The sequence below is a fragment of the Pseudomonas sp. 910_23 genome (assembly GCF_052850795.1).
In genome coordinates this window covers 115,344-230,006 of record NZ_VXCZ01000001.1, presented here as the reverse complement: position 1 = coordinate 230,006, position 114,663 = coordinate 115,344, and the positions used below count along the sequence as shown (strand labels likewise).

109 protein-coding genes and 1 tRNA gene (2 of these 110 running past the window's edge) are annotated in these 114,663 nt (G+C 60.5%); 62 read left to right on the top strand and 48 right to left on the bottom strand.

Features of this window, described 5'->3' with window-relative positions; all coding sequences use genetic code 11:
• Window positions 1–684, top strand: the 3' portion of a protein-coding gene (locus FW800_RS01065; protein ID WP_005785967.1) for an alpha/beta fold hydrolase. Its footprint begins 201 nt before the window's first position; only the last 684 of its 885 coding nucleotides appear in the window; its start codon lies off the left edge, out of view; it ends in the stop codon at window positions 682–684.
• Window positions 685–795: 111 nt separating this feature from the next.
• A tRNA-Gly gene (locus FW800_RS01060) sits at window positions 796–869 on the top strand.
• Between the two features lie 94 nt (window positions 870–963).
• Here the strand turns inward: FW800_RS01060 and FW800_RS01055 are convergent.
• On the bottom strand, window positions 964–2,133 hold the full coding sequence (locus tag FW800_RS01055; RefSeq protein WP_446436788.1) for an MFS transporter: 1,170 nt from the start codon (window positions 2,131–2,133) through the stop codon (window positions 964–966).
• A gap of 95 nt (window positions 2,134–2,228) precedes the next feature.
• Here FW800_RS01055 and FW800_RS01050 point away from each other — a divergent pair, with 95 nt between their 5' ends.
• From FW800_RS01050 to FW800_RS01030, 5 genes are all read left to right on the top strand, one after another.
• Window positions 2,229–3,122 (top strand): LysR family transcriptional regulator, encoded by an 894-nt coding sequence (locus FW800_RS01050; RefSeq protein ID WP_446436787.1) that lies wholly within the window; start codon window positions 2,229–2,231, stop codon window positions 3,120–3,122.
• A 167-nt stretch (window positions 3,123–3,289) separates the two neighbouring features.
• Window positions 3,290–3,472, top strand: a complete 183-nt coding sequence (locus FW800_RS01045; RefSeq protein ID WP_446436786.1) for a type II toxin-antitoxin system HicA family toxin — start codon at window positions 3,290–3,292, stop codon at window positions 3,470–3,472.
• 22 nt (window positions 3,473–3,494) lie between these two features.
• Window positions 3,495–3,905, top strand: a complete 411-nt coding sequence (locus tag FW800_RS01040) for a type II toxin-antitoxin system HicB family antitoxin (RefSeq protein WP_032877288.1) — start codon at window positions 3,495–3,497, stop codon at window positions 3,903–3,905.
• Window positions 3,906–4,044: 139 nt separating this feature from the next.
• Window positions 4,045–4,545, top strand: a complete 501-nt coding sequence (locus tag FW800_RS01035) for a methylated-DNA--[protein]-cysteine S-methyltransferase (protein ID WP_032877289.1) — start codon at window positions 4,045–4,047, stop codon at window positions 4,543–4,545.
• 101 nt (window positions 4,546–4,646) lie between these two features.
• Complete coding sequence (locus FW800_RS01030; RefSeq protein ID WP_446436785.1) at window positions 4,647–5,063, top strand: low affinity iron permease family protein; 417 nt, start codon at window positions 4,647–4,649, stop codon at window positions 5,061–5,063.
• Window positions 5,064–5,116: 53 nt separating this feature from the next.
• On the opposite strand, the gene FW800_RS01025 is transcribed toward FW800_RS01030, so the two are convergent.
• From FW800_RS01025 to FW800_RS01010, 4 genes are all read right to left on the bottom strand, one after another.
• Window positions 5,117–5,644, bottom strand: coding sequence for a DUF4142 domain-containing protein (locus FW800_RS01025; RefSeq protein ID WP_005785958.1), 528 nt, complete (start codon window positions 5,642–5,644; stop codon window positions 5,117–5,119).
• A gap of 118 nt (window positions 5,645–5,762) precedes the next feature.
• Complete coding sequence (locus FW800_RS01020) at window positions 5,763–6,404, bottom strand: LysE family translocator (RefSeq protein WP_032877291.1); 642 nt, start codon at window positions 6,402–6,404, stop codon at window positions 5,763–5,765.
• 47 nt (window positions 6,405–6,451) lie between these two features.
• Window positions 6,452–6,868 carry a fosfomycin resistance glutathione transferase gene (fos, locus tag FW800_RS01015; protein WP_122735491.1) on the bottom strand — a complete coding sequence of 139 codons (417 nt, stop codon included), beginning with the start codon at window positions 6,866–6,868 and terminating at the stop codon, window positions 6,452–6,454.
• A 15-nt stretch (window positions 6,869–6,883) separates the two neighbouring features.
• Window positions 6,884–7,801, bottom strand: a complete 918-nt coding sequence (locus FW800_RS01010) for a LysR family transcriptional regulator (protein WP_179119798.1) — start codon at window positions 7,799–7,801, stop codon at window positions 6,884–6,886.
• 77 nt (window positions 7,802–7,878) lie between these two features.
• Here FW800_RS01010 and FW800_RS01005 point away from each other — a divergent pair, with 77 nt between their 5' ends.
• Entirely contained in the window at window positions 7,879–8,355 is a 477-nt protein-coding gene (locus FW800_RS01005; RefSeq protein ID WP_078820525.1) for a DMT family transporter, read from the top strand.
• Here FW800_RS01005 and FW800_RS01000 read toward each other — a convergent pair.
• Window positions 8,327–9,001, bottom strand: a complete 675-nt coding sequence (locus FW800_RS01000; protein WP_446436784.1) for an NAD(P)H-binding protein — start codon at window positions 8,999–9,001, stop codon at window positions 8,327–8,329. The genes FW800_RS01005 and FW800_RS01000 overlap by 29 nt on opposite strands.
• Window positions 9,002–9,088: 87 nt before the next feature.
• Window positions 9,089–10,237: an L-threonine dehydrogenase gene (yiaY, locus tag FW800_RS00995; protein ID WP_078820523.1), complete on the bottom strand. Its 1,149-nt coding sequence runs from the start codon at window positions 10,235–10,237 to the stop codon at window positions 9,089–9,091.
• 123 nt (window positions 10,238–10,360) lie between these two features.
• On the opposite strand from yiaY, the gene FW800_RS00990 reads away from it, so the two are divergent.
• The gene (locus FW800_RS00990; RefSeq protein WP_446436783.1) at window positions 10,361–11,377 is read left to right on the top strand and encodes a DUF4917 family protein; all 1,017 of its coding nucleotides are present in this window, start codon (window positions 10,361–10,363) and stop codon (window positions 11,375–11,377) included.
• 125 nt (window positions 11,378–11,502) lie between these two features.
• Here FW800_RS00990 and FW800_RS00985 read toward each other — a convergent pair whose 3' ends face one another.
• Entirely contained in the window at window positions 11,503–12,030 is a 528-nt protein-coding gene (locus tag FW800_RS00985) for a helix-turn-helix domain-containing protein (RefSeq protein ID WP_005785945.1), read from the bottom strand.
• A 160-nt stretch (window positions 12,031–12,190) separates the two neighbouring features.
• Between FW800_RS00985 and FW800_RS00980 the strand changes: the two genes are divergently transcribed.
• The 5 genes from FW800_RS00980 (at window position 12,191) to FW800_RS00960 (ending at window position 18,204) form a co-directional block, all read left to right on the top strand.
• Window positions 12,191–12,973, top strand: coding sequence for an aldolase (locus tag FW800_RS00980; RefSeq protein WP_005785944.1), 783 nt, complete (start codon window positions 12,191–12,193; stop codon window positions 12,971–12,973).
• Between the two features lie 30 nt (window positions 12,974–13,003).
• A complete protein-coding gene (locus FW800_RS00975) occupies window positions 13,004–13,876 on the top strand; it encodes a dihydrodipicolinate synthase family protein (RefSeq protein ID WP_005785942.1) in 873 nt (290 codons plus the stop codon).
• Window positions 13,877–14,013: 137 nt separating this feature from the next.
• Complete coding sequence (locus tag FW800_RS00970; protein WP_032877298.1) at window positions 14,014–14,553, top strand: RNA polymerase sigma factor; 540 nt, start codon at window positions 14,014–14,016, stop codon at window positions 14,551–14,553.
• A complete protein-coding gene (locus tag FW800_RS00965; protein ID WP_032877299.1) occupies window positions 14,550–15,518 on the top strand; it encodes a FecR family protein in 969 nt (322 codons plus the stop codon). The genes FW800_RS00970 and FW800_RS00965 overlap by 4 nt, the downstream gene beginning before the upstream one ends.
• 127 nt (window positions 15,519–15,645) lie before the next feature.
• Entirely contained in the window at window positions 15,646–18,204 is a 2,559-nt protein-coding gene (locus tag FW800_RS00960) for a TonB-dependent hemoglobin/transferrin/lactoferrin family receptor (protein WP_446436782.1), read from the top strand.
• Window positions 18,205–18,309: 105 nt separating this feature from the next.
• Here FW800_RS00960 and FW800_RS00955 read toward each other — a convergent pair whose 3' ends face one another.
• The 4 genes from FW800_RS00955 to FW800_RS00940 all read right to left on the bottom strand — a co-directional run bounded on the left by FW800_RS00955 (window position 18,310) and on the right by FW800_RS00940 (window position 21,756).
• Window positions 18,310–19,527: a class I SAM-dependent methyltransferase gene (locus FW800_RS00955; RefSeq protein WP_446436781.1), complete on the bottom strand. Its 1,218-nt coding sequence runs from the start codon at window positions 19,525–19,527 to the stop codon at window positions 18,310–18,312.
• A gap of 221 nt (window positions 19,528–19,748) precedes the next feature.
• A complete protein-coding gene (locus tag FW800_RS00950) occupies window positions 19,749–20,366 on the bottom strand; it encodes a TPM domain-containing protein (RefSeq protein WP_005785935.1) in 618 nt (205 codons plus the stop codon).
• 31 nt (window positions 20,367–20,397) lie between these two features.
• Window positions 20,398–21,126 carry a TPM domain-containing protein gene (locus tag FW800_RS00945; protein ID WP_032877302.1) on the bottom strand — a complete coding sequence of 243 codons (729 nt, stop codon included), beginning with the start codon at window positions 21,124–21,126 and terminating at the stop codon, window positions 20,398–20,400.
• Window positions 21,127–21,144: 18 nt separating this feature from the next.
• Window positions 21,145–21,756 (bottom strand): LemA family protein, encoded by a 612-nt coding sequence (locus FW800_RS00940; RefSeq protein WP_032877303.1) that lies wholly within the window; start codon window positions 21,754–21,756, stop codon window positions 21,145–21,147.
• Window positions 21,757–21,997: 241 nt separating this feature from the next.
• Between FW800_RS00940 and bglX the strand changes: the two genes are divergently transcribed.
• A complete protein-coding gene (gene bglX / locus FW800_RS00935) occupies window positions 21,998–24,289 on the top strand; it encodes a beta-glucosidase BglX (protein WP_446436780.1) in 2,292 nt (763 codons plus the stop codon).
• Between the two features lie 128 nt (window positions 24,290–24,417).
• On the opposite strand, the gene FW800_RS00930 is transcribed toward bglX, so the two are convergent.
• The 8 genes from FW800_RS00930 to FW800_RS00895 all read right to left on the bottom strand — a co-directional run bounded on the left by FW800_RS00930 (window position 24,418) and on the right by FW800_RS00895 (window position 32,782).
• Window positions 24,418–25,575, bottom strand: a complete 1,158-nt coding sequence (locus tag FW800_RS00930) for a phospholipase D-like domain-containing protein (RefSeq protein ID WP_005785930.1) — start codon at window positions 25,573–25,575, stop codon at window positions 24,418–24,420.
• A gap of 1 nt (window position 25,576) precedes the next feature.
• On the bottom strand, window positions 25,577–26,158 hold the full coding sequence (locus tag FW800_RS00925; protein ID WP_032877305.1) for a YceI family protein: 582 nt from the start codon (window positions 26,156–26,158) through the stop codon (window positions 25,577–25,579).
• Between the two features lie 171 nt (window positions 26,159–26,329).
• Window positions 26,330–27,088, bottom strand: a complete 759-nt coding sequence (locus tag FW800_RS00920) for a helix-turn-helix domain-containing protein (protein WP_446436779.1) — start codon at window positions 27,086–27,088, stop codon at window positions 26,330–26,332.
• Between the two features lie 65 nt (window positions 27,089–27,153).
• Window positions 27,154–28,596, bottom strand: a complete 1,443-nt coding sequence (locus FW800_RS00915; protein WP_032877306.1) for an amidase — start codon at window positions 28,594–28,596, stop codon at window positions 27,154–27,156.
• Window positions 28,593–29,903 (bottom strand): citrate-proton symporter, encoded by a 1,311-nt coding sequence (locus FW800_RS00910; RefSeq protein ID WP_032877307.1) that lies wholly within the window; start codon window positions 29,901–29,903, stop codon window positions 28,593–28,595. The genes FW800_RS00915 and FW800_RS00910 overlap by 4 nt, the downstream gene beginning before the upstream one ends.
• A gap of 60 nt (window positions 29,904–29,963) precedes the next feature.
• Window positions 29,964–31,139, bottom strand: a complete 1,176-nt coding sequence (locus tag FW800_RS00905) for a M20 aminoacylase family protein (protein WP_446436778.1) — start codon at window positions 31,137–31,139, stop codon at window positions 29,964–29,966.
• Window positions 31,140–31,397: 258 nt separating this feature from the next.
• Complete coding sequence (locus tag FW800_RS00900; protein WP_446436777.1) at window positions 31,398–31,712, bottom strand: amidase; 315 nt, start codon at window positions 31,710–31,712, stop codon at window positions 31,398–31,400.
• Entirely contained in the window at window positions 31,709–32,782 is a 1,074-nt protein-coding gene (locus FW800_RS00895; RefSeq protein WP_248090974.1) for a serine hydrolase domain-containing protein, read from the bottom strand. The genes FW800_RS00900 and FW800_RS00895 overlap by 4 nt, the downstream gene beginning before the upstream one ends.
• Window positions 32,783–32,966: 184 nt before the next feature.
• On the opposite strand from FW800_RS00895, the gene olsB reads away from it, so the two are divergent.
• Both olsB and FW800_RS00885 read left to right on the top strand, forming a co-directional pair.
• Window positions 32,967–33,722 (top strand): L-ornithine N(alpha)-acyltransferase, encoded by a 756-nt coding sequence (olsB, locus tag FW800_RS00890; protein ID WP_005785912.1) that lies wholly within the window; start codon window positions 32,967–32,969, stop codon window positions 33,720–33,722.
• On the top strand, window positions 33,722–34,513 hold the full coding sequence (locus tag FW800_RS00885; protein WP_032877310.1) for a lysophospholipid acyltransferase family protein: 792 nt from the start codon (window positions 33,722–33,724) through the stop codon (window positions 34,511–34,513). The genes olsB and FW800_RS00885 overlap by 1 nt, the downstream gene beginning before the upstream one ends.
• A gap of 107 nt (window positions 34,514–34,620) precedes the next feature.
• Here FW800_RS00885 and FW800_RS00880 read toward each other — a convergent pair whose 3' ends face one another.
• A complete protein-coding gene (locus FW800_RS00880) occupies window positions 34,621–35,205 on the bottom strand; it encodes an acyl carrier protein phosphodiesterase (RefSeq protein WP_032877311.1) in 585 nt (194 codons plus the stop codon).
• A gap of 155 nt (window positions 35,206–35,360) precedes the next feature.
• Here FW800_RS00880 and FW800_RS00875 point away from each other — a divergent pair, with 155 nt between their 5' ends.
• From FW800_RS00875 to FW800_RS00860, 4 genes are all read left to right on the top strand, one after another.
• Window positions 35,361–35,675 carry an ArsR/SmtB family transcription factor gene (locus tag FW800_RS00875; protein ID WP_032877312.1) on the top strand — a complete coding sequence of 105 codons (315 nt, stop codon included), beginning with the start codon at window positions 35,361–35,363 and terminating at the stop codon, window positions 35,673–35,675.
• A gap of 14 nt (window positions 35,676–35,689) precedes the next feature.
• The gene (locus tag FW800_RS00870) at window positions 35,690–36,856 is read left to right on the top strand and encodes an MFS transporter (protein ID WP_005785906.1); all 1,167 of its coding nucleotides are present in this window, start codon (window positions 35,690–35,692) and stop codon (window positions 36,854–36,856) included.
• A 27-nt stretch (window positions 36,857–36,883) separates the two neighbouring features.
• Window positions 36,884–37,939: an alkene reductase gene (locus tag FW800_RS00865; protein WP_446436776.1), complete on the top strand. Its 1,056-nt coding sequence runs from the start codon at window positions 36,884–36,886 to the stop codon at window positions 37,937–37,939.
• A gap of 286 nt (window positions 37,940–38,225) precedes the next feature.
• Complete coding sequence (locus FW800_RS00860; RefSeq protein ID WP_446436775.1) at window positions 38,226–39,263, top strand: hypothetical protein; 1,038 nt, start codon at window positions 38,226–38,228, stop codon at window positions 39,261–39,263.
• Between the two features lie 1,391 nt (window positions 39,264–40,654).
• On the opposite strand, the gene FW800_RS00855 is transcribed toward FW800_RS00860, so the two are convergent.
• The gene (locus FW800_RS00855; protein WP_005785903.1) at window positions 40,655–41,287 is read right to left on the bottom strand and encodes a TetR family transcriptional regulator; all 633 of its coding nucleotides are present in this window, start codon (window positions 41,285–41,287) and stop codon (window positions 40,655–40,657) included.
• Between the two features lie 265 nt (window positions 41,288–41,552).
• Between FW800_RS00855 and FW800_RS00850 the strand changes: the two genes are divergently transcribed.
• From FW800_RS00850 to FW800_RS00825, 6 genes are all read left to right on the top strand, one after another.
• Window positions 41,553–42,701 (top strand): efflux RND transporter periplasmic adaptor subunit, encoded by a 1,149-nt coding sequence (locus tag FW800_RS00850; RefSeq protein WP_446436774.1) that lies wholly within the window; start codon window positions 41,553–41,555, stop codon window positions 42,699–42,701.
• A gap of 3 nt (window positions 42,702–42,704) precedes the next feature.
• Window positions 42,705–45,866 carry an efflux RND transporter permease subunit gene (locus FW800_RS00845; RefSeq protein WP_446436773.1) on the top strand — a complete coding sequence of 1,054 codons (3,162 nt, stop codon included), beginning with the start codon at window positions 42,705–42,707 and terminating at the stop codon, window positions 45,864–45,866.
• On the top strand, window positions 45,863–47,320 hold the full coding sequence (adeC, locus tag FW800_RS00840; RefSeq protein WP_032877316.1) for an AdeC/AdeK/OprM family multidrug efflux complex outer membrane factor: 1,458 nt from the start codon (window positions 45,863–45,865) through the stop codon (window positions 47,318–47,320). Before FW800_RS00845 ends, adeC begins: the two co-directional genes overlap by 4 nt.
• 183 nt (window positions 47,321–47,503) lie before the next feature.
• Window positions 47,504–48,754, top strand: coding sequence for an OprD family porin (locus FW800_RS00835; protein ID WP_032877317.1), 1,251 nt, complete (start codon window positions 47,504–47,506; stop codon window positions 48,752–48,754).
• Between the two features lie 82 nt (window positions 48,755–48,836).
• Entirely contained in the window at window positions 48,837–49,736 is a 900-nt protein-coding gene (locus FW800_RS00830; RefSeq protein WP_032881064.1) for a polysaccharide deacetylase family protein, read from the top strand.
• 240 nt (window positions 49,737–49,976) lie between these two features.
• Entirely contained in the window at window positions 49,977–51,110 is a 1,134-nt protein-coding gene (locus tag FW800_RS00825) for a hypothetical protein (RefSeq protein WP_446436772.1), read from the top strand.
• A gap of 66 nt (window positions 51,111–51,176) precedes the next feature.
• On the opposite strand, the gene pcaC is transcribed toward FW800_RS00825, so the two are convergent.
• From pcaC to pcaR, 11 genes are all read right to left on the bottom strand, one after another.
• The gene (gene pcaC, locus FW800_RS00820) at window positions 51,177–51,569 is read right to left on the bottom strand and encodes a 4-carboxymuconolactone decarboxylase (RefSeq protein ID WP_005785883.1); all 393 of its coding nucleotides are present in this window, start codon (window positions 51,567–51,569) and stop codon (window positions 51,177–51,179) included.
• A gap of 10 nt (window positions 51,570–51,579) precedes the next feature.
• Window positions 51,580–52,371: a 3-oxoadipate enol-lactonase gene (pcaD, locus tag FW800_RS00815; RefSeq protein ID WP_446436771.1), complete on the bottom strand. Its 792-nt coding sequence runs from the start codon at window positions 52,369–52,371 to the stop codon at window positions 51,580–51,582.
• 10 nt (window positions 52,372–52,381) lie between these two features.
• Window positions 52,382–53,746: a 3-carboxy-cis,cis-muconate cycloisomerase gene (locus FW800_RS00810; RefSeq protein WP_446436770.1), complete on the bottom strand. Its 1,365-nt coding sequence runs from the start codon at window positions 53,744–53,746 to the stop codon at window positions 52,382–52,384.
• Between the two features lie 10 nt (window positions 53,747–53,756).
• Window positions 53,757–55,052 carry an MFS family transporter gene (locus tag FW800_RS00805; RefSeq protein ID WP_032877321.1) on the bottom strand — a complete coding sequence of 432 codons (1,296 nt, stop codon included), beginning with the start codon at window positions 55,050–55,052 and terminating at the stop codon, window positions 53,757–53,759.
• Window positions 55,053–55,264: 212 nt separating this feature from the next.
• On the bottom strand, window positions 55,265–55,831 hold the full coding sequence (gene pcaG, locus FW800_RS00800) for a protocatechuate 3,4-dioxygenase subunit alpha (RefSeq protein ID WP_005785876.1): 567 nt from the start codon (window positions 55,829–55,831) through the stop codon (window positions 55,265–55,267).
• 1 nt (window position 55,832) lies between these two features.
• Window positions 55,833–56,537 carry a protocatechuate 3,4-dioxygenase subunit beta gene (gene pcaH, locus FW800_RS00795; protein WP_005785874.1) on the bottom strand — a complete coding sequence of 235 codons (705 nt, stop codon included), beginning with the start codon at window positions 56,535–56,537 and terminating at the stop codon, window positions 55,833–55,835.
• 17 nt (window positions 56,538–56,554) lie between these two features.
• On the bottom strand, window positions 56,555–57,757 hold the full coding sequence (gene pcaF / locus FW800_RS00790; protein WP_446436877.1) for a 3-oxoadipyl-CoA thiolase: 1,203 nt from the start codon (window positions 57,755–57,757) through the stop codon (window positions 56,555–56,557).
• Window positions 57,754–58,533 (bottom strand): CoA-transferase subunit beta, encoded by a 780-nt coding sequence (locus FW800_RS00785; protein ID WP_103733477.1) that lies wholly within the window; start codon window positions 58,531–58,533, stop codon window positions 57,754–57,756. The genes pcaF and FW800_RS00785 overlap by 4 nt, the downstream gene beginning before the upstream one ends.
• On the bottom strand, window positions 58,533–59,390 hold the full coding sequence (locus FW800_RS00780) for a CoA transferase subunit A (RefSeq protein ID WP_005785868.1): 858 nt from the start codon (window positions 59,388–59,390) through the stop codon (window positions 58,533–58,535). Before FW800_RS00780 ends, FW800_RS00785 begins: the two co-directional genes overlap by 1 nt.
• A gap of 270 nt (window positions 59,391–59,660) precedes the next feature.
• A complete protein-coding gene (locus FW800_RS00775; RefSeq protein WP_005785866.1) occupies window positions 59,661–61,001 on the bottom strand; it encodes an MFS transporter in 1,341 nt (446 codons plus the stop codon).
• A 145-nt stretch (window positions 61,002–61,146) separates the two neighbouring features.
• Entirely contained in the window at window positions 61,147–61,989 is an 843-nt protein-coding gene (gene pcaR / locus FW800_RS00770) for a pca regulon transcriptional regulator PcaR (protein ID WP_005785864.1), read from the bottom strand.
• A 565-nt stretch (window positions 61,990–62,554) separates the two neighbouring features.
• On the opposite strand from pcaR, the gene FW800_RS00765 reads away from it, so the two are divergent.
• Together FW800_RS00765 and FW800_RS00760 are read left to right on the top strand one after the other, a co-directional pair.
• A complete protein-coding gene (locus tag FW800_RS00765; RefSeq protein WP_003189295.1) occupies window positions 62,555–62,755 on the top strand; it encodes a hypothetical protein in 201 nt (66 codons plus the stop codon).
• A 333-nt stretch (window positions 62,756–63,088) separates the two neighbouring features.
• Window positions 63,089–64,564 (top strand): inorganic phosphate transporter, encoded by a 1,476-nt coding sequence (locus tag FW800_RS00760; RefSeq protein WP_003189291.1) that lies wholly within the window; start codon window positions 63,089–63,091, stop codon window positions 64,562–64,564.
• A gap of 255 nt (window positions 64,565–64,819) precedes the next feature.
• Here the strand turns inward: FW800_RS00760 and ccoM are convergent, their stop codons facing one another.
• The gene (gene ccoM, locus FW800_RS00755) at window positions 64,820–64,936 is read right to left on the bottom strand and encodes a cytochrome c oxidase subunit CcoM (protein WP_019817835.1); all 117 of its coding nucleotides are present in this window, start codon (window positions 64,934–64,936) and stop codon (window positions 64,820–64,822) included.
• A 143-nt stretch (window positions 64,937–65,079) separates the two neighbouring features.
• Window positions 65,080–65,241: a hypothetical protein gene (locus tag FW800_RS00750; RefSeq protein ID WP_005785860.1), complete on the bottom strand. Its 162-nt coding sequence runs from the start codon at window positions 65,239–65,241 to the stop codon at window positions 65,080–65,082.
• 133 nt (window positions 65,242–65,374) lie between these two features.
• Between FW800_RS00750 and FW800_RS00745 the strand changes: the two genes are divergently transcribed.
• The 3 genes from FW800_RS00745 (at window position 65,375) to FW800_RS00735 (ending at window position 67,987) form a co-directional block, all read left to right on the top strand.
• Complete coding sequence (locus FW800_RS00745) at window positions 65,375–66,247, top strand: LysR substrate-binding domain-containing protein (protein WP_446436769.1); 873 nt, start codon at window positions 65,375–65,377, stop codon at window positions 66,245–66,247.
• Window positions 66,248–66,338: 91 nt separating this feature from the next.
• Entirely contained in the window at window positions 66,339–66,809 is a 471-nt protein-coding gene (locus FW800_RS00740; RefSeq protein WP_005785856.1) for a RidA family protein, read from the top strand.
• Window positions 66,806–67,987, top strand: a complete 1,182-nt coding sequence (locus FW800_RS00735; RefSeq protein ID WP_446436768.1) for an aminotransferase class V-fold PLP-dependent enzyme — start codon at window positions 66,806–66,808, stop codon at window positions 67,985–67,987. The genes FW800_RS00740 and FW800_RS00735 overlap by 4 nt, the downstream gene beginning before the upstream one ends.
• On the opposite strand, the gene FW800_RS00730 is transcribed toward FW800_RS00735, so the two are convergent.
• A complete protein-coding gene (locus tag FW800_RS00730; RefSeq protein WP_005785853.1) occupies window positions 67,984–68,325 on the bottom strand; it encodes a hypothetical protein in 342 nt (113 codons plus the stop codon). The genes FW800_RS00735 and FW800_RS00730 overlap by 4 nt on opposite strands.
• Window positions 68,326–68,544: 219 nt before the next feature.
• Here FW800_RS00730 and rapA point away from each other — a divergent pair, with 219 nt between their 5' ends.
• Window positions 68,545–71,391: an RNA polymerase-associated protein RapA gene (rapA, locus tag FW800_RS00725; RefSeq protein ID WP_032877330.1), complete on the top strand. Its 2,847-nt coding sequence runs from the start codon at window positions 68,545–68,547 to the stop codon at window positions 71,389–71,391.
• A gap of 433 nt (window positions 71,392–71,824) precedes the next feature.
• Here rapA and FW800_RS00720 read toward each other — a convergent pair whose 3' ends face one another.
• A complete protein-coding gene (locus tag FW800_RS00720; protein ID WP_446436767.1) occupies window positions 71,825–73,171 on the bottom strand; it encodes a spinster family MFS transporter in 1,347 nt (448 codons plus the stop codon).
• A gap of 252 nt (window positions 73,172–73,423) precedes the next feature.
• Between FW800_RS00720 and FW800_RS00715 the strand changes: the two genes are divergently transcribed.
• The gene (locus FW800_RS00715; protein WP_032803342.1) at window positions 73,424–73,792 is read left to right on the top strand and encodes a YkgJ family cysteine cluster protein; all 369 of its coding nucleotides are present in this window, start codon (window positions 73,424–73,426) and stop codon (window positions 73,790–73,792) included.
• Between the two features lie 138 nt (window positions 73,793–73,930).
• Window positions 73,931–76,195 (top strand): putative bifunctional diguanylate cyclase/phosphodiesterase, encoded by a 2,265-nt coding sequence (locus FW800_RS00710; protein ID WP_446436876.1) that lies wholly within the window; start codon window positions 73,931–73,933, stop codon window positions 76,193–76,195.
• A 228-nt stretch (window positions 76,196–76,423) separates the two neighbouring features.
• Here the strand turns inward: FW800_RS00710 and FW800_RS00705 are convergent, their stop codons facing one another.
• A complete protein-coding gene (locus FW800_RS00705) occupies window positions 76,424–76,726 on the bottom strand; it encodes a DUF2288 domain-containing protein (RefSeq protein ID WP_446436766.1) in 303 nt (100 codons plus the stop codon).
• A gap of 341 nt (window positions 76,727–77,067) precedes the next feature.
• On the opposite strand from FW800_RS00705, the gene FW800_RS00700 reads away from it, so the two are divergent.
• From FW800_RS00700 to FW800_RS00660, 9 genes are all read left to right on the top strand, one after another.
• Window positions 77,068–78,195 carry a branched-chain amino acid ABC transporter substrate-binding protein gene (locus tag FW800_RS00700; RefSeq protein ID WP_032877333.1) on the top strand — a complete coding sequence of 376 codons (1,128 nt, stop codon included), beginning with the start codon at window positions 77,068–77,070 and terminating at the stop codon, window positions 78,193–78,195.
• 227 nt (window positions 78,196–78,422) lie between these two features.
• Window positions 78,423–79,346, top strand: coding sequence for a high-affinity branched-chain amino acid ABC transporter permease LivH (gene livH, locus FW800_RS00695; RefSeq protein ID WP_003193535.1), 924 nt, complete (start codon window positions 78,423–78,425; stop codon window positions 79,344–79,346).
• Window positions 79,343–80,596: a high-affinity branched-chain amino acid ABC transporter permease LivM gene (locus FW800_RS00690; RefSeq protein WP_446436765.1), complete on the top strand. Its 1,254-nt coding sequence runs from the start codon at window positions 79,343–79,345 to the stop codon at window positions 80,594–80,596. Before livH ends, FW800_RS00690 begins: the two co-directional genes overlap by 4 nt.
• Entirely contained in the window at window positions 80,593–81,360 is a 768-nt protein-coding gene (gene livG / locus FW800_RS00685) for a high-affinity branched-chain amino acid ABC transporter ATP-binding protein LivG (protein ID WP_446436764.1), read from the top strand. The genes FW800_RS00690 and livG overlap by 4 nt, the downstream gene beginning before the upstream one ends.
• A gap of 1 nt (window position 81,361) precedes the next feature.
• Window positions 81,362–82,063: an ABC transporter ATP-binding protein gene (locus FW800_RS00680; protein ID WP_005785830.1), complete on the top strand. Its 702-nt coding sequence runs from the start codon at window positions 81,362–81,364 to the stop codon at window positions 82,061–82,063.
• A 239-nt stretch (window positions 82,064–82,302) separates the two neighbouring features.
• Entirely contained in the window at window positions 82,303–82,599 is a 297-nt protein-coding gene (locus tag FW800_RS00675; protein ID WP_032877335.1) for a BufA1 family periplasmic bufferin-type metallophore, read from the top strand.
• Window positions 82,600–82,622: 23 nt separating this feature from the next.
• A complete protein-coding gene (gene bufB, locus FW800_RS00670) occupies window positions 82,623–83,501 on the top strand; it encodes an MNIO family bufferin maturase (RefSeq protein ID WP_148852407.1) in 879 nt (292 codons plus the stop codon).
• Entirely contained in the window at window positions 83,498–84,274 is a 777-nt protein-coding gene (locus FW800_RS00665; protein WP_248128129.1) for an HvfC/BufC N-terminal domain-containing protein, read from the top strand. The genes bufB and FW800_RS00665 overlap by 4 nt, the downstream gene beginning before the upstream one ends.
• The gene (locus tag FW800_RS00660; RefSeq protein ID WP_032877338.1) at window positions 84,271–84,756 is read left to right on the top strand and encodes a DoxX family protein; all 486 of its coding nucleotides are present in this window, start codon (window positions 84,271–84,273) and stop codon (window positions 84,754–84,756) included. The genes FW800_RS00665 and FW800_RS00660 overlap by 4 nt, the downstream gene beginning before the upstream one ends.
• On the opposite strand, the gene FW800_RS00655 is transcribed toward FW800_RS00660, so the two are convergent.
• On the bottom strand, window positions 84,753–85,661 hold the full coding sequence (locus FW800_RS00655; RefSeq protein ID WP_005785822.1) for a LysR family transcriptional regulator: 909 nt from the start codon (window positions 85,659–85,661) through the stop codon (window positions 84,753–84,755). The two genes, FW800_RS00660 and FW800_RS00655, sit on opposite strands and share 4 nt — an antisense overlap.
• 105 nt (window positions 85,662–85,766) lie before the next feature.
• On the opposite strand from FW800_RS00655, the gene FW800_RS00650 reads away from it, so the two are divergent.
• Window positions 85,767–86,366: a short chain dehydrogenase gene (locus FW800_RS00650; RefSeq protein ID WP_446436763.1), complete on the top strand. Its 600-nt coding sequence runs from the start codon at window positions 85,767–85,769 to the stop codon at window positions 86,364–86,366.
• Between the two features lie 33 nt (window positions 86,367–86,399).
• Here the strand turns inward: FW800_RS00650 and FW800_RS00645 are convergent, their stop codons facing one another.
• A complete protein-coding gene (locus tag FW800_RS00645; protein ID WP_446436762.1) occupies window positions 86,400–86,789 on the bottom strand; it encodes a hypothetical protein in 390 nt (129 codons plus the stop codon).
• A gap of 136 nt (window positions 86,790–86,925) precedes the next feature.
• Here FW800_RS00645 and FW800_RS00640 point away from each other — a divergent pair, with 136 nt between their 5' ends.
• Both FW800_RS00640 and FW800_RS00635 read left to right on the top strand, forming a co-directional pair.
• Complete coding sequence (locus FW800_RS00640; RefSeq protein ID WP_032877341.1) at window positions 86,926–87,597, top strand: COG3650 family protein; 672 nt, start codon at window positions 86,926–86,928, stop codon at window positions 87,595–87,597.
• 106 nt (window positions 87,598–87,703) lie between these two features.
• Entirely contained in the window at window positions 87,704–89,317 is a 1,614-nt protein-coding gene (locus FW800_RS00635) for an NAD(P)/FAD-dependent oxidoreductase (protein ID WP_078820488.1), read from the top strand.
• Between the two features lie 122 nt (window positions 89,318–89,439).
• Here FW800_RS00635 and FW800_RS00630 read toward each other — a convergent pair whose 3' ends face one another.
• Window positions 89,440–90,534, bottom strand: coding sequence for a PLP-dependent cysteine synthase family protein (locus FW800_RS00630; protein WP_032877343.1), 1,095 nt, complete (start codon window positions 90,532–90,534; stop codon window positions 89,440–89,442).
• A gap of 215 nt (window positions 90,535–90,749) precedes the next feature.
• On the opposite strand from FW800_RS00630, the gene nhaA reads away from it, so the two are divergent.
• A complete protein-coding gene (nhaA, locus tag FW800_RS00625) occupies window positions 90,750–91,925 on the top strand; it encodes a Na+/H+ antiporter NhaA (RefSeq protein ID WP_005785813.1) in 1,176 nt (391 codons plus the stop codon).
• Window positions 91,926–92,000: 75 nt separating this feature from the next.
• Here nhaA and FW800_RS00620 read toward each other — a convergent pair whose 3' ends face one another.
• From FW800_RS00620 to dinG, 6 genes are all read right to left on the bottom strand, one after another.
• Complete coding sequence (locus tag FW800_RS00620) at window positions 92,001–92,465, bottom strand: glycine zipper 2TM domain-containing protein (protein WP_003189251.1); 465 nt, start codon at window positions 92,463–92,465, stop codon at window positions 92,001–92,003.
• Between the two features lie 264 nt (window positions 92,466–92,729).
• Window positions 92,730–93,377: a pyridoxamine 5'-phosphate oxidase gene (gene pdxH, locus FW800_RS00615; protein ID WP_032877344.1), complete on the bottom strand. Its 648-nt coding sequence runs from the start codon at window positions 93,375–93,377 to the stop codon at window positions 92,730–92,732.
• 27 nt (window positions 93,378–93,404) lie between these two features.
• The gene (locus FW800_RS00610; RefSeq protein WP_005785808.1) at window positions 93,405–94,550 is read right to left on the bottom strand and encodes an OmpA family protein; all 1,146 of its coding nucleotides are present in this window, start codon (window positions 94,548–94,550) and stop codon (window positions 93,405–93,407) included.
• A gap of 142 nt (window positions 94,551–94,692) precedes the next feature.
• Entirely contained in the window at window positions 94,693–95,838 is a 1,146-nt protein-coding gene (locus FW800_RS00605) for an EstA family serine hydrolase (protein WP_032881067.1), read from the bottom strand.
• Window positions 95,839–95,920: 82 nt separating this feature from the next.
• The gene (locus FW800_RS00600; protein ID WP_446436761.1) at window positions 95,921–98,218 is read right to left on the bottom strand and encodes a beta-galactosidase; all 2,298 of its coding nucleotides are present in this window, start codon (window positions 98,216–98,218) and stop codon (window positions 95,921–95,923) included.
• An 88-nt stretch (window positions 98,219–98,306) separates the two neighbouring features.
• The gene (gene dinG / locus FW800_RS00595) at window positions 98,307–100,451 is read right to left on the bottom strand and encodes an ATP-dependent DNA helicase DinG (protein WP_005785803.1); all 2,145 of its coding nucleotides are present in this window, start codon (window positions 100,449–100,451) and stop codon (window positions 98,307–98,309) included.
• 99 nt (window positions 100,452–100,550) lie between these two features.
• Here dinG and FW800_RS00590 point away from each other — a divergent pair, with 99 nt between their 5' ends.
• Window positions 100,551–101,015 carry a CopD family protein gene (locus FW800_RS00590; protein ID WP_122735370.1) on the top strand — a complete coding sequence of 155 codons (465 nt, stop codon included), beginning with the start codon at window positions 100,551–100,553 and terminating at the stop codon, window positions 101,013–101,015.
• A 444-nt stretch (window positions 101,016–101,459) separates the two neighbouring features.
• Here FW800_RS00590 and FW800_RS00585 read toward each other — a convergent pair whose 3' ends face one another.
• Window positions 101,460–102,218: a collagen-like triple helix repeat-containing protein gene (locus tag FW800_RS00585; protein ID WP_078820485.1), complete on the bottom strand. Its 759-nt coding sequence runs from the start codon at window positions 102,216–102,218 to the stop codon at window positions 101,460–101,462.
• 188 nt (window positions 102,219–102,406) lie between these two features.
• Here FW800_RS00585 and FW800_RS00580 point away from each other — a divergent pair, with 188 nt between their 5' ends.
• The 13 genes from FW800_RS00580 to FW800_RS00520 all read left to right on the top strand — a co-directional run.
• A complete protein-coding gene (locus FW800_RS00580; RefSeq protein WP_032877349.1) occupies window positions 102,407–102,904 on the top strand; it encodes a DUF6231 family protein in 498 nt (165 codons plus the stop codon).
• Window positions 102,905–102,908: 4 nt separating this feature from the next.
• Entirely contained in the window at window positions 102,909–103,379 is a 471-nt protein-coding gene (locus FW800_RS00575) for a YchJ family protein (protein ID WP_446436760.1), read from the top strand.
• A gap of 21 nt (window positions 103,380–103,400) precedes the next feature.
• Window positions 103,401–103,883, top strand: a complete 483-nt coding sequence (locus FW800_RS00570) for an LEA type 2 family protein (RefSeq protein WP_005785795.1) — start codon at window positions 103,401–103,403, stop codon at window positions 103,881–103,883.
• Window positions 103,880–104,080, top strand: coding sequence for an SEC-C metal-binding domain-containing protein (locus FW800_RS00565; RefSeq protein ID WP_003189235.1), 201 nt, complete (start codon window positions 103,880–103,882; stop codon window positions 104,078–104,080). The genes FW800_RS00570 and FW800_RS00565 overlap by 4 nt, the downstream gene beginning before the upstream one ends.
• 162 nt (window positions 104,081–104,242) lie before the next feature.
• Window positions 104,243–106,684 carry a penicillin acylase family protein gene (locus FW800_RS00560; RefSeq protein WP_446436759.1) on the top strand — a complete coding sequence of 814 codons (2,442 nt, stop codon included), beginning with the start codon at window positions 104,243–104,245 and terminating at the stop codon, window positions 106,682–106,684.
• Window positions 106,685–106,884: 200 nt separating this feature from the next.
• Window positions 106,885–107,889, top strand: coding sequence for a ligase-associated DNA damage response exonuclease (locus FW800_RS00555; protein ID WP_446436758.1), 1,005 nt, complete (start codon window positions 106,885–106,887; stop codon window positions 107,887–107,889).
• On the top strand, window positions 107,886–109,520 hold the full coding sequence (locus FW800_RS00550) for an ATP-dependent DNA ligase (RefSeq protein ID WP_446436757.1): 1,635 nt from the start codon (window positions 107,886–107,888) through the stop codon (window positions 109,518–109,520). Before FW800_RS00555 ends, FW800_RS00550 begins: the two co-directional genes overlap by 4 nt.
• 247 nt (window positions 109,521–109,767) lie before the next feature.
• Complete coding sequence (locus tag FW800_RS00545; protein ID WP_005785784.1) at window positions 109,768–110,547, top strand: transporter substrate-binding domain-containing protein; 780 nt, start codon at window positions 109,768–109,770, stop codon at window positions 110,545–110,547.
• A 56-nt stretch (window positions 110,548–110,603) separates the two neighbouring features.
• Window positions 110,604–111,332 carry an ABC transporter permease gene (locus tag FW800_RS00540; protein ID WP_005785781.1) on the top strand — a complete coding sequence of 243 codons (729 nt, stop codon included), beginning with the start codon at window positions 110,604–110,606 and terminating at the stop codon, window positions 111,330–111,332.
• Window positions 111,329–112,039 (top strand): ABC transporter permease, encoded by a 711-nt coding sequence (locus tag FW800_RS00535; RefSeq protein WP_032877354.1) that lies wholly within the window; start codon window positions 111,329–111,331, stop codon window positions 112,037–112,039. The genes FW800_RS00540 and FW800_RS00535 overlap by 4 nt, the downstream gene beginning before the upstream one ends.
• Window positions 112,040–112,048: 9 nt before the next feature.
• Window positions 112,049–113,167, top strand: coding sequence for a succinylglutamate desuccinylase/aspartoacylase family protein (locus FW800_RS00530; protein WP_446436756.1), 1,119 nt, complete (start codon window positions 112,049–112,051; stop codon window positions 113,165–113,167).
• Window positions 113,168–113,180: 13 nt separating this feature from the next.
• On the top strand, window positions 113,181–113,945 hold the full coding sequence (locus tag FW800_RS00525) for an ABC transporter ATP-binding protein (RefSeq protein WP_005785775.1): 765 nt from the start codon (window positions 113,181–113,183) through the stop codon (window positions 113,943–113,945).
• A 57-nt stretch (window positions 113,946–114,002) separates the two neighbouring features.
• Window positions 114,003–114,663, top strand: partial view of a ligase-associated DNA damage response DEXH box helicase gene (locus FW800_RS00520; RefSeq protein WP_103733458.1) — the 5' end (the start) only. The gene runs 1,820 nt beyond the window's last position; only the first 661 of its 2,481 coding nucleotides appear in the window; its start codon is at window positions 114,003–114,005; the stop codon falls past the right edge of the window.

Genomic DNA, 114,663 nt, shown 5'->3' with positions numbered 1-114,663 from the left:
AAAATCCATAACCGCCATGAGCAGATGCTGACAAAGGAAGTTGAGGGTCAGATTCTCCTGGAACTGCTCGATCACTTCGCCGCAGAGCATGTGCTGTCCTTTTCGTGGGGCGGTGCCGCCACGCTGGTCGCGCTTGCACACCGGCCTCGACGTGTGGAAAAAGCCGTGATCAGCTCATTCTCGCCAGTGATCAACGCACCAATGCGCGATTACCTTGAGCGCGGTGTCGACTACCTCGGCAACCTCGACCGCGACCGCGTCGGCCACCTGGTCAACAGCACCATCGGCAAGCATCTGCCGTCGCTGTTCAAGCGCTTCAACTACCGCCACGTCAGCAACCTGGCCGAGCACGAATATGGGCAGATGCACTTTCACATCAGCCACGTACTCAACAGCGATCGGCTGTGCTACCTCAGGGCGGCCAAACAGATCGACATTCCGGTGTTGTTCTTGAATGGCGAATGGGATGAATACACCAGCGCCGAGGATGCCCGGCTGTTTGGCCAGCATGTGGCCAAGAGCAGCTTCAGCACCATCCAGGCCACGGGGCACTTTCTGGATATGGAGCACAAAGCGGCGTGCCGGGATAGCCGTGAGGCAGTGGTGGGCTTCTTGAAACCAGAGCGACAGGTGAGCCGGCTGCGATATCACCAGGGGCAGACGCAGCATGCAGCTACCCTTTGAAATGGAGACTGGCGACGGCGAACAAGCGCCCTCGCCACACGCAACCCACACATTTTTCAAAGAAAAACTTCAAATTGCAGCGAACATCTGGTACAAAGTCAGCCGCTCTGAGCGGGTATAGTTTAGTGGCAAAACGAAAGCTTCCCAAGCTTTAGTTGAGGGTTCGATTCCCTCTACCCGCTCCACTTGAAAGTGGCACCTGCGTCAGGCTAAATCTGGCGAAGGATGCATAGAAACCGGTCCCTGGTGACCGGTTTTTTTATGCCTGGGATTTGAGATTCAAGAACGTTGTGCACTGACCCGTTTGGGTTTGACAGGCTTCCAGCCCACCAACGCGATCAACAGGCTCAGCAGTTGCAAACCGATGATCAGCCCCACACACCCGGCCCAGCCCCAGCGCTCCCAAATCAGCGCCGGCACGATAGCTCCGCAGCTACCGCCCAGGTAGTAACAGGTCAGGTAGACCCCCACTGCTCTTGCTTTGCTGTCGCCAGCGTTGGCGGTGATGAAGGCATTGGCAGCGGCTTGGGCGAGGAACACGCCGGTGGAGCTGAAGGCCAGGCCTACCACGATGCACCCCAGGGAAGGCACCAGGGTCAGGGCCGAACCACAAACGCCCAGCACCGCGGCGATGCTCAGCAGTTCTGCCTGTGGGCGGGCTTTGCTGAGGCGGCCGGCGATGGGTATCACGATCAGCGCCAACAGAAATACGGTGTACAGCGCTCCCAAGGCCGCAGGCCCGAGGTTGAAAGGCGGTAGGCCAAGGTACAAACCTGCGTAGGTGAAGGCGGCGACCTGTGAAAATAACACGCAAAAACCTACGGCATACGCAGCCATCAGCGGCGTGCGTAAAACACCTGACCAAGCCGCCTTGGCCAGCTTCGCCCGCGGGCGATTGGCGGGCAGCAGAAACTGGATAAAACCGCCGACCATCAAGCTCAACACGGCCAGCCACTCAAACGCTTCGCGCCAGCCCACGTACTCGGTCACCACCCCGGTGACGAACCGCCCGGCGAACCCACCCAGCACGGTACCCGCCACATACAGGCTGGTGACTTCAGTCACCGTGCCACCGCTCCAGCGATCGCCGATGTAAGCCACGCTCGTGGCAAACACTATGGGGATCAGCATGCCCTCGACAAAGCGCCAAACCAACACTTCGGCGAAGCTGTCAGCATAAGCCGTCATCAACGCCGGCCCCGCCAGCAACAGCGCCGCCAGGCTTATCACCGTGCGTTGCTCGAAGCGTCGGGTCAGGTGGCTGACAAATGGCGCAGTGATCGCCACCGCCAGCGTGGTCACGGTAATGCTCCAGCCAGCAGCCTTGGCGCTGATGTCGAACTGCGCCGCAAACACCTGCAGGATGCTCTGGGTGGCGTAGAGGTTGAGGAACGCCGCGCAGCCACACAGGAACAGGGCAAGGCGGGCACAATGCAGGCGCGGTTTCATGAAACCTCTCGTTTTATTTTGTGCGGCCTTTATAGAATGGCCGGCGTGCCTTTAACCAATACCGAATTCCGACCGATTGATACCCAAGGATCAGGATGCTCGACCTACGCAAGCTGCGTTACTTTCTGACGGTCGCTGAAGAACTGCACTTCGGCCGTGCGGCACTTCGCCTGCATCTGGCCCAACCGCCGCTGACTCGGCAGATTTCTGCGCTGGAGGCAGAGTTGGGGTTCAAGCTGTTTGACCGCACCAGCCGCACGGTCACCCTCACCGCTCAGGGGTGTTCGTTCCTGCCCTATGCCCGCGGTGTGTTGGAGCAAGTAGAACTGGCGCAAGTGATCGCGCGTAAATTGACCGCCGGCACTGCGGGCCAACTGGCACTGGGATATGCCAGTTCAATCGCGCTGTCGGACCTGTTCAGCCAGGCGATCCAGGCATTCGCCCAGCGCTTTCCCGATGTGCAGTTGACCCTGGTGGAATGCGCCTCCGGCAGCCTGGGCGCCCAGGTGGCGGACGGACGCCTGGATATCGGCTTGAGCCGACTGATGCCGCAAAGCGCCGATGTCCAGGCGTTATCGCTGGGTGAGGAGCGGTTGGTGGCCGCCGTCTCCAGCGACAGCCCATTGGCCCGCCAAACGATGCTCGGCGTGGCGCAACTCAGCACTTATCCGCTGATTCTGTTTCCGGCCGATTACGGGTCGGGCTTGAACCAGTCCATCGAGCAACTTTACCGACACCACGGCCAGCCCCTGCGCCCTGGGCCGACCGGGCGACAGATCACTTCGATCATTGCCTTGGTAGCGGCCGGGCAAGGCGTTGCGCTGGTCCCGGAATGTACCCAGAGCTTGATGAACAAAGGCGTGACGTATCGACCGCTGCAGGAAGTGGACGCATGTGCGCAGTTATTGGTACTTACCCCGACATCAGGAAGAGGCGTATTGGTGGACGCATTTATTGGTGTACTTGAACAAGCATTACACATCCCGTAATACGGCGAAAAATCCCGCAATACGTCTCGGCGGCGCCATTCCAGCGCCGCCATACACTTCCTTCAACCGCTACCGAAATACCGGACATCGACCATCGGTAGGTAGAGTGTTGATAATTTTTTTTCAGTAGTTATAGTCACCACCAACACACACCACAAGGAGGTGATGTGGATAGCCGCTATTTGATAGGTCACATCGTTGAAGACGGTTGGTATCTGGTGCGCATCAGGGGCAGTCATCATCACTTCAAGCACCCGACAAAGCCCGGTCTGGTCACGATTCCTCATCCAAAAAAGGACCTGCTGGATAAAACCGCCAAGAGCATTTTGAAACAGGCTCTGCTGAGTTAACCGTCCCTGGAGGGCAACACACATGCTTTATCCCATCGCAATTTCAACGGGCGACGAGGACCACGCCTGGGGCGTGGAAGTCCCGGATATTCCCGGGTGCTATTCCGCCGGCGATGACCTGGACGACGCCATGGCCATGGCCCGCGAAGCCATCGAGGGGCACTTCGAGATCCTTGCAGAAGATGGCGCGCCGATCCCCAGCGCGCAGAAAGTCACCTTGCACGCCGCCAACCCACAGTACGCAGGCTGCACCTGGGCGGTGGTAGACATCGACGTCACCAAGTACCTGGGCAAGGCGCAAAAACTCAACATCACCCTGCCGGGGTATCTGTTGAATCGCATCGATGACTACGTACTGAATCACCCGGAAGAAAAAAGCCGCTCGGGGTTTCTGGCGTCCGCGGCACTCAAGGTATTGCAACAGGATCGATAATCGCGGCGAAGCAACACCGAAGGGTTTACCGCAACGTTCAACTGACAAGAATTTGACCGCAAGAAACGCAGTTTCCAGGCCCGCTGGCGGAACTAGAGTAGCGTCATCCCCATTAAACGCCTGTTCGAGGAGCACGCTCATGACTTACCAATTCAAGCTCATGCCTTCCCCTGTCGGTGAACTGACCCTGGTGGCGCGCAACGGCAAACTGAGCGCCATTTTATGGGAAGTGGAACGCGCGAACCGTGTGCGCCTGGGTGAATTGGTCGAGGCCAATGACAGCCCGGTATTGCTGGAAACCCAACGCCAGTTAACGGAATACTTTGCCGGATCGCGCAATCGGTTTGAGCTGGAGCTGGATTTCGCCGGTACCGATTTTCAGAAACAGGTTTGGCGGGCTCTGCTGACAATTCCCTTCGGCGAAACGCGCAGCTACAGCCAGATTGCCCAACAGATCGGCAACCCCAAGGCTGTACGCGCAGTCGGTGCGGCGAATGGGCGTAATCCGATCTCGATTGTCGCCCCCTGCCACCGGGTGATTGGCGCATCAGGCGGGCTGACAGGATTTGCCGGGGGGTTGCAGGCCAAGCAGTATTTGCTGGCGCTGGAAGGCGCAGGTCAGGCAGAGCTGGCGCTCTGACTTTGGCGGCGACTGAACTGCTTGCCGAGATATTTGTTAAAAGAAATTTCAGAGAACTGCCGTGGTCAATTGTTCATCACCTCTTCACACAGGAAACGGTAATGAAATTCTCCACGGTCTCGCAAACCCTGTCCCGCTGGGCAGGCAGCCCCCGAACCTTCTACACAGCCGTCGCACTGATCCTGATATGGAGCCTGAGCGGACCCTATTTCCACTACAACGACACCTGGCAACTGATCATCAATACCTCGACGACCATTATCACGTTCCTGATGGTGTTCCTGATCCAGAACACGCAAAACCGCGACAACGATATCCTGCATATCAAGATTGATGAGCTGCTGCGCGTATCCAAGGATGCCCAGAATGCCGTGCTCAGCCTCGACGGCCTGGACCGCAAGGAACTGGAAAAGCTGCGCCAGGAATACCGCAACATTGGCAACACCAGCAGCCTGAGTTTGAACAACGGTTGCGCTGACAACGCTGCGCCGACCAAGACAGACCTGAACCAGGCATAAAAAAACGGCGGTTGGGTAGGCCCCAACCGCCGATTTCATTTCACGCTACGGTCTCAACCGTCGCCTTGATGACCCTTGCCATAGGTCGACGCCAGGGCACGGGCTTTTTGCAGACGCTCTTCGAGCTTGGGCAGCGTCTCATCCACCAGCGCTTTTATCTCCGGCACATCCGACGCGGCACCTTCTTTCTTGAACAGGGCGATGGCGTCTTCGTTTTCCTTGACCTGCTGTGCGGTATAGGCAGCGTCAAAGGAGTCGCCATCCTTGAGTTCAGGCATCAGGGTTTCGGCTTTATCGACGATCTTTTCCCGAGGCGCGACCGGCAAATCGAGCTTCTTGGCAATGGCTGCCAAGTGCTGGTTGGCCAGGGTGCGCTCGTTGATGACCTCAATGGTGTAGTCCTTGATCTCTTGGGACGAGGTCTTGGCGTGGGCCATGCGACTGGTTTCGATATCGGCCATACCTTTGGCCGAAGCCTGCTCGATAAATTCAGCAGGCGACTGGGCGAAAGCATTGCTGGCGCCGAGGCCCAGCAGCATCGCGAAACTGGCGGTGCGTAACCGGATAGCCATGCGGCTCATGATGGGTTCCTCCAGAGCAAAAATAGGTACGGGGATCTACACCCGCCCTGGATTCGAATTTTCAGAGCCGCAAAGGTTTAGAAAAAACTTGTCCGTGCGACGAACGGTTGTCGTCATTTCACGCCGGCTTGCTTGCGAACAAGCCCGGCAATGCATGCGCCAGGGCATTAATGGCAAAGCCGATGAACATCACGCCGCAGAGCTTGGTGATCAGGATTTCATGGCGTTGATACACCGTACGTACTCGTTGGGCGCCGACCACGCCGATCAAAATCCCATAGGCCAACAGGCCGCCCACAAAGCTCAGGAAGATCAGCGACGGCAGCATCGACCACGTCAACAACTCGGCACGGCTGGACAGCAACGCGGTGAAGGTCGCCACGGCAACCGGATAGGCTTTGGGGTTGGTCAAGCCGAACACAATGCCATGCCAGAACGGGTGCCGCGCGGCGCCCTGGGGGGCATCGCCGTTGCGGCGCTGGGTACGGATCGCCCGCCAGCCGAGCCAGAACAGATACACACCGCTGAGTACGCCCAATACATCAAACGCACTGCTGCCCACTTCTCGCGCACCGACGATGGCAATCAGCGCAGTACTGCACCACACCACATCGCCGAGCAAATGCCCGCACAAAAAACCCGCTCCGGCACGCCGGCCACGCGCAGCACCGATGCCGAACACGGCCAAAACACCTGGGCCTGGCGTAATACCGTAGATAAAACCCGAAGCAAGGACGGCGAGCAGCAAGGATGGGGTCATGAATAGACGCTCTGAGGGACTCTTAAAGGTGATTGATTCTGCATGTTTCACTGCGCTGGGTAAAACTTCATTCCTGCGTAAGGCTTGGCGCGACAAGCTTGCAGGCGCGAGGCCAGATCGCCGACATGAACCTCCAGCTTGTGGCCGTCGGGATCGAGGAAATAAAACGACGCGCCTTCGCTGCGGTTGTCACGCCACTCCTGCACGCCGGCGGCCCGCAGGCGTTCGACCAATGCGGTGAAATCAGCGGCATCGACGGTGAAGGCATAGTGGGTGTAATCCATTGCCGCAGTGGTCGAGCGCACCGGATCCAGCGACAGGCACAGCCAAAGCCCGGGCAAGGAAAGGTAAGCACCATTGTCCCAAGTGGCATCGAGTTGAACACGCAGCAGATCGTGATAAAAACTGACGCTGCGCGGCACGTCGGTGACGGCCAGGGTCAGGTGGTTGAAGCCGGTTAGCATTTAGGTTTTCTCTTATTATCGGTGACCATCGGACAATACACCGCACACCCGCCCAATCAACCACTGCAACCCAGAATCACCACCCCGCCGCACATGCCAGGCGAGCTCAAAAGCAAACGAGGGAATATGAAACGGCGGTGGCACGGTCAGCAAATGTTGATGGTCGATATTCAGTAAACCCCGGGACGACACCGTCAAAATCAGATCCGTGCCCTCGATCAACTGAGGCGCCACGCCCCAGTGTGGCAGGCTGATTGCCACATGCCGCCGTTCACGTATCGCAGCCAGTGCCCGTTCGATTTCCGGCGTACCGCTGCCGCGCATCTCCAACAGTACATGTGGGCGTGACAGGTAAGTCGGCAGGTCCAGCGCACCGCTGGGTGCAAGGCTGTGGCGGTCGACCAGGCAGGTGTAATGCTCTTCGAACAATGGCGTCGTACACAGTTCGGCGGGCATGTCGGGGAATACGCCCGCCGCCAGGTCGAGATCGCCATTGAGCACGCCGTCAACCATACCTTCGCGGCTGGCCTGGATGATCTGCAGGTCGATGCCCGGCGCTTCGCTGCGCAGGACGCGGACCAATCCAGGTAGGAGGATCGCTGCGCTGTAGTCTGACATCGCCACGCGAAAGCGGCGCTTGGCCGAGGTGGGGTCAAAACGATTCGGCGCCAATAATGCCTGCACTTGGCCCAGCGCTTCGGCCAATGGCGCTGCCAACTCCAGAGCCCGAGCCGTGGGCACCAGCGCGCCGCCCTGACGCACCAACAGCGGGTCGCCAAGCATATCGCGCAGCCGGGCCAACGCGTGGCTCACCGCCGGCTGGCTCAGGTGCAGACGCTCGGCGGCGCGGGTCACGTGTTGCTCGCAGAGCAAGGCGTCGAGGATCACCAGCAGGTTGAGGTCGATGCGGCGTAGATCATTCATCAGCTGCATGGTCTGTATAAGAACTTGGAATTTAAATCTGCGCGACGAATAGCCTAGAGTCCAGCGAAACTTCTGGGAGCATGGAGATGAGCGTGTTGCATTGGATGGGTTTGTTAGCGCTGGCGGTGATCGCCGGAGCCGTGGTGCCGTTTCAAAGTGCAATCAACGCTAATCTTGGGCGCGGCCTCGGCCATCCATTGTGGGCCACGTTGGCGTCGTTGCTGGTAAGTATCATCGTGCTGCTGCCAGTGATTATCGCTTTGCGTCTGCCCTTGCCGAGCCTGACGTTTATCACCAAGGCTCCGTTGTGGACGTGGGCCGGTGGCGCCTTCGGTGTCTGTTTTATTTCACTGGCGTTGATGCTGCTGCCCAAACTCGGTGCGTCAGGGTTTATTGCGTTGGCGATGGCCGGTCAGATTCTAGCGTCGTTGCTGCTCGACCATTTCGGCCTGTTCGGCCTGGTGCAACGCCAACTGACAACGCCGCGGGTGTTGGGCGCGTTGCTGCTGATCGGCGGCGTGGCATTGATCCAGTTCAGTGGCGCTCAGCCGCCAGGCGATTGATCTGGGCCTGCTCTACCACCGGCTGCGGCGCGCCCAGGCTCGCGGCCTGTAACATTGCCCGGCCGACAGTCTCGGTGCTCACCACCCAAGCCGGTTTTACCCGCCGCACAAACGAAAGCACCGGCCCCAGCACGCTATAAAAAGCTTGATACACGGGCGTCTTCGAGCGCACGCCGTGCAACGGCTGAATGATCCCCGGACGGAACAGGTACACCGCCTTGAACGGCAGGCGCAGCAAGGCGTTTTCCGTCTTGCCCTTGACCCGCGCCCACATCGATTGGCCCGTCTCGGAACTGTCCGTGCCGGCGCCGGACACGTAGATAAAGGTCATCTGCGGATTAAGCCGCGCCAGGGTACTGGCAGCTACCAGGGTGAGGTCATAGGTGAGGTGGGTATACCGGGCTTCGTTCATGCCCGCCGACGAGACACCGAGGCAGAAGAAACACGCATCAAACCCTTGCAGCAGGTTCTCCAGGGGCTGGAAGTCGAGCATGTCGCTGTGCAGCACCTGGTGCAGCTTGCTGTGTTGCTGGGTCAGGGGCGTACGGCCGACGGCGACCACTTCCTGCACATCCGCCGCCAGCAGGCACTCGCGCAGCACGCCCTGGCCGACCATGCCGGTGGCGCCGAATAACAGAACTCTCATTAGGGAACCTCAGCGGCACGCCGCAAGCTTGCTCAAGTAGAACGCGTTGAGCGTGTAGCTTAACGCCTGCCGCCTGAGGCTGCCCTATCAAAACGCGCTACGAAATATCTCCTCAATCTGACGCTGATCCGCCCGTCGTGGATTGGTCAGCCCGCACGCGTCCTTCAGCGCGTTGGCGGCCAGCACTGGGATGTCCTGCAACTTGGCACCCAGCTCACGCAGGCCGGTGGGGATTTCCACGTCCTGGGACAGCCGACGGATTGCCGCAATGGCGGCCTGGGCGCCCTCCTCCACGGTAATGCCCTTGATGTCCGCGCCGAGGGCGCGGGCCACGTCGCTCAAGCGCTTGGCACTGACGCTGGCATTGAAGCTTTGTACGTGGGGCAGGAGCACGGCGTTGCAGACGCCATGGGGCAAGTCGTACAGACCGCCCAGTTGGTGAGCCATGGCATGCACAAATCCCAGGGACGCGTTGTTGAATGCCATGCCGGCGAGGAACTGCGCGTAAGCCATGTTTTCCCGTGCGGCCATGTCGTTGCCGTCGCGCACCGCCAGGCGCAGGTTGGCACTGATCAGCTCGATGGCCTTGATCGCACAGGCGTCGGTGATCGGTGTGGCGGCGGTGGACACGTAGGCTTCGATGGCGTGGGTCAGCGCATCCATCCCCGTGGCGGCGGTGAGGCCCTTGGGCATACCGACCATCAGCGCCGGGTCGTTGACCGATAGCAGCGGCGTGACGTTGCGATCGACGATGGCCATTTTCACGTGACGGGTTTCGTCGGTGATGATGCAAAACCGCGTCATCTCGCTGGCAGTGCCGGCGGTGGTGTTGATGGCGACCAGTGGCAGTTGCGGCTTGCTCGACTGGTCAACGCCTTCATAGTCGCCGATGCGTCCACCGTTGGTGGCGCACAAGGCGATGCCCTTGGCGCAGTCATGGGGCGAGCCGCCGCCCAGGGACACCACGAAATCGCAGGCCGTCTGTTGCAACAGCGCCAGCCCCTTCTCGACGTTTTCCACCGTGGGGTTGGGCTTGGCGCCGTCGTAGATCACCGAGTCGATATCCTGCATCGCCAGCTTCTCGGCGATCATGCTGGCCACGCCAGCCTTGGCCAGGCCGGCGTCGGTAACGATCAAGGCTTTACGAAAGCCGTAGGCGCGAATGGCGGTCATGGCTTCGTCGAGGCAGTCGCTGCCCATGATGTTGACGGCGGGGATGAAGAATGTGCTGCTCATGGTCGATCCTCAGAGGCTTTATGCCGACAGAATCCACCGGTACCGCATGGCGCATCTTGATCAGGATCAACTTCAGCTCGTGATAAAGTCACCCTTCAGCCGATTTCGAGTAGACCCGCCGCAATGAAGGATTTCCAGGATATTGACGCCCACCTTGAAGACTGGAGCGCCCTGCGCGACGCCATCGACTTCAACGGGATTCTGATCGGCAACGGCGCCAGCCGCACGATCTGGGAAGACTTTGCCTACGACTCGCTGTTTGAAAACGCTCGCACCGTTGAAGAAAAACCCCTGAGCCAATCCGAACTCAGCGTGTTCGATGCCCTGCAAACCCGCAGTTTCGAGCAAGCCCTGGGCGCCTTGAAAACCACCAGCCGGGTCAACAAGGCCCTGGCGGTCAGTTCGGCGGCGCCGCGTAATCGCTATTACGCGATCAAGGAAGCGTTGATCAACACCATTCACACCGTACACATCCCCTGGCGCCTGGTGCAGCCATCGACCCTGGCAACGATCAACAATGAGTTGGCACGCTACGCCACCGTCTTCACCAGCAACTACGATTTGCTCAACTACTGGGCAATCCTGCACACGCCCGGGATCGACGACCTGTTCCGCAGCGCCGATTCAAGCTTCGACCTGCGCAATACCCACACCGACACCACGCGCATTCTCTACCTGCACGGCGGCCTGCATCTGGTGCGCAACCTTGACGGCACAGCGCGCAAACTGCCGTCCACCGACAGCACCTTGCTCAGCAGTTTCGCGATCAACAACACGATCAAGACGCTGGACGATGTGCCGCTGTTCGTCAGTGAAGGCAAGGTGGAAGAAAAGCTCAAGAGCATTCGCAGTTCGGATTATCTGTCGTTCTGTTATGAGCAGTTGCTGAGCCATGAAGGCGCGTTGTGCATTTTCGGCCATGACTTGGGGCCGCAGGATAAACACCTGGCGGATGCGATTCGCCAGGCCGGTATCACCACCCTGGCGATCTCGGTGTCGGGGCGCACTGATGGCTTTATTCGTCAGCAGAAACAGCGGTATTCAGAGTTGTTTGAGGGCAGTGGCGCAACGCTGAGATTCTTTGCAGCGCGCACGCATGCGTTGGGTAATCCAGTGCTGTCAGTACCGGTCGAACGCTGAGCAAAATGTGGGAGCGGGCTTGCTCGCGAATGCGGTGGGTCAGTCAACATTTTCAGTGACTGACACTGCGCTTTCGCGAGCAAGCCCGCTCCCACATTTGATTGCATTTCAAATCGGGATCAGCGTCATTCCTCAGCGCTGTGCACCACCACCAGCAACTGCGCCTGCACCTCTCCCACCGAGCGAATCCGGTGGGGTTTCTGCGCATTGAAATGCAGCGCATCGCCGCGCTCCAACAGCACCCGCTCGCTCATGAAATCCACTTCCACCTGGCCTTCATGCACGAACAGAAACTCTTCCCCCAAATGCTCCTTGAAGGTCTTGTCGGTAAACTCCGCCGGCGGGTAGATGATGAACGGCAACAGGCTGCGCTCGCTCACCTGATGGGCAAGTACCGCATAACCCGGTGACGTGTCGGGCCGTTCATGGCTGCGCACCAGGCTGTAGCTGTCGAGGCTGACGTTGCCTTCGCTGAACAGCTCTTCGACTTTCACGTTCAGCGCCTTGGCCAGTTTCAGCGCAGCAGCAATGGACGGTGTGTTGAGCCCACGCTCCACTTTCGACAGGTAACTCTTGGTCATCCCGGACTTTTCGGCCAGGGCCTCCAGGGTTACGCCAAGTTTCTTTCTCAGTAATTTCAAACGGATAGACATTTGCTGCGGTTAATCCATGCAGAAAGCGATGAGCCGTGCTTGCCAATGACACAAAGTGTCATATAGCATCTTTAGTGTCATTTGCAGTCACCCAACGACCTTGCGAGCAGCGGGCGAGCAGCAAATCCGACGTCCATTGAACTACCCAAAGGACACCGATATGGCCAAGACATTAGCACTCCCAAAAGACCAACTGGTCAAGCAAGCCCTGAGCCAGATGCAAAACAGCCTGGCAGATAATACGTGGACCGAGCGCCAAAAGCTGGCGCTGACTTGCCGAATTCTGTTCGAACACGGCCACGACTCCGGCCTGGCCGGGCAAATTACCGCACGCGGGCCTGCGCCTGGCACCTACTACACTCAGCAACTGGGCCTGGGTTTTGACGAAATCACCGCCAGCAACCTGCTGCTGGTCAACGAAGACCTGGAAGTGCTCGAAGGTCATGGCATCCCCAACCCGGCCAACCGCTTTCACACCTGGGTGTACCGCGGGCGCCCGGATGTAAACTGCATCATCCATACACACCCCACGCACATTGCCGCGCTGTCGATGCTGGAAGTGCCGTTGCAGGTGTCGCATATGGACCTCTGCCCGCTGTATGAAGATTGCGCGTTCCTGGAGGCCTGGCCCGGCGTGCCGGTGGGCAATGAAGAGGGGGAAATCATCACCACGGCGCTGGGCGACAAGCGCGCCATCCTGCTCTCGCACCACGGCCAGTTGTCCACCGGGGCCAGCATCGAAGAAGCCTGTGTCATCGCGCAGTTGATCGAGCGGGCGGCCAAGTTGCAGTTGCTGGCGATGTCCGCGGGCACCGTCAAGCCGATCCTGCCAGAGCTGGGGCGCGAGGCCCACGACTGGATTTCCAAGCCCAAGCGCCACGGCGCTGCGTTCAATTACTACGCGCGGCAGAATCTGCGTAAACATGCCGATTGCCTGAACTGATCGCCCCCTTTTTTCGACCGGAGTTTTCCCATGTCCAATCCAACTATTCACGGCATCATCGGCTACACCATCACCCCGTTCAGTGCTGATGGCCAGCGTGTTGACTTCGACGCACTCGGGCGTTCTATCGACCGCTTGATCGACAGCGGCATCCACGCCATCGCGCCGCTGGGCAGCACCGGCGAAGGCGCTTACCTGAGCGATGCCGAGTGGGACGAAGTCAGTGCCTACAGCATCGAGAAAGTCGCCAAACGCGTACCGACCATTGTCAGCGTGTCCGACCTGACCACCGCCAAGGCCGTTCGCCGTGCGCGCTATGCCGAGGCGCACGGTGCCGATGTGGTCATGGTGCTGCCCGCCTCATACTGGAAACTCAGCGAAGCGCAAATCCTCGCCCACTACGCCGCAATCGGCGACAGCATCGGCGTGCCGATCATGCTCTACAACAACCCGGCCACCAGCGGTACCGACATGTCGGTGGAGTTGATCCTGCGCATCCTCAAGCAGGTCGACAACGTGACCATGGTCAAGGAAAGCACGGGCGACATCCAGCGCATGCACCAGTTAAAACTGGAGAGTGACGTGCCGTTCTACAACGGCTGCAACCCGCTGGCCCTGGAAGCTTTCGCGGCCGGTGCCAAAGGCTGGTGCACCGCGGCGCCGAACTTAATCCCCCAACTCAATCTGGACCTGTATCAGGCAGTGCTGGCCAATGACTTGAATAAAGCGCGAGAGCTGTTCTACCGACAGTTGCCGTTGCTGCAATTCATCCTCAAGGGCGGGTTGCCGACGACGATCAAGGCCGGGTTACGCCTGACCGGGCTGGAGGTGGGGGATCCCAGGTTGCCGGTGTTCCCGTTGGGTGAGGCGGGGATCGAGCAACTCAAAACACTTCTGAAATAAACCCAGGGCCTGTGTGGGAGGGGGCTTGCTCCCTCCCACAGTTGAATTGAGTACAGCCTTTAAACAGAGACAAATAGCAATAATTCTCGATATCATTCACGACCTTTCCACTTCGTGCTTCGTCAAGAAGGATATCCATGTCTCGTCCCAAGCCCGACCCGTCGTCGGCCGATGCCTGTCGCGGGTTTTATGCAGATATTCTGTATTTCCTGCGTAAACGCACGGACAACGCCAGCGACGCGGCGGACATGACTCAGGATGTCTTTACCCAGTGGCTGGGCTACCGCGACCGAGCCAAGGTCGAGCAGCCCCGGGCGTTTCTGTTCCAGATGGCGCGCAATCTGTTGCGCGATCACTGGCGCAAACAGAAGGTACGGCACACCGCCCATCCCGATCACGCCGAAATGGATACCGAGCCGGTCACCGACGAACAGCACGACCCCATGGCCGCCGCCCTTCGCCTGCAACGCCTGGAACAGTTGAAAGAAGTCCTCGCCGAACTCTCGCCCCGCCGGCGAGAAGCCCTTATGCTGCACCGCTTCGAAGGCTTGAGCCAGGCACAGATCGCCGAACGCATGGGCATTTCGACCAGCATGGTAGAAAAGCACATTGCCTTGGCCCTGCTGCATTGCAAGCGACGCCTTCAATCCGACCCCGGCACGGAGCAGCCAGAATGAACCGCCTGAGCGACATCGACGCCCTGGACAGCCAAGCGAGCGACTCCATCGACGCCCAGGCCGCCAGTTGGTTTGCACGCAACCGCAACGCTGCCAGCCGTGCCGACCGCAAAGCCTTTGCCGCCTGGCAGGCGGTGCCAGCCCATGCGCGTGCCTATGCCGAATTCGAACAGCTGTGGGCCGACCTGGCCCAGTTGCAACAACTGAACAAACCGCTTCCGCTGGCCAAACGCAAACGCCCCCTCTGGCGCCCAGCCCTTGCGGTGGCCGCTGCCGTGCTGTGCGCCGTGTTGGCGACCCACATCGGCGCGCCCCGCGAGCTGTATCACACCCAGGTCGCCGCTCATGCCAAAGGTATGCGTACCTTGAACCTGCCCGATGGCAGCACCCTGTACGTGAATGCCAACACCCGCATCCGCGTGGACTTCAGCGCCCATCAACGTGTCCTGCATCTGGACAAAGGCCAGCTGTATATCGAAGTGGCGGCCGACAAGGAGCGGCCACTCTACGTGCAAGCCGGCGAGTCGATCATACGGGTGGTGGGCACTGGTTTTGACGTGCGCCGCGGCCAGCAGCAACTGGTGGTGAGCGTTGCCCATGGCCAGGTGGCGTTCGAGCCGGACAGCAAAAGCCCCACCACCCTGCTCGGCGCCCGGCAACGTGCCGCTTACAGCTACGCCAAAGGCACCCTGCAACAACAAACCCTCAGCGCTGAAGAAGTGGCCGATTGGCGCAGCGGGCATTTATCGTTTCGCAATCGCGAACTGGCCAGCCTGATCGACGAGCTGAGCCTGTACCGTCCCCAGGCGCCGTTGCAGGTCAGCAAGGCCGTGGCGCAACTCAAGGTGTCGGGCAACCTGGATGTGAATGACCCCGATGCCCTGCTCAACGCCTTGCCCGCCCTGTTGCCGGTAAAAACCGTGGTCTTGGCCGATGGCAGTGTGAAAATCGAGCCGAGCAAATAGCCTGCATACTGCCCACATGAGAATATTTTGCATTCGCATGTGTGGTTTTTTTGGTCTGCCCCGTCTTCCTCCTGTCCGTGTTTGATACGCACACCTTTTTGGCTATTTAGCCGCTCCGGGGGATTTCATGTTTCGCGCGCCTTGCCACGCTTCGCACCTGTTTCTTCGACCCACGCTCCTGGCCACGTGCCTGGCCTTCAGCCTCAACGCCCAGGCCGAGTCGTTCACCCTGCACCTGCCGGCCCAGTCACTGGCCACGTCCCTGAGCCAGGTGGCACAGCAGGCGAAAATCCAGCTGCTGTTCGATGAAAGCCTGCTCAAAAACCTGAAAGCGCCGGCGCTCGACGGTGACTACACCGCGGAAGTAGCGATTCGCTCCCTGCTGAAAAACGGCGAGTTCACCCTGATCAAGGTCGGCAGCACCTACGTAGTGCGCCCCGATGAGGGCAAGGCCACCAGCAGCGCCGCGATCCAGCTGGACACGCTGAGCGTGATCGGCACCGGCAACGAAGTGAACGCCAGCACCGTCAGCCGCTCCACCCTGACCCAGGCCGATATCGACCGCTACCAGTCCAATAACATTCCCAGCCTGTTGCAGACCCTGCCCGGCGTCAGCCAGGGCGGCTCGCTCAAACCTGGCGGGCAGACCATCAACATCCGTGGTTTCGGCGATGCCGAAGACGTGCCGTTGACCGTGGACGGCGCCACCAAGACCGGCTTTGAGCGCTACCAGCAAGGCACAGTGTTTATCGAGCCCGAGCTGATCAAGCGCATCGAAGTGGAAAAAGGCCCCAACTCGCCGTTCACCGGCAATGGCGGCTTCGGCGGCACCGTCAACATGATCACCAAGGACGCCCCGGACCTGCTCCAGGATGGTCGCAACAGCGGCGCGATGCTCAAATACGGCTACTCCAGCAATGATCATGAACAGGTCTACAGCGGTGCCGTGTATGGCCGCACCGACGATGGCCGTTTCGACGCCCTGGCCTACCTGACCCAACGCGACGGCGGCGATATGAAGGTGGCCGCCAAGTTGCCCAACGACAACAACGAGTACCCGATCAACCCCCAGCGCTTGCCCAACAGCGCGCAGGATGTGGACGGCAAGTTGTTCAAGGTCAACGCGTACTTCACCGATGAGCAGAGTGTCGGCCTGTCGTACTCGCGTTCTCACAGCAACCGCTGGACACCGTTTTCCGCCGCGAGCTACCCGACGCCGCCCACCCAGTTCAACATCGACCGCTACGGCTACGAAGGGGCGTTGAAGCGCTTCCTCGCGCACCGCGATACGGTCGATACCACGTGGTCGGGCAAGTATCACTACCAGCCGCTGGATAACCCGCTGGTGGACCTCACCGTCAAATATTCCCAGTCCAATACCGAACAGACCGACGAGCGTGACGCCACCGCGTTTTTCCAACTGGCTACCGGCGGGCGCAAGATGGACACCGCCTACACCGACAAAAACCTCGACATCCGCAACGTCAGCTTGTTCGACACCGGGCCCTTGCAGCACGCGGTGACCGTCGGCGGGCAGATCCGCAAGCACATCCGCGAAACCGAAATGTGGATGCCCGGCACCACCTACAACACGCCGCGCTACAACTATGGGCACTTCCAGCCGGGCTTCATGCCCCAAGGCAAGGTCGATACCAACAGCTTCTTTATCCAGGACGCGGTCACCCTGGGCGATGTGACGATCACGCCGTCGCTGCGCTATGACCACGTGCGCAATCGCGGCGAGGGCAACGATGCGCCCTACTACAACAACCCCGATCCCAAAGTTGGCCACGATTACAGCGACCGCACCTACACCGGCTGGTCGCCACGCCTGGCGCTGTTCTGGACCGTGACGCCGAATGTGGGGTTGTTCGCCAACTGGAGCCAGACCTGGCGCGCCCCGGTGATCGACGAACAATATGAAGTACAGGGCCTGGGCAGCCGCACCGCGACCAGCGTGGACCTGGACCCGGAGCGCATCACCTCGATCACCCTGGGCAACATCACCAACTTCGACAACCTGTTGGCCCAGGACGACAACCTGCAACTGCGCACTACCCTGTTCCACAACAAGGTCGAAGACGAAATCTTCAAGGCCACCGGCGTGGGCTGCCAGAACCAGGCCATCAACGGCGGCAGCATCTCCTCAGCGTGCCCACCGGGGCCGATGTCCAACTATCGCAATATCGGTGGCATGACCATCAAGGGTGTCGAACTCGAATCGATCTATAACTCCACCTACCTGTTTGGTTCGGTATCGTTTGCCTATGCCAAGGGCCAGCACCAGGGCGCCTACACCAACCCGTGGGGCCCGGATGTGGCGGCACGGGATATCCCACCGACCAAATGGGTGCTGGTACTGGGCACCAACATCCCGGCCTGGGATGCCCAGGTGGGCTGGATGGGTCAATTCATCGGCGCTACCGACCGCTTGCCCAGCGACAAATACTCCGGTGGCCCGGGCTCCGGCGTGGGTGATTTGTTCTTCGACCAGTACGGCAACAAGCGTTACAACACCCAGGGCCTGTTCGCCAAATGGAAACCGCAGCAGGCTTACCTCAAAGGCACCGAGGTGAACTTCACGGTGGACAACCTGTTCAACGAAAACTTCCGCCCGGCGTTGAGCGGCGACCGCGCCTATACCAAGGGGCGCGATGCGAAGATCAGCGTGACGCGATTCTTCTGACCACACACGCATTCCAAATGTGGGAGCTGGCTTGCCTGCGATAGCCGTGGTACAGCCACCATCATCATCGCAGGCAAGCCAGCGCCCACAGGGAACGCGCTCACTTCAGGCCAGGTAGCCATCCCCGCGCAGCAGGGTTTCCAGGCAGTGCTCAGTGATGTGGTAGAACGCCTTGAGCTCCTGGATTTTCACCAGCAACTGCGCGTTGTCCAAAGGCTGCGCACGCTTGACCGCAAGAATCATCTTGTTCTTGTTGGTGTGCTCCAGCGAGATGAACTCGAACACCTTGGTCTCGTAGCCACAGGCTTCCAGGAACAACGCACGCAAGCTGTCGGTGACCATTTCTGCCTGCTGGCCCAGGTGCAGGCCGTATTGCAGCATCGGCTTGAGCAGCACCGGGCTCTGGATCTGCAGGCGGATCTGCTTGTGGCAGCATGGCGAGCACATGATGATCGACGCGCCGGAGCGGATGCCGGTATGGATCGCGTAATCGGTGGCGATGTCGCAGGCATGCAGAGCGATCATCACGTCCAGCTCGCTCGGCGCCACACTGCGTACGTCCCCGCACTTGAACACCAGCCCCGGGTGCTCCAGGCGTGCGGCAGCACTGTTGCACAGGGTGACCATGTCTTGGCGCAATTCAACACCGGTAACCTCGCCCTCGGCCTTGAGGGTATTGCGCAGGTAATCATGGATGGCGAAGGTCAGGTAGCCCTTGCCCGAGCCAAAATCGGCAACGCGCACCGGTTGGTCGAGTTTCAACGGCGACGACGTCAGCGCATGGCTGAACACTTCGATGAACTTGTTGATCTGCTTCCACTTGCGCGACATCGATGGAATCAACGCCTGCCTGGCATCGGTCACCCCCAGATCGGCGAGAAACGGCCGGCTCAGGTCGAGGTAGCGGTTCTTCTCACGGTTATGCTCGGCCGACGGTGCTTCGCGCAGTTGTTGCGGTTTGCTTTTGAACAGCGAGCTTTTGTTCTTCTTGCTGTATTCCAGCTGGGCTTCGTCAGTCAGCGACAGCAAGTGCGCGTTCTTGAATGACGCAGGTAACAGCTCGGCAATCGCCGCCACGCCGTCGGCCGAGGGGAAATTCTTGGTGATGTCGCGGGTCTTGTAGCGGTACACGAAGGACAGGCACGGCTGGTCTTTGACGGTGACCGGCTTGATGATCAGCCGTTGCAGCTCGGCTTCCTCACCGACGTACTTGGCCAGCACCAGCTTGATAAAGGCGTTTTGCGCAAGGCTTGCGCTCAGCAATTGGATGAACTGGGCGTGATGATCCGGCGCAGGGTTGGCGGGTTGAGCGGTGACGGACATGAACAAAAACGCCTCGGGCAAAGAATGCCGGGCATTTTAGGGGGGATAGGGGTTCAGGGCACGGGGTTATTTGACCAATGGTCAGTTCCAGCAGCCACAGTAGATCCAAATGTGGGAGGGGGCTTGCCCCCGATTGCAGTGGGTCAGCCAACAGATTCATTGACTGGTGCACCGCCATCGGGAGCAAGCCTCCTCCCACATTTGGAACTGAGTTGGCCGGGTTATTCGAGTACCACCAGGCGATTGGGCAGCTCATTGCGCGTTTGCGTCACCGGCACATGCACCTTGAGCAACTCGCCGCACGCCTCGATGCACGCAATAAACCCGGCCAGCGTCTGCCCCTGTTTCACCTGCTGGGTGAACGTCTTGACGATGGCGTCCCAACTGCTGTCATCCAGGCGTTTGGAAATGCCGTCATCGACGAGGATCTCCACGTAGCGTTCCGCCTCGCTGACAAATATCAGCACACCAGTGCTGCCCAGCGTGTGGTGCAGGTTCTGCTCCAGAAACTGCCGACGCGCCAGGTTAGAGGCGCGCCAGTGGCGTACGGAGCGGGGAATCAGGCGGGTGGTGACCTTGGGCAAGCGAAACACCAGGCACAACACAATAAACGTCGCCCATTGCGCCAACAGCAAGGTGTACATGGTCAGGTAGCCCGACAAATAATGCACCACGCCCGGCACCACCAACGCGATCAGGCTGGCCCACAGCAACGGGATGTAGGCGTAGTCGTCGGCACGCGCCGCCAGCACGGTCACCAGCTCTGCGTCGGTGTTTTTTTCGACCCGGGCAATTGCTTCGGCGACTTGGCGCTGCTCATGTTCAGTCAGTAATGCCATGGTTGTAGATGCTCTTTTCTCGTTATTGTCATTACCAGCCGCCCGAAGCCCCGCCACCGCCGAAGCCACCACCGCCGCCACGGAAACCACCGCCACCGCCGCCCCCACCACCACCGCGGCCGCTGCTGCTAAGAATGGCCAGCAGGATAGCGCCTACCGGCAAGCCCATGCGATTGCACAGCCACAACACGCCGATCAGCAGGATAAACAGGCCGATGGAAAACCCGGGATTATCCTTGGCGAAATTCGCATCCGCCACATGGGCGGGCACCGCCAGGGGTTCACCGCCCACCACTTGGATCATCGCCGCCACGCCGTCGCTGATGCCCTGGCTGAAATTGCCGGTCTTGAACTTGGGCAGGATCACCTGGTTGATGATCACCCAGGACTGCGCATCCGTCAGCACGCCTTCCAGGCCGTAACCGACTTCGATGCGCAATTGGCGCTCATCACGGGCAACGATCAACAGCGCGCCGTTGTCCTTGCCCTTCTGGCCGATGCCCCATGCGCGCCCCAATTGATAACCGTAGTCTTCAATCGGAACGCCCTGCAGGTCGGGCACGGTGACCACCACAAGCTGGTCACCGGAGGTCTGCTCCAGCGCCTGCAGCTGTTGAGTGAGCTGCTGGCGCGTTGCCGGGTCGATCATCTGGGCGTTGTCCACCACCCGCCCGGTCAGTGCCGGGAAGGTCAGGGCCGCCTGGGCCATGCCCATGCAGGCCAGTAGCCAGAATGCCAGGCCTATCCGTAATAAACGCATCGACACCTCAAGGCAGCGTTATTTGAATTTCACCTGCGGCGCCTTGTCGGCATCGGCGCTGGTGGCTTCAAACGTGGCGCGGATCGGCAAGTCGCTGTACATCACGCTATGCCACAGACGGCCCGGGAAAGTACGGATTTCGGTGTTGTACGCCTGCACGGTCTGGATGAAATCACGACGGGCCACGGCGATACGGTTCTCGGTGCCTTCAAGCTGGGATTGCAAGGCCAGGAAGTTCTGGTTGGCCTTGAGGTCCGGGTAACGCTCGGACACCACCATCAAACGGCTGAGTGCGCCGCTCAAGCCATCCTGGGCTTGCTGGAACTGCTTGAGTTTTTCCGGGTTGTCGAGGGTGCTGGCGTCCACCTGGATCGAGGTGGCCTTGGCCCGCGCTTCGATCACGGCGGTGAGGGTCTCCTGTTCGTGGGCGGCATAGGCCTTCACCGTTTCCACCAGGTTGGGGATCAGGTCGGCGCGGCGTTGATACTGGTTCTGCACCTGGCCCCAGGCCGCCTTGGCCTGTTCGTCCAGGGTCGGGATGTTATTGATGCCGCAACCGCTCAGTACGGTGCTGATCAATAGCAAAGCCGCGGCCTTGAAGCCCCAACGGTAAGTCTGTGCTGCTTGCATGGTGTTTCTCCTGCCCAATCTTGATGGAATTTGACGACTAACCCTATAAACCACGCGCTTGGGGCATAATCCGCCACCACTGGAATGCATCGAGCCAATCAGCTACAAAGATGCCCAGCGCGAAAAAGAGTTCAGAGTGTGCTGCATTTATCTGAACAACACCCGAACAACAATAGACGTTCCCCACATTTTGGCCGACAGCATGCGTTTAATGCTGCGCAGTAGCCGAAAAAGGATATTCATGAAAAAGCTGTGTTTGCTCGGCCTTGTTGCCACGCTGGCCACCCACCCCGTCTGGGCAGAAACAAAGCCTGCTGCGCTTAAAGACAAGGACGCCTTCGTCAGCGACCTGCTCAAGCAAATGACCCTGGACGAAAAGATCGGCCAATTGCGCCTGATCAGCATCGGCCCGGAAATGCCCCGCGAGATGATCCGCAAGGAAATCGCCGCTGGCCGCATCGGTGGCACCTTCAACTCCATCACCCGCCCGGAAAACCGTCCGATGCAGGACGCGGCCATGCGCAGTCGCTTGAAGATCCCGATGTTCTTCGCCTATGACGTGATCCACGGCCACCGCACCATTTTCCCGATCAGCCTGGCCCTGGCCTCCAGCTGGGACATGGACGCCATCGGCCGCTCCGGGCGCATCGCCGCCCAGGAAGCCGCTGCCGACAGCCTCGACATCACGTTTGCGCCGATGGTCGATATCTCCCGCGACCCGCGCTGGGGCCGTACCTCCGAAGGTTTCGGCGAAGACACCTACCTGGTCTCGCGGATTGCCGAAGTCATGGTCAAGGCGTTCCAGGGCACCAGCCCGGCGAATGCCGACAGCCTGATGGCCAGCGTCAAGCACTTCGCCCTGTATGGCGCGGTGGAAGGCGGGCGCGACTACAACGTGGTCGACATGAGCCCGGTCAAGATGTACCAGGACTACCTGCCGCCCTACCACGCGGCGATCAAGGCCGGTTCCGGCGGCGTGATGGTCGCGTTGAACTCGATCAACGGCGTGCCCGCCACCGCCAACACCTGGCTGATGAACGACCTGCTGCGCAAGGACTGGGGCTTCAAGGGCCTGACCGTCAGCGACCACGGCGCGATCTTCGAGCTGATCAAGCACGGCGTGGCCAAGGACGGGCGCGAAGCCGCCAAGCTGGCGATCAAGGCCGGCATCGACATGAGCATGAACGACTCGCTGTACGGCAAGGAATTGCCCGGCCTGCTCAAGTCCGGCGAAATCGAACAGAGCGACATCGACAATGCCGTGCGCGAAGTGCTCGGCGCCAAGTACGACATGGGCCTGTTCAAGGACCCGTACCTGCGCATCGGCAAGGCCGAGGATGACCCGGTCGACACCTACGCCGACAGCCGCCTGCACCGCGCCGAGGCCCGCGACATTGCGCGCCGTAGCCTGGTGTTGCTGAAAAACCACAACGACACCCTGCCGCTGAAAAAATCCGCGACCATCGCCCTGGTCGGCCCGCTGGCCAAGGCGCCGATCGACATGATGGGCAGTTGGGCGGCTGCCGGCCGACCTGCGCAATCAGTGACCCTGCTCGACGGCATGAACGCCGTGATCGGCGAAAAGGGCAAAGTGATCTATGCCCGCGGTGCCAACATCACCGGCGACAAGGCGGTGCTCGACTACCTCAACTTCCTCAACTTCGATGCTCCGGAAGTGGTGGATGACCCACGCCCTGCCCAAGTATTGATCGACGAAGCGGTGAAAGCGGCGAAGAACGCCGACGTCATCGTCGCGGCCGTGGGCGAATCCCGTGGCATGTCCCACGAGTCGTCGAGCCGTACCGACCTGAACATCCCGCAAAGCCAGCGCGACCTGATCAAGGCCCTCAAGGCGACCGGCAAGCCGTTGGTGCTGGTGCTGATGAACGGCCGCCCGCTGTCGATTCTCGAAGAGAACCAACAGGCTGACGCGATCCTGGAAACCTGGTTCGCAGGTACCGAAGGCGGCAACGCCATCGCCGACGTGCTGTTCGGGGACTACAACCCGTCGGGCAAGCTGCCGATCACCTTCCCGCGTTCGGTAGGGCAGATTCCCACCTACTACAACCACCTGACCATTGGCCGGCCGTTCACCCCAGGCAAGCCTGGCAACTACACCTCGCAGTACTTCGATGACACCACAGGTCCCCTGTTTCCATTTGGCTATGGCCTGAGCTACACCACGTTCAGCCTGGCGGACATGGCGCTGTCGTCCACCACCCTGAACAAGACCGGCAAGCTCGACGCCAGCGTCACCGTGAAGAACACCGGCAAGGTCGATGGTGAAACCGTGGTGCAGTTGTATATCCAGGATGTGGCCGGCTCGATGATCCGCCCGATCAAGGAGCTGAAGAACTTCCAGAAGGTCATGCTCAAGGCCGGCGAAGCGCGCACGCTGCACTTCACCATCACCGAGGACGACTTGAAGTTCTACAACGCCCAACTCAAGTTCGCGGCGGAACCGGGTGAGTTCAATGTGCAGATCGGGCTGGATTCCCAGGATGTGCAGCAGCAGACCTTTGAACTGCTCTAACGCCTGACGCGGTCAAAAATGTGGGAGGGGGCTTGCTCCCGATAGCAGTGGGTCAGTCAATGAATCTGTTAACTGAAACACCGCCATCGGGAGCAAGCCCCCTCCCACATTTGACCTCATTGTTCTTGTTAGCCGCGCCGGTCGAGCAGATTGACAACCAACCGATCAATCCACCCCCACACCCGCTGCTTCACCCGCTTCCACAACGGCCGCGCCTTCCAGGCCTCCAGGCTCACCACCTGGCTTTGGGCAAAATCCGCTTCGAAACTGCCCACCACCGCCGCCGTCAATCCCGGGTCCAACGCTTCGAGGTTGGCTTCCAGGTTGAAGCGCAAATTCCAGTGGTCGAAATTGCACGAGCCAATGCTGACCCAATCGTCCACCAGCACCATCTTCAGGTGCAAAAAGCACGGCTGGTATTCAAAGATCTGCACGCCTGCACGCAGCAGACGCGGGTAATAACGATGGCCGGCGTAGCGTACTGACGGGTGATCGGTACGGGGCCCGGTGAGCAGCAAACGCACATCCACCCCGCGCCCTGCCGCCCGGCGCAAGGCACGACGCACGCTCCAGGTCGGCAGAAAATAGGGAGTCGCCAGCCAGATACGCCCTTTGCTGCTGTTCAAGGCGCGGATCAACGACTGCAGGATATCGCGGTGCTGACGAGCGTCGGCGTACGCCACGCGACCAAGCCCGGGGCCCGTCGCTGGCACTTTCGGCAAGCGCGGCAAACCGAAATGGGTCGCCGGTTTCCATTCACGGCGCGCGGCGTTAGCGTGCCATTGCCGGTCGAACAGGGCCTGCCAGTCCAGTACCAGCGGGCCGCTGATCTGCACCATCACTTCATGCCAATCGGCGCTGTCTTGCCCCGGCGTCCAGAACTCATCGGTGACGCCCGTACCACCGACCACGGCAACGCGCTGGTCGATCAGCAGCAGCTTGCGGTGGTCGCGATACAGGTTGCGCATCCAGCGCCGCCAATTCAGGCGGTTGTAAAAACGCAGCTCCACGCCGGCGTCGGTCAAGCGCTTGCGCAGCCCAAGGGTAAACGCCAGGCTGCCGTAGTCATCGAACAAGCAGCGCACCTGCACCCCACGTTCAGCGGCCAGCACCAGCGCCTGCACCATCGCGTCGGCACAGGCGCCGGCTTCGACCAGATACAGCTCAAGATCCACCTGCTGCTCGGCCCGGGCGATGCCCACCAGCATCTGCGGGAAGAAACTCGGCCCGTCGATCAGCAGTTCGAATTGATTGGCGCTGCGCCACGGGAACACTGCGCCACTCATGTCAGCGCGCCGTGAAGATCAGTACCGCACCCACCGGCACCGACAAACTGATCGACTTGAGCCCCGCCGCCTTGCGCAACGCCGCCACACCCGGCGCCAGATCGAAGTCCTCGGCGTGCAACACCACAGGCTCCAGGGTCACCACCTGGAAACGTCGCTCATCCAGGCGCGTGGCAAGCAATTCGGCGCTGTAGGTCTGGGTCTTGCCGTGCAGGGTGACGCTCAGCGGCAGGCGCAACTCCAGTTGCGCGCCGGATGCCAGGTCGTTGATCGGTTGCAGATTGATCTGTGCGCTGATCAATGCGTCGGGAAAGGCCTTGATCTGGAACAGCTCTTTGCGCATGCGCTCATCGCGCAGCGGGATGCCGCTGTTGATCGACTCCATCTCCACTTGCAACTGCGCCGCGCCTTTGGCATCGACTTTGCCGTGCAGCACCAGGAAGCGGTGGACTTCAGCAACCTCTGTGTTTTTGGTGGTGACGAAAGACAGGCGCGAGGATTCGTTATCCAGGTACCAATCGGCGTGGGCAGGCACGGTGGCGCAGGTCAGCAGGGCGAAGACCAGAGGTTTGACATTGAACATAAAGACTCATGGGGCAAAAAACCTGGGCGAACATTAAGCGCAATCTCACGAACGGCGCAAATCCATTGTGGGAGCTGGCTTGCCTGCGATGGCGGTGTGCCAGGCGAGAAATGGTTGACTGATACATCGCCATCGCAGGCAAGCCAGCTCCCACAGGGTTTTGCGGTGTTTTTAATCCAGCGTTCGCTGAACTTCGCACACCACCTGTTCAAGGCTGGCCATATGCAGGTTCAACACCCGATCCACCGGCGCCTGATGCATGGGCCAATGCAACGCCATGCTCCCCACCAACCGGCCATTGGCGTGCACCGGCAACGCCACCGCCCGAATCAGGAAGGGCAAACGCACCGGGTATTCCCAATAGCCCTCGGTACGCTGGCCGAACCCCTGGTGCTGGGTTTGCTCGCAAGCATGGCTTTGCTCATCGGCGTCCACACGATCGCGACACGCCAGCCGCTGCACTTCATCAAGGGGCAACTGCGTCAGGCATGCCTTGCCCATCGCCGAGTGAAACAGGCTGGCGTACTGACCGACGATCTGGCAGTTGTTCGGGTAGAGCTTGCGCAACACGCTGGGAATCGCGCTTTCCATGACTTCCAGGCGCTCGCCGTCGAAACACGACAAGTCCACCACCAACCCCGTGCGCTCGCTGAGCTCCAATAACCAGGGCGCCGCGCTTTCCACCACCTGGCGCTTGAAGCGTTGCTGGGTATCACCGAACAAACGCCGAGCGCGCAGGCGGTAACGCCGATCGCTCAGGCCGCGGTAGACCCAGCCCTGATCCTGCAAGGTCAGTAACATGCGCGACACCGTGGCCTTGGGCAGCCGCGTAAGGTAGTGCAGTTCTTCCAGCCCAAGGGCCTGGTGCTCGCCCAGCAACTCGACGATTGCCAGTGCGCGCTCAACCGAGCGTACCGTGCCTGTCTCCATGTTCGATCTCCCTGTTGCTGGTGGATGATCTGTTTTACACAGCAAGATACAGGCCCGGTCGCAGGTCAGGTGGTGGTGGCAATGCACGCCGGCGGCCGGCGTTGCACCCATTGAGTCAGCTGTTCATGGGCAAATGCCAGTTGCAACACGGCTCGGTCGGCCTGGGCCGGGCCGATGACTTGCAGGCCCATGGGCAGCCCTTGGGGGTTGAAGCCCACCGGGATGCTCATGCTCGGCAAACCGGCGAGTGTCGGGCCGATCACCACTTCCATCCAGCGGTGATAGGTGTCCATTTCGCGCCCGCCAACGAGGCGTGGCCAAGGCTGTTGTGCATCGAAAGGGAACACTTGGGCGGTGGGCAACAGCAGAAAATCGTAACGCTCAAACAACTTGGCCAGGGCCCGATACCACTCGCTGCGATCCACCGACGCCTGGTACACCTGCTGGGCACTCAGGCCCTGGCCGCCCTCCACTTCCCATTGCGCTTCGGGCTTGAGCAATGCGCGTTTTCGCGGGTTGGCGTAGGCCGCGCCGAGGTTGCCGTGCACCAGCCAATGGCGGTGTACCAGCCAGCAACGCCACAGGCGCGCCAGGGAAAAGTCCGGCTGGCAGCTTTGCACCTCGCAGCCCAGCGTGGCGAAATCATCGAGTGCCGCCTCGCACAGGCTCAGCACGCCGTCTTGCATCGGCAGATAACCGTTGTAGTCACCCAGCCAACCCAGGCGCGTGCCTTTGAAGTCGCGCTGTAACGACTGGCCCAGCATCGCGGGATCGTCCTGGGATGACAAGGGCACACGGGGGTCGTAACCGGCCTGGATGCTCAGCAGCCGCGCTACATCCGTGACACTGCGCCCCATCGGGCCTTCGGTGCCCAGTTGCTGCACAAACAGCTCCGGCATCGGCCCGTGGGGCACGCGGCCCTGGGACGGGCGCAAGCCGAACACGTTATTGAACGCCGCCGGGTTGCGCAGCGAGCCCATCATGTCGCTGCCATCGGCCACCGGCAACATCCGCAACGCGAGGGCCACCGCTGCCCCGCCGCTGCTGCCGCCGGCCGTCAGGCGTGGGTCATAGGCATTGCCGGTGGTGCCGAACAGCGTGTTGTAGGTGTGGGACCCCAGGCCAAACTCCGGCACGTTGGTCTTGCCGATGATGATCGCGCCACTGGCGCGCACCCGCGCCACGCTGATGGCGTCTTCGCTGGGCACGTGCTCGGCAAACAACGGTGAGCCCAAGGTGGTACGCAAACCTTGGGTCGCCGCCAGATCTTTGATGGCCTGGGGCATGCCATGCATCCAACCGCGGGATTGACCCTGGTACAGCTCACGGTCGCAGGCCCTAGCCTCGGCCAGCACAACCTCGCTGTCGCGCAACGACACCAGCGCATTCACACGGGGGTTGAAACGCTGGATCTGCGCCAGGTACGCCTGCATCACCTCTTCGCACGACACCTGCCGCCCATGGATCGCCTGCGACAGTTGCGTGGCATCCCAATCGACAATACTCAAGGCTTCACCTCTCTGGAAAACGGCAGCGGCTTGCTCGCCCGCGGAGCCTCGCGCATGCAATAAGTGCCGAGCAGCGTCAGCACGCACGCGAACAATACATAGAACGACGGCGCCACCGGCGTGCCCAGCACCTTGCTCAGCCAAGTGACGATCAACGGCGCAAAACCGCCGAACACCATCACCGCCACGTTATAGGCCACCGACACGCCGGTCGAGCGCACCTCGATGGGAAACTGTTCAGCCAACGCCGTCGGCGCCGGGCCGAAGAACCCGCCAATGGCCGTGCACAGCATTACCTGCATCACCAGCAAGCGCTCGATGGACGGCGCGGCAGCCACCCATACATACAACGGGTAGACCATCACGAAGAACGCCAGGGTGAAGGCCATCAACACCGGTCGCCGCCCCAAACGATCCGAGAGCAGGCCGGACAACGGAATCACCACGGTCATCAGCGCCACCGCAAACATCTGCACCATCAGCACCTGGTCCAACGGCAGGCCGAGATTCTTGTGGGCGAAGGTCGGCATGTTCACCAACACCACATAGAACGACACCGTCGCCCCGCACGCCAGGCCCATGGACACCAGGATGCTGCGCCGATGCTCACGCAGCACCTGCATCAGGCTCGGTGCCGGGCCGGTGGCGTTTTTACGCGCCTGGATAAACTCTTCCGGGTCCTCCATGTGCCGCCGGATCCACAACCCCACCGGGCCGATCAGCAAGCCCAGCACAAACGGCAGGCGCCAGCCCCACAGGTCGAGGGTTTCGGGGGAGAAGAAGTGCGTGACCAGCGCCACCATCGCCGCACCACCAAACACCGCCAGGCACTGCCCCACCAATTGCCAGGAACCATACAACCCCTTGCGATGGGCCGGTGCGCTCTCCACCAGAAACGCCGTGGCGCTGGCATATTCACCGCCCGTGGCAAACCCCTGAAGCATCCGCGCCACCACAATCAGCAACGGCGCGCCCATACCGATGGCGGCGTAGTTGGGGGCGAAGGCGATCAGCGCGATAGACACGGTCATCAGCCGAATAATCAATTGCATCGCGGCTTTGCGGCCTTTGCGGTCGGCGTAGATACCCAACAGGATCCCGCCCACCGGCCGCATGAAAAAGCCCACGCCAAAGGTGGCCAGGGCCATCAGCAGCGAAGCGTATTCATCCTCCGACGGGAAAAACTGCCGGGCGATAATGCTGGCCAGAAAGCCGTAGACGATAAAGTCATACCACTCCAGCGCGTTGCCGATCACGGCGGCCACCACTTGGCGGGTGCGCGAGACGCCTGGTTTTAAAGTCTGCATGAGGAGCACTCCATTCAACCGATAAGGGAAAGGGTCCAGCGGCAGAAAAAAGTGCAGTCGTCAGGCAGGCTTGAGCCAGCTCTCGGCCAACGCGCCCCAATAGGCGGCGCCGGTCAGCAGGATGTCGTCGTTGAAGTCATAGGCGGGGTTATGCACCATCGGCCGCGACACGCCGTTGCCGATAAACAGGTAACTGCCGGGGCAGCGTTGCAGCATCCAGGCGAAGTCTTCACTGCCCATCAGCGTGCGAGTGTTGCCGTCCACCGCATCGGCGCCGAGCAAGGCCACACCGACCTGGCGAGCGAATTCGGTTTCTTCGCCATGGTTGACCAGCACCGGGTAGGCCGGACGGTGCTCGATCTGCACGGTGCAGCCGAAGCTGGCGGCCTGGGTGTTGATGATCGCGTTGACCCGCTCCAGCATCTGTTCGCGCACCTTGGGGTTGAGTGCACGCAGGCTCAGGCGCAGCAAGGCTTGCTGGGGAATCACGTTGGCGGCCTGGCCGGCTTGCAGCGCACCGACCGTAACCACGGCGGCTTCCTGGGTATCGATATTGCGCGCTACTACCGTCTGCAAGGCCATGACCATACTCGCCGCCGCCACCAGCGGATCCACCGTCAGATGCGGCATGGAACCGTGGCCGCCGACACCTTCCAACGTCACCGTGAGCAAGTCTTGCGAGGCCATCATCGGCCCGACTCGCAAGCCCAGATGCCCAGCCGGCAAGCCCGGCATATTGTGCATGCCGAACAGGCCGTCACACGGGAAGCGCTCCAGCAAACCATCCGCCAACATCGCCTCGGCACCGCCCTGGCCTTCTTCGGCGGGTTGAAAAATCAGATTCAGGGTGCCGTCGAATTGCCGGGTCGCCGCCAGGTAGCGGGCAGCGCCGAGCAGCATGGTGGTGTGGCCGTCATGCCCGCAGGCGTGCATGCAACCGGCGTGCTGGCTGGTGTAGGCCGCACCGGTGTTTTCGATGATGGGCAAGGCGTCCATATCGGCACGAATACCCAGCGTGCGCGAACTGCTGCCATTGCGCAGCACCCCGACCACACCGGTCTTGCCGATGCCGGTATGCACCTCATACCCCCAATCCCGCAGGAACTGCGCGACCAGCGCTGAGGTGCGGTTCTCTTCAAAGCCGAGTTCGGGATGGGCGTGGATATCGTGGCGCACAGCGTGCAAGTCGCTGGCGACATCGCTGAGCCAATCCAGAATGTGCTGGTGTGGGCGCATGGTGATTCTCCTCACAGGCGGGTGGTCCCGTTCTTGTTGGCGACACATCGACAGCTAAGCGCGATGTGGGCGTGAGGACAATCAAAGGTGGTTCCACCCTGTGGAACCTCAGGGCCGGTTCTTTTTCCGAGAACCCACGCAGATAATCTAAATGTGGGAGCTGGCTTGCCTGCGATGACGGCGGCACAGGCACCAGTGATGTTGGCTGACCTGACGCTATCGCAGGCAAGCCAGCTCCCACAGGGGAATTTGGGTGTGTCAGGGGTTGAGGCGGCAGCCTTGACGGTCGCCCAACCACCGCGCCGTGTGCGTACGCCCTAAACCGCTTGTGGTGACTTCACTGCGCTCCGGCGTGTCGATCAACGCACTGGTCGGCACGTACTGCTTCACATACCCACGGCAATACTGCGCCGGGTTGTTCTCCACATACCGACACGAGCAATACTCCTTGACCGTGTACGCCGCGATGATGTCGGGGAAGGCTTGCAGGTTGACGCGCTCGTGCCATACCCAACCCAATAGGGCCAGCAACAGCAGTAGCAGCAGGCTGGTAAATGGCCGACGACGAATCATGACCGCACCGCCGCCAGCACGCGCTTGAGCAGTTCGTTGTGGCGGTAGCTGCCATCGCGGTCATCGCCGTAGCGCACGATCACCAAGTGCTCGTCGGGCAGTACAAACAGTGCCTGGCCCCAGTGCCCCAGCGCAGCAAAGGTGTCGGTCGGCGCGTCGGGCCAGGGTTGGGGCGTACCCTTGTTGAGCCACCAGTGGCCGCCCGGTACCGCTTCATCCTGGCCGGCTTTGTATTTGTCGAAAGGCCGCCGGTTGAAAGCCACCCACTCTTTGGGCAGCAACTGTTGCTCACCCCAGCGCCCATCCCGTGCCATCAGCAGCCCGACCCGCGCCAGATCGCGAGCAGTGAGGTAGGCGTAGGACGAGGCAACAAAGGTTTCGTCGGCATCGGTTTCCCACGTCGCGTTGCGAATGCCCAATGGCTTGAACAGCGCATCCCACGGATAGCTCATGTACGCCTGGTGGCCGAGCATCCCTTTAAGCGCAGCGGACAGAATATTGCTGTCGCCACTGGAATAACGGAACGCCTGGCCGGGCTCGGAGGCGGCTTCGGTATCGGCGGCAAATTGCGCCATATCGTCACGCCCACGGGTATAGAGCATCGCCACAACAGAAGACTTCAACGGGGCGTATTCATAGTCCTCCTGCCAATCCAGCCCCGAAGCCCAATGGAGCAAGTCGGCCATGCTCACCTTGGGGTGCTGCTTCATTGGCGGGTAAAAACGTGCGGCCGGGTCGGTGAGCTTGAAACGGTTTTCGCCGTAGGCCACGCCGAGCACAGTGGCCATCAGGCTTTTGCTCACCGACCAGGTCAGGTGCGGCGTGCTGGCGGTGGTTGGCGCGGCGTAGCGTTCGTAGATGATTTCGCCGTCACGAATGACCAGCAGCGCGTCGGTACGAATGCCTTTGCGGGTGGTGTCGTCACGGGTCGGGAAAGCGTAGGCGTTCAGGGCATCGACAGCGGGACCTTCAAGTGACGTGCCCGTGGCCCATTCTTTTTCGGGCCAGGTTTCAGCGCGGACGGTAGCGGTAACTAAAAGCACAACAACGCACAGCAGGCCTCGGACCATGGGCACGAACTCAAGGGGGCATTCAAGCCCGCGAGCCTAGCGCAGGCCAATGACAGATTTGCTACACGGGGGCTGTCACCCAACCGTCACCGTAAGTTCATGGAGATGACACCGAGGCTACATAGCCTGACTTTGGACAACAAAGTCGACTGGCCGCAACCTGGCCGGCACCCGGAGACTCGCTATGACTCAGATCGCCCGCATCAGCGACAAAGGCAATGAACGCCGTCTGCAAGCCGAACGCCTGGTGGGCGCCAAGGCCTTGCAGGAAGCCCAGGCCCTGCGGTTCAACGTGTTCAGCGGCGAGTTCAACGCCAAGCTGAAAGGCGCGGAACTGGGCCTGGACATGGATGACTATGATGTTCACTGCAGCCACATCGGCGTGCGGGACTTGAACAGCGGTCGACTCGTCGCCACCACCCGTCTACTCGACCACCAGGCCGCCAGCACTTTGGGCCGGTTCTACAGCGAAGAAGAATTCAGCCTGCATGGCTTGCTGCACTTGCAGGGCCCGATCCTGGAAATCGGTCGCACCTGCGTCGACCCGGCTTACCGCAACGGCGGCACCATCGCGGTGCTCTGGGGCGAACTGGCCGAAGTGCTCAACCAGGGCAGCTACAGCTACCTGATGGGCTGCGCGAGCATCCCGATGCACGATGGCGGCATTCAGGCCCACGCAATCATGCAGCGCTTGCGCGAGCGCTACCTGTGCAACGAACACCTGCGCGCCGAGCCGAAAAAGCCACTGCCGGCCCTGGACTTGCCGTCCAACGTCATCGCCGAAATGCCACCGCTGCTCAAAGCTTATATGCGCCTGGGCGCGAAGATCTGCGGCGAGCCGTGCTGGGATGAAGACTTCCAGGTGGCCGATGTGTTCATCCTGCTCAAGCGCGATGAGTTGTGCCCGCGCTACGCGCGCCACTTCAAGGCGGCGATGTGATGAACCGCCTGCGCATCTACGGGCGCATCGCCCGCGTGCTGTTGGTGGTGGCGCTGGGCTTGAGCATGGCCAGTGTGTTTGGCCTGTTCGAACGTCTGGGCGTGGCCAATTCGATGGTGCGGCGCCAGCGTTGGTCGCGGTTCTTTATGGCGCGATTGAGCAACGCCCTGCCCTTTCGCGTAACGGTGCACGGCGAGTTGCCGCAAGCGCCGATGCTGTGGGTGAGCAATCACGTGTCCTGGACCGACATTCCACTGCTGGGCATGGTCACGCCGCTGTCGTTTTTGTCCAAGGCCGAAGTCCGCACCTGGCCGGTAGCCGGCTGGCTGGCGGCCAAGGCCGGCAGTCTGTTCATTCGTCGTGGCGCGGGTGACAGCCAGTTGATCCGCAAACAGATGACCCGCCATCTGGAGCAACAGCACCCGCTGCTGATGTTCCCCGAGGGCACCACTACCGACGGGCGCAGCTTGCGTACTTTTCACGGGCGTTTGCTGGCCAGTGCAATCGATGCGGATGTGTCGCTGCAACCGGTGGCGATTCGTTATCTGCGTGACGGTGGGGTTGATCCGCTGGCGCCGTTCATTGGCGATGACGATTTGCTCTCGCACTTGATGCGCTTGTTTTCCAACGACCAGGGCGATGTGCAGATTCATCTGCTCAAGCCGATTGCCTGCGCCGGGCAGGAACGCGCGGCACTGGCGTATCAGGCGCAGCAGGCGGTGCAAAAGGCGTTGTTTGGCCCGGTGCCGGAAGCTGAGCAAGTGGCTGCTCGACCTGCGTTCGCGGCATAAAGCGGGCACAGTCATATGTGGGAGGGGGCTTGCTCCCGATAGCAGTTGTTCAGTCAACATAGACAGTGACTGACACACCGCAATCGGGAGCAAGCCCCCTCCCACATTTAGACATCGGTGGTCAGTTGGATCTGCGCAAATCTCTGCAATTGGGGATAGAACACCCGGAAATCTTCACTTAACGGCTTATAAAGCTCGCGCAACTCGTGCATCGCAAATCCGAGTGCCTGCGGGTCAGTCAGCCGCCGCGAAATTCCACGCAGCACCTGCTCCATCACCGCGAACTCGCGATACGAACCCAGCCAGTCATCCGCCGCCATATACGGCGCAATCTGCGCCAGCCGCCCCGGTAACTCAGGTTCTGCCGCCAGCACGCGATACACCTGCGAGGTAAAACGCTCCAGGGGCTGCTCGGCATACAACGCCCAATCCCGCGCCAGGCAATGGTCAAAAAACACATCGAGCACGATCCCGGCATAGCGCCTGCGGGTCAGGCTGAAGCGCGACAACGCCTCGCCCACCAACGGGTGGCTATCGGTAAACCGGTCAATCGAACGGTGCAACTGGATCGCTGCTTCGATTTGCGGGCTGAACTGGCCCTGCAGGCGGCCTTTGACGAAGTCGCCATACAGGCTGCCCAGCAGTTGCGCAGGAAGTTGGCCGCCCAGGTGCAGATGTGCGAGATAATTCATGGCGCGCAGTCTATCACTGCCGCACTCATATCGTTATAACCCGATATACCGATTCGCTTTGGCCTCAGATCAAAATCATATTGGAATATCGGGATACGACGATTTAAAGTTCGCCTCATCGCGATATAACGCTTTACGACACCGAGTACCCTGCCATGTCCATCGACCTCGACGAAATAATAAAAGCCCTGGCGCACCCAGTACGACGAGACATCCTCACCTGGCTCAAAGACCCGAAAGTGCAATTCCCCGAGCAACTGCACAACCACGAATACGGCATCTGCGCCGGGCAGATCGACCAGCGCTGCGGCCTGTCCCAGTCGACCGTGTCGGCGCACCTGGCAACCTTGCAACGGGCGGGATTGATCAGCAGCCAGAAGGCCGGGCAATGGCACTTTTTCAAACGCAATGAGGAGACGATCCAAGCCTTTCTCACGGCGCTCATAACCGAACTCAGCGCACCGCAATAACCAAGGAAACGCAAATGCCCCTCTCGCTCCTCATACTGGCCCTGAGCGCCTTCGCCATCGGCACCACCGAGTTCGTCATCATGGGGCTGCTGCCCGATGTCGCGGCGGACCTGGGTGTGTCGATTCCCGGCGCCGGCTGGCTGGTCACCGGCTACGCCCTGGGCGTGGCCATCGGCGCGCCCTTCATGGCACTGGCCACCGCCAGGCTGCCACGCAAGGCCGCTCTGGTAGCGTTGATGGGCATCTTTATTGTCGGCAACCTCCTCTGCGCCTTGGCCAGTGACTACAACGTGCTGATGTTTGCCCGCGTCGTCACGGCGCTGTGCCACGGTGCCTTCTTCGGGATCGGTTCCGTGGTGGCGGCCAACCTGGTGCCGGCCAATAAACGCGCTTCTGCGGTGGCCTTGATGTTCACCGGTTTGACCCTGGCCAACGTGCTCGGCGTGCCGTTGGGCACTGCACTGGGTCAGGAAGCTGGCTGGCGCTCGACCTTTTGGGCAGTGACCGTGATTGGCGTGATCGCCTTGATCGGCCTGATCCGCTTCCTGCCCGCCAAGCGTGACGAAGAAAAACTCGACATGCGCGCCGAACTCGCTGCCCTCAAAGGCGCGGGTATCTGGTTGTCGCTGAGCATGACGGCGCTGTTCGCCGCCTCCATGTTCACCCTCTTTACCTACGTAGCCCCGCTGCTGGGCGATGTGACCGGCGTGTCGCCCAAAGGCGTGACCTGGACCCTGCTGTTGATCGGCCTGGGCCTCACGGTGGGCAACATCATCGGCGGCAAGCTGGCCGACAAACGCCTGGCGGCCACCCTGATCGGCGTGTTCATCAGCATGGCGGTGGTTTCCACGGTATTGAGCTGGACCAGCGTTGCACTGATACCGACCGAAATCACCCTGTTCCTGTGGGCCACCGCCTCGTTTGCCGCCGTACCAGCGCTGCAGATCAACGTGGTGACCTTCGGCAAGGCCGCCCCCAACCTGGTGTCCACCCTGAACATCGGTGCCTTCAACATCGGTAACGCCCTCGGCGCCTGGGTCGGTGGCAGCGTGATTGCCCACGGCTTCGGCCTGACAAGCGTGCCCCTGGCCGCTGCAGCACTGGCGATTCTCGCGCTGCTGGTGACCCTGATTACCTTCCGCCAGAGCGGCGATGCCGACCTGGCCCCCGCGACCAACTGATCAACTTAAAGACAAAGGTGTTTTCCCATGACGACTATTTTCGATCCGATCACACTGGGCGACCTGGAACTGTCGAACCGCATCATCATGGCGCCACTGACCCGCTGCCGTGCCGATGCCGGCCGCGTGCCCAACGCGCTGATGGCCGAGTATTACGTGCAGCGCGCATCCGCCGGGCTGATCCTCAGCGAAGCCACCTCCGTGACGCCCATGGGCGTGGGCTACCCGGACACGCCGGGCATCTGGTCCAACGACCAGGTGCGCGGCTGGGCCAACATCACCAAGGCCGTGCATGGCGCGGGCGGCAAGATCTTCCTGCAACTGTGGCATGTGGGCCGCATTTCCCACGAGTCGTACCTGGACGGCGAAACCCCGGTGGCCCCCAGCGCGATCCAGGCCAAAGGCCACGTCAGCCTGGTGCGCCCACTGGCCGACTACCCTACCCCGCGCGCCCTGGAAACCGCTGAAATCGCCGACATCGTCGACGCTTACCGCGTGGGCGCCGAAAACGCCAAGGCCGCAGGCTTTGACGGCGTGGAAATCCACGGCGCCAACGGCTACCTGCTCGACCAGTTCCTGCAAAGCAGCACCAACCAGCGCACCGACCAATACGGCGGCTCCCTGGAAAACCGTGCGCGCCTGCTGCTGGAAGTCACCGACGCCGCCATCGAAGTGTGGGGCGCCGGCCGCGTGGGCGTGCACCTGGCACCGCGTGGCGATGCGCACGACATGGGCGACGCCAACCTGGCCGAAACCTTCACCTACGTCGCCAGCGAACTGGGCAAGCGTGGCATCGCCTTCATCTGCTCCCGTGAAAAAGAAGGCGCGGACAGCCTCGGCCCACAACTGAAAAAAGCCTTCGGCGGCGTCTACATCGCCAACGAACGTTTCACCAAAGACAGCGCCAACGCCTGGCTGGCGGCGGGCAAAGCGGATGCGGTGGCCTTCGGTATTCCTTTCATCGCCAACCCGGACCTGCCGGCGCGCTTGAAGGCTGATGCGCCGTTGAACGAACCGCACCCAGAAACCTTCTATGGCAAAGGCCCGGTGGGTTACATCGATTATCCGACGCTGCCGATCTAATCTGATCCGCAAAACCAGTGTGGGAGGTGGCTTGCCTTCAATAGCTCAAATAAATGGGCCTCTTGGAGAGGCCCTTTAAGCAGCACACTATGTCTGCAAAAGTGCCTAGCAAGCAGATCACCGAAAATCGTGATGGCCCAAGCTGGGGGGCATTCGGTGCTGGGGACTGCTGGCTAGATGTACCTTTTCAAGGGTTCCGTAGTAGCCACCATAGAGAAACCGCTAAAATTAGCTGTATACGCAAACAGCCTGGTTGCATATCCAGAACCAAGCGATTAGGATCCAAATGAGATCCAGTCCGGCACTCTGCCACTACGGGGTAACTGCGATGTTTTCAGCGGGTTCTACCATCAATGAAATAAAAACCCTTGAAGAAGTCAACCATCTGTTCAACATTGAGCAAGATTATGTGCTCACAAAGCAGTCATACCGCCGCCCACTGCGATCCTACGAACTGATTAGCGCTGACGCTAAATGCCAGTTTCTGAAGAAGAGCAAGAACTGTGGGCAGGCGCACCAACACGGCTTCGTAGTCGAGACATGCGATGACAAGCAAGTTCTTATTGGTCACTGCTGCGCTCTTAACCATCTCGGCTTAGACGATGAAAAGGTTAAAAATGATTTCAGACAGCTGTCGGCCAACGAGCGCGATGCTATGCGGCGCGCCAAAATTGAAAGTTTGCTAGCCACGAGGGATGAGTTAGCGAGCAACGTGAAACGCATACTGCGGGAAGTAAAGTTTTTACAAGCGGAGGCAGATCGGGTGCTCACGATACTGCCGCTGAAACTGGTTAGGGCTCTAATTGATCGCTGGAAGCGCAATACCCTGAAAGTGAACTGTGAATACTTGATTATTAAAAAGGGGAAGGATGACCGCGGTAAAACGGTGACTGAAAACTCTTGGTATCCCCATGACTGCGGAACCCTAAAGGGTCTTGGCCCATGGTTAGACTTAGAAAAACTGGCATACACCCAGCTGCTTTATACCTTCTTACACAAACTCCAGAGTATTCCAGACAAGAAGCGGTTGACCAACGATGATCTGGTGATAGCTGAATCAGTCATCAATGAACTTACAGGACTGAGCGTTTTGGAACGCGAAGTGAAAGTTCAGCACAGTTTGATTTCCGAGTTTTGTGCAATGTCCAATCTGCTTATAACGGTCCAACTGTTTGCAAGCAGAGATCTCAGGGCGGAGATCGTAGACGCGATCCATCAAGTCTCCGGTGAGTCGCTCCAGGTAGCGGCGAGTCTAGTCGTAAATGCAATCGATAAATCTATCCGGGAAAAATACAATGCCTCTGGCCTTCGTATGGCGCCATAAGCCAAAGCCGCATCTAAATCGGCACTAGCACCCCCTTGTTGATCCGTGCTTTGAATATATTGAAGCTGAAAGAGCTACCAGCAAACTACTTTTTAAAATCAAGAGACTCTGAAAGCACACAATCACGACCATGGATCTACGATACAACTGACTTAAGGAGAAGTACATTGGATATAGACTGGAAAGCTATTGCCGCAATATGGGGGGCTGGCCTGAGTTCATGGCTAGCCCTAAGAACCTGGTTATCAGTGCGTCCTTTGATGGTAGTAGAGCCCTCTGCGAGTTCAAGACAAAGTATTGAATGTCAGTTTTTTATGGTAAGACTGAAAAACACAACAACCAAGCCTGTGCTTGTTAGTTCCGTGATTAGGATTTCACCTCGAAAAACGAGTATTTGGCTTCAAGCAGGAGAAAGACGAATAGAACCACGGGTCGTAAATAAACCTCAAAATATTATCTTATACCCTGGCCAGCAAATCCTCGTGAAGATGGACCTATCCGGCTACGACCAGCAGCTATGCATGTTGATAAAGTGGAACTTCATGGATGTTAATCTAGGATTGCCTCGTCTCAGTTTGATTTGGCGCTCACGCCGCTGGCTTGCGCAAGCTAGAGACTTAGATTCAATTGAATGTTTGGACAATTGGTAATCCCCTGATTCAGCAGATGACATAAAGGTTTACCTTACTGAAGAGGGGGCTTGCCCTCGATGGCCATAGGTTTCTATACAACTCTGTAGCGATCGAGGGCACCACGATGCGAAGCGAGCCGCTCTTGCTCTTGATCTGCTTTTGATCTTGATCTTAGGCGCCCCATCAACCCACGCTGGCCGGAATTCGACAGGGATTTGGGGGGTAAACCGGCAGGGATGCCGGTTTAGCCGCCCCGCGCCATGGATGGCGCGTGGCGGCGGCCCCCCAAATCACTGGCGGATTACGGGCACACCGAGCCTAAGCGAGGTGCCGAGTGGTGGGGCAAGAGCCCTTTGGTTACTTTGGGGCTCTTTTCCAAAGTGACCCGCCGTCAGGGCGGCCCCCTAAGTGGCCGTTACCGCAGAAATGGATATGTACTCGGTATAACTGTGTCGCCTGTCAGGCCACCTTCGCGAGCAAGCCCGCTCCCACAGTTGAATCGCGGGGTGTCGGGTAGATAAGCGTCGGCTATCCGGTCGTCACGGGAGCGAGCCCCCTCCCATATTTTTTACCGCGCCTGGCGCCTTGGAAACATTGCTTCACAGAACGGCAACAATATCGCTACAAAATACTTAGCCGGCTACCTATCAACGGCCCGCCAGCCCGTATATAAAGTCATCCCACAAATCAGGCAGGAGGACGATTGACCGTCCTTAGGCTTTACTGTTGACACAACTGGTCGCAATTACGCATTTTGTCTCAATTGCGCAGGCTGGGGCTCAGGCGCAGCATGTCCAGCCCTATATCAGCCCAACGCTCGGCGTCCTGATGCAATTGAAAACTGTCAGGCACCAGCAGCCACTGGCCGATCAAGCCGTGGATAAAGGCATGAATACACACAGCGCCGCGGGTGGTATCCAGCGTGGCTGGAAGTTGCCCGCGATGGACCGCGTTACGCAACGTCAAGCCGATGCGCAGGTTGCACTCAAGGGTGTGGGTCTGGCGTTGGCGGCGCATGTCACACATTTCATCGGTGAACTCGCACTTATGAAACAGAATCTCGTTGATGCGCCGGGTTTTCGGGTCCAGGGCCACTTCATGGTAGAGATGAATCAGCAGCTTGCGCATACAGCCCAGCGGGTCGGCTTCGTCCTCGCTTTCACTGGCCCGCGCCAGTTCGTCCAGGGGCTCGTGCAACGTGTCGAGCAGTGCCTGAAGCAAGTCGGACTTGTTGCTGAAGTGCCAGTAGATAGCCCCGCGCGTCACCCCTGCCAGCGTGGCGATGTCCGCCAGGGTGGTCCGCGCGACGCCGCGCTCATAAAAGGCTTGCTCGGCGGCTTGGAGAATCTGGCTGCGCGTTTCCTGAGCTTCCTCTTTGGTGCGACGAACCATGGCAGTAAAACCTCAATCGGGACACTGTGGATGGTACTTGACCATCATCTGAATAATTATGGGACGACGCCGTCATGGGCACCGAACGTACTAGAATCGAGGCTTGCGGCAGTGCTTTGTCAACAATGCGCCAAGCCTGTCAAGAGTTTACAAACAACCATGAACGTAAGTATATTGCGTAGCAAGCTACTTATCCACTCACAGCTTGTTTTTTACCCTTCCACACTTCTTGTGCGCACTCTGCGCGCCTGACCCGAGGATCTTCATGCAACTTAAGCCAGCTGTTACCGCTCTGGTCACTGCCGTCGCCCTGGCATCGCTGCTCAGCGGATGTAAAAAGGAAGAAGCGGCACCGCCCGCTCAAACCCCTCAGGTCGGCGTGGTCACCATTCAACCGCAAGCCTATACCCTGACCACCGAGCTGCCAGGCCGCACCACGGCCTTTCGCATCGCGGAAGTCCGGCCTCAGGTCAACGGCATCATTCTCAAGCGCCTGTTCAAGGAAGGCGCCGACGTGAAGGAAGGGCAACAGCTCTACCAGATCGACCCGTCGGTGTATGACGCCACCCTGAAAAGCGCACAAGCCAGCCTGTCCCAGACCAAGTCCATCAGCGACCGCTACAAGCAGTTGGTCGATGAACAGGCCGTCAGCCGTCAGGAATACGACACCGCCGTCGCCAACCGCATGACCGCCGAAGCAAACGTTCAAACCGCCCAGATCAACGTGCGCTACACCAAAGTGTTTGCACCGATCTCCGGGCGTATTGGTCGTTCTTCGGTGACCGAAGGCGCACTGGTCAGCAATGGCCAGGCCGATGCCATGGCCGTGATTCAGCAACTGGACCCGATCTACGTCGACGTTACGCAGTCCTCGGCTGAAATGCTGAAACTGCGCCGCGACCTGGAAAGCGGCCAGCTGGAGAAGGCCGGCGAAAACGCAGCCAAGGTCAAGCTGACCCTGGAAGACGGCACGCCTTACGCCCAGGACGGCAAGCTGGAATTCTCCGAAGTGTCGGTCGACCAGACCACCGGTTCCGTGACCCTGCGTGCCGTGTTCCCCAACCCTGACCACGTACTGCTGCCGGGCATGTTCGTACACGCCCAGTTGCTGGCCGGTGTGAACAGCAAGGCCATCCTGGCTCCGCAACAAGGCGTGACCCGTGACCTGCGCGGCATTCCGACGGCGCTGATCGTGAACAAGGACAACAAGGTCGAGCAACGCGAACTGGTTGCCAACCGTACCGCGGGTGCCTACTGGCTGGTGGAAAAAGGCCTCAATGCCGGTGACCGCGTCATCACCGAAGGCTTGCAGTACGTCAAGCCGGGCGCCGAGGTGAAGGTCACGGAAGCCTCCAACGCTAAACCCGCCGGTACTGCTGCAGCGCCTGCTGCCGCTGCTGGTCAAGGGGAGTAATCCATGTCGAAATTTTTTATCGACCGTCCCATTTTCGCCTGGGTAATTGCCCTGGTGATCATGCTGGTCGGGGCACTCTCGATCCTGAAGTTGCCCATCAACCAATACCCGGCCATTGCGCCAACGGCCATTGATATCCAGGTGACCTACCCAGGCGCTTCCGCACAAACCGTGCAGGACACCGTGGTGCAGGTCATCGAGCAACAGCTCAACGGTATCGACAACCTGCGTTATGTCTCCTCGGACAGTAACTCCGACGGCAGCATGACCATCACCGTGACGTTCAACCAGGGCACCAACCCGGATATCGCCCAGGTTCAGGTACAGAACAAGCTGAACCTGGCCACCCCGCTGCTGCCGCAAGAAGTGCAGCAACAGGGTATCCGCGTGACCAAGTCGGTGAAGAACTTCCTGATGGTGATCGGTCTGGTGTCCGAAGACGGCAGCATGACCAAGGACGACCTCTCCAACTACATCGTGTCCAACATTCAGGACCCGATCTCCCGTACCGCGGGGGTGGGTGACTTCCAGGTGTTCGGTTCGCAGTACGCCATGCGTATCTGGCTCGACCCGGCCAAACTGAACAATTACCAGCTCACGCCAGTGGACGTCAGCAATGCCATCAAGGCCCAGAACGTGCAGGTGGCCACCGGCCAACTGGGCGGCCTGCCTGCCCTGCCCGGCACCCAACTGAACGCTACGATCATCGGCAAGACGCGCCTGCAAAGCACCGAGGAATTCGCCAAGATTCTGATGAAGGTGAACACCGACGGCTCGCAGGTTCGCCTGGGTGACGTCGCGCGTATCGAACTGGGCGGCCAGAACTACAGCATCAGTGCACAGTTCAACGGCAAGCCGGCTTCGGGTATGGCGATCAAGCTGGCGGCCGGTGCCAACGCACTGGACACCGGCAAGGCCATCCGCGAAACAGTGAAGTCTCTGGAACCGTTCTTCCCGCCTGGCATGAAGGCGGTAGTGCCGTATGACACCACCCCGGTAGTGACCGAGTCGATTTCCGGCGTGGTTCACACCCTGGTCGAAGCGATCGTGCTGGTGTTCCTGGTGATGTTCCTGTTCCTGCAGAACTTCCGCGCCACCATCATCACCACCATGACCGTACCGGTGGTATTGCTGGGTACCTTCGGGATCCTGGCGGCGTGCGGCTTCACCATCAATACCCTGACCATGTTCGGCATGATCCTGGCCATCGGCTTGCTGGTGGACGATGCCATCGTCGTGGTGGAAAACGTCGAACGGGTCATGGCCGAGGAGCACCTGTCGCCCAAGGAAGCGACGATCAAGTCCATGGGCCAGATCCAGGGCGCCCTGGTGGGTATTGCCCTGGTACTGTCGGCGGTATTGCTGCCGATGGCGTTCTTCGGTGGCTCCACCGGTGTGATCTACCGCCAGTTCTCCATCACCATTGTTTCGGCGATGGCGTTGTCGGTACTGGTTGCCCTGATCTTCACCCCGGCCTTGTGCGCCACCATGCTCAAGCCGATCGATCCGGAAAAGCACGGCCAGCCCAAGCGCGGCTTCTTTGGCTGGTTCAACCGCACCTTCGACAGCGGCGTACTCAAGTACGAGCGCGGCGTGGGCAACATGATCAAGCACAAGATCCCGGCGTTTCTGGTGTATGTGCTGATCCTGGCCGGCATGATCTGGATGTTCACCCGTATTCCAAGCGCGTTCCTGCCAGAGGAAGACCAGGGTGTGATCTTCGCCCAGGTGCAGACACCAGTCGGTGCTTCGGCTGAGCGTACGCAAAAAGTCGTCGACGATATGCGTGCCTTCCTGCTGAACGACAAGGAAGGCGAGCCAGGCGAAGGCAAGGCGGTGAAGTCGGTGTTTACCGTGAACGGCTTCAACTTCGCCGGTCGTGGCCAGAGCTCGGGCCTTGCGTTCGTGATGCTCAAGCCGTGGGATGAGCGTGATTCGACCCAATCGGTGTTCGAAGTGGCCAAGCGTGCCCAGGGTTACTTCTTCGGGGCCTTCAAGGACGCCATGGTTTTCGCCATCGTGCCGCCTTCAGTGCTGGAGCTGGGTAACGCCACCGGTTTCGACGTATTCCTGCAAGACCAGGGTGGCGTGGGCCACGACAAGCTGATGGCTGCACGTAACCAGTTCCTGGGCGCGGCGGCACAAAGCAAGGTGTTGGCGGGAGTACGCCCCAACGGCGTGAACGATGAGCCGCAGTACGAGCTGACCGTTGACGACGAGAAGGCCAGTGCCCAGGGCATCAGCCTTGCCGATATCCAGCAGACCCTGGCCATTGCCTTGGGTGGCAGCTACATCAACGACTTCATCGACCGTGGTCGTGTGAAGAAGGTGTATGTGCAAGGTGACGCCGCCAGCCGCATGTCGCCGGAAGACCTGGACAAATGGTACGTGCGCAGCGACTCCGGGAAGATGGTACCGCTGTCGGCCATCTCGTCGGGCCAGTGGATCTACGGTTCGCCCAAGCTTTCGCGATACAACGGTGTAGCGGCGATGGAAATCCTCGGTACCCCGGCACCAGGCTACAGTACCGGTGATGCGATGGCCGAAGTCGAACGCATTGCCAAAGAACTGCCGGCCGGTGTCGGCTATGCCTGGACAGGCCTGTCGTACGAAGAACGCCTGTCCGGCTCCCAGGCGCCTGCGCTGTACGCGCTGTCGCTGCTGGTAGTGTTCCTGTGCCTGGCGGCACTGTACGAAAGCTGGTCGATCCCGATCGCGGTGATTCTGGTTGTGCCACTGGGTGTGATCGGTGCACTGATCGCTACCAGTATGCGGGGCTTGTCCAACGACGTGTTCTTCCAGGTGGGCTTGCTGGTGACGGTGGGCCTGGCGGCGAAAAACGCCATCCTGATCGTGGAATTCGCCAAAGAGCTGCACGAGCAAGGCAAAGGCATCGTTGAGGCGGCTATCGAAGCGTCCCGTATGCGTCTGCGCCCGATCATCATGACGTCCATGGCGTTCGTGCTCGGCGTACTGCCGCTGGCGATTTCCAGCGGTGCCGGCTCAGGCAGCCAGCACGCGATCGGTACCGGCGTGATCGGCGGTATGATCACCGCCACTGTGCTTGCCATTTTCTGGGTGCCACTGTTCTACGCAACCGTGTCCTCGGCCGGCGAACGCAAAAAGAAAGACACTACTGAAACTCCTAAAGAGGCTGGCCAATGAGCAAGTCGCTACTTTCCCTAGCCGTCACGGCATTCGTGCTCAGTGGCTGCTCGCTGATACCTGACTATCAGCGCCCCGATGCGCCGGTGGCCGCACAGTTCCCGCAGGGGCCGGCGTATTCGTCGGCCCAGGCGCCGAACCAGGCCGCTGCCGAGCAGGGCTGGAAGCAGTTTTTCCATGACCCTGCCCTGCAACAGCTGATCCAGACCGCGTTGGTGAACAACCGTGACCTGCGTGTCGCGGCCCTGAACATCGACGCCTATGCAGCGCAGTACCAGATCCAGCGTGCCGACCTGTTCCCGGCGGTATCGGCCACCGGTAACGGCAGCCGTTCGCGCACCCCGGCCAAGCTGTCACAGACCGGCGAATCGTCTATCGCCAGCCAGTACTCGGCGGGCCTGGGGATCAGCTCTTATGAGCTGGACCTGTTCGGTCGCGTGCGCAGCCTGAGTGAAGAAGCGCTGCAGAAGTACTTCGCCACTGAAGAAGCGCGGCGCAGTACCCAGATCAGCCTGGTGGCCAGCGTGGCCAATGCCTACCTGACCTGGCAGGCCGACAAGGAACTGCTCAAGCTGACCCAGGACACCCTGGGTGCGTTCGAGCAGAGCTTCAAGCTCACCTCGCGCAGCAACGAAGTCGGCGTGGCGTCGGCGCTGGACCTCAGCCAGGCACGCACCTCGGTGGAAAACGCCCGGGTGCAACTGGCACGTTATACGCGCCAGGTGGCTCAGGACGAAAACAGCCTGACCCTGTTGCTGGGCACCGGCCTGCCGGCGAATATCGCCAGCAAGCCGCTGTCCGATGACCTGCTCAGCGAAGTGCCTGCCGGCTTGCCGTCAGACCTGCTGCAACGTCGTCCCGACATTGTGCAGGCCGAGTACAACCTCAAGGCTGCCAATGCCAATATCGGCGCGGCCCGTGCGGCGTTCTTCCCGAGCATCAGCCTGACGGCCAGTGCCGGTACCGCCAGCCCAACCCTGGGCGGCCTGTTCAAAGGCGGTTCGGGTACCTGGGCGTTTGCCCCGCAGATCAACATCCCGATCTTCAACGCCGGTAGCCTGCGCGCAAGCCTGGACTACTCGAAGATCCAGAAAGAGATCAACGTGGCCAACTACGAGAAAGCCATCCAGACCGGCTTCCAGGAAGTCTCCGACGGCCTCGCTGCGCGTCAGACCTACAAGCAGCAACTGGATGCCCAACGCGGCTTCGTCGAGGCTAACCAGGATTACTACCGCCTGGCCGAGCGTCGCTACCGCATTGGTGTCGACAGCAACCTGACTTTCCTCGACGCCCAGCGCCAACTGTTCAGTGCCCAGCAATCGCTGATCACCGACCGCCTGGCGCAGCTGACCAGCGAGGTCAACCTGTACAAGGCCCTCGGCGGTGGCTGGAATGAGCAGACCGCCAAGAACGAGCCGTTGAAAGAACAAGCACCGCCGTTGAAGTTGTTCTGATAGCGCGTGTGTAAGAAAACCGCTTCCCTTACCGGAAGCGGTTTTTTTATGCCTGGTTTTTTACCTCGCCAACTTGCGTTCGATCACCGCCCACAACCCGCCCTCCCCCACTTTCATCGCCCCCATACCGCCGCGCACCATGGCCGCCACCTGCATAAACCCAATAACAACAGGTCCAACACCATGAGCACTTTTCACCCGCGCCAGCTGTTGCTGGCTGCCGCTGTCGGCAGCCTTGCCGTTCCTGCAATCGCCGAAGAACACGGTTTTCTTGAAGATGCCAGCGCCAACCTCAACCTGCGTAACTTCTTCTTCAACCGCAATTACACCAACCCGACCAAGGCCCAGGGTGGCGCGCAGGAGTGGACGCAGAGTTTCATCCTCGACGCCAAGTCCGGCTTTACCCAAGGCACCGTGGGTTTTGGTGTGGATGTGCTGGGCCTGTACTCGCTCAAGCTTGATGGCGGGCGCGGCACGGGCGGCACCCAGTTGCTGCCGCTGGACCATGATGGCCGTCCGGCGGATGAGTTCGGGCGCCTGGGCGTGGCGTTCAAGGCGCGGTTTTCCAAGACAGAGCTGAAGGTAGGCGAATGGATGCCGGTGCTGCCGATCTTGCGTTCCGACGACGGCCGCTCCCTGCCGCAGACCCTGCGCGGCGGGCAGATCACCTCGAAGGAAATCGACGGCCTGACCCTGTATGGCGGCCAGTTCCGCGCCAACAGCCCGCGTGACGACGGCAGCATGAGCGACATGTCGATGTTCGGCAAAACCGCCTTCACTTCCGACCGTTTCAATTTCCAAGGTGCCGAGTACGCATTCAACGACAAGCGCACCCAGGTCGGCGTATGGAATGCCCAGCTCAAGGACATCTACAGCCAGCAGTATCTCAACCTGATCCACAGCCAACCTGTCGGCGCCTGGACCCTCGGCGCCAACCTCGGGTTCTTCTACGGCAAGGACGATGGCAGCGCCCGCGCAGGTAACCTGGACAACAAAACCTGGTCCGGCTTGCTTTCTGCCAGGTACGGCGGCAATACCTTCTACGTTGGCCTGCAAAAACTCACCGGCAACAGCGCCTGGATGCGCGTCAACGGCACCAGTGGCGGCACCCTGGCCAACGACAGCTATAACTCCAGCTACGACAACGCCGAGGAAAAATCCTGGCAAGTGCGCCACGACTACAACTTTGCCGCCCTGGGCATTCCTGGCCTGACCCTGATGAACCGCTATATCAGCGGCAGCAACGTGCACACCGGCACTATCACCGACGGCAAGGAGTGGGGCCGCGAAAGTGAAGTGGGCTACACCGTGCAGAGCGGCGGCCTGAAAAACCTCACGGTGCGCTGGCGTAATTCGAGCATGCGCCGCGACTACAGCAACAACGAATTCGACGAAAACCGGTTGATCGTCAGCTACCCCATCAGTCTGCTGTAAACCGGCGCCGGACTTGCTGTATGGTGCGCGCCTGCCGCTGCTGATCCCCCCAGCAGCGGCCTTTATCGAGCCTGCGTACCTGATGAAACCCTTTGCCGCAGCGAGCGTAGTGTTTGCCTTGGCCCTGAGCCTGAGTGGCTGCATCGGCGCGCCCATTGCCCTGACGCCGGCAACCCAGCAACGCTTGCAAGCCCAGGCGCCGATCCGCTTTCTGCTGACCTTCGATGACGGCCCCAGCGCCTCGGGCTACAACAACCCGAGCCGTTCGGTCGTGGCGGATCTGGCGAATAACCCGGTATTGCCGGGGATCAAGGCGGTGTTCTTCTTGCAGACCGAAGCGGCCCGCTCCGGCGGTAGCTCTCGAGGGCGCAAGACCATGGAACGTGAATTCGCCGCTGGCCATGTACTGGCCTTCCACACGGCGACGGCGTTTCATACCAATCACCGCTGGCTGAACGATGCAGAGCTGGAATACACCCTCACCGAAGGTGCGACAGACATTGCCGCCATCACCGGCACGCCGCCCGTGCTGGTACGCCCTCCGTTCTGGAACTACGACCGCCGTACCTTCGCCGCCTACCAGCGGCATGGCATGCACGTACTGCTGACGGACCTCAGTGCCAATGACGGCAAGATCTGGGGCTTCAACGCCAGCCCGCGCCGGCGGGCCAATTTGTATCGGCAGCTGTCGGTCGTGCGTGAGCGCATCGCGCTGGGTGAACTGCCGATGGTGGAAGGCGTGATACCGGTGGTAGTGACCTTCCATGACATCAACCGCTACACCGCCCGGCATATGCAGGAATACATGCAGATCCTGATGGACAGCGCGCGAATCAACGGAGTGAAGACTGCTTCCGAGCCGTTCTACACCGACACCGCCATGCTGGAACGCGCAGCACTGGCACGTACCGTGAAGGATGTGAATGAAGAGGTCCATTTGCCGGGTGTATGGAACTGGATATGGGATGCGGACTCACACTGAAAGCTACAAACAATTACAACAGTAAGATATTTAAGTCAGACAGGTAGTCCCATCCTGCCCCACCACGCCCACCTTATTAACCACCCACTGACCATAAGCCCTTTGAATACGTAGGAAAGTGAAACAAGTGGCGTTGGAACTCAGTACTCCTTCCCGCCCACTATCGGATCAGTAGTTCGCAAGACTTACCGCGCACTGCCCAACCTTCTCACACTTGCCAACCTTTAAAAGGACTTAGTCATGTTGACAACTCCCTTACAGAACAACTATTCGCACAGCCTTTACAACCCTAACGAAAAATCCATTCACCGCGATAAAAAACACTCAGACTCCCTCCACCCGCTGCACCGCAAAGAAAATAACTTTCTACCGGCGAACACCGCCAAACCTGCGCGCTTCGCGAAGGATCAGGTTGCTACCTCGCTGGCCGGCCAGCGTGTTAACTCCTCGATGGATAAACCCGTCAATTCCGCAGCTACGGCTCCAGCACAACAGCCCATCGAATCAAGCCCCATCACCGAAGTACCACGCGCCCTCACCAGTACCCCGACCACTCACACGTACGATAACGGCAACGTCAAGATCACCTCGGCAACGGCTCATGAAGGCAGTTTTCACGGCGTTCCCATGCTGCGCAACAAAGTCACCATCGAAACCGGTAATAGTGCAGACAACGTTCACCTCAAGAGTCTTCCGGACATTGGGGTCGTCGCAGAAATAAACGGCAGGCGATACCTGTTACCGGTTCAGAATGCTGGCGGCATGACCGAGACCGTGGAAATAAAAACCAGGGGTGGCGATGACCACGTCACGATTGCAGACGACATCTGGTTCCAAACCACTGTGAGTCTTAACGACAACCACACGGTTTCCGGGACCAATGGGTATACCTCCGCCCCCGAGTCAGCGGGCGTGAAAACATTCTCGCAACCCGGAATCATCGCCATTGCACCTCACCTGCAAAAAGGCGCCGAGTTCAAACATGACGAGACCACCTTCAAGTTCTCGCCAAACGCCAACCCAAGGCAGTTCGGCGACGGCGTCATGCAAATAACCGCAGGCAACGGCAATGACACTATTCGTATCAGCGCAGCAGAAGACAATTCATTGTTAGCTGAAGTGAATGGGCAACAATTCCTCCTGCCTATTAAAAACGATCCAGCAGGTGGTTCCAGGCTGTTCATTCAAGCCGGAGACGGAGACGATAAAGTCACCATCGACTCTAATGTAAAGAACTATGCCTTTATCAACATGGGCGAGGGTAAAGCAGGCACTTTATACAGTGGCGGCGGGTTCGTTTCGGGTGAAGAAGAGCCCAATTTGAGGCAGCGCTATACCACGCAAAACTACAAACCTGTCGGGACCAGTGCCTGAACCCCACGCTGGCGTAATCTCATGAATACTGCCCGCCCGATGATCACGGGCGGGTCTTCTCGCCAATTACGCGCGCGATTCAACCCCGAGCTCATCCCACACCGACTCGGCCAAGTGAAACGTCGCATTCGCCGCCGGTATTCCGCAATAGATCGCACTCTGCATCAGCACTTCCTTGATCTCGGCGCGGGTCACACCATTGCTGGCGGCCGCACGCAGGTGCAGCTTGAGCTCTTCACTGCGGTTCATGCCGATCAACATGGCGATGGTGATCAGGCTGCGGGTATGCCGAGGCAGCCCGGGGCGCGTCCAGATATCGCCCCAGGCATGGCGCGTGATCATTTCCTGGAACTCGCTGTTGAACTCGGTCAGCGCATTGAGGCTGCGGTCGACATGGGCATCGCCCAGCACTTCGCGGCGCACCTGCAGGCCATCGGCATAACGTTGTTTCTCGTCCACAAAACGCTCCTCAGCGAGCCAGCAGAAAGTTGATCACGCGGTCGCTGAAGGCAGCGCCGGCTTGCACGTTGGACAGGTGCGCCGCATAGAACTCGGCGTATTCGGCGCGCTGCACATGGTGCTGGATAAAGTGGCTGCCAGCCGGCGGTGTCACCGCATCTTCAGTGCCGGCAATCACCAGGGTCGGCACCTTGATCAACGACAGTTGCTCACGAAAATCCGCGTCGCGCACAGCGCCGCAATTGGCGGCGTAGCCCTCGGGCGATGTGGCCGCGAGCATGTCGGTGATCTGCTTGGCCTGGTGCGGGTTGGCCGCAGCGAAATCCGCGGTAAACCAGCGCGCAATCGAAGCATCGCGTAGCGCCACCATCGCAGCGGCGCCGTCACGCAGGACCATTTCGATGCGGGGGTTCCAGACCTCGGGCGTGCCGATCTTGGCGGCGGTATTGCACACCACCAGACGCCGCAAACGCTCGCCGGCGTGGATGCCCAGCCATTGGCCGATCAAGCCGCCCATGGACAGGCCGCAAAAATGCGCACGCTGGATATCCAGCGCATCCAGCAACGCAAGCACGTCTCGCCCCAGTTGTTCGATGCTGTACGGCCCCTGGGTGACCAGGGATTTGCCGTGACCACGGGTATCGAAACGCAACACGCGAAAATGCTCGGTGAACGTCGAAATCTGCACGTCCCACATATGCAGGTCGGTGCCCAGGGAGTTGGACAGTACCAGCACCGGTGCATCCACCGGCCCGTCCAATTGGTAATGCAATTCGCCCTCGGCGAGTTGTACAAAAGCCACAGCGGTCTCCTCAGGCAGTCAAAGCAAAGTGTTCAGTCACGGCACGCGTGACCCAGGTCTGGGCTTGGCCCAGGTAATGAGCCGGGTCGAGCAGGCGGTCCAGTTCAGCCGCTGACAACTCGGCAGTCACCTGGGACTCATCCGCCAGCACGGCGCGCAAGTGACGCCGCTCGGCCACGGCGCGTTTGCAGCATTGCTCCAGCAGGTGGTGTGCGGTATCGCGGCCCAGGCGTTGGGCAAGCACGATGCTGACTGCTTCAGCCAACACCAGGCCCTGGGTCAGGTCGAGATTCTGCGCCATGCGCGCGGTATCGACCTCCAGCCCTTCACTCACCAGCAGCGCCTGTTGCAAGGCGCCGGACACCAGGCGGCAAATCTCTGGCAAGGTTTCCCATTCGGCGTGCCACAGGCCCAGGCTGCGTTCGTGCTCCTGGGGCATGGCGCTGAACATGGTCGCCACCAGGCCCGGCACGCGGGTGGCAGCGCTGATCAATACGGCGGCGCCTACGGGGTTGCGTTTGTGCGGCATGGTCGATGAACCGCCCTTGCCCGGCGCGGCGGGCTCAAACACCTCTGCCGCCTCGGTTTGCATCAACAGGCTGATGTCGCGCCCCAGTTTGCCGAGGCTGCCGGCGATCAGACCGAGCACGCTGGCAAATTCCACCAGGCGATCGCGCTGGGTGTGCCAGGGCTGCTCCGGCAAGCCCAGTTGCAACTCGGCGGCCAAGGCTTCGGCAACAGGCATGGCGTGTTCGCCGAGCGCAGCCAAGGTGCCGGACGCACCGCCAAATTGCAGCACCAACAGGCGCGGTTTCAATTCGGCAAGGCGCTGACGACTGCGTGTCACGGCGCCCAGCCAACCGGCGATTTTCATGCCCAGGGTGACCGGTGTCGCGTGCTGCAGCCAGGTGCGGCCAGCCAACGGCACGGCGGCGTGGCGCTGCGCCTGGGCAGCCAGCACGTCCCCCAGGCGCGCCAAATCCGCCTCGATCAGCACCAGCGCCTGACGCACTTGCAGCACCAGGCCGGTGTCCATCACATCTTGACTGGTCGCGCCCAGGTGCACATAACGCTCGGCGTCGGCATCTTCGCTGGCGATCAACTTACCCAGCGCCTTCACCACTGGAATCGCGGAATTACCCGCCGTGGCAATGGCCGCGCCAAGCGCATCGACGTCATACAGCGAAGCCAGGCACGCCTGGGCAATCGGCGCGACGGCAGCCTGGGGAATCAACCCGACCCGAGCCTGGGCCCGGGCCAGCGCCGCCTCGAAATCCAGCATGCCCTGCAAGCGTCCCTGGTCACAGAACACTTCGGCCATGCTGGCGGCGGTGAAGTAAGCGTCGAACAGTTGATTGCTCGTGCGCAGCGTCATAACTCATCCCTTACAAATCGTGATGCAGGTACGCCGCCTGTTTAGGCAGGCGCAAGCTGAACAGGAAGGCCACCGCCATCATCGCAGTGACGTACCAATAGAAGGTGTTTTCCATGCCGATGGATTTCAGGCTCAGTGCGACCACTTCCGCCGAACCGCCAAACACCGCGTTAGCCACGGCATATGCCAGGCCCACACCCAAGGCACGCACCTGGGGCGGGAACATCTCGGCTTTGACCAGGCCGCTGATGGAGGTGTAGAAGCTGACAATCGCCAAGGCCAGAGTGATCAGTACAAACGCCAGGAACGGGCTGGTCACGGTTTTCAAGGTCAACAGGATCGGCACAGTGAACAAGGTGCCAAGGCCGGCGAACCAGAGCATGGAATTACGTCGCCCGATCTTGTCGGCCAACATGCCGAACAGCGGCTGCATGCACATGTACAGAAACAGCGCGCCGGTCATGATGTAGCTGGACGTCTTGGCGTGCATACCGACAGTGTTAACCAGGTACTTCTGCATGTAAGTGGTGAACGTGTAGAAAATCAGCGAGCCGCCGGCGGTGTAGCCCAGCACAGTGATGAAGGCTTTGCCGTGGTCACGGAACAGCGCGACGATGCTGCCGGCGTCCTTGTCCTGACGCATTTCCTTGCTGGTTGTTTCTTTCAGGGTGCGACGCAGCAGCAGGGAGATCACCGCGGCGATGGCGCCGATTACAAACGGAATGCGCCAGCCCCAGGCACGCAGTTCTTCTTCGGTGAGGATCTGTTGCAGGATCACCACCACCAGCACCGCCAGCAACTGGCCGCCGATCAGGGTCACGTACTGGAACGAAGCGAAGAAACCGCGCTGGCCCTTGAGCGCAACTTCACTCATGTAGGTCGCCGTGGTGCCGTATTCGCCACCCACCGACAAGCCCTGGAACAGCCGCGCCACCAGCAGCAGCGCCGGAGCCCAGGCACCGATGTCGTTGTAGGTGGGAAGGAAGGCGATGACCAGGGAACCGGCGCACATCATCAGCACCGAGATCATCATCGAGTTCTTGCGCCCGTGCTTGTCGGCCACCCGGCCAAACAGCCAGCCGCCGATCGGCCGCATCAGGAACCCGGCGGCGAATACACCGGCGGTGTTGAGCAGTTGCACCGTGGGGTCGTCCGAGGGGAAAAACGCCGGGGCAAAATAGATTGCGCAGAAGGCGTAGACGTAGAAGTCGAACCATTCGACCAAGTTGCCGGAGGAAGCCCCGACAATCGCAAAAATCCGTTTGCGGCGTTCTTCTCCGGTGTAGTGACTCGTTGTTGTTGTCATGGTTTTTTACTCAGTGGGAACGGTTATAGCCTAGACATACTTTGCAACAACCATGTTCCGCAAGCAGACTTTTGGGTATGTAGTGACTGGGAGGGCCTCATCGGGAGCAAGACCCCTCCCACATTTGACCGAGTTGTCTGAACTCTACTCGGTCAGTGTGGGAGGGGCGGTGCGACGATTCGACTTGCCCCCGATGAGGCCCTACAGCCAACTCAGTAATCGAAGAACACCGTTTCCTTGTCTGTCCCCTGCAAAATCACATTCCACTGATACACACCCTGCGCATCCGCCTTGGCAATCAAGGTGCTACGACGCTCAGCCGGTACACACGCCAACAGCGGGTCATCGCCGTTGAGTGCCTCACCGTCAAAATAAATCCGCGTGAGCAAGTGCTTTACCAACCCACGGGCAAACACCAGTACCACCAGATGCGGCGCCTGAGTCGTGCCTTTCAATCCCGGCACACTGCCTGGCTTGATGGTGGTAAAGCGGAAGCGCCCCTCGGCATCCACCGGCACCCGGCCAAAACCTTCAAAGTGCGGATCGACCGCCTTGTCTTGCTCGTCCTCAGGGTGGTCATATTTACCGGCAGCATTGGCCTGCCAGACTTCCAGCATGGCGTCGTTGACGACATCACCGTTGCCGTCCACTACCTGGCCGCTGATCGCCACGCGCTCGCCGAGTGTGGCGGCTACGGTCATGTCTTCACGGTTCAGCCAGGTCAGGCCGATGTGGTAATACGGCCCGACGGTGTGGGACGTGGTCGCGTTGAGTGTCATCTCATTTCTCCATCGGCGTGGCGTCGCGGCCGCGCAGGACGATGTCCCAGCGGTAACCGAGGGCGTAGGAAGGGACGGTTTTTTCCAGGTCGAAACGCGCGATCAGGCGTTCCTTGGCGCGGGTATCCGGCACGCAGTTGTAGATCGGGTCGTATTCGAGCAATGGGTCGCCAGGGAAATACATCTGCGTCACCAAGCGCGTCAGCACACTGGGGCCGAACAGCGAAAAGTGGATATGCGCCGGGCGCCATGCATTGTGATGGTTGCCCCACGGGTAGGCGCCGGGCTTGATGGTCTGGAACTGGTACCAGCCATCGGCGTCGGTAACGGTACGCCCGGTGCCGGTGAAGTTCGGGTCCAGCGGCGCGTCGTGCAGGTCACGCTTGTGGTTGTAGCGCCCGGCGGCGTTGGCCTGCCAGATCTCCACGAGAATGCCCGGCACCGGCAAGCCATTCTCGTCCAGCACACGGCCATGAATGATGATGCGCTCGCCTTGGGGCTCGCCTTCATGCTGGGCGGTCAGGTCGTTGTCCTTGTCATTGATGCGCTCGGCGCCGATCGTCGGGCCGGTGATTTCCGACAAGGAATGGGGCAGGAACACCAACGGCTGGGACGGCGAACGCAGGTTCGTCGACTGATACGCCGGGTGCAGGTAATCAGGTTGAGTGCCCGCTTGCGGGCGCCGGTAACCAGGCTTGTCACTCATGGAGCCATCCTCTTTTATTAGACGCGTTCAATCGCCAGGGCCAGGCCTTGGCCGACGCCCACGCACATGGTCGCCAGGCCTTTGCTGCCGCCGGTTTTTTCCAATTGGTGCAGGGCCGTCAACACCAGCCGTGCACCGCTCATGCCCAGGGGATGACCCAGCGCAATGGCACCGCCGTTCGGGTTGACCTGAGGTGCATCGTCGGCAATACCCAGCTCGCGCAGCACCGCCAGACCCTGGCTGGCGAAGGCTTCGTTAAGCTCGATCACGTCGAAGTCGGTGACCGCCAACCCCAGGCGTTCCACCAGCTTGCGCACCGCCGGCACCGGGCCGATGCCCATTACGCGCGGTGCGACACCGGCACTGGCCATGCCCAACACCCGGGCGCGGGCTGTGAGGCCGTGCTTCTTGACGGCATCGGCGGATGCCAGAATCAGCGCAGCAGCACCGTCATTGACCCCCGAAGCGTTGCCGGCGGTGACGGTCTTGTTCGGGCCGTTGACCGGCTTGAGTTTGGCCAGGGCTTGCAGGCTGGTGTCCCGCGGGTGCTCATCGTGTTCCACCAGGGTTTCGCCTTTTTTATGGGCGACCCGTACCGGCACGATTTCCTCGGCGAAGAAACCGGCGGCTTGCGCAGCGGCGGTCCGCTGCTGGCTGCGCAAGGCGAAAGCATCCTGGTCGGCGCGGGAAACCTGGTAGTCGTCGGCGACGTTATCGGCGGTCTGCGGCATGGCATCCACGCCGTACTGGGCCTTCATCAACGGATTGATGAAACGCCAGCCGATGGTGGTGTCTTCCAGCTTCATGCTGCGCGAAAACGCAGCATCGGCCTTGCCCATCACGAACGGAGCACGGGACATCGACTCGACACCGCCAGCAATCGCCAGCTCCATTTCGCCACTGGCAATAGCGCGAAAGGCCGTGCCGATGGCATCCATGCCCGAGGCGCACAGACGGTTGAGGGTCACGCCCGGAATGCTGTCCGGCAGTCCCGCCAGCAACAGTGCCATGCGCGCCACGTTACGGTTGTCTTCGCCGGCCTGGTTGGCACAGCCCAAAAAGACTTCGTCCACCGCATCCCAGTCCACCGACGGGTTGCGCTCGATCAGGGCCTTGATCGGCAGCGCCGCCAGGTCATCGGCACGCACCGTGGACAGCCCACCGCCGAAACGACCGATAGGTGTGCGAATGGCATCACAGATAAATACCTCGCGCATCAGGCTTCTCCCGGTGCTTGGCCATGGGCGGCGGCGGTGCGGGCTTCAAGCTCGCGCAGCGCGGTCAGTTCTGTCTCGGTCGGTTCTGCCGTGGTGCTGACCTGCTCGGCAAAGCGAATCGCCCAGCCGGTGGCAGCGACCACTTGCTCGCGGGTCACGCCGGGGTGTAGCGCGGTGACCACGAACTCATGGCTGCCCTCCTCCGGTTCCATGATGCACAGGTCGGTAATGATGCCGACGGGGCCGGCACCGGGCAGGCCAAGACGCTTGCGTGAGTCGCCACCTTCGCCGTGACCGACGGAGGTGATGAAGTCCAGTTTGTCGACAAACGAACGGGACGACTGTTTAAGGATGATCAGCACGCTCTTGGCGGAACCGGCAATCTCCGGCGCCCCACCGGCACCCGGCAAACGCACTTTGGGCTGGTGATAATCACCGACCACGGTGGTGTTGATATTGCCGAAACGGTCGACCTGAGCCGCACCGAGAAAGCCCACGTCAATGCGCCCGCCCTGCAGCCAATAGCGAAAGATCTCACCGGTGGGCACCACAGTGTCGGCGGTCTCGGCCAACTCGCCATCGCCGATTGACAGCGGCAACACGCTGGGCTTGGCGCCAATCGGGCCGGACTCGTAGATCAGCACTACATCGGGTGAGGACGTCAGCCGCGCCAGGTTGGCGGCCTTGGACGGCAGGCCGATACCGACGAAGCACACTGAACCGTTCTTCAAGCGGCGTGCAGCGGCGACGGTCATCATTTCATTGGTGGAGTAGGTCATTACTTGGCCTCCTGCGCGGTGGCCAGCTTGGCCTGGAACTCGCTGAAATCAGCAGTGCCGTGGATGAATTCATCAATCCAGGCGGTAAAGGTCCCACGGTCGCGAGCAATCGGGTCCCACGCCTGGTAGAAGCGGTTATCCCGCTCGTTGTAGCCGTGAGCGTAGGAGGGATGTGCACCACCCGGCACATGGCACACCGCGGTCAGTGCCCAGGTCGGCAACACGCAACTGTTCATCGGCGCATTGAGGTCATCGACGATTTCTTCCACGGTGACAATGCAACGCTGAGCCGCAAGGGCCGCTTCCTTCTGTACCCCGAGAATGCCCCAGAGCAACACGTTGCCCTTGCGATCGGCTTTCTGCGCGTGAATCACGGTGACATCCGGACGTACCGACGGCACCGCCGCCAGCACTTCGCCGGTGAATGGGCACGTGACGGTCTTGATCAGCGGGTTGACCTTGGGCAAGTCGGAACCAGCGTAGGCACGCAGCACCGCGAACGGCAGGCCCGAGGCACCGGCGACGTAGGCATTGGCCAGGTCGGCGTGGCTGTGTTCTTCGATCTCCAGCGGTTGCGGCCATTGCTTCTCCACCGCGTCGCGCAACCGATGCAGGGAGCCCACGCCCGGGTTGCCGCCCCAGGAAAAAATCAACTTGCGCGCGCAGCCGGCACCGATCAATTGGTCGTAGATCAGGTCGGGCGTCATACGCACCAGCGTCAGGTCTTTCTTACCCTGACGAATGATTTCATGACCTGCGGCCGTTGGGATCAGGTGGGTAAAACCTTCGAGAGCGACGGTATCGCCGTCGTTCACAAAGCGCTTGACCGCATCACGCAGGGTGAGGATTTCAGCCATGGGGTTGGGCTCCCGGTGTTGATCGAAAAAGGCGCTGAGGTGGCGCCGAAGTGCTTGAAGATTAAGCCGGGGAAATGGGCCGAACAATCCGATAATCGACTCAGCGTTCGATTATCGAACGGATTGTTGTCTAGCTAATCGTCTAAGCGAACGCAATTCAAATGTGGGAGGGGGCTTGCTCCCGATAGCGGTGGATCAGCCAACAAATTTTTTGACTGACACCCCGCAATCGGGAGCAAGCCCCCTCCCACATTTGAGTCCCATCAAGGCTTAAGTGGCGTCGGCATGGCTGACCATGCCCTTGATCAACACGGCTGCAGTGGCGAGTGCCGCCGGAATCACCAGTGCCGTGAGCACCTGCTCGAAATTCCAGCCCAGGCCCAGCAAGGTGGCCCCCATCCACGCACCCAGGATCGCGCCGAAGCGGCCAATGCCAAGCATCCACGACACACCGGTGGCACGCCCCTGGGTGGGGTAGAAACGTGCGGCCAGGGACGGCATCGCTGACTGCGCACCGTTGACGCACATCCCGGCGATCAGCACTAACGTTGCCAATAAAGTGATATTGCCAAGGCTTTGCCCTACCGCGTAGGCAAACACCCCGGCCAGCAGGTAGAAAGTCCCGATCACTTTGTGCGGGTTGAACCGATCCATTGCCCAGCCCACGCCCACTGCGCTCAACACCCCGCCAAACTGGAACAACGCGCCGATAAATGCCGCCTGCTCCATGCTGGCGCCACTGTCGCGCATCAAGGTGGGCAGCCAACTGGTCAGCAGGTAAACAATCACCAGGCCCATGAAGTAAGTGAGCCACAGCAGCAAGGTGCCGGTGCTGTAGGTGCCCGAGAAAATCACCGCGAACACGTTGCGAGCCTTGACGGTTGTTTGCTCCGGCACGCTGAAGCTGCCGGCCTGGGCCACGATATTGGGCTCAATGGGTGCCAGGGCCTTGCGTACCTTGTCGGTACCGCGATTACGCACTACCAGGTAACGCGCCGACTCCGGCAGCCACACCAACAGCACCCCCGCCAGGATCAATGGCAGGATGCCGCCGATCAGCAACAAGCTGTGCCAGCCAAACGCCGGGATCAACTTGGCCGAGATAAACCCACCACCGGCCATGCCCAGGTTGAAACCGCAGAACATGCTGGTGACCAACAACGACTTATGACGCTCGGGGGTGTATTCGGAGAGCAAGGTCGTGGCATTGGGCATACCCGCGCCCAGACCCAGCCCGGTCAGAAAGCGCAGCACCAGCAACTGGTCGACATTAGTGCTGTAGGCCGAGGCCAGGCTGAACGCGCCAAATACCAGTACCGCACCGACCAACACGACTTTGCGACCAAAGCGGTCGGCCAGCGGGCCGGACCCGAGTGCGCCGAACACCATGCCGATCAACGCGGCGCTCATCACCGGGCCAAGGCTGGCGCGGTCGATGCCCCAGTCCTGGGACAGGGCCGGCGCAATAAAACCCATCGCCGCCGTATCGAGGCCGTCAAGAAAGACAATCAGGAAACACAGGATCACCACGCGCCACTGGTAGCGTGACAATGGCTGGGTGTTGATGAAGGACTGCACGTCCAGGGTGGTACCGACAGAAGGCTGATTCATTATTTTTATTCCACACCGATGGCGGGCCGATGACCTCAGGTCATCATTATTGTTAGGCGGCGCTTTGAAGCGCTGCCGCACATTAATAAGCCAGGGGAAACACCGTCAATCGAGCCGACCGGGATCTGTGCGGTCACCGAACAGCTTAGGCAAACAGTTGCGCGCTCAACTCACGGCTGGCGGTGAGCATACTCGGCAGAAAACGCTGTTCCAGCTCGCTGCGGCTGACGCGCCCGGCATGGGTGCTGACGTTCAGTGCGGCCAACACCTGGCCGGATGCGTCATACACCGGCACCGCGATGGAACGCAGGCCCTGCTCCAATTCCTGATCGACGATGCACCAGCCTTGCTGACGTACCTGTTGCAAGCATTCGAACAAGGCTTCGGGAGTCGTGAGCGTGCGGCTGGTCTTGGTTTGCAGGTCTGCGTGGTCGAGGTAATCCTGCAGCGAGGCATCATCCAGGGCCGCCAGGAGGATGCGCCCCATGGACGTGCAATAGGCCGGCAGCCGACCGCCGACTGAAAGGTCCACGGAAATCAGACGCTGAGTCGTGGCCGAACGTGCGATGTAGAGAATATCGTCGCCTTCAAGGGTGGCCATGTTGCAGGCTTCATGGAGCTGCTCGCTCATGCGGTCCAGATAAGGCTGGGCCGAGACGGCCAACGGTGTGGACGACAAATAGGCATGACCGAGCGTCAGCACTTTAGGCAATAGCGAGTAGGTACGCCCATCCGTGGTGGCGTAGCCGAGTTTGATCAAGGTATGCAGGCAACGGCGCACAGCGGCGCGGGGGATTTCCGTGCGGTGGCTGATCTGGGCGATGGTCAGGTGACGCTTGCGCTCCTGGAACGCTTGCACCACGGCCAGGCCACGGGCCAGGGACGTCATGAAGTCCGGATCACCGGTGAACGCCTGGATGCGCTTGGCCGGTGAAGCCACGATCGGCGGCGCCACTGATGCGAAGGAGTTGCGCAATTGATCGTTCATTTCCAGGGTCCTGTCTCTTGTTCTTACCACGGGAGGGTTGGCCGCTATTACAAGCCGTGCCGATCGCGATGCACAAGCCAGCGCCAGCAACATTGGGCGATTATCGGACGATCATGCGATTATCGCAATTTGTCAGGCCAGGGCAGCCGCCGCCGCGGCCAAGTTTCAGATTTGCCTGATGACCTGGGAAGTGCGCAGATTTACGCTTTTATTTAGAACAGGTGGCGACAATATGATGACGCTGTTCACAAATAGTGATGCCCACCCATAACACCCTCCCCTGCACCGTTGACGCTTTTTAACTTTATGATGATAGTGTTATTCAAATGCGCCGCTATAATGCAACCTGTGCAGAGGTCGGCCCGGTATCACTATCGGGATGGGAGCTCGCCAGGCGCTGGAGGACGTAAGCCGCGCCGGCCACAAGTAACCGCTTCAAAGAACTGCCCTCAGGCCTGCTTTTCAACTTGAACGGTTTTCTACTGTTTTATTTGGAATCGCCCGAGGACGACTGTTGAAGCGCGACACTGCGCAATCAATAAACTTCACACAATTAGGTAATACTGTGACGAAAGATGAACTGCGCGCCGAACTTGAGCGCCAGGAGCAACGTTACAAGGACGTCTACGGCGGAGAAGTCACCACCTACGCCGCGCAACCTGAGCCGGAACGCAAGCCATGGCGCAAACGCGCCAGCCTGCTGGATCAGGCATTTGCCCAGGAAATCCAGAAGATCGAACAGGAACTCAAAACCGAAGAGCCATAAGCGCTTCGGTGCGAGTAGGCAGGGCCCTGCTGTCTCTGCCGGTCCACCACCGGCAGGGAGCCCCTTGCGTCAGCGCCCGTTGGTCAGTCGCTTACAGCCGCGCACGAAATTTCATACAAATGTTTCAGGCATGACGTTTTCATGACAAATGCCGGCCTTTTGCGGCCTGCACTTTATAAATCAAAGACTTGCCAAAGCCCCGAAAACCCTGGGATGCGTCCGTTTTGCCCGGGCTTGTGCGACGAAGATTGTTACCGATGAGCAGCTAATGCATCGATTACCGATGTTTTCTGGCATAATCGCGCCCCCTTACGACCGGGTCAGAAAACCTTCATGATCGATTTATTCAGCGGACTGGATGCTTGGGTTCTAGTGAGCCTGCTGCTCGCCCTGGCCTTTGTCCTCGCCTTCGAGTTCATCAATGGCTTTCATGACACCGCTAACGCGGTGGCCACAGTCATCTATACCAAAGCCATGCCGCCACACCTGGCCGTGTTCTTCTCCGGGGTCTTCAATTTCCTCGGCGTGTTGCTCGGTGGTGTCGGTGTCGCCTACGCCATCGTGCATTTGCTGCCGGTGGAGTTGCTGATCAATGTGAACACCGGCCATGGCCTGGCGATGGTCTTCTCGTTATTGGCGGCGGCGATCACCTGGAACCTGGGCACCTGGTACTTCGGTATTCCCGCCTCCAGCTCCCACACCCTGATCGGCTCGATCCTCGGTGTCGGCCTGGCCAACGCCCTGATCAACGACATCCCCCTGGCTGACGGTGTGAACTGGCAGAAGGCCGTGGATATCGGTGCGTCCCTGGTGTTCTCGCCGATGGCCGGCTTCCTGGTCGCAGCCCTGGTGCTGATCGGCCTGAAGTGGTGGCGCCCGCTGTCGAAGATGCACAAGACCCCGGACCAGCGCCGCAAGCTCGACGACAAGAAGCACCCGCCGTTCTGGAACCGCCTGGTTCTGGTGATCTCGGCCATGGCCGTGAGCTTCGTGCACGGCTCCAACGATGGTCAGAAAGGCATCGGCCTGATCATGCTGGTGCTGATCGGTATCGTGCCGGCGCAGTTCGTATTGGACTTGGGCAGCACCACCTACCAGATCGAGCGTACCCGTGACGCAACCCTGCACCTGAACCAGTTCTACCAGCGCAACCACGAGACCCTCGGCGAGTTCCTGGCCCTGGGCAAAAGCGTGAAGGATGATCTGCCGGGCAAATTCCGCTGCAACCCGCAGCAGACCGAGCCGACGATCAACGCGCTGCTGGGCACCCTCAAGGGCGTCTCGGACTACCACTCGCTGACCGCAGATCATCGCATCGAAGTGCGTCGCTACCTGCTCTGCCTGGACGACACCGCGAAGAAAGTCGGCAAACTGCCTGGGCTGGATTCCCGTGAGAAATCCGACCTCGACAAGCTGCGCAAAGACCTGACAGCCACCACCGAGTATGCCCCGTTCTGGGTGATCCTCGCGGTTGCACTGGCCCTGGGTCTGGGCACCATGGTGGGTTGGAAGCGCGTGGTACTGACCATTGGCGAGAAAATCGGCAAGCAGGGCATGACCTATGCCCAGGGCATGTCGGCGCAGATCACCACCGCGACCATGATCGGCTTCGCCAACATCTTCGCCCTGCCGGTGTCCACCACGCACGTGCTGTCTTCCGGTGTGGCAGGTACCATGGTTGCCAACAAGAGCGGCCTGCAAGGCGGCACCGTCAAGACCATCCTGATGGCCTGGGTATTGACCCTGCCAGCAACCGTCGGCCTGTCGGCCGGGTTGTTCTGGCTGGCGTCCAAGGCATTGGGCAACTGATAGCCGGCCGCCCATAAAAAAGGTGCGATCCGCGAGGGTCGCACCTTTTTTTATATCCAAGCGCACCGCCGTCCACCTGTGGGAGCTGGCTTGCCTGCGATTGCGCAGTAACAGTTGATGAATATATGAGCTGACCCACCGCGATCGCAGGCACGCCTCCCACATTTTTCACCTTCTGCCATCAATTGACAGTCAAAAAAAAGGGCGACCGAAGTCGCCCAAAATGCCTTGCGTGCCCATGTAACCCGGAAAGACTTAAGGTTTTTTACGCTTGTTCGCGTCTTTCCAGATAAAAAATCCAAACCCTACAAAAAACAGCACCATGAGGCTGACAGTCAGCACTCCGGCAAAAACCACATTATCGAAAAACATGACCGGCCTCCTGCACGTGCCCTGTTGCGATAGGGCTAAGTTAAGGGAGAAGGCGCAGTGGGAAATTGACCAGGATCAATGTCGCCCGCAACGGGGCGTAAAGAAGGGTAATAACTGACCTGCATCAACAGATGCAGGCGGTTTCAACGCTTTTTCGGTTTGTTCTTCGACTTCTTCTTGGGTTTGCCCAAGGGCATGGCTTGTTCAAAGGCTTGGCGCACTTCATTCAAGCGTTTGTCATTGAGGTCGTGCACGCGCTTGGCGCGTTCGGCATTCAGGTCGATCAGCTTGTCGTCATCACTCATGGCTTGGCTTACGTCGTGGCGGGAATGGCCCAATAATGCGGCCTGCCCCGCCCGACGGCAAATCAGCGGGCGACAAAATGCAGGTCATCGACCAAAATCGGCACTTTCCCTCTTACGCAGGAGGCGCCATCCGGTGGCCTTGCACAACGACCTTCCACCGCTGTTGGCCCTGCGCGCCTTCGAGGCCGTGGCGCGGCACTTGAGCTTTATCAAGGCAGCGGGCGAATTGTCGGTGACCCAAAGTGCGCTGAGCCACCAGGTGCATAAGCTTGAACAGCATTTGGGCAAGCCGCTGTTTATCCGGCGTACCCGTGCGATTGATCTGACCTTGGCCGGGCAACATTACTACGACCAAATCCGCCCAGCCCTGGACGCCATCGCTACTGCGACACGCAGCCAACGGGGTGTACCCAGCACCAGCCTGTTGCGCATCGGCGTACTGGCGTCTTTCGCCACGCTATGGCTGGCACCGCGTCTGGCCGAGTTTCTGCAGCGCTACCCGCATATCCAGGTGGAGTTGCTGCCCGCGATTCAACTGGCCAATGTCGCCACGGCCGAAGTTGACCTGGCCATCCGTTACGGCAAGGGCGATTGGCCCGACGTGCAGGCCACGCGCCTGATGGCCGAAACCTTGTCACCCGTGTGCAGCCCCGCGTTCAAGGCCAGCCAGGTAACCAAAGCCCCCCTACTGATGGCGACCTCGCACCGTCCTTTCGAGTGGACGGATTGGGCCGCCCATTACCAGGTCAACCTCGATCACCACCCCAGGGTGATGCTGCATGACTACAACATCGTGGTCGAGGCTACCGTGGCCGGCCAAGGTATCGCCATGGGCCGCCATCGCCTGATCGAACGCAGGCTCCTGGACGGCAGCCTGGTGGAGGCCTTTGACTGGCCGCCCTATCACAGCGAAATCGGCTATTGGCTGATCGCTCCCCAGGGCCCACTCGGCGAAGCAGCCGAATGCTTCAGCCAGTGGTTGAAGCACCTGTGTGCGGATGGGTGAGTTTTTTCGATACGTCGATTGAGATCTATCCGTTTGTCGTCCATCGCAACAGCCAACATGCTCAAACCTCCTGAACCCAGAGGTTTTCAGCATGACCGATTCCATTCGCCAACGCGTACACACACTCGGCCTGACACTGCCCACACCCAGTCAACCGGCTGCCAATTACATCAACCATGTCGTCAGCCAACACCAGCTGTTCATTTCCGGGCAAATTCCCATACTCGATGGCAAACCCGCCTACATAGGCCGGCTGGGCGATTCCCTCAGCGATGAAGAAGGCGCCCAGGCGGCGGAACTGGCGGCGCTGGGCCTGCTGGGGCAATTGAGCGACGCGCTGGGCGATGACCTGTCGCGCGTGGTGCGCATCCTGCGTCTGGGCGTCTTCATCGCCAGCAACGCTGATTTCCAACGCCAGAGCGTGGTCGCCAATGGCGCCTCGAACCTGCTGGTCAACGCCCTCGGCGACAAAGGCCGGCACGTACGCACCGCCGTAGGCGTCAGCAGCTTGCCGGCTGGCGTCGCCGTGGAGGTGGATGCCATTTTCGAGCTGCAGCCATGAGCCCGCTGGACGTCCAACAACTGCGGGAGGCCACGCCCGGTTGCCAGTCGGGCCTTGTGCACTTCAACCATGCCGGGGCGTCCTTGCCCAGCCAGGCGACGCTGGACGCCATCATCGAACAGTTGCAACACGAAGCCCGCAACGGCCCGATGGAAGCTGGCGAACAGGGCGCCGTGCTGGTGGAAAACGCCCGCCGCGCCGCCGGGCAACTGCTCAATGCACCGCCCTCCTCGATCGCCTTCGCCAGCAGTGGCTCAACGGCCTGGAGCATGGCGTTCCAGGCCCTGGGGCCTTGGCGGCCGGGCGACCGCATCCTGGTGGGGCGCCATGAATGGGGCGGCAACCTGGCGAGCATGGAGTTGGCCGTGCAAGCGGGCGCGCGCGTGGAAGTTATCCCCTGTGATGCCACCGGCGCGGTTTGCCCGGTAGCACTGGAAGCGATGCTCGACGCCCACGTGAAGCTGATCGACCTTGCCTGGCTGCCGGCCAACGGCGGCCTGATCAACCCGGCCCAGGCCATCGGCGAAGTGGCTCGTCGTCACGCCATCCCCTACTTTATCGACGCAGGCCAAGCCGTCGGCCAATTACCGGTGGATGTGCAAGCGTTGCAGTGTGACGTGCTCAAATCCGCCGGCCGCAAACACCTGCGCGGCCCGCGCGGTACTGCACTGCTGTATGTCAGGCCGGATTTTCTTGGGCAACTGAACCCGGCCCAACGCGACGTGTTTTCGGCGCCCTGGACCACCGACGGCTTCGACCTGCGCAACGACGCCCGGCGCTTCGAAACCAGCGAAGTGTCCGTCGCCCTGCTGGCGGGCTTGGGCAATGCATTGCAAGAGATCAATCGACTGGGGATCGAGCGGGTGTGGGAAAGGATCTCGCAGACCAGCGCCCGAATCCGCGAAGCGCTGCATCAGATACCTGGGATTAGCCTGCATGACCTGGGCAGTAAACATTCGGGCTTGATCGCTTTCAACCTGGCCGGCTGGGAGAGTTTTGAACTCAAGCGGCGCTTGGGGTTAAAGCGCATCAACATCGGTGCCAACGGCGTGGCCTATACGCCGCTGGATATGCAAGCACGTGGGTTGCGCAGCATTGCGCGCCTCTCCGTCAGCCCACTCAACACCGATGACGATATCGAACTGTTGATCAAGGCCCTGCATGAATTGAGCGCTTAAACCTCGATGTCCACCCACAAGCCCTGGCGCGGCGCGTCTTCGATCAGCGGCGCCACGGGCACCGTGTTGTCAGCATTGAGCAAGTCGCCGGGGATAGGCAAATGCTGCTCGACGTCATCGTCGGCTTCGCGCCGACGCTTGTGCTGCTCCTGCTGACGACGCTGCTCTTCGCGCAACAGAAAGGTCGATTGCTCGGCATCGCCTTTTTTCAGGTCGATCGTGCTCTCGCTGGAGCCCGGTTGAACGGGCACCACCGGCGGAATATCCGGCTTCTGGCGTGCCGGATCGAGTTGCGACGTGACCGGCACAACACTGACGGGCAGCATGGGTGGCAGCATGATAGTTATTCTCCTGATCAACAGGCTGTCGGCGGGTTGCAGGGCGACTTGAGCGCAGGCTCGCCAAGCTGTGACTCAGTCGACACTCGCAAGTGCCCGCCACCCGTCGATTCAGCACTCTGCCCGCCGGCCAAACGGAGTAGTTTTTGTCAGAGTCCTTGGGCGCAAGGGCTTGTTCCGTTAAGATAGTCGGCTTTTTCACGGCGGGAGTCAGGCAGCATGGCGCAGCAGTATCAACCGGGGCAACGCTGGATTAGTGACAGCGAAGCAGAGCTGGGGTTAGGCACCGTTCTGGCACAGGACGGGCGCTTGTTGACCGTGCTCTATCCGGCCACTGGCGACACCCGCCAGTATGCGCTACGGAATGCGCCCCTCACTCGCGTGAGGTTTTCGCCGGGTGACACCATCACCCATTTCGAAGGCTGGAAAATGACCGTACAGGAAGTCGACGACGTCGACGGCCTGCTGGTCTACCACGGCCTCAATGGGCAGAACGAGCAGGTCACCCTGCCGGAAACCCAACTGTCCAACTTCATCCAGTTCCGCCTGGCCAGCGACCGTCTGTTCGCCGGGCAGATCGACCCGCTGGCGTGGTTCTCGCTGCGCTACCACACGCTGGAACACACCAGCCGCCAGTTGCAGTCCTCGTTGTGGGGCCTGGGTGGCGTGCGTGCACAACCTATTGCGCACCAACTGCACATCGCCCGTGAAGTCGCTGACCGTATCGCGCCGCGGGTCTTGCTGGCTGATGAAGTGGGCCTGGGCAAGACCATCGAAGCGGGCCTTGTGATCCATCGCCAACTGCTCTCGGGCCGCGCCAGCCGCGTGCTGATCCTGGTCCCGGAAAACCTGCAGCACCAGTGGCTGGTGGAAATGCGCCGCCGTTTCAACCTGCAGGTCGCGCTGTTCGACGAAGAACGCTTTATCGAAAGCGATGCCACCAACCCGTTCGAAGACACCCAGCTTGCACTCGTTGCGCTGGAATGGCTGGTGGACGACGAGAAAGCCCAGGACGCGCTGTTCGCCGCTGGCTGGGATTTGCTGGTGGTCGACGAAGCGCACCACCTGGTGTGGCATGAAGACAAGGCCAGCGCCGAATACTCACTGGTCGAACAACTGGCTGAAGTGATCCCAGGCGTGCTGTTGCTCACCGCCACCCCGGAACAACTGGGCCAGGACAGCCACTTTGCGCGCCTGCGCCTGCTGGACCCGAACCGTTTCCACGACCTGCAAGCCTTCCGCGCCGAGAGCGAAAACTATCGCCCGGTGGCCGAAGCCGTGCAGGAGCTGCTCGACAAGGGCCGCCTGTCTCCGGCCGCGCACAAGACCATCCAGGGTTTCCTTGGTAACGAAGGCGAAGCCCTGCTCAGCGCCGTCAACGATGGCGACAGCGAAGCCAGTGCGCGCCTGGTGCGTGAACTGCTCGACCGCCACGGCACCGGTCGCGTGCTGTTCCGCAACACCCGCGCTGCCGTGCAAGGCTTCCCCGAGCGCAAGCTGCACGCCTACCCGCTGCCGAACCCGGATGAGTACCTCGAACTGCCGTTGGGCGAACACGCCGAGCTGTACCCGGAAGTCAGTTTCCAGGCGCAGCCGGATATCGAGGAAGAAAACCGCTGGTGGCGTTTCGACCCGCGTGTCGAGTGGCTGATCGATCAGCTGAAAATGCTCAAGCGCACCAAGGTCCTGGTGATCTGCGCCCACGCCGAAACCGCCATGGACCTGGAAGACGCCTTGCGCGTGCGCTCCGGCATCCCGGCCACGGTGTTCCACGAGGGCATGAACATCCTCGAGCGTGACCGCGCCGCCGCCTACTTTGCAGATGAAGAGTTCGGCGCCCAAGTGCTGATCTGTTCGGAAATCGGCAGTGAAGGCCGCAACTTCCAATTCTCCCACCACCTGGTGCTCTTCGACCTGCCGTCCCACCCCGACCTGCTGGAACAGCGCATCGGCCGTCTGGACCGGATCGGCCAGAAACACGTGATCGAACTGCACGTACCGTACCTGGAAACCAGCCCGCAACAGCGCCTGTTCCAGTGGTACCACGAAGCGCTCAACGCCTTCCTCAACACCTGCCCGACCGGCAACGCCTTGCAGCATCAGTTCGGCCCGCGCCTGCTGCCATTGCTCGAAGCCGCCGACGACGGCGAGTGGCAAGCCTTGATCGACGAAGCCCGTGCCGAGCGCGAGCGCCTGGAACAAGAGCTGCACACCGGTCGTGACCGCTTGCTGGAACTCAACTCCGGCGGCGCCGGTGAAGGCGATGCGCTGGTCGAGGACATCCTTGAGCAAGACGACCAGTTCGCCCTGCCGATCTATATGGAAACCCTGTTCGACGCCTTCGGTATCGACAGCGAAGACCATTCGGAAAACGCGCTGATCTTGAAACCCAGCGAAAAAATGCTCGACGCCAGCTTCCCCCTGGGCGACGACGAAGGTGTAACCATCACCTACGACCGTAACCAGGCGCTGTCGCGTGAAGACATGCAGTTCATCACCTGGGAACACCCGATGGTGCAAGGCGGCATGGACCTGGTGCTGTCCGGTTCCATGGGCAACACCGCCGTGGCGCTGATCAAGAACAAGGCGCTCAAGCCGGGCACTGTGCTGCTGGAACTGCTCTATGTCAGCGAAGTGGTTGCCCCGCGCTCGCTGCAACTGGGCCGTTACCTGCCACCGGCCGCCCTGCGCTGCCTGCTGGATGCCAATGGCAACGACCTGTCGGGCCGCGTGTCGTTCGTGACCTTGAATGACCAACTGGAAAGCGTACCGCGAGCCAGTGCCAACAAGTTCGTGCAGGCCCAGCGCGATCAGCTCACACCGCGCATCAACGCCGGTGAAGAGAAGATCGCCCCGCGTCACGCCGAGCGTGTGGCCGAAGCCAAGCGCCGCCTGGCCGCAGACACCGACGAAGAGCTGGCGCGCCTGACCGCGTTGCAAGCGGTCAACCCCACCGTGCGTGACAGCGAGCTGGTTGCCTTGCGCAATCAACGCGAGCAAGGCCTGGCCATGCTCGACAAGGCGGCGCTGCGACTGGAAGCGATTCGCGTGTTGGTGGCGGGCTGATCATTCGCTGTCAGTAGAAGGCCCGCGCAATGCGGGCCTTTTTTATTTGCCTTCAGGGCCTCATCGGGGCATGGGTATCTACACAACTTCAGTTCGCAGCCCCTACGGTAACCACGATGCAAAGCGAGCCGCTCTTGATCTGCATTTGATCTTGATCTTAGGCGCCCCGTTAAACCACGCTGGCCGGAATTCGACAGGGATTTGGGGGGTAAACCGGCAGGGATGCCGGTTTAGCCGCCCCGCGCCATGGATGGCGCGTGGCGGCGGCCCCCCAAATCCATGGCGGATTACGGGCACACCGAGCCCAGGCGAGGTGCCGAGTGGTGGGGCAAGAGCCTTTTTGGTTACTTTTGGGGCTCTTTTCCAAAAGTGACCCGCTGTAAAAGCGGAACCAATAGCAGCCGTTACCGCAGGAATGGATATGTACTCGGTCTCAAGCTGTAGCGGCAGCCGCCGGCACCTCAACCGCACTCAACCCATCCTTCATGCGCTTGGCATCACGCACAAAACTGCGCGAGGCCTGAAACAGAAACAGCATGGTCAAGAACAGCGCCACCGGAATCAGGTACATGGCGTCATGCAACCCCACGGCTTTATACGCCTCAGTCATTTGCTCTGCCCCGGCCGCATACATTGCCGAATGGGCAAAGTGATCGGACAGCGCCCCGACCACCACCGGCCCCATGCCACCGCCGAGCAAATACAGGCCTGCAAAGAATAGCGCCATGGCCGTAGCGCGCAGGCGCGGTTCGACCACGTCCTGGATCGCGGTGTACACGCAGGTATAGAAATTGTAGGCAAACAGCCAGCCCACACTGAACAGCGCGACAAACACGCCAATTTCGATACGCCCGGCATGCAAGGCCCAGGCGGTAGTCACCGTGGAGATGATCAAGCTGCACGCGGCAAACAGCAGACGGCCGTTGGCGACCCGCTGATGGATCTTGTCGGCAATCCAGCCACCCAGGGTCAAGCCCACCAGACCGGTCAAGCCGACGATCACACCGGTGGCGACGGCCGCGTCCTGCAATGGCAGGAGGAAATAGCGTTGCAGCATCGGCACCAGGAACGAGTTGCACGCATACGTGGCAAAGTTAAAGCACAACCCGGCCAGCACCAGCCACAGGAAGGTCGGCACCGCCAGTACGCGGCGGATCGGGCGGTCGACACGCTCCTGGGACACTTGCACGGTTTCCGCCGCGCCGCGTTTAGGCTCTTTGATATAGAACATGAACACCGCCAGGATCATTCCGGGCACGGCGGCGATAAAGAATGGGGCACGCCAGCTATCAAACGTCTTGACCATCGCGCCAATGGTGAAAAACGCCAGCAGCAGCCCCAACGGCAAACCAAGCATGAAAATCCCCATGGCCCGCGCGCGGCGGTGGGCGGGGAACAGGTCGCCGATCAGTGAATTGGCGGCCGGCGCATAGCTGGCTTCCCCGATGCCGATGCCCATGCGCACCAGCAGGAAGGTCCAGAAACTCCCGACCATGCCATTGACCGCCGTCAGCCCGCTCCAGGCAAACAGGCCCCAGCCCATCAATTTGCTGCGCGAGCCGGTGTCGGCCAGTCGCCCGAGCGGCAGGCCGGCAAGGGCGTAGACGATGGTAAAGGCGGTGCCGATGATACCGAGCTGAAAGTCGCTCAGGTGCCATTCCATGCGGATCGGCTCGATGATGATCGCGGGGATGGTGCGATCGAAGAAGTTGAACAGATTGGCCAGGAACAGCAGGAACAGAATGCGCCAGGCATTCGCCGCTTGGGTCGAGTTCTGCATGGGTCCGTCTCTTTTATTGTTATGAGCGCTACGATGCCCGATGCATCCTGCCCGGTACCTGCAACATAGTCAGCTGAGGCGGGGTTGTCTGTAATGATTCGTAAAGCTGATAGGGCATGATTTCACCCGGTAACACGGGGATTTGTCCCACAAAAATATAAGTGCGCGCCCCCCTTCCCAACGGCCATGGCACGGATAGAATGGCGAGCCTTCCTGTAACACCCCCAACCTACTTTCTTATTGATGACGCCCATGTCCGAAGCCAGTCCGTGTCTGAATTGCGGTGCCTGCTGTTCACACTTTCGCGTGTCTTTCTTTTGGGGTGAGTGCGCCTCATCCGGGGGCACGGTGCCCGATGATCTGGTGGTGCAGATCAACCCGACCCGGGTGGCAATGATCGGCACCGATCAAAAACCTGCGCGCTGTTGCAGCCTTGAGGGCGAAGTGGGCAAAAGCACCAGTTGCTCGATCTATGCACAACGTTCGAGCCCGTGTCGCGAGTTCGATGCTTCCTGGAGCCAGGGTGTGCAGAACGTTGATTGCGATGCTGCCCGTGCTGCCTTCGGCCTGGCCCCTTTGCAAGCTCCGCCGTTTGAACTGGACCTGCCCATCAGCGCTTAGCACCAAACGCTATGCACAGCATGACAAATTAATTGAGATCAAAATGCCATTACCCATGGCAAATCCCATGAGGCTTCTATACTCGACATGGTAGGTCATCGCCTCTGGCAGTGACGTGGCTCTATGACGGGATACGCTATGGAATGGCTGGGCCAGTATTTTTTCACCGACCTTCCAGACAGCGGGCATTTATTGCTCAATTGCAGTCATAACCCCTTTCTGGTGCTACTGGCGTACCTGGTTGCCTGCGCAGCGGGGTTCGGCACCCTGGACATGGCCGAACGCGTCGGCCATGTAGAAGACCCCACCGCCCGCCGCCACTGGCGCTGGCTGGGAGCGGGCTGCCTGGCGGGCGGGATCTGGTCGACCCATTTCATCAGTATGCTGGCCTTCCAGGCCCCAATCGCCATTCATTACGAATTGCTCACGACGTTTGCCTCGCTGTTGATCGCCCTGATCGCCTCGCTGTTCGCCATGAAAACCCTCAGTCATGCCCATCTGCGTTTGCACCAATACCTGCTGGCTTCGGTATGGATAGGGCTGGGCATCGCGCTGATGCATTACGTGGGCATGGCGGCGATGCGCTCCCAGGCGCAGGTGTACTTTGAATCGCGGTTGTTCATGGCCTCGGTGGCGATTGCCATCGTTGCCAGCCTGGCGGCGTTGCTGCTGTCCAGTTACCTGCGCAACGGTGCCGGGGTGTTTCACCAACTGCTCAAGTACGCCGCCAGCCTGGTTCTTGGCGCGGGGATCCTGAGCATGCACTTCACCGGCATGGCGGCCATGCAAATGTTGGTACCCAGCGGCGCGGACTTGTCGTTGCCGGTGGACAACAATCCGATTCAACTGGGCCTGTCGGTGGCGGTGATTACCCTCTTGGTGATCGGCAGCGGTGTCAGCGCAGCTCTGGCAGACAAAAAACTGCAGCACAAGGAGCGTGACCTGCGCCGGGTCAATGCGCTGCTCAGCGAACTCGACCAGGCCCGCGCCTCACTGCAACAAGTGGCCCATTTTGACGCGTTGACCAACTTGCTCAACCGCCGTGGTTTCAATCAGATCTTCGCGGAGAAAGTTGCAGAAAAAACCCGAAGCCAAGGCATGATGGCGGTGATTTTCCTCGACATTGACCACTTCAAGCGCATCAATGACAGCCTCGGCCATGACGCTGGCGACCAGTTGCTCACGGTGCTGGCCGGGCATATCAAGGGCTCGATACGTAGCCGTGAGGATGTGGTCGCACGGTTTGGCGGCGATGAGTTCTGCATCCTGATCAATATCCATCACCGTGACGAAGCGCGGCACATGGCCCAGCGCATCATGCAGAAAATGAAAGAACCCATCGAACTGGCCGGCCGCCGCATGGTGATGACTACCAGCATTGGTATCAGCCTGTTCCCCGACGATGGCCACACCTGCGAAGAACTGCTGAAGACCGCCGACCTGGCGCTGTACCAATCCAAGGACACCGGGCGCAACAGCCTGAACTTCTTCAGTTCCAACCTGAAAACCCGCGCCTCCCTGGAACTGCAACTGGAAGAGGAGCTTCGTGCCGCATTGCGCGCACGCACCGAACTGGTGTTGTTCTATCAACCGATCTTCGACATGAAACTGGGCAAGGTCACGCGTCTTGAGGCACTGGTGCGCTGGGAACATCCCCAGCATGGGTTGCTGGCCCCGGACCGGTTTATCGGGATCGCCGAGAACAATGGGCTGATCGCCGACTTGGACCACTGGGTATTGCGCCAGGCCTGTCACGACCTGAGCCTGTTGTCTGACCGGGGCTACACCGAGCTGACCATGGCCGTGAACTGCTCGGCCCTGAACCTGGCGCGGGACGAACTGGCCGATGAAATCGAAGACGCCCTGCGCTTTGCCGGCGTGGCGGCCAACCGCCTGGAGCTGGAAGTCACCGAAAATGCGCTGATGGGCAATATCAGCAGCACCCTGGCGCTGTTGCGACAAATCCGCGCCCTGGGGGTCTCCCTGGCGATCGATGATTTCGGCACCGGCTACTCATCCCTGGCCTATCTCAAGCGCCTGCCGCTTAACACCTTGAAGATTGATCGCTCGTTTATCCAGGACATCCCCAAATCCACCGCAGACAGCGAAATCGTCCAGGCGATTATCGGCATGGCCCACACCCTGCACTTGCAGGTGGTGACCGAAGGCGTGGAAACCCAGGCGCAGTTTGAGCTATTGCTCAAGCACGACTGTGACTTCATCCAGGGTTACCTGCTCAGCCCGGCGGTGCCGTTCAACGACATCATCGGTGTGATGCAAGGCATTGCGATGCGCAATCCGCTCTACCCCTTCAGCGTGGAAGGCAATAAAGACAGCACGCCCACCAAAGATCCTGCGCCAGCGCGAATCTGCCCGCCGTCTATTGTCAGGCCAATTCGCTGAAGCCCAAATCAGAATGCTGGTGGTGCGACGACTGCAATCGCCAGTGCCATGGCACACATGGAAACAATTCTTCAGCGGTTTCCCGGCGGCCTGAACTGTTCCCGTGACGTTTACGTCACCCTAGGCTGTGACCTTTCTCTACGGCAAGGTGCCATCACTGGCAACGCGGTTACTCCGCTACACACTTATGGGGACAGAAAAGGCGCACCTTTTTCGCGCACTCCATTCTTACGCCGCCCTTTCCTGGATCAGAATCCAAGGCGAGACCACCACCGCCCACAGGCTTGGATCACGCTCCACCAAGTCCAATGCCCGCGTTGCAGACACTTCGCCAAGGCTCCTTGAAGCCAGCCAGGCGGCGACTTTGTCACGGTTGTCTTCAGCCATTCCCTCGGCCGCTTCGATCAAATCCAGTCCGGCATCGACCCACAATAGGGCACCCTTGGCAAAGAACGGCTCAAGCTCCTTCCAGGAAATTTCAGCGGTTTCACCGAGCAGCTTGGCATAGAGGGTGCTAGGTTCTTGCGTCATGGGAGTTCACCTGAGTAAAAAATCGGCGCAATCATAGCCTTCTGACTCAGGCAGAAAAACCCAGTAGCAAATGAGGTAGCGATTGAAAGGGCCGGGAAAGCCAGGGAACACCTTGAAAACGGGTGTAAGCCCGCCGCAATTCTGTCTTTTTCTTTCATTTAAGCGACACGCTCAGGTTTTGCCCCCCGTTGCCAGCTTTTCAATTGATCAACCGGCGCTCTACACTGTACCGGTACAGTTGCCAGGGCAATACCGGGGGGATATCCGCGATATCTGATCCGGTTCTGCAGCTCACAAGGCCGCTAGAACTATAAAAAATACAACAGTAAGAGTGGAGCACTATGAATAAGGCTACTAAGCAGATTTCCAAACTGTTTGCCGCTATGGTCCTGGCTGGGGTTGCCGGCCATTCGTTCGCAGCCGACACCATCAAGATCGGCATCGCCGGTCCCAAGACCGGTCCGGTAACGCAATACGGCGACATGCAATTCATGGGTGCCAAGCAAGCCATCAAGGACATCAACGCCAAGGGCGGCGTGGATGGCAAAATGCTTGAAGCCAAGGAATACGACGACGCTTGCGATCCAAAACAAGCGGTCGCCGTAGCCAACAAAGTGGTCAATGACGGTGTCAAGTTCGTAGTCGGTCACCTCTGCTCCAGCTCCACTCAGCCAGCGTCGGATATTTATGAAGACGAAGGCGTCATCATGATTACCCCGGCTGCCACCAGCCCTGAAATCACTTCCCGTGGCTACAAGCTGATTTTCCGCACCATTGGTCTGGACAGCGCACAAGGCCCGGCAGCCGGCAACTACATCGCCGACCACGTGAAACCGAAAATCGTTGCGGTACTGCACGACAAACAGCAGTACGGTGAAGGCATCGCTACCGCCGTGAAAAAGACCCTCGAAGAAAAAGGCACCAAGGTTGCCGTCTTCGAAGGCTTGAACGCCGGCGACAAGGACTTCTCCTCGATCATCCAGAAACTCAAGCAAGCCAACGTCGACTTCGTCTACTACGGCGGCTACCACCCTGAGCTGGGCCTGATCCTGCGCCAGGCCAAGGAAAAAGGCCTGAACGCCAAGTTCATGGGCCCAGAAGGTGTCGGCAACGACTCCATCTCGCAAATCGCCCAGGGCGCTTCCGAAGGCCTGCTGGTGACCCTGCCGAAATCCTTCGACACCGACCCTGCCAACAAAGCCATCGTTGAAGAGTTCACCAAGAACAAGCAGGACCCAACCGGTCCGTTCGTGTTCCCGGCGTACTCCGCGGTTGAAGTCATCGCCGGCGGTATCGCTGCCGCGAAGAGCGAAGACACCGCCAAAGTGGCTGAAGCCATCCACGCCGGCACCTTCAAGACCCCTACCGGCGACCTGAGCTTCGACGCCAAGGGCGACCTGAAGGACTTCAAGTTCGTGGTCTACGAATGGCACTTCGGTAAACCAAAAACCGAAGTTTCCCCTCAGTAAGCCAGGCGTTACTGGTCAACAAGCCCACTGTGCAAGCAGTGGGCTTTGTTTTACGAGGTTTATGGGCCATGTCACCCGCGATCCGGGCGCTGGCTCACCTGAAAATCTTAAAACCGTCACCAGCGGTTCGCTGGCAAACGCTTCGTGCAACCTGGTCACAGAACAGGGCACCGAGCCGGAAATGACTCCACCAGTGAAATGCGTATCGGGTTTTTAGGAGCGCTGTAATGCCTGAGATCTATCATTTTTTCCAACAGCTGGTTAATGGCCTGACCATTGGCAGCACCTATGCCTTGATAGCCATTGGCTACACAATGGTTTACGGCATCATTGGAATGATCAACTTCGCCCATGGCGAGGTATACATGATTGGTTCCTATGTGGCCTTCATCGCCCTTGCCGGGCTGGCCATGATGGGGATCCACTCCCTGCCGCTGTTGATGACCGCTGCGTTCCTGGCATCGATCATCGTGACCAGTGCCTATGGCTACAGTATCGAGCGGGTTGCCTACCGTCCCTTGCGTGGCAGCAACCGTTTGATCCCGCTGATTTCCGCCATCGGCATGTCGATTTTCCTGCAGAACACCGTATTGCTGTCCCAGGACTCCAAGGACAAGTCCATTCCCAACCTGATCCCGGGGAGCATCTCCTTCGGCCCAGGTGGCGCACAAGAAGTGCTGATTTCGTACATGCAGATCCTGGTCTTCGTCGTCACCCTGGTGGCCATGCTGGGCCTGACCCTGTTCATTTCCCGCTCCCGTCTGGGGCGCGCCTGCCGGGCCTGCGCCGAAGACATCAAGATGGCCAACCTGCTGGGCATCAACACCAACAACATCATCGCCCTGACCTTCGTCATTGGTGCTGCGCTGGCGGCCGTGGCGGCCGTGTTGCTGAGCATGCAATACGGCGTGATCAACCCCAACGCCGGTTTCCTGGTGGGCCTCAAGGCCTTTACCGCAGCGGTATTGGGCGGCATCGGCAGCATTCCGGGCGCCATGCTCGGCGGGCTGGTGCTGGGTGTGGCCGAAGCCTTTGGCGCCGATATCTTCGGTGACCAGTACAAGGACGTCGTCGCGTTCGGCCTGTTGGTTCTGGTGCTGTTGTTCCGTCCGACCGGCATCCTGGGCCGTCCGGAGGTTGAGAAAGTATGAGCAGATATCTTAAATCGGCGTTTTTCAGCGCCTTGCTGGTGTGGGCTGTGGCCTTCCCGGTACTCGGCCTCAAGCTGAGCATTGTCGGCATCAATCTGGAAGTGCATGGCACCGGGCCCGTCACCATGACCGTCATCGCCTTGTGTTCGGTGCTGATGTTTCTGCGCGTGCTGTTCACCCAGCAGGTCGGTGCCTTGTTCAAGGGCAACCGTGCTCCGTTGGTGTCGCCCAAGGTCAGCCAATTCCTGACCCTGCCGCGCACCCAGCGCTACATCATCATCGGCCTGATTATCGCCGCGCTGATCTGGCCGTTCTTCGGCTCACGCGGTGCGGTCGACATTGCGACGCTGATCCTGATCTACGTGTTGCTGGGCCTGGGCCTGAACATCGTGGTGGGCCTGGCCGGCCTGCTCGACCTTGGTTACGTGGGCTTTTACGCCGTGGGTGCCTACACCTACGCGCTGCTCTCGCACTACCTGGGCTGGAGCTTCTGGATCTGCCTGCCGCTGGCCGGCATGGCGGCGGCGACGTTCGGCTTTCTGCTGGGCTTCCCGGTGCTGCGCCTGCGCGGTGACTACCTGGCCATCGTGACCCTGGGCTTCGGTGAGATCATCCGCCTGTTCCTGCGTAACCTCACCGATATCACCGGTGGGCCCAACGGTATCAGCAGCATTCCCAAGCCAACGTTCTTCGGGCTGTCGTTCGACCGCACCGCCGCCGAAGGCATGCAGACCTTCCACGAGTACTTCGGGATCGCCTACAACCCGGTCAGCAAAGTGGTGTTCCTGTACCTGGTGGCGCTGCTATTGGCGTTGGCGGCACTGTTCGTGATCAACCGTTTGCTGCGCATGCCCATCGGCCGTGCGTGGGAAGCGTTGCGCGAAGATGAAATCGCCTGCCGTGCCCTGGGCCTGAACCCGACCATCATCAAGCTTTCCGCGTTCACCCTGGGCGCCGCGTTCGCCGGTTTCGCCGGCAGCTTCTTCGCCGCGCGCCAGGGCCTGGTGACCCCGGAGTCGTTCACCTTTATCGAGTCGGCGATCATTCTCGCCATCGTGGTATTGGGTGGCATGGGCTCGCAACTGGGCGTGATCCTGGCGGCGATCGTGATGATCCTGCTGCCGGAAATGATGCGTGAGTTCAGCGAATACCGCATGTTGATGTTCGGCGCCATGATGGTGCTGATGATGATCTGGCGTCCTCAAGGCCTGCTGCCCATGCAACGTCCACACATGGAGCTGCGCAAATGAGCCGCGAGATCCTGAAAGTTGAAAACTTGAGCATGCGCTTCGGCGGCTTGCTGGCGGTCAATGGCGTGGCCCTGACCGTGAAAGAGAAACAGGTCGTGGCGCTGATCGGCCCCAACGGTGCCGGCAAGACCACGGTGTTCAACTGCCTCACCGGCTTCTACAAGCCGAGCGGCGGCAGCATCCTGCTGGACGGCCAACCGATCCAGGGCCTGGCGGGTCACGAGATCGCTCGCAAGGGCGTGGTGCGTACCTTCCAGAACGTGCGGTTGTTCAAGGACATGACCGCAGTCGAGAATCTGTTGATCGCCCAGCATCGTCACTTGAACACCAACTTCTTCGCGGGCCTGTTCAAGACCCCAGCGTTCCGCAAGAGCGAGCACGAGGCCATGGAATACGCGGCGTACTGGCTGGACAAGGTCAACCTGACCGAGTTTGCCAACCGCCCGGCAGGCACCCTCGCCTACGGCCAGCAGCGTCGCCTGGAAATCGCCCGTTGCATGATGACCCGCCCGCGGATCCTCATGCTCGACGAACCTGCCGCGGGCCTGAACCCCAAGGAAACCGAAGACCTCAAGGCGCTGATCAGCGTGCTGCGTGAGGAAAACAACGCCACGGTGCTGTTGATCGAACACGACATGAAACTGGTCATGAGCATTTCCGACCATATTGTGGTGATCAACCAGGGCACGCCGCTGGCCGACGGCACGCCGGAGCAGATCCGCGACAATCCTGAAGTGATCAAAGCCTATCTGGGGGAAGCGTAAAATGCTGCAGTTCGAAAACGTTTCCACGTTCTACGGCAAGATCCAGGCCCTGCACGACGTCAATGTCGAAGTGCGCCAGGGTGAGATCGTCACCCTGATCGGCGCCAACGGTGCCGGCAAATCGACCTTGCTGATGACCCTGTGCGGTTCGCCGCAAGCCTACAGCGGCAGCATCCGCTACATGGGTGAAGAGCTGGTGGGCAGGCACTGCGCCGAAATCATGCGCAAGAGCATTGCCGTGGTACCGGAAGGCCGCCGCGTGTTCTCGCGCCTCACCGTGGAAGAGAACCTGGCCATGGGCGGGTTCTTCACCGACAAGGGCGACTACCAGGAACAGATGGACAAGGTGCTGCACCTGTTCCCCCGCCTCAAGGAACGCTTCAGCCAGCGCGGCGGCACCATGTCGGGCGGCGAGCAGCAAATGCTCGCCATCGGCCGGGCGCTGATGAGCAAGCCCAAGCTGTTGCTGCTGGACGAGCCCTCCCTGGGCCTGGCACCGATCATCATCCAGCAGATCTTCGATATCATCGAACAGCTGCGCAAGGACGGGGTGACGGTGTTTTTGGTGGAGCAAAACGCCAACCAGGCATTGAAAATCGCTGACCGGGCCTATGTGCTGGAAAACGGCCGGGTGGTGATGCAGGGCACTGGCGAGCAACTGCTGACGGACCCGAAGGTGCGAGAGGCATATCTGGGAGGTTAAGACCCGGTTACTGAGTAAACTGGATCTAAATGTGGGAGGGGGCTTGCCCCCGATAACGGTATATCAGTCACATGTCCTGTGCCTGACACACTGTCATCGGGAGCAAGCCCCCTCCCACATTTTGTTTTGCGTAACTTGAAAAAAATTCGACTGGTTTTGTAACGAACTCAATCCCCCTCTCTCTAGTGGTGCAAGCAGGCAATCAAGCCTGCGCATTCGACCACTGCTGGAGACACACCATGACCACCAAACTGTCCGCCGCCACCCTCGTCCTCGCCCTGGGTTCGGCCCTGAGCCTGTCCGCCCTGAGCACCACTGCCCACGCAGCCGATGACATGCAGAAATGCTTCGGCGTGGCTGAAGCCGGCAAGAACGATTGCGCCGCAGGCGCCGGCACCTCTTGCGCCGGCACCTCCAAAACCAAGGACCAGGCCAATGCCTGGAAGCTGGTCCCCGCCGGTACCTGCACCAAGACCCCAAGCACCACCTCGCCGACCGGCTTCGGCCAGGAAACCGAATTCACTGCCAAATCCTGAAACCTTGTGCAGCCTGAGTACTGATGATGACGCCTACATCCCCTTACACGGTCTCACCGACTCAGGTGCCCGGCCTGCCCTTGCGGGCCGGGCTGGGGTTGAAGACCGAGCACTTCACCCAAGTGCTTGAGACCGGCCCCGATATCGGTTTTTTTGAAGTACACGCCGAAAACTACATGGTGGCCGGTGGCCCGTTTCATCACTACCTGGGATTGATCCGTGAGCAGTACCCGCTGTCGTTGCACGGCGTGGGCCTGTCCATCGGCGGCGAAGGTGCCCTGGATCGCGAACACTTGGCACGCTTGGCGACGTTGATCGAGCGCTATCAACCCCAGTCTTTTTCCGAACACCTGGCCTGGTCCAGCCACGGCCCGGTGTTTCTCAACGACTTGCTGCCGCTGGCTTACGACGCCACCACCCTGAGCCGAGTGTGCGCACATGTTGACCAGGTGCAGAGCACACTCAAGCGGCCGATGCTGCTGGAGAATCCCTCGACCTACCTGCAGTTCCAGCGCTCTACCCTGGATGAAACCGACTTCATCAGCGAGGTCATCCGCCGTACCGGTTGCGGCCTGCTGCTCGACGTCAACAACGTCTACGTATCCTGCATCAATCACCAGCGCGATCCATCGGCCTACATCGACGCCCTGCCCTTGCACGCAGTGGGAGAGATTCATCTGGCCGGCTTTGCCGAAGACACAGACAGCCTGGGCGACCGCCTGCTGATCGATGACCACGGCGCGCCTATCGATAACGCCGTGTGGCAACTGTACGAGCACGTGCTGGCGCGGACCGGTCCGGTAGCTACGTTGATCGAGCGGGATAACCAGGTGCCGCCCTTCAGCGTATTGCAGGCCGAAGCCCGGCAGGCTGAAAGCTATTTGTCGCAGGTGGCCCGATGAGCCTTCAACAGGCATTCGCCCACGCGCTGCTGACGCCGGACGCAACCTGCCCCGAGGAGGTGTTCAGCAGCAACGGGGCCGACCCGGCGAGTCGCTTCGCGGTGTATCGCAATAATGTCCACAGCGCGTTGATAAATGCGCTCGTCGCCGCCTATCCGGTGACGCGGCAACTGGTTGGCGATGAGTTTTTCCACGCCATGGCCAGCCTGTATGTCCAGGCTCACCCGCCCACCAGCCCTTTGATCAGCGAATACGGCAGCACGTTGGCAGCGTTTATCCAGCGCTTCGAACCGGCCTCAAGCGTGCCATACCTGGCAGATATCGCTCGGCTGGAGCGCCTGCGGGTTCGGGCTTATCACGCGTCGGATCGCCAGGCACTGGATCAGCACAGCGTGCTCCAACAACTGCAAGGCTGCGCGCAGCTGGGGCAATTGCGGGTGCGACTGCATCCATCCCTCGAAACATTGGAATCTCCCTACGCGATCGTGTCGGTTTGGGCTGCGCACCAGACCGACGGGGTTATCGCCACCTTGAACCCATGGTACGCCCAAGGCGCGCTGGTCCTGCGCCACGGGTTGGCGGTCAAGGTGTTCGCCATCGACAGCGGCTCGGTGACGTTTATCAACCGCCTCAACCAAGGCGCCGGGCTGGAGTTGGCCATCGCTGACGCCCTTGAAGCCTCAGCCGAATTCGACTTGCACCAATGTCTCACGCTGCTGATCAGCCACGACGCCATTACTCATTTGCATCTGCCACCCAAGGTATCGCCATGAACACTCCCGCTCCGTGCCTGGTAAAACGAACCGTCGCACTGTTTGAAAAAATCCCCTACAGCCTGATCGCGTTTATTGCGCGTTTCTCCATTGCCGCAGTGTTCTGGAAATCCGGGCAGACCAAGGTCGAAGGCTTTGCCATTGACGTGATCAGCGGCACATTCCAAGTCGGTGAACCCAAGCTCGCCGCCTCGACACTCTGGTTGTTTCGCAGCGAATATCAGTTGCCCCTGGTGCCGCCGGAGGTGGCCGCGTACCTGGCAACCTTTGCCGAGCACTTTTTCCCGGTATTGATCCTGCTGGGGTTTGCCACACGCTTCTCGGCCCTGGCCCTGATCGGCATGACCTTGACCATTCAGTTGTTCGTCTACCCTGACGCCTACCCCACGCACGGCACCTGGCTCGCGCTGTTGTTGCTGTTGCTCGCCAAGGGGCCAGGCCGCTTGTCCATCGACCACCTGATGGCCCGTCGCTTGCGTTAAAGCCGATCCAGCGCCTCGCCGCTGCGCCGGAACCAATCCACCAGGTAATCGGCCAGCACCTGGGTGCGTCTCGGCAGGCCACCCTGGTAGGGATGAACCAGGTACATCGGCATTCGGCGTGTCTGATAGTCGCGCAGGATCCAGCGCAATCGCCCCTCGGCCAACTCCGTCGGCAACACGTAGGACGGCAGGCGGGCGATACCGGCGCCCACCAGGGCGGCTTTTTTCAGCAGGTTGTAATGGTTGGAGGCAAACGTGCCGCTCACCCGCACTCGCAGTAATTCATGCTGCTGGTGATACAACCACTCCTCACGACCGCTGTAGTGACTGTTGAGCAAGCAGCTGTGTGTCGACAGGTCCGCCGGGGTCAGCGGTTCGCCATGCTGCTCCAGATACGCCGGGCTGGCGCAGGTCACCTCGTGCCAGGCCAGTAAAGGCTTGGCGACCAGGCGTTCATTTTCGATGGCAGCCGCGCGCACGCCCAAGTCAAAGCCATCGCGCGCCAAGTCTCGGTAGCTGTTGTTAAGCTCCAGCTCGATCTGCACCTGCGGATATTGCCGGGAAAACTCCAGCAACAAGCCATCGAAGAAGGTTTCGCCCAGCGACACCGGAACGGTCATACGCACAGGGCCGGCCAAATCATCCTTGAGCCGCGCCAACGCCTGCCGCGCGCGTTCTACCTGTACCACCAGCGCTTGTGCCTGGGGCAGCAACGCCGCGCCGGCCGCGGTGAGGCTGAGCTTGCGGGTGGTGCGGTGCAACAGCACCACGGCAAACTGCGCTTCCAACTGGCTGATGCGCTTGGACAACTGCCCTTTGCTGCAGCCCAGCTGTTCGGCCGCCACGGTGAAACTGCCCGCTTCGATCAGCACAGCAAAGGCTGCCAGATCATCCATTTCGCTCATGGATTGTTTCCATTTGAAAACCAAAGGTTGCCTATTAGCGCGTTTATTCGCTTGAAAAGCCACACTAGACTGGACCTTCAGTTAATCCCCTGGAGGAACAGCACGATGAAAATCCTATTGATTGGTGCCAGCGGCACCATAGGTTCAGCGGTCAAGGCAGAGTTGGCGCAACGCCACGAAGTGATCAGCATCGGCCGTACCAGCGGCGACTTCCAGGTGGACATCAGCGATAGCGCCTCGATACGCAGGCTGTTCGAGCGAGCCGGCAAGTTCGACGCCCTGATCTGCGCCGCAGGCAGTGTGAACTTCGTGGCACTGGGAGAGATGAGCGACAGCGATTTCGAACTGGGCCTGCGTGACAAGCTGATGGGCCAGGTCAATCTGCTGCTGATCGGGCGCGAATACGCCAATGACGGTGCCTCGTTTACGTTCACCAGCGGCATTCTCAACCGCGACCCGATCCGTACCGGTGCCTCGGCCGCGCTGGTCAACGGCGCGCTGGATGCCTTTGTCAAAGCCGCGGCGATCGAGTTGCCACGGGGCTTGCGTGTCAATTCGGTGAGCCCGACAGTGCTGCTGGAAGCCATGGGCAGCTACGCTCCATACTTTCGTGGGTACAAACCGGTGCCTGGTGCAGATGTGGCGTTGGCCTACGCGAAGAGTGTCGAGGGCTTGCAGACAGGGCAGACCTTTATCGTGGGCTGACCTGCCAAAGAAGGTTCTCGGTACCTGCCACCTTTAGTGCAGGTACCGAGTTGCCCATTCCGCAGCCAAGTCTTTGGGCACGGCTACTCTGAAGCTGCCCCCCATAATCCCTTGAACGTGGCTGGTGTATAAACGGCGACCATCGATATAAAGCGTCATCTGCTTTCCGTAGGTCAGCGTGGTAATGGCTGTGGTACGCGCCTTGGCCTCTTCGCTTAACGTAATGCTGGCCGATACGGTATCCGCATTCAGATTGTGGATACTCTTGAGTTCAAGCGAGATCTCGGTGAAGTCATTAGCCGACGAATACTCCAACCTCGCGGCGTCCTCAGCAAACACCGAAACGCTGGCAAACAGCAGTCCATATGCGCTCCATTTATTTGTCATCGCAACTCTCCCAGGCAAAGTCATCAACCCTTGCATACCGCCCCCCGTCCTTGCATCAGTAAAGGCTTAAAGGCTGACGTATGCCGCAGGTATTGGTTTCGAGCTGTTTACAGACTTGTGGTGCGACGCGAGGCTGCGTAACGTGGCGGCACTTGTTTTGGAGACCCGATCAATGCGCGCCGCTCGTACTCTTGCACTGTTTGCCCTGCTGCCCCTGTTCACCGCTTGCCAGATGTTCGAGAGCGAGCCGGCCAAACCGTCTACTGCCGGGCTGACCCGTATGCAGGGTGAGTTGACCGCTGTGGAGGGCAAATTGTTGTTCCAACCGTGCGGCGACAAACGCAACTATGTGGTCAACGACACCGGCGGCACCAGCATCCTGCAGGAAGCCGCGTCCCTGGCCGGCCAGCAAGGCGCGTTGTTTGCCGACCTGCGCGGCAAGTTTTCCGGGGTTGCCAGCGGCACCCAGGGTTCGCTCGACCTGCAACAACTCTATCGCGTAGAGCGCTCGACCTCAGCCTGCGACGATCCGGACTTCAAGCGCATGATCCTGCGCGCCAACGGCCATAAGCCGGCCTGGGCAATGAATGTCACAGCCAAGGGCATGGTGCTGGAACGCGAAGGCCAGCCACCGCTGGCGGTACCCTACGTCGAAGAACAACTGGGCGATGGGCGCTTCAACCTGATGACCGAAGCCAATAACCAGCACATCGAACTGTGGGTGGCGCCCCAGCGCTGCGTCGACAGCGTGAGCGGCAGCCTGCAACACATGAGCGCCGAGTTGCGGGTGAACGGCCAGGTGCAGCGTGGCTGCGCGGCGTTTGGCGGCTCCCGGGACGACTGATTGTGCCTTGGGCTGTTTTAACCTGACGGAAAACCACCTTTGGGGCTTATAATCGCCGGTTTGCAAAACAGCCGGCCTCCTTGCCCGCCGCCTACCGGATCCTGTCATGTTACGAATCACCGAACTCAAGCTGCCCATCGACCATCCCGAAGAAGACCTGCGGCCTGCCATCGTGCAGCGCCTGGGCATCGCCAGTGATGACCTGCTCGATTTCACCCTGTTCAAACGCAGCTACGACGCCCGTAAAAAGTCGTCGGAGCTGTGCTTCATCTACACCGTCGACCTGAACGTCAAGGGCGAAGCCGCCCTGCTGCTCAAGTTTGCCGATGACCGCAACGTCAATCCCGCGCCGGATGTCAGCTACAAGGTCGTGGGCCAGGCGCCGGCAGGCTTGGTTGAACGGCCGATCGTGGTGGGTTTTGGCCCCTGCGGGATCTTCGCCGGGCTTCTGCTGGCGCAGATGGGCTTCAAGCCGATCATCCTCGAACGCGGCAAAGAAGTGCGCCAACGCACCAAGGACACCTGGGGCCTGTGGCGTAAAAGCGTGCTCAACCCCGAGTCCAACGTGCAGTTCGGTGAAGGCGGTGCCGGGACCTTCTCCGACGGCAAGCTGTACAGCCAGATCAAGGACCCGAAATTCCACGGCCGCAAAGTGCTGCACGAGTTCGTCAAGGCCGGTGCACCGGAAGAGATCCTCTATGTCAGCAAGCCGCATATCGGCACTTTCCGCCTGACTGGCGTGGTAGAGAACATGCGCGAGCAAATCATCGCCCTGGGCGGTGAAGTCCGCTTTGAACAACGGGTCACTGATGTGTTGATCGAAGACGGGCAGTTGAACGGCGTGGTCATCGACGGCGGCGAGCAGATCCTTTCCAGGCACGTGATTCTTGCCCTGGGCCACAGCGCCCGTGACACCTTCCGTATGCTCCATGATCGCGGCGTGTACATGGAGGCCAAGCCGTTCTCGGTGGGCTTCCGTATCGAACACCCGCAGTCGCTGATCGACGCCGCACGTCTGGGCAAATACGCAGGCCATCCGAAACTGGGCGCAGCGGACTACAAGCTGGTGCACCACGCCAAGAATGGTCGCTCGGTCTACAGTTTCTGCATGTGCCCTGGCGGTACCGTGGTGGCTGCGACCTCAGAACCGAACCGCGTCGTGACAAACGGCATGAGTCAGTATTCGCGTAATGAACGCAACGCCAACTCCGGCATAGTGGTCGGCATCACCCCCGAGGTGGATTACCCGGGCGGCCCGCTGGCCGGTATCGAGTTGCAGGAGCGCCTGGAGTCCCACGCCTACATCCTCGGCGGCAGCAACTACGAGGCGCCCGCGCAACTGGTGGGTGACTTTATCGCCGGCAAACCTTCCACCGCCATCGGCAGCGTGGAGCCGTCCTACAAGCCCGGCGTGTCAATGGGCGACCTGGCCCTGGCCTTGCCGGACTTCGCCATCGAAGCCATCCGCGAAGCGTTGCCGGCGTTCGAAAAGCAGATCAAAGGCTATTCGCTGCACGATGCGGTGTTGACGGGGATCGAGACCCGCACATCATCACCGCTGCGCATAACCCGCGATGAGTCGATGCAGAGCCTGAATGTAAAAGGCCTGTTCCCAGCCGGGGAAGGCGCCGGTTATGCCGGCGGGATTCTGTCGGCGGGTGTTGACGGGATTCGGATTGCCGAGGCGTTGGCGCGGGATATGCTCGGCATCGAGGCCTGAGCACAGCGCAATACAAAGTGGGAGGGGGCTTGCTCCCGATAGCAGTGGTTCAGTCACAGTATTTTTGACTGACACACCGCAATCGGGAGCAAGCCCCCTCCCACATTTTGATTTGCGCCGGGTCAGATATTGGCGCGCAGGATCGTTTCGGGCAGCGACTCGCCCTGCTCGACACTCGCAGCCACCGCCGCGATCAAGCTCTCCAACTCATACCCCTGCCCCGCCAACCACGCCTGATCGTAATAGGTCGTGGCATAACGCTCGCCGCCATCACACAAGATCGCTACGATCGAGCCTGATTCTCCCGCCGCTTTCATCTGGTGCGCTGCCACCAACGCGCCGATCAGGTTGGTCCCGCTGGAACCGCCGACCCGTCGTCCCAAACGCCCAGCCAGGTAATGCATGGCCGCCAATGACAAGGCGTCTGGCACCTTGACCATCGCATCAATCACCGCCGGCAGAAACGACGCCTCGACACGCGGGCGACCAATCCCTTCGATTCGCGAACCACACTCCAGGCGCAGGCTGGCGTCGCCGCTCTGGTAGAAGTCGAAAAACACCGAGCGCTCGGCATCGGCACACAGCACGCGGGTGCAATGCTGGCGATAACGTACGTAGCGGCCCAGTGTCGCGGTGGTGCCGCCAGTGCCGGGGCTGGAAATCAACCAACTGGGCTCCGGGTGCTGCTCGAAGCGCATCTGCTGGAAGATCGATTCGGCAATGTTGTTGTTTGCGCGCCAGTCGGTAGCACGCTCGGCGTAGGTGAACTGGTCCATGAAGTGACCACCACTTTCCTGGGCCAGGCGTTCGGATTCGGCGTAGATCTGCGTCGGGTCCTGAACCAGATGGCTCTTGCCACCGTAGAAGGCGATCTGGGCGATCTTTTCCTGGGAGGTGGTGGCCGGCATGACGGCAATGAACGGCAACCCCAACAGGCGAGCGAAGTAGGCTTCAGAGATGGCTGTGGAACCGCTGGACGCTTCGATCACCGGGGCGCCCGGCTTGAGCCATCCATTGCACAGCGCGTACAAAAACAGCGAGCGAGCCAGCCGGTGTTTCAGGCTGCCTGTGGGGTGGCTGGATTCGTCCTTGAAGTACAACTCGATGCCGGGCAACCCAGGTAACGGCAACGGGATCAGGTGGGTGTCGGCGCTCCGCTGGAAGTCCGCTTCAATGATGCGAATGGCTTCGCGGGCCCAGGTACGGTGGTCGCTCATGGTGGACTCTCTAAGGTTTTCAGCCTGAATCTTAAGATGTTTCGTACACCCCACACAGATACAGTACCGACTCAATTTGACACACAACTGCTAGTCTTTTACGCATCTACAACACGACTCATTTCTTATAACAAATAAGAATATAACTTTTGTTTTAACAACTAACTGTACGGGTTAGGGTACCCACCTATTGAACCTCAAATGGAGAGCATCCCTTGCCTCTGCGTAGCACTTTTACTCGTTTCTTCCAGCTGGAAGCCGCCAGTGGTCTGTTGTTGATCGCCGCTGCCGCTTTGGCGCTGATCATCAACAACTCACCGTTGTCGCACCTGTACAACGCGTTTCTCGATACACCTGTGGTTGCCCAGGTCGGCGCGTTGAAAATCGCCAAGCCGGCACTGCTGTGGATAAACGACGGCCTGATGGCTCTGTTTTTCCTGCTGATCGGCCTGGAGGTCAAACGCGAACTGCTCGATGGTCACCTCTCCAAGCCTTCCCAGGTTGTGCTGCCCGGCGCGGCGGCCATCGGCGGCATGGTGGTGCCGGCGCTGATCTACTGGGCGCTGAACAAGGACAACCCGGCCGCCCTCGCCGGCTGGGCGATCCCGATGGCCACGGATATCGCGTTCGCTCTGGGCGTGCTGGCACTGCTGGGCAAGCGCGTACCGGTGTCGCTGAAGTTGTTCCTGATGACCCTCGCAATCATTGATGACCTCGGCGCCATCATCGTCATCGCACTGTTCTATTCCGCTGACTTGTCCGGCGCGTCCCTGGCGGGCGCGGGGGCTTGCTTGATTGCCTTGATTGCGATGAATCGCCTGGGCGTGATCAAGCTTGGGCCTTACCTGATCATCGGCCTGATCCTGTGGGTGTGCGTACTCAAGAGCGGTGTGCATGCCACACTGGCCGGCGTGACCCTGGCATTCTGCATTCCACTGCGCACCCGGAACGCCGAAACCTCACCGCTGCTGACCCTGGAGCACGCCCTGCACCCGTGGGTGGCCTACGCCATCCTGCCGTTGTTCGCGTTCGCCAATGCCGGGGTTTCCCTCACCGGCGTGAGTCTGGAGAGCTTCACTCACTCCGTGCCCATGGGCATCGCCGCCGGCCTGTTGATCGGCAAGACCATCGGTGTGTTCGGCCTCACTTGGCTGGCGATCAAGACTGGTATCGCGTCCCTGCCCAGCGGCGCCAACTGGGGCCAGGTTCTTGGCGTGGCTGTTCTGTGCGGTATCGGCTTCACCATGAGCCTGTTTGTCGGCTCCCTGGCGTTTGTGCCGGGTGCCAGCGAGTTTGCCGGTGAAGACCGCATGGGGATTCTGACCGGATCGATCCTGGCAGCCTTTATCGGGTATGCGGTGACGGCGATGGCGAGTCGCAAAAAAGCCTGAGCCCCTGGGAAAGCAGCATAAAAAAACCCCAACCGGTCACCCGGTTGGGGTTTTCTTTGCCCGATTACTTACCGCTTAGCGAGTAACGCGGCTGGTACCGTCAACGGTCATGATGCGTACGCGGTCACCGATGCGGAAGATTTCATTTTCCTGCACGGCTTGTACGTAGGCGCGCATGCTGCCGTCGTCTTCGCGCACGGTGATTTCCACGCCCTGGGTGCGGGTCAGGCCTTCTTCGGTGGCCGAGCCCAGCAGGCCGCCCGCGACCGCGCCGATTACAGCGGTGACGATGCTGCCACGGCCGCCACCGATGGCGCTGCCGCCAACACCACCGATGACTGCGCCAGCAGCGCCGCCGATTGGGGTCTTGGTGCCTTCGATTTTCACCGGACGCAGGGATTCGATGGTACCCATGCGCACGGTCTGAACGCGACGCGCCTCATCACGGGAGTACGAGTCGCCGGTCAGACTCGAGGCGCAGCCACCCAACAGCAATGACAGGGTGGTAAAGCAGGCAACTAGTAAAACGGACTTACGCATAGCATCAACTCCAAAGGACAGGTATTCATTAAACGCTGTGGCTTGGCGCCTGTCACGGCAAGCCGGGCAGAAAATTGCTTTCATTCAGCCTGAGTACAGACTGCCAGCACCAGAAAACACGACGAACGGTATCCTGGCTGGGGGGCGCAACGGTGCCATCAGCTGCTTGATCATTGTAGCCGCACAATCAAAAGCGCCGAAGTCTCCTGAATAGAGACGTCGGCGCAATGGGCATGATTCAGGCGCAATGACGAAAGGTGACGCTCAAGGCGCCAGACGCTCGCGGATCCATTGAGCGTCTTGTACACGATAGTTGAGACGATCATGCAGGCGGCTGGCGCGGCCCTGCCAGAACTCGATGCGCTCGGGCAGCAAACGGTACCCACCCCAATGCTCGGGGCAATCGGGCTGGGTATCGCTGAAACGCTGTTCGGTGGCCTTGAGCAGATCGTGCAGCTCTTCACGGTCACGAATGACCCTGCTCTGCGGGGATGCCCAGGCGCCGAGGCGGCTGCCCAACGGGCGCACCTGGTAATAGGCATCCGACTCTTCAGGGGTGACCTTGACCACGCGCCCTTCAATACGCACCTGGCGTTCCAGGGTCGGCCAGAAGAACGTCATGGCCGCAAACGGCCGCGCCGCAAGTTGCTCACCCTTGGCGCTCTGGTAGTTGGTGAAGAAGGTAAAGCCCTGTGCATCCAGGCCCTTGAGCAACAGGATGCGACAGTGCGGGCGACCGTCCTGGTCGACCGTCGCCAGGGTCATGGCATTGGCCTCCACCGGCGGCTGTTCGGTTTTCACCGCGTCGCCAAACCATTGGTGGAACAACGCAAACGGCTCGCCGGGGGCCTGGGCCTCGCTCAAACCGTCCCGTGTGTAGTCACGGCGCATATCAGCCAGTGCCTGGGTCATGCGGCTTTATCCTTATGGTTCAACGGCTCAGTTTTTCGCCTGGTCGTTCGAAGCGGGTGCAGCAGCCTTGGCTTTGGTTGCAGCCGGCTTCTTCGCAGCAGGTTTGGCCGCGGCCTTTTTAGCCGCTGGCTTGGCGGCCGCTTTCTTGGCCGGAGCCTTCTTGGCTGGTGCTTTTGCCGCTGGTGCCGGGGCTGGAGCATTCTGCACGGCAACCATTTCAGCAACCGGTGGCGTCTTGCCCGAATTGTACTGGCTCAGCAGTGCAAGCATCGTTGTACGCTGAGTGAACATGATTTCCATGCGACGATTCAGCGCACGCCCCTGGTTGCTGTCGTTGGCGGCACGCGGCATAAGGTCGCCCATGCCACGCAGCATCAAGCGGTCCTGCTTCAAACCACTAAGGCTGAAGATCGAAGCAATCGACTGCGCCCGCTCCTTGCTCAACGCCTGGCTCGCAGGAGCGCTGCCGGTGGCATCGACGTGGCCCAGAACCAGTACGGCGGTCTTGGGATCAGCCTCAACGGCCTTGGCCACACGAGTGAACGGGCCCAAAGTCACCGGCAGCAGCATCGCCGGACGCTTCGGGTTGTAGGAACCGTCTACCGGGGCAATCACGACCAGCACGTTGTCGCGACGCTCCAGTTGCAGCGAACTGCCCTTGATGGCCTCGCGCAGGCGTGGCTCGTAGTCGTCCAGCCAGGCTTGGGTGATTTTCGGGTCAGGCATTGGCACATTGGTCACGTCGACCTTGGCCAACGGCTTTGGCTTGCTTTCGAACGGCCACCACCAGCGGGGTTCGGCGTCGGTCTTGGCGACGACAGGTGCCGCGTCGGAAGTCGGGGTTGCGGCCTTCAGGTCGGCTTTCAGGTCGGCCTTGGCATCGGCGGCTTTTTCTTCGGCACTCTTGGTGGAGAACGGCCACCAGCTGTAGCCGGTATCAGCCTTGGCGGGCGAAGCAGGTGCAGCAGCAGCGGCGACAGGTTCAACAGGCTTGGCGCCGGCAGCTGGCTTGGCATCCGGCTTGGCGTCGGTTTGGGTCACTGCGTCCTTGGTCGCAGCCTTGTCCGATCCAAATGACCACCAATGCCCACCTTCGGCATCATTTTGTGGAGTTTGTGCGCAACCTGTAATAGTGAGGCACAGCGCCAGTGCCAAGGACTTGTTCGATAACATGAGATATCCACAAAATGAGAAAAAACCAGGGGGCCTGATGACCCGTTAAACAGACGCTTAAAGAACATTCAAGTTACAACATGTCGTTCAGCATCTTTTTATACTTGCCTTTGTAACAAAAAATTGTGAAACAGCAAGGGGTTTATAGACAACCGGCCAATATTCCGACCAACTTCTGCGCACGCGGGTCCATAAGTACGTAAGGGCCCAGGGTATTAGTCACAAAACCGAACGCTACATCATGTTCAGGGTCGGCAAAACCCACTGAGCCCCCTGCGCCGGGATGCCCGAAAGCGCGTGGCCCGAGGCCGAACGTGGCATTGGGCAGCTGCGGTTGATCCAACATACAGCCCAGGCCGAAACGGGTTTGGGTCAATAAGGTTTTATCCGGCCCAATACTGTGTTCGCGGGTCAATTGTTCGAGCATGTCGCTTTCCAGCAAACTACCGTCCAACAAACCGCTATAAAACCCGGCCAGGCTGCGCGCATTACCGTGACCATTTGCCGCGGGCTGCTGCATGCGTCGCCATTCGGGCTTATTAGTACTGGTCAGAATAGACGGTGGATTGGCAAATGCCCGTGTGGTCATCGCCGCCGGTTCGCGCATCATTACTTGAAGTAACCGTTGCGCGGCCTCATCCCCCATATTGCCCTTGCTGCGCGCTATATGGGCCACCCGATAAAACTCTGCATCCGCCAGGCCAACGTGGAAGTCCAGCCCCAGCGGCCGTGCGACCCGTGCCACGATCGACTCACCCGGCCCGCGCCCATCGGCGCGGCGCAACAGTTCGCCGACCAGCCAGCCGTAGGTAATCGCCTCGTAGCCATGCCCCTCGCCTGGTGTCCACCACGGCGCTTCGGCCGCCAGGGTGTCGACCATCAGTTGCCAGTCATACAGGGCTTCGGTAGGCAGCATTTCGCGGATGGCCGGCAGCCCGGCCTGGTGGCAGAGCAACTGGCGCAATGTGATCGCCTCCTTGCCCGCCGCCGCGAATTCCGGCCAGTAGTCAGCCACCGGTGCATCAAGCTTGAGCTTGCCTTCGGCCACCAATTGCAAAGCAGTGACAGCCGTGAAGGTCTTGGTGCAGGAGAACAGGTTGACGATGGTATCGCTGTGCCAGGCTTCGGCTCCGTCCTTGTCGGCAGTACCGGCCCACAGATCGACGACGGTTTGCCCGCCTACCTGGATACACAGCCCGGCACCACGCTCCTGGGGATCATCGAACAATGCGGCAAAGGCTTCGCGTACCGCTTCGAACTGCAGCTCGTAATGACCCTGAATCTGCACCTGATTCCCCTCGCAAAGCACCATGAAAAGTGGCCGCCATTCTTTCAGCCATTGTGGGTTTTGTGAACCCGTCAACGACGAATCAATGACCGTTGCCGGAGTGCCCACCGGCATGTCCAGCGCCCTGCCCTGCGCCTTTGCCGCCCTGCCCCTGCTTGGCGCCTTCACTTTCACGCGCCGTGCGGGTCGCCTTGGCTTTTTGCGCCTCACGGCCCAACTGGTCGACCGCCGCCAGGTTGCTCTTGCGCACACTGTCAACGAAGCCCTGGAAAGGTACATCGGTGATGCCGACAAGGCCGAAATGGCCGTTTTCGCCATCCAGCAGACGCCCGGTGACCGGCTGGTCCAGGTACTGGAACCAGTGCACGCCAACAATCGACGGCTCGGCCATGGCCTGCTTGAGGAACGTGGCGTACGCCGTACCGCGATCTTCTTCGCGGGCCAATTGCGTCACGCCGCCCCAGAACGGACCACGGTCGGCCGAGCCGAAGTTGAATTCGGTGATCAGCACCGGTTTGTCCAGCGCACGCAGGGCGGCGAAGTCATAACCGTCCTGGGGTTTTAGGGTGTACATGTTGAAGCTCAACACATCGCAATACTGCGCGCACGACGCCACTGCTTCCGGGGTGCTCACGGCAAAACGGCCGCCCAGCAACAGTTGGTTCGGCGCGTGCCACTTCAGCGAGTCGGAAATGGTCTTGAAGTAAGCGTCGGCGAAGGTCTTCTGGAAGTACTTGAAGTCAGCTTCGATTTCCGGGTGTTCAGGGCTGGGCATCGGTGGCTCGAAGCCTGGGTCTTCCATCAGTTCCCAGCCCGCCAGTTGAATACCCCAGGCTTTGGACAGACCTTCCTCGTTGCGATATTTGTCACGCAGCTGCTTGAGGAACGCGCGCTTGGCCGGGACATCGGTGGTCATGCGCAGGGTGCCGTAAGCCAAGGCGTAGCGGGATTTTGCATCGTCGCCAGGACCGGCCCAGGCCAGTTCGTTGTCGGCAAAAAAGCCGATCAACCACGGATCGTCGCGGTGATCACGAGCGGCGATGGCCACGGCGCGTTCGGTGGCCATCGCGAAACGTGGATCGAACGGATCGGGCATACCGCCCCACCAGTCGGTGCCGGTGCTGATGCTCGCGTAGTCACCCACAATCGACAGCGGCAGGGTATAAGGCACGCGGTCGGCAGTGGCCAGGTCCTCGTCGCTCCAGTTGCCCACGGTATTGAAACCCCAGGCTTGCAGACGGTCCAGGGTGTGCGTCACCCAGCGCTTCTGGTCCAAACCCTCGCCGCCGTAAGTGCGCTGCAGGTTGGCGCCATAAAAGTCATACCAACGCCCCGAACCAAAGCCGCGACCTTCGCCGGCACCGTTGCCGGTGCGGTTATCGCTGCTGCCGTAATACTTGTCGAAGGGTTCGCCGGCCTTGGGCAACGCCGCGAACATCCACTCACGCCCTGCCACGTAGGTCTGGCTGTTATCCGCAGCCACGGTGTTGACCCCCAGTGAATAGAACGGATGACCTTCAGGCGTCACCAGATACCAGCGGCCGTCGCGCTTCTCTGTGCGGAAAAAACCGCTGGAATCGAACGCCGGGCCTTTGTTCCAGCCGCCGTATTGGTCCAGGGAGGATTTGTCTCGCTCAGCCAACCAGGTTTTGAGCTGCTGTTGCTCTTTGGCAGCCGACGCCTTGAGCTGCTCGTCGCTGCTGACCTTTTCCGGCCAGCGCGCCCGGGTGGACTGGCCAAAAGCATCGACCAATTCGCTGTAGGCGGCCTTCGTTACCGGCTCGCTGTCCTGCACGCCAAAGCGCTCCAGCAGGATGCTTTGGGCGGCATTGGGCTTGATCATCGACAGGGTCACCGACACCACCTGGCTGCGGTCGATTTCGCCGGCACTGCCGGCCAGCAATACGCGCTGGCCATCCACGGTCATCGGCATCGGCGGACCAGCCTTCATGCCCTGGCTCAGTGGCGAGTTGGCTTGCAATGGTACCAGCAGGGTCTGCGCAGGCCCGGCCGGCAAGTCGATGCGGCTGACCAGGGTCTTGCCGTCGGCGCTCTGCACCTTGACGTAGAGGGTCAGTGCCCAGTTCATCGCGCTCTGGATACGCAGGCTCATGGCGCTCGATTGCGACCAGTCCCACACACCGGATTGCGGGCTGAGCACCAGGCTTGGCTCGGCCGCCGGGTTGAAGGTGATACGGCGCAGCACCTCGCCTTCGGGAGTTTGTTCGGCGTTGTATTGGGGCAGGCTGGCGTCCTGAGTCGCCACCTTGACCACATCGGCAGGCCGGACGAAGTTGAACAGCGTTTGTTGCCCGGCAGGCGCGGCCATCAACGGCGCAGCGAACAGCAAGGCAAAAAGAGCGGGCAGCGTGCGAATCATACGAACAAGGTTCTCCCAAACGGCCGGTGAATGGCCTGGTGATAGTGATGAGATAGACCACAAAGTGGGCGAATTCGCCCACGGGGGTTTAAGAAATTTCGCGCCTGAACGGCGGCAACGCATTGAGGATAGCTTTGCCATAGCGTTGGGTGACCAGGCGGCGGTCAAGCAAGGTGATGGTGCCGCGGTCTTGCTCGGTGCGCAGCAAGCGCCCGCAGGCCTGCACCAGCTTCAATGAGGCATCCGGCACCGAGATTTCCATGAACGGGTTGCCGCCACGGGCTTCGATCCATTCGGCCAGTGCGGCCTCGACCGGATCATCGGGCACCGAGAACGGGATCTTGGCGATCACCACGTGTTCGCAATAAGCGCCAGGCAAGTCCACGCCCTCGGCAAAACTTGCCAGGCCGAACAATACGCTGGAATCACCGCCGTCGACCCGCGCCTTGTGCTTGTTCAGGGTTTCCTGCTTGGACAGGTTGCCCTGGATAAACACCTGTTTGCGCCAGTCGCGGTCGAGGCCATCGAACACGTCCTGCATCTGTTTGCGCGACGAGAACAGCACCAGGGTGCCGCGCGAACCTTCCACCAGTGACGGCAGATCGCGAATGATCGCCGCCGTGTGGGCAGCCGCATCCCGAGGGTCAGCCTTGAGGTCTGGTACGCGCAGCACACCGGCATCGGCATGATGAAACGGGCTCGGTACCACAGCGGTAACGGCCTTTTTCGGCAGGCCGGCGCGCATACGGAAGCGATCAAAGGTGCCCAGGGCGGTCAGCGTGGCCGACGTTACCAGGCAGCCGTAGGCCACGTTCCACAGGTTGCGGCGCAGCATTTCAGCGGCGAGGATCGGGCTGGCGTTGACCTCGATATCAAACAGCGCACCGCTTTCCGACAGGGTAAGCCAACGGGCCATGGGCGGGTTGTCTTCCGGATCTTCCACGGTGAACGCGGTCCACAGCTCCCAGTTGCCCTGGGAGCGGGACAACAGGCTGCCGAACAGCGGGTACCACTCCTCGGCCTGGTTGCTGGCGATGCCGATATTAACCTCGCCATCCATGCCTTCCTTGAGCAAATCCGTAAGGCGGGTGAACAAGTCGGTCAGGCGTGAAAAGCCTTTCTTCAGCTCGATGCCCATTTCGCGCATGTGCTCGGGGATCATGCCGCCGACAAAACGGTGGCGCGGGCGCTCACGGCCCTCGACGTCTTCGCCGGGCTTGAAGTCGGCTACCTGTTCGCAGGCGCTGAACATGAATTGCTGTTGGGTCTTGATCTCCCGCGCCAGCTCCGGCACCTGCTCGATCAGCTTGCCCAGGTCGCCGGGCAGCGGATGCTGGGCCAGCAACTTGGTGAGGTTCTTGGCAGTGGTTTCCAGCCAGTCGGCAGTGGAACGCAGGCGCGTGTAATGGGCGAAGTGGCCGATGGCTTTGTCCGGCAGGTGGTGACCTTCGTCGAACACATAAAGCGTGTCGCGTGGATCGGGCAGCACCGCGCCGCCGCCCAGTGCCAGGTCGGCCAGCACCATGTCGTGGTTGGTGACGATGACATCCACCTTGCCCATGCCTTCGCGGGCCTTGTAGAAGGCGCACTGGCCGAAATTGGGGCAATGGCGATTGGTGCACTGGCTGTGGTCGGTGGTCAGGCGCGCCCAGTCGGAATCCTCCAGGGCGGTGGGCCAGCTGTCGCGGTCGCCGTCCCATTTGTTGCCGGCCAGTTTCTCGATCATGCTGGTAAATAGCTTCTGGCTGGCCTCGTCGACCTCGATCTTGAAGCCTTCTTCTTCGAACAGCGACGCGGTGGCGGTTTGCGCATGGCCTTCCTGCAGCAACACGTCGAGCTTGGACAGGCACATGTAGCGGCCACGGCCCTTGGCCAGGGCGAAGGTAAAGCTCAAGCCGCTGTTGCGCATCAGGTCGGGCAAGTCTTTGTAGACAATCTGCTCTTGCAGGGCGACGGTGGCGGTGGCGATTACCAGGCGCTTGCCGGCGGCCTTGGCGGTGGGGATCGCGGCCAGGCTGTAGGCCACAGTCTTGCCAGTACCGGTGCCGGCCTCGACGGCCACAACCGCGGGTTCGCCCTCGCGGCGACCTTCGTCGTCGGTGTCGATATCCCCGAGGACTTTCGCCACTTCGGCGATCATCAGGCGTTGGCCGTAGCGCGGTTTCAAGCTCTTGGCTTCGAGAAAACGCGAATAGGCGCCCTGGATCGTGGTTTTGAGTTCAGTGCTGATCATGGATAGTCGGGCGCAAAAAACGCTGGATAAATTTTCAGTGGTTCGGATCGGCCGCTATCATACCCCGCTAATTAATCCCGCGCAGAACGGAGTACCACAATGACCGCGTTTAGCCTCGCTTACACCCTGCATGTACTGGCCGCCCTGATTTGGGTCGGCGGTATGTTTTTCGCCTGGATGATCCTGCGACCCGCCGCCATGGCGGCCCTTGAGGGCCCTGCCCGACTCAAGTTGTGGGCAAATGTGTTTCAACGTTTTTTTGTGTGGGTGTGGGTCGCGGTCGTGATTTTGCCGATCAGCGGCGTTGGTTTGCTGCAACTGCGCTTCAACGGTTTTGAAACCGCGCCGCGCTATGTGCAGGTGATGATGGGGTTGTATCTGGTGATGACCGCGCTGTTTATTCGTATCCAGGCGTTGAAGTTCCCGGAACTGCGCAAGGCGGTGGCGGCTGAGGACTGGCCGGCGGGCGCGGCTGCGCTGGGGCAGATTCGCAAATTGGTGGGGATTAATCTGATCGTAGGGTTGGTGGTGGTGGCGATTGCTTCGGCCCGGCCGATGTTCTGAGGCGAGGCTTGCATCGCCATCGGGGTGTGGATATCTACACAACTACAGTTCGCCGTACCCAACGGTAACCACGATGCGAAGCGAGCCGCTCTTGATCTTGATCTGCTTTTGATCTTAAGCGCCCCGTCAAACCACGCTGGCCGGAATTCGACAGGGATTTGGGGGGTAAACCGGCAGGGATGCCGGTTTAGCCGCCCCGCGCCATGGATGGCGCGTGGCGGCGGCCCCCCAAATACCTGGCGGATTACGGGCACACCGAGCCTGAGCGAGGTGCCGAGTGGTGGGGCAAGAGCGCTTTGGTTACTTTCGCGCTTTTCGAAAGTGACCCGCCGTAAGGGCGGAACCAATAGCAGCCGTTACCCAAACAACGGATATGTACTCGGTCTGATCCAGCATCCTGGTCGGCCCTAAGGCCGCCATCGGGGGCAAGTCGGAACAGTCGACTCAGAGCCGCTGAATAGTCACCGCCCCCGCAGGCCCAGCCGGCCCCGGCTGCCCTTCAAGACCAGGCCGGCCCTTGTCGCCACCATCGGCGCGGTAAACCAGGCAGCCCTTGGACTGCCCACCCTTGCCAGGTTTACCCGCCACGCCAGGCAACCCACCGGCACCGCCGTCCACCCAGACCTTGATTTGCTCAATCGGGAAGTCCTGCGGCAACTCCAGGCGTACCTGCGCACCCGCCGCACCCGGCAGGCCGTCACCGCCGTTGTCACCGTTAAACCCGCGCCCGGCCGAACCCCAGGTGCAGCCTGGGTCCACGCCGTTGGCGCCATCCAGGCCCGCGTACCCTTGGGCACCGGCACCGCCGCGGGCGTCTACCGACAACGCTTCAGCAGTGAGGGAATTGATCCGCAAGGTCAGGTCACGCCCAGCCTTGGCAGGTTTTTCATGGGTGCCGGGGGCGCCGCGGGACGTGATCTGGCTACCCTGCTCCAGTTGCGCCTGGCGCACTTGCATTTGCAGCGCGCTAGCGCCGGGAACAATGGTGATGCGTGCGTCACGCCCCAGGTGCAACTCATCCACAGTGACCTGACTGATAGTGGCCGGAATCAGCAAAGTGCCATAGTCCGCCACGTCCAGGCGCTCAAGCTGCAACACGCTGGTACTGCTGGGCAGGCGCATCAACGAGTTGGTTTCGACACTGACGCTCTGGGCCAGGGCAATGGGGCTGACCAACAGGGCCAACAGAAAAACCTTACGCATCATGGGGCTCCTGAGTATTTTCAAATTTTTCTTTGAGCGCACAGTAACGACTTCTACCGGCGATTTGCCAGTGAAGGATCAAAAAACTTCCGCAGGTACGGTACAAGCCGCCGCGGCCTTGACCGCAATGTCCTAGGCTCGCACGCCCAGCCGCGCTAGTCTCTACCGTCCTGATGTGAGGATCTGCAATGACCGCTGGAATTTCTTCCCGTACACCCCAGCAAGCCCTGGCTGCCCTGCTTGAATTGCACCAGCCCAAACGCCTGCTGTTATTGGGCGCCAGCCAGTTTCCGGCGCTGGAGGCGTTTAAAACCGCGCACCCGGATGTGAACGTCTGTGTCGCCGCACCTGGGCCACTGCCTGCCGAACTGGCAGCGCAGCGTTTTGATTTGGCGCTGGTAGTCGATTGCCTTGAACACTTGCCCAAGCCTCAAGGTCTGACGCTTCTGGGCGGCATTCGAAACCTCAATGCCAGCCGGATCGCGGTGCTGGTCGACCTGCGCGCCTGCGAATGGAAGGACACCGACTTCTTTTCCCTGGCACTGCAAGCCGGCGAGCGATTCCAGCGCGATGAGCAAGTTCTGACGCTGTTTACCTATGATCTGCTTGACTATAAACAAGTGCCCGACTGGCTCAACGCACGCTTCTGGGCCAACCCGGAGAATTTTGGAAAGTATTGGTGGTAACCCGATGAGTACATCCATTTGCCCGTGCGGCAGCGGCAATCTGCTGGATGCCTGCTGCGGCCATTATCACGCCGGCCACCCGGCGCCCTGTGCCAGTGCGTTGATGCGCTCGCGCTACAGCGCCTATGTGCTGGGCCTGGTCGATTACCTGGTGGCCACCACCCTGCCCGCGCAACAGGCCGGTCTGGACCGCGACGCCATCGCCGTCTGGAGTGCGCAGAGCACCTGGCTGGGCCTTGAGGTGGAAAGCTCCGAGGTCTTCGGCGGCCAGCCGGAACACGCATTCGTCACCTTTACTGCGCGCTGGCATGACAGCACCGGCGAACATAGCCACCGCGAGCAGTCTTCTTTCGTACAGAATGAGGGGCGCTGGTACTTCATAGACCCGACGGTGGAACTGAAGGCCGGGCGTAATGACCCGTGCCTGTGCGGCAGTGGGCAGAAGTTCAAGAAGTGCTGTTCCAGCTACCTTTAACTCACTCACAGGGATAACGCCATGCTTCGGATTTATAGCTTGATGCTGGCGTTAACCCTGGGCCTGACCGGCTGCGCCTCGTGGTTCGAAGATGACTCGCCGCCGCCTCACGTATCGCTGGTGAAGGTCGAAGTCGTGCGCGCCAAGCTGCTGGAGCAGAAATTCAAACTCTACTTTCGCGTGGACAACCGCGACGATGCCGACCTGACCGTGCGCGGCCTGATCTACAAGGTCACCCTTGGCGATCTGGTGTTGACCGAAGGCGAATCCAATGAATGGCTGACCGTGCCGCCGCGCGGTCATAAAGTCTTCCGGGTCTCGGTACGTACCAACCTCTGGCCACGCGTACGCGATGTGGTGCAGATGCTGAAAAATCCCGAGCGCCCCGTGCCCTATCGCCTGGAGGGCGAGCTGAAAACCGGATTATTCATCGGTAATGACGTGCAGGTGGCTCACAATGGCGAGATAATCCCCGGCGATTTTATTCCGGAGCAACATCGATGACTCAGCAACCCCATGTCCATGGTCCTGACTGCAACCACGATCACGATCACCATGATCACGACCACGGCCATGTCCACGGGCCGAACTGCGGCCACGCTCACCAGGAACCGGTGCGCAACGCCTTGAAGGATGTTGGCCGCAACGATCCTTGCCCGTGCGGCAGCGAGAAGAAATTCAAGAAGTGCCATGGCGCATAAGCCGCACTGATGATCAAAATGTGGGAGGGGGCTTTCTCCCTCCTACATTGATTTGCACATAGCTTGAGCACTCACGCAATTACACAACTCCCGCTTGCGTCGTTTCGCCGCGCTCACTAACGTAGCGCCTTTACTGACGCTACCCCCCGCAGGAGCTTTGCCATGGCCTCGCCAGCCCTCTTACACTTTCTTCCCCGGTTCGGCGTTGCCGCGGCAGTGGCCAGTGCCTTGGGCCTGGCGGGTTGCCAGCTCCAGAACACCCAGGACACCCTGCCACCCGTGGCTGGCGTACAGCCAATCAAGGGCCTGGCACAGAATGTATCGATACGCCGCAATGCCCAAGGCATGCCGCTGATCGAAAGCAACACCTTCCACGACGCGCTGTTCAGCCTTGGTTATGTGCACGCCAGCGATCGCATTACCCAGATGGTCACCTTGCGCCTGCTGGCACAGGGCCGCCTGGCGGAAATGTCCGGGCCTCAAGTGCTGGATGTCGACCGTTTCATGCGTGCGGTCAACCTCAAGAAAAGCGCGGGCGAGCTGTACAACGCCTCGTCGCCGCGCCTCAAGCGCTTCTTTGAAGTGTATGCCCGGGGCGTCAATGCCTACCTGTTCCGCTATCGCGACAAGCTGCCGGCGGACCTGGCCCAAAGCGGTTACACACCCGAATACTGGAAGCCGGAAGACTCGGCGCTGCTGTTCTGCCTGCTCAATTTCAGCGAGTCGAGCAACCTGCAGGAAGAGATTTCGTCCTTGGTGCTGGCGCAAAAGGTCGGCGTCGACAAACTCGCCTGGCTCATCCCAAGCGCGCCGGACGAAGCCGTGCCGCTGGCCGAGGCCGACAAGCTCAAGGGCGTGAACCTGGGGCAGATCAGCGGCCTCGCCGCCCTGGACACGGTAAGCCAGCAGTTGAGCGGCCTCAACACGCTCGGGGTCACCACCTCAAGCAACTGGGCCATCGCCCCGCAACGCAGCCGCAGCGGCAAAAGCCTGCTGGCCAACGATATCGCCGCCACGCCACAAGCCCCGTCGCCATGGAGCTACGTGCAGATTCGCGCACCTAAATATCAGGCCGTGGGTGCCTCGATCGCTGGCCTGCCGACCCTGCTATCCGGTTTCAACGGCAAGGTGGCGTGGAGCATGAGCACGGTCAAGGGCGACACCCAAGACCTGTTCCTGGAGAAGGTCAAGCGCCAGGGCAGCGCGTTGTACTACGAGAACAACGGCAAATGGCTGCCGGCTGGCGTGCGCAACGAAACCTTCTTCATCAAGGGCCAGCGCTCGATTCGCGAAACGGTGTACGAAACCCGTCACGGCGCGCTGCTCAATAGCAGCCAGGCCCTCACCAGCGGTCTCGGCCTGGCCCTGCAGACTGCCGATTTCAAGGACGACAAGAGCCTGGATGCGTTCTTCGACCTGTCCCGTGCGCAAAACGCCGGCAAGGCCTCGGACGCCACTCGCGAGATTCGCGCCATCGCGTTGAACATGATCTTTGCCGACGCCAGCAATATCGGCTGGCAAGTCACCGGCCGCTTCCCCAACCGCCGCGAGGGCGAGGGCCTGTTGCCATCGCCGGGTTGGGACACGCGCTTTGACTGGGACGGTTATGCCGATGCGATGCTGCACCCCTACGACCAGGACCCGGCCCAGGGCTGGATCGGCACGGCCAACCAGCGCACCGCACCGCGTGGCTACGGGATGCAGTTGTCCAACTCCTGGGACGCACCGGAGCGCAGCGAACGTCTGGCGCAATTGGCCGGTGCCGGCAAGCATGACAGCCGCAGCCTGATTGCCATGCAATACGACCAGACCACGACCTTCGCCGCCAAGCTCAAGAGCATGTTCCAGGCCCCGGGCATGGCCCAGCCGCTCAAACAGGCAATCGACGCCCTGCCGCCAGCGGAGCGCGCCAAGGCTCGCGAAGCACTGGAGCGCCTGATGGCATTCGATGGTCGCCTTGCGCCAACCTCGGCTGACGCGGCAATCTACGAGCTGTTCCTGCAGGAAAGCGCCAGGCAGATTTTCCTCGACAAACTCGGCCCGCAAGGCAGCGCCAGCTGGAAAGCCTTTGTCAGCAACGCCAGCCTGTCCTACTCAGCCATCGCCGACCACCTGCTGGGCCGCGAAGACAGCCCGTTCTGGGATGACACGCGGACCGCGCAAAAAGAAGACAAACCGGCGATCCTGGCCCGCACGCTTGCCGCCGCTATCTCTGCCGGTGACAGCCAACTGGGTGCCGATAACAAAGCCTGGCAGTGGGGCAAGCTGCACAGCACCACGTGGAAAAACACCAGCGGCCAGGTCATCCGCGGCCCCTTTGCCAGCGGTGGCGACCACAACACCTTGAACCCGGCGCCGTATAACTGGGGCGAGGATTTCAACACCACCCAGGTGTCGGCGCTGCGCATGATCATCGACTTCGGCCTGGCCGAACCCATGCTGGGCCAGGGCGGTATCGGCCAGTCCGGCAACCCGGCCAGCCCGAACTATGCCAACGGCATCGACCCGGCGCTCAAGGCGCAATACCTGAGCTTCCCGATGCAGCCGCAGAACTTTGAAAAGGTGTATGGCAAGATTAGGTTGACCCTGACGCCCGGCAAGTAACCCGGTTTCCCAGCAGAAACCGAATCCAAATGTGGGAGGGGGCTTGCTCCCGATAGCGGTGTGACAGTCAACACATTCATTGACTGAACTACTGCTATCGGGAGCAAGCCCCCTCCCACATTTGGATCCCATGCATTCAGATAGAACTTCTGCAACCAGCCCCGCCTCATAACTAACAAGCCCATCTCCCCGGTCACCCCATGGACCTCGTCATCGCCCGCCCCGAAGGCCTCTATTGCCCTGCGGGTGATTTCTATATCGACCCCTGGCGCCCGGTGGAGCGCGCCGTGATCACCCACGCCCACGGCGACCACGCCCGCACCGGCAACCAACATTACCTGGCCGCCACCCCCGGCGAAGGTATCCTGCGCTGGCGCCTGGGCCAGGACATCAACCTGCAAACACTGGCCTATGGCGAGCAGTTGGTGCATCAAGGTGTTACCTTGAGTTTCCATCCAGCCGGTCACGTGCTCGGTTCGGCTCAGGTGCGCCTGGAATATCAGGGTGAAGTCTGGGTCGCGTCCGGCGACTATAAGGTCGAACCCGATGGCACCTGCGCGCCTTTCGAGCCGGTGCGTTGCCACACCTTTATCACCGAATCCACTTTTGGCCTGCCGATCTACCGATGGCAGCCCCAAGCGCAGATCTTTGCCGGGATCAATGACTGGTGGCAGGCCAATATCGCCATTGGCAAGGCCAGCGTGCTGTTCTGCTATTCCTTCGGCAAGGCCCAGCGCATTCTGCATGGCCTCGACGCCAGCATCGGTCCGATCCTCAGCCATGGCGCCGTCGAGCCGTTGAACCGGGTCTACCGCGAGGCCGGCATCTACATTCCCGAAACCCTGTATGCCGGGGATTTCAAGAAGACCGACCCGTTGCTGCGCCAAGCCTTGATCATCGCCCCGCCCTCCGCCGGCGGCAGCACCTGGATGCGCCGTTTTGGCGACTACAGCGACGCCTTCGCCAGCGGCTGGATGCGCCTGCGCGGTACACGACGCCGGCGCGGGGTGGATCGCGGCTTTGTGCTGTCGGACCACGCCGATTGGCCCGGGCTGTTGTGGGCCATCGAACAAACCGGTGCCGAACGGGTGATGGTTACCCACGGTTCGGTCGGCGTGCTGGTACGCCACCTGCGAGAAAAGGGCCTGGACGCCCAGGGCTTCAGCACCGAATACGGTGATGACGAAGAAGAGGCCACGGCATGAAAGCCTTCGCCGAGTTGTACGCCAACCTCGACGCCACCACCTCCAGCAATGCCAAGCTCGCAGCCCTGCAAGCCTACTTCCTGCAAGCGCCGCCGGAAGATGCAGCATGGGCGGTGTACTTCCTCTCCGGCGGGCGACCACGGCAACTGGTGCCCACACGCTTGCTCAGGGATATGGCGACTGACGCGGCGAGCATCGAGCCGTGGCTGTTTGAAGAGAGCTACCAGTCCGTAGGCGACCTGGCCGAAACCATCTCCCTGCTGCTCCCCGAATCGACCTACAGCTCTGAAGACGGGCTTGCCGTGTGGCTGGAAGAAAAACTGCTGCCTCTGCGCGGCCTTTCACCCATGGACCTTGCCGAGCGCCTGCCTGCGTTATGGGCGCAACTGGATCAACCGAGCCTGATGGTGTGCATCAAGTTGATCACCGGCAGCTTTCGCGTCGGCGTCTCCAAACTCCTGGTTACCCGCGCCCTTGCCGCCATGGCCAATCTGGATAGCAAGCGCGTGGCGCAGCGGTTGGTGGGCTATACCGACCTGTCCAACCGCCCTACAGCCGAGGGTTATCTCAAGCTGATCGCTGCCGAATCATCCGACGAACATGCACAACGTGGCGGGCAGCCATATCCGTTTTTTCTCGCCCACGGGCTGGCGCAACCCGTCGAGCAATTCGACAGCCTGCTCGGCCCCCCCGCCGACTGGCAGGTGGAATGGAAGTTCGATGGCATCCGTGCGCAGTTGGTCAAGCGCGAGGGGCGCCTGTGGATCTGGTCACGAGGCGAAGAGTTGGTGACCGAGCGTTTCCCCGAGCTTCACAGCCTGGTCAGTGGCCTGCCCGACGGCACGGTGATCGATGGCGAAATCGTGGTGTGGAAAGACGCGGTGCAACCCTTCGCGCTGCTGCAACAGCGGATCGGTCGCAAAACCCTGAGTAAAAAGGTACTTGAGGATGCGCCCGTCGCCGTGCTCGCTTACGACCTGCTGGAGTATCAGGGCGACGACTGGCGCAACCACATCCAGGCCGAGCGCCGCACGCAATTGGAACAGGTGATTGCCGCGTGCAACCAACCGGTGCTGTTGCCTTCGCCGCTGATCGAGGGGCCAACCTGGGCAGCGCTGGCGACCCAACGCGAAGCCTCTCGCAGCCTTGGTGTTGAAGGCATGATGCTCAAGGATCGCAAGGGCCTGTACGGTGTGGGCCGCACCAAGGACATGGGCCTGTGGTTCAAATGGAAGGTCGACCCCTTCAGCGTCGACGCGGTGTTGATCTACGCCCAGCGCGGCCATGGCCGGCGCGCCAGCCTGTACAGCGACTACACCTTCGCGGTATGGGACGGCCCGCCGGGCAGCGAGCGCACGTTGGTGCCGTTCGCCAAGGCCTATTCCGGGCTGACCGACGAGGAAATGCGCAAGGTCGATGCGATTGTGCGCAAAACCACCGTGGAGAAGTTCGGCCCGGTCAGCAGCGTGACGCCAAGCATGGTGTTTGAATTGGGGTTTGAGGGTATCGCCCTGTCCAAGCGGCATAAGAGCGGGATTGCGGTGCGGTTTCCGCGCATGTTGCGCTGGCGTCAGGACAAGACGGTGGAAGAGGCTGACAACCTCGCCACACTGCAAGACCTACTGACTTGACATAAATCCCTGTGGGCGGGGGCTTGCTCCCTCCCACATTGGGATCCCCACAGACCTGCAATGGTGCACTCATTTTCAGATGCCCATTTTCGGGCATCTCCTACACTCAGCCTTGCCTTATCCCACCTTTTAAAAAGCCCATCCGGAACTATGGTGCAGAAATTGCTACTTGTGCTGCGTCTGACACCGTTCAGTAACAGTCCTAAACGCGCCACAAGCGCTTATCTTGGTTTCCAGGGAATACATAATGAAAAAAGCATTGCTGACCCTTTCTGCACTGGCTCTGTGCATGGCCGCTGGTGTCGCTACCGCCAAGGAATACAAGGAATTGCGTTTTGGTGTCGACCCGTCCTACGCACCGTTCGAATCCAAAGCCGCCGACGGCAGCCTGGTGGGCTTCGATATCGACCTGGGCAATGCGATCTGCGCGGAGCTGAAGGTCAAGTGCAAGTGGGTTGAAAGTGACTTCGACGGCATGATCCCAGGCCTCAAGGCCAACAAGTTCGATGGCGTGATTTCGTCCATGACCGTAACGCCGGTGCGCGAAAAGGCAATCGACTTCTCCACCGAGCTGTTCTCCGGCCCCACGTCGCTGGTGTTCAAGAAAGGGGCTGGCTACTCGACACCTGAGTCCCTCAAGGGCAAGTCTGTGGGCTACGAGCAAGGCACCATCCAGGAAGCCTACGCCAAGGCCGTGCTGGACAAAGCCGGAGTAACCACCAAGGCCTACGCCAACCAGGATCAGGTGTATGCCGACCTGACCTCCGGCCGCCTCGACGCGTCGGTGCAGGACATGCTGCAAGCCGAACTGGGCTTTCTCAAGTCGCCGGCTGGCGCCGGTTATGAAGTCAGCGCCGCCATTGACGACCCGTTGCTGCCGTCGAAAACCGCTGTCGGTATCAAAAAAGGTAACACTGAACTGAAGGCGCTTTTGGATAAAGGTATCAAAGCGTTACACGATGATGGCACCTACGCCACCATCCAGAAGAAACACTTTGGCGATTTGAACCTGTACAGCGGCAAATAATGCCTGGAGCGCCCCTCCCTGCAGGGGCGCTTTTCTATCGCCATAGGTCCTGATTTATGTTCGAAGAACTGTTGCAAACCCTCGGGTTGAGCGCGCTCAGCTTGAAGGGTTTCGGCCCGCTGTTGCTGCAAGGCACCTGGATGACCATCAAGTTGTCGGTGCTGTCCCTGGCCGTCAGCGTACTGCTGGGCCTGCTCGGCGCCAGCGCCAAACTGTCCAGCCTGCCGTTCCTGCGTATCCCCGCCCAGCTCTACACCACGCTGATTCGCGGGGTGCCCGACCTGGTGCTGATGCTGCTGATTTTCTACAGCCTGCAAACCTGGCTCAGCAGCTTTACCGACTTCATGGAATGGGAATACATCGAGATCGACCCGTTCAGCGCCGGGGTGATCACCCTGGGCTTTATCTACGGTGCCTATTTCACCGAAACGTTTCGCGGCGCTATCCTCGCCGTGCCCCGCGGCCAACTGGAAGCCGCCACTGCTTACGGGCTCAAGCGCGGGCAGCGGTTTCGCTACGTGACCTTCCCGCAGATGATGCGCTTCGCCCTGCCGGGCATCGGCAATAACTGGATGGTGATGCTCAAGGCCACCGCGCTGGTATCGATCATCGGCCTGGCAGACCTGGTGAAAGCCGCCCAGGATGCGGGCAAAAGTACCTATCAACTGTTTTACTTCCTGGTACTCGCCGCGCTGATCTACCTGTTGATCACCAGCGCCTCCAACTTTGTCTTGCGCCGTCTGGAACGTCGCTACTCCGCCGGCGCCCGGGAGGCAGTGCGATGATCGAGCTATTGCAGGAATACTGGCGCCCCTTCCTTTATAGCGACGGCCAGCACATCACCGGCCTTGCCATGACGATGTGGTTGCTGACGGCTGCACTGGTCATCGGCTTTCTGGTGTCGATCCCGCTGTCCATCGCCCGCGTCTCGCGCAAGCGCCTGGTACGTTGGCCGGTGCAGTTCTACACCTACCTGTTTCGCGGTACGCCGCTCTATATCCAGTTGCTGATCTGCTACACCGGTATCTACAGCATTGCCGCCGTACGCGAACAACCGCTGCTGGATGCGTTTTTTCGCGACGCGATGAACTGCACCATCCTGGCCTTCGCGCTCAACACTTGCGCCTACACCACGGAGATTTTCGCCGGGGCGATCCGCAGCATGGCCCATGGCGAAGTCGAGGCGGCCAAGGCTTACGGCCTCAGCGGCTGGAAGTTGTACGCCTACGTGATCATGCCGTCAGCGCTGCGCCGTGCGTTGCCCTATTACAGCAACGAAGTGATCCTGATGCTGCACTCGACCACGGTGGCGTTTACCGCAACGATCCCGGACATCCTCAAAGTGGCACGGGACGCCAACTCCGCCACCTTCATGACCTTTCAATCATTTGGCATCGCCGCGTTGATCTACCTGGCGGTGACCTTTGCCCTGGTCGGCCTGTTCCGCCTGGCGGAGCGCCGCTGGCTGGCCTTTCTCGGGCCGAGCCACTAAGGAGCCTTCATGCGCCATCAGCGACATGACCTGATCGCGCCGGTGCCCGGCACGGCGCGGCAGATCCACAGTTTTCACTTCGGCCCGCAGCAGGCCGCAGGCAAGGTCTACATCCAGTCGTCGCTGCACGCCGATGAATTGCCGGGCATGTTGGTGGCCTGGCATTTGAAAGTACGCCTGGCCGAGTTGGCCGCGGCCGGGCGCTTGCGTAGCGAAATCGTGCTGGTGCCGGTCGCCAACCCGGTGGGCCTCGAACAAGTGTTAATGGACATCCCCTTGGGCCGCTATGAACTGGAAAGCGGGCAGAACTTCAATCGCCTGTTCGTCGACCTTGGCGAAGAGGTCGGCAACCAGGTCGAAGAGCTGCTGGGCGATGATCCCCAGCACAATGCCCGCTTGATCCGCAGCGCATTGTCCAGCGCCCTCGCCGCGCACACCGCCCAGACCCAACTGCAATCCCAACGCCTGGTACTGCAACGCCTGGCCTGTGATGCCGACATGGTGCTCGACCTGCATTGCGACTTCGAAGCCGTGGCGCACCTGTACACCACACCTGAAGCCTGGCCACAGGTAGAGCCATTGGCCCGGTACCTCGGCTCCGAGGCCAACCTGCTGGCCACCGACTCCGGCGGGCAGTCCTTTGATGAGTGTTTCACCCTGGTGTGGTGGCAGTTGCAGCAACGTTTCGGCGAGCGCTTCCCGATTCCCATGGGCAGTTTTTCGGTGACCGTCGAACTGCGCGGCCAGGGCGATGTAAACCATGCTCTTGCCGCGCTGGACTGCCAGGCCATCATCGATTACCTGATCCACTTCGGCGCCATTACCGGCGACGTGACGCCCCTGCCCGCCCTGGCTTACCCGGCCACGCCATTGGCGGGTGTGGAGCCCGTCACCAGCCCAGTCGGCGGCTTGCTGGTGTTCAGTGCCTTGCCGGGTCAATACCTGGAGGCCGGGCAACTGCTCGCCGAAATCATCGATCCCATTACCGACCGCGTAACGCCGGTGCGCTGCGAGCACACCGGCCTGCTGTACGCCCGTTCGCTGCGACGCATGGCCACTGCCGGGATGGTCATCGGCCATATCGCCGGCACGCAGGCCTACCGCAGCGGCTATCTACTTTCGCCTTGAGGATGCACGCCCCATGTACAAACTGACCGTTGAAGGCCTGCATAAAAGCTATGGCGACAATGAAGTGCTCAAAGGTGTTTCGCTCAAGGCCAGGACCGGTGACGTGATCAGCCTGATCGGCGCCAGCGGCTCCGGCAAGAGCACGTTCCTGCGCTGTATCAACTTCCTGGAAACCCCCAACGATGGCGCCATGACCCTGGACGGCCAGGCGATCCGCATGGTCAGCGACCGCCACGGTATGCGCGTGGCCGACGACGCCGAGCTGCAACGCTTGCGCACACGGCTGGCGATGGTGTTCCAGCACTTCAACCTGTGGAGCCATATGAGCGTGCTGGAAAACATCACCATGGCTCCGCGCCGCGTGCTGGGGTGCAGCAAGAAAGACGCCGAAGACCGCGCCCGCCGCTATCTGGACAAGGTCGGGCTGCCGGCACGTGTAGCCGATCAGTACCCGGCGTTCCTGTCTGGCGGCCAGCAACAGCGGGTAGCCATCGCCCGCGCCCTGGCGATGGAGCCTGAGGTGATGCTGTTCGATGAACCCACCTCGGCCCTCGACCCGGAACTGGTGGGTGAAGTGTTGAAGGTGATCCAGGGCCTGGCCGAGGAAGGCCGCACCATGATCATGGTGACTCACGAGATGAGCTTTGCGCGCAAGGTCTCAAGCCAGGTGCTGTTCCTGCACAAGGGCCTGGTGGAAGAGCAAGGCACCCCCGAGGATGTGCTGGGCAATCCGAAAAGCGAGCGCCTGCAGCAGTTTCTAAGTGGCAATTTGAAGTAAACCTTTGTGACGCCTGGAGGGTCTCTGCAATAGAGCCTCCAGAGCGTCCGCTGCCGCATGGCAAAAAACCCCGATTTCGCCAAACAATGGTTTGCCGCCAAAGGTTGGAAACCGTTCGCCTTTCAGAAACATGTATGGGCAGCGGTCAAGGCTGGCCAGTCAGGGCTGCTGCATGCCAGTACCGGTGCAGGTAAAACCTATGCCTTGTGGTTCGCCGCCCTCAACCGTTTCGCCATCACCCGCCCGCCCGCTACCGGCAAGCGCAAGCCACCCGCTGAACCATTGACGGTGCTGTGGATCACGCCGATGCGTGCCTTGGCTGCCGATTCCGCACGTGCCCTGCAGGCACCCTTGGACGCCCTGCAAATTCCCTGGAGCGTGGGCCTGCGTACCGGCGACACCAGCAGCAGCGAGCGCGCACGCCAGACCCGCCGCCAACCCACCGCTCTGGTCACCACCCCGGAAAGCCTGACGCTGATGCTCGCACGGGCCGACAGTGAGACGAGCCTGGCGCACCTGCGCATGGTGATCGTGGATGAATGGCACGAGCTGATCGGCAATAAGCGCGGCGTGCAGTTGCAACTGGCGCTGGCGCGCTTGCGGCGCTGGCATCCTGAGTTGATGGTGTGGGGCATTTCCGCGACGCTGGGTAATCAGGCCCACGCTTTGGAGGTTCTGGTCCCACAGGGCGGTGGGATCAATGTACAGGGGCAGACGG

Coding starts and splice junctions, on each gene's coding strand:
- FW800_RS00610 (WP_005785808.1), bottom strand. CDS start 94,550: ATGTTATCGAACAAGTCCTTGGCACTGGCGCTGTGCCTCACTATTACA.
- livG (WP_446436764.1), top strand. CDS start 80,593: ATGAGCCGCGAGATCCTGAAAGTTGAAAACTTGAGCATGCGCTTCGGC.
- FW800_RS00575 (WP_446436760.1), top strand. CDS start 102,909: ATGAGTACATCCATTTGCCCGTGCGGCAGCGGCAATCTGCTGGATGCC.
- FW800_RS00960 (WP_446436782.1), top strand. CDS start 15,646: ATGTTTCGCGCGCCTTGCCACGCTTCGCACCTGTTTCTTCGACCCACG.
- pcaR (WP_005785864.1), bottom strand. CDS start 61,989: ATGAACGATCAATTGCGCAACTCCTTCGCATCAGTGGCGCCGCCGATC.
- yiaY (WP_078820523.1), bottom strand. CDS start 10,237: ATGAGCAGCACATTCTTCATCCCCGCCGTCAACATCATGGGCAGCGAC.
- FW800_RS00700 (WP_032877333.1), top strand. CDS start 77,068: ATGAATAAGGCTACTAAGCAGATTTCCAAACTGTTTGCCGCTATGGTC.
- livH (WP_003193535.1), top strand. CDS start 78,423: ATGCCTGAGATCTATCATTTTTTCCAACAGCTGGTTAATGGCCTGACC.
- FW800_RS00735 (WP_446436768.1), top strand. CDS start 66,806: ATGAGCCCGCTGGACGTCCAACAACTGCGGGAGGCCACGCCCGGTTGC.
- FW800_RS00955 (WP_446436781.1), bottom strand. CDS start 19,527: ATGTCCGTCACCGCTCAACCCGCCAACCCTGCGCCGGATCATCACGCC.
- FW800_RS00650 (WP_446436763.1), top strand. CDS start 85,767: ATGAAAATCCTATTGATTGGTGCCAGCGGCACCATAGGTTCAGCGGTC.
- FW800_RS00560 (WP_446436759.1), top strand. CDS start 104,243: ATGGCCTCGCCAGCCCTCTTACACTTTCTTCCCCGGTTCGGCGTTGCC.
- FW800_RS00620 (WP_003189251.1), bottom strand. CDS start 92,465: ATGCGTAAGTCCGTTTTACTAGTTGCCTGCTTTACCACCCTGTCATTG.
- FW800_RS00545 (WP_005785784.1), top strand. CDS start 109,768: ATGAAAAAAGCATTGCTGACCCTTTCTGCACTGGCTCTGTGCATGGCC.
- FW800_RS00825 (WP_446436772.1), top strand. CDS start 49,977: ATGTTGACAACTCCCTTACAGAACAACTATTCGCACAGCCTTTACAAC.
- FW800_RS00565 (WP_003189235.1), top strand. CDS start 103,880: ATGACTCAGCAACCCCATGTCCATGGTCCTGACTGCAACCACGATCAC.
- fos (WP_122735491.1), bottom strand. CDS start 6,868: ATGCTAACCGGCTTCAACCACCTGACCCTGGCCGTCACCGACGTGCCG.
- FW800_RS00845 (WP_446436773.1), top strand. CDS start 42,705: ATGTCGAAATTTTTTATCGACCGTCCCATTTTCGCCTGGGTAATTGCC.
- FW800_RS00970 (WP_032877298.1), top strand. CDS start 14,014: ATGTCTCGTCCCAAGCCCGACCCGTCGTCGGCCGATGCCTGTCGCGGG.
- FW800_RS00550 (WP_446436757.1), top strand. CDS start 107,886: ATGAAAGCCTTCGCCGAGTTGTACGCCAACCTCGACGCCACCACCTCC.
- FW800_RS01050 (WP_446436787.1), top strand. CDS start 2,229: ATGCTCGACCTACGCAAGCTGCGTTACTTTCTGACGGTCGCTGAAGAA.
- FW800_RS00805 (WP_032877321.1), bottom strand. CDS start 55,052: ATGACAACAACAACGAGTCACTACACCGGAGAAGAACGCCGCAAACGG.
- FW800_RS00945 (WP_032877302.1), bottom strand. CDS start 21,126: ATGCGTTTATTACGGATAGGCCTGGCATTCTGGCTACTGGCCTGCATG.
- FW800_RS00925 (WP_032877305.1), bottom strand. CDS start 26,158: ATGTTCAATGTCAAACCTCTGGTCTTCGCCCTGCTGACCTGCGCCACC.
- FW800_RS00715 (WP_032803342.1), top strand. CDS start 73,424: ATGTCCGAAGCCAGTCCGTGTCTGAATTGCGGTGCCTGCTGTTCACAC.
- FW800_RS00980 (WP_005785944.1), top strand. CDS start 12,191: ATGGCCAAGACATTAGCACTCCCAAAAGACCAACTGGTCAAGCAAGCC.
- FW800_RS00855 (WP_005785903.1), bottom strand. CDS start 41,287: ATGGTTCGTCGCACCAAAGAGGAAGCTCAGGAAACGCGCAGCCAGATT.
- FW800_RS00830 (WP_032881064.1), top strand. CDS start 48,837: ATGAAACCCTTTGCCGCAGCGAGCGTAGTGTTTGCCTTGGCCCTGAGC.
- bglX (WP_446436780.1), top strand. CDS start 21,998: ATGAAAAAGCTGTGTTTGCTCGGCCTTGTTGCCACGCTGGCCACCCAC.
- FW800_RS00635 (WP_078820488.1), top strand. CDS start 87,704: ATGTTACGAATCACCGAACTCAAGCTGCCCATCGACCATCCCGAAGAA.
- FW800_RS01010 (WP_179119798.1), bottom strand. CDS start 7,801: ATGCAGCTGATGAATGATCTACGCCGCATCGACCTCAACCTGCTGGTG.
- FW800_RS00570 (WP_005785795.1), top strand. CDS start 103,401: ATGCTTCGGATTTATAGCTTGATGCTGGCGTTAACCCTGGGCCTGACC.
- FW800_RS00675 (WP_032877335.1), top strand. CDS start 82,303: ATGACCACCAAACTGTCCGCCGCCACCCTCGTCCTCGCCCTGGGTTCG.
- FW800_RS00785 (WP_103733477.1), bottom strand. CDS start 58,533: ATGACCTACTCCACCAATGAAATGATGACCGTCGCCGCTGCACGCCGC.
- FW800_RS01005 (WP_078820525.1), top strand. CDS start 7,879: ATGAGCGTGTTGCATTGGATGGGTTTGTTAGCGCTGGCGGTGATCGCC.
- FW800_RS00655 (WP_005785822.1), bottom strand. CDS start 85,661: ATGAGCGAAATGGATGATCTGGCAGCCTTTGCTGTGCTGATCGAAGCG.
- bufB (WP_148852407.1), top strand. CDS start 82,623: ATGATGACGCCTACATCCCCTTACACGGTCTCACCGACTCAGGTGCCC.
- FW800_RS01030 (WP_446436785.1), top strand. CDS start 4,647: ATGAAATTCTCCACGGTCTCGCAAACCCTGTCCCGCTGGGCAGGCAGC.
- FW800_RS00690 (WP_446436765.1), top strand. CDS start 79,343: ATGAGCAGATATCTTAAATCGGCGTTTTTCAGCGCCTTGCTGGTGTGG.
- pcaG (WP_005785876.1), bottom strand. CDS start 55,831: ATGACACTCAACGCGACCACGTCCCACACCGTCGGGCCGTATTACCAC.
- FW800_RS00645 (WP_446436762.1), bottom strand. CDS start 86,789: ATGCAAGGGTTGATGACTTTGCCTGGGAGAGTTGCGATGACAAATAAA.
- FW800_RS00875 (WP_032877312.1), top strand. CDS start 35,361: ATGTCCATCGACCTCGACGAAATAATAAAAGCCCTGGCGCACCCAGTA.
- FW800_RS01000 (WP_446436784.1), bottom strand. CDS start 9,001: ATGAGAGTTCTGTTATTCGGCGCCACCGGCATGGTCGGCCAGGGCGTG.
- FW800_RS00585 (WP_078820485.1), bottom strand. CDS start 102,218: ATGCGTAAGGTTTTTCTGTTGGCCCTGTTGGTCAGCCCCATTGCCCTG.
- FW800_RS00835 (WP_032877317.1), top strand. CDS start 47,504: ATGAGCACTTTTCACCCGCGCCAGCTGTTGCTGGCTGCCGCTGTCGGC.
- FW800_RS00535 (WP_032877354.1), top strand. CDS start 111,329: ATGATCGAGCTATTGCAGGAATACTGGCGCCCCTTCCTTTATAGCGAC.
- FW800_RS00665 (WP_248128129.1), top strand. CDS start 83,498: ATGAGCCTTCAACAGGCATTCGCCCACGCGCTGCTGACGCCGGACGCA.
- FW800_RS00660 (WP_032877338.1), top strand. CDS start 84,271: ATGAACACTCCCGCTCCGTGCCTGGTAAAACGAACCGTCGCACTGTTT.
- FW800_RS00780 (WP_005785868.1), bottom strand. CDS start 59,390: ATGGCTGAAATCCTCACCCTGCGTGATGCGGTCAAGCGCTTTGTGAAC.
- FW800_RS00860 (WP_446436775.1), top strand. CDS start 38,226: ATGAGATCCAGTCCGGCACTCTGCCACTACGGGGTAACTGCGATGTTT.
- FW800_RS00730 (WP_005785853.1), bottom strand. CDS start 68,325: ATGCTGCCACCCATGCTGCCCGTCAGTGTTGTGCCGGTCACGTCGCAA.
- FW800_RS00975 (WP_005785942.1), top strand. CDS start 13,004: ATGTCCAATCCAACTATTCACGGCATCATCGGCTACACCATCACCCCG.
- FW800_RS00750 (WP_005785860.1), bottom strand. CDS start 65,241: ATGAGTGATGACGACAAGCTGATCGACCTGAATGCCGAACGCGCCAAG.
- FW800_RS01025 (WP_005785958.1), bottom strand. CDS start 5,644: ATGAGCCGCATGGCTATCCGGTTACGCACCGCCAGTTTCGCGATGCTG.
- FW800_RS00965 (WP_032877299.1), top strand. CDS start 14,550: ATGAACCGCCTGAGCGACATCGACGCCCTGGACAGCCAAGCGAGCGAC.
- FW800_RS01020 (WP_032877291.1), bottom strand. CDS start 6,404: ATGACCCCATCCTTGCTGCTCGCCGTCCTTGCTTCGGGTTTTATCTAC.
- FW800_RS00680 (WP_005785830.1), top strand. CDS start 81,362: ATGCTGCAGTTCGAAAACGTTTCCACGTTCTACGGCAAGATCCAGGCC.
- olsB (WP_005785912.1), top strand. CDS start 32,967: ATGACTCAGATCGCCCGCATCAGCGACAAAGGCAATGAACGCCGTCTG.
- FW800_RS00950 (WP_005785935.1), bottom strand. CDS start 20,366: ATGGCATTACTGACTGAACATGAGCAGCGCCAAGTCGCCGAAGCAATT.
- FW800_RS00720 (WP_446436767.1), bottom strand. CDS start 73,171: ATGCAGAACTCGACCCAAGCGGCGAATGCCTGGCGCATTCTGTTCCTG.
- FW800_RS00555 (WP_446436758.1), top strand. CDS start 106,885: ATGGACCTCGTCATCGCCCGCCCCGAAGGCCTCTATTGCCCTGCGGGT.
- FW800_RS00850 (WP_446436774.1), top strand. CDS start 41,553: ATGCAACTTAAGCCAGCTGTTACCGCTCTGGTCACTGCCGTCGCCCTG.
- FW800_RS00910 (WP_032877307.1), bottom strand. CDS start 29,903: ATGCAGACTTTAAAACCAGGCGTCTCGCGCACCCGCCAAGTGGTGGCC.
- FW800_RS00930 (WP_005785930.1), bottom strand. CDS start 25,575: ATGAGTGGCGCAGTGTTCCCGTGGCGCAGCGCCAATCAATTCGAACTG.
- FW800_RS00920 (WP_446436779.1), bottom strand. CDS start 27,088: ATGGAGACAGGCACGGTACGCTCGGTTGAGCGCGCACTGGCAATCGTC.
- FW800_RS00580 (WP_032877349.1), top strand. CDS start 102,407: ATGACCGCTGGAATTTCTTCCCGTACACCCCAGCAAGCCCTGGCTGCC.
- FW800_RS00985 (WP_005785945.1), bottom strand. CDS start 12,030: ATGTCTATCCGTTTGAAATTACTGAGAAAGAAACTTGGCGTAACCCTG.
- FW800_RS00710 (WP_446436876.1), top strand. CDS start 73,931: ATGGAATGGCTGGGCCAGTATTTTTTCACCGACCTTCCAGACAGCGGG.
- FW800_RS00905 (WP_446436778.1), bottom strand. CDS start 31,139: ATGCGCCCACACCAGCACATTCTGGATTGGCTCAGCGATGTCGCCAGC.
- dinG (WP_005785803.1), bottom strand. CDS start 100,451: ATGATCAGCACTGAACTCAAAACCACGATCCAGGGCGCCTATTCGCGT.
- FW800_RS00530 (WP_446436756.1), top strand. CDS start 112,049: ATGCGCCATCAGCGACATGACCTGATCGCGCCGGTGCCCGGCACGGCG.
- FW800_RS00640 (WP_032877341.1), top strand. CDS start 86,926: ATGCGCGCCGCTCGTACTCTTGCACTGTTTGCCCTGCTGCCCCTGTTC.
- adeC (WP_032877316.1), top strand. CDS start 45,863: ATGAGCAAGTCGCTACTTTCCCTAGCCGTCACGGCATTCGTGCTCAGT.
- FW800_RS00760 (WP_003189291.1), top strand. CDS start 63,089: ATGATCGATTTATTCAGCGGACTGGATGCTTGGGTTCTAGTGAGCCTG.
- FW800_RS00900 (WP_446436777.1), bottom strand. CDS start 31,712: ATGATTCGTCGTCGGCCATTTACCAGCCTGCTGCTACTGCTGTTGCTG.
- FW800_RS00885 (WP_032877310.1), top strand. CDS start 33,722: ATGAACCGCCTGCGCATCTACGGGCGCATCGCCCGCGTGCTGTTGGTG.
- FW800_RS00705 (WP_446436766.1), bottom strand. CDS start 76,726: ATGACGCAAGAACCTAGCACCCTCTATGCCAAGCTGCTCGGTGAAACC.
- pdxH (WP_032877344.1), bottom strand. CDS start 93,377: ATGACCCAGGCACTGGCTGATATGCGCCGTGACTACACACGGGACGGT.
- FW800_RS00525 (WP_005785775.1), top strand. CDS start 113,181: ATGTACAAACTGACCGTTGAAGGCCTGCATAAAAGCTATGGCGACAAT.
- FW800_RS00895 (WP_248090974.1), bottom strand. CDS start 32,782: ATGGTCCGAGGCCTGCTGTGCGTTGTTGTGCTTTTAGTTACCGCTACC.
- pcaH (WP_005785874.1), bottom strand. CDS start 56,537: ATGAGTGACAAGCCTGGTTACCGGCGCCCGCAAGCGGGCACTCAACCT.
- FW800_RS00630 (WP_032877343.1), bottom strand. CDS start 90,534: ATGAGCGACCACCGTACCTGGGCCCGCGAAGCCATTCGCATCATTGAA.
- FW800_RS00775 (WP_005785866.1), bottom strand. CDS start 61,001: ATGAATCAGCCTTCTGTCGGTACCACCCTGGACGTGCAGTCCTTCATC.
- FW800_RS01055 (WP_446436788.1), bottom strand. CDS start 2,133: ATGAAACCGCGCCTGCATTGTGCCCGCCTTGCCCTGTTCCTGTGTGGC.
- FW800_RS01035 (WP_032877289.1), top strand. CDS start 4,045: ATGACTTACCAATTCAAGCTCATGCCTTCCCCTGTCGGTGAACTGACC.
- FW800_RS00540 (WP_005785781.1), top strand. CDS start 110,604: ATGTTCGAAGAACTGTTGCAAACCCTCGGGTTGAGCGCGCTCAGCTTG.
- FW800_RS00865 (WP_446436776.1), top strand. CDS start 36,884: ATGACGACTATTTTCGATCCGATCACACTGGGCGACCTGGAACTGTCG.
- FW800_RS00600 (WP_446436761.1), bottom strand. CDS start 98,218: ATGATTCGCACGCTGCCCGCTCTTTTTGCCTTGCTGTTCGCTGCGCCG.
- FW800_RS00810 (WP_446436770.1), bottom strand. CDS start 53,746: ATGACGCTGCGCACGAGCAATCAACTGTTCGACGCTTACTTCACCGCC.
- FW800_RS00940 (WP_032877303.1), bottom strand. CDS start 21,756: ATGCAAGCAGCACAGACTTACCGTTGGGGCTTCAAGGCCGCGGCTTTG.
- FW800_RS00870 (WP_005785906.1), top strand. CDS start 35,690: ATGCCCCTCTCGCTCCTCATACTGGCCCTGAGCGCCTTCGCCATCGGC.
- FW800_RS00880 (WP_032877311.1), bottom strand. CDS start 35,205: ATGAATTATCTCGCACATCTGCACCTGGGCGGCCAACTTCCTGCGCAA.
- FW800_RS01040 (WP_032877288.1), top strand. CDS start 3,495: ATGCTTTATCCCATCGCAATTTCAACGGGCGACGAGGACCACGCCTGG.
- FW800_RS00590 (WP_122735370.1), top strand. CDS start 100,551: ATGACCGCGTTTAGCCTCGCTTACACCCTGCATGTACTGGCCGCCCTG.
- rapA (WP_032877330.1), top strand. CDS start 68,545: ATGGCGCAGCAGTATCAACCGGGGCAACGCTGGATTAGTGACAGCGAA.
- FW800_RS00990 (WP_446436783.1), top strand. CDS start 10,361: ATGAAGGATTTCCAGGATATTGACGCCCACCTTGAAGACTGGAGCGCC.
- FW800_RS00740 (WP_005785856.1), top strand. CDS start 66,339: ATGACCGATTCCATTCGCCAACGCGTACACACACTCGGCCTGACACTG.
- ccoM (WP_019817835.1), bottom strand. CDS start 64,936: ATGTTTTTCGATAATGTGGTTTTTGCCGGAGTGCTGACTGTCAGCCTC.